Genomic DNA, 87,953 nt, shown 5'->3' on the forward strand with positions numbered 1-87,953 from the left:
TGGGCTGCGTCCCGCCGTGATGGGACAGGAGATCGGGGTCGGCCAGCACACCTATAAGGCGCACGGTACCTATGTCGGTGTCTCCCAGCACGAGATCGACGCCGTCCGCATGAGCCTTGGCGGCCATGGCGTCACCCAGTTTCCCGTCGAAGGACAGATAGTCCTCGCCGAAGACGAAGCCCTGGAGCACCAGCGTCGAACCGGCCTTGTACACGATCGTTTCGTGTTGCCCGGCTTCCAGCGTGATGGTTCCACCCGCTGGCGTCAGCGTCGTGACCTCGGGTTGGGCTTTGGTCGTCTCGTGCCCGCCCGGCTTCGAAACATCGCCATGCGAACCCGCGTCGCTGGTCGCTGGCCCCTTGGTCGGCGGAATTTTGACGACATCCGTCTTGCCGCTGTCTACGCTCGAGGTGACGGACAGGCTCGTCCCGACAGGCAGCTTGACACTACCTGTAGTGGCGGTATCGGCATGTGAGGACGATGCTTCGCCTTCAGGCTGGTCTTTCGTGCCGTCCTTCAGCACGATCGTCAGCTCGCTGGACCCAACGCTCACCGGCTTCTGGATGAGACTTGCAGCCGCATCGTGTTTCACCAGCTGCGATACGACCCATCCGAGATCGAGCGCGGCAGCATCCTTCGTAACGTCCATCTTGGTTGAATTCGCCCCAGCGGACGAGGATGCTGCGCTGGTCTGGACCGCAACAGTGGCAGGCGCGGGGACGCTCGCTGTGCTGGATTCGCTGGAAGAGCCAACCGTCCGGCTTGTGTCCGTCGTCGCCACTGTCATCGTCTGCGAAGCAGGTGCTGCAGAAGGAGCGGCAGACTTCTGCGCCGGCAGCGCAGGCGACGTGAAGGACGGAGAGAACACGGCGTGTTCCGCCACTCCGTCCAATGCGCTTTTGACACTCGGCGTCGCGCCGATTGTTGAATTGGGCGCAACTTCAACATGAGCCGCCGGCGCGGCATGGACTTCAACAAAGGTGCTCGGTGCGGCGACGGGTAGCACGGCACCGTCCTTCGCCACGTCGATCGGAGCAGATTTCGCATGGGCGGATTCGATGGACACGAAGGCCGTCAAAAGCGACGCGAACTCATGCACGAAGCTACTGCCCGTCGCCTCTCCGGACGCATGCTTTTCTTCGCTCGCAAAACTGCGCGCGAATTCAGCTGCGAGAATACCGGCAGCCAGAGTCACGCTGGCTCCCACGCCTGGCACTTCGGCCAGGAAGCCGACATGAATGGGAAGAGCGTTCGCTACGCCAACAGACCCAATCGGCGCAGCCGGACCGAGATTGACGACCGATAAACCTGTGGCAGACGTCTCTTTGGCGATCCTGCGCGACCCGACACCGTCCGGCGCTTCATTGGCCTGAACCGTTTCAGCGGCAAGAGCTGCCGCGCCGGATGAGCCGGCATCGTGGCTCGGGCTTTTCGCCTCGAACAGGAAATGCTCATGCGCGCCATCAGGCAGAGAGGCGTCATCATGCGTCGTGGCCGCTTCGGCCCGTCCATGCTCCAGAAGGTCCACCAGCATGATCGCCGCGGCGACAAAGGCGGTGAGAAAGGCGCTGGGATGGAGAACGACGTTGGAGCCTCGACGCACTTGGGTGCTGAGGGCGAGCGGGGCGTCCTCCAGCATTCGGTCGGAGACTTCACGAAAACTCGTACCGGTATAGGTGCCGCCCGTCACGCAGTTGATGACGTGGATTTCGCTGTCGATGCGCGCGATGTGCACCACGACATTGTCGGTGCCCGCCTGGACATAGACGAACCAGGGATCGCCTTCGTCCGTGACACCGGCTTCGACCTCGACATCCAGCCCGGCCGCGCAGAGACGATCCCGGACGCGATAGAGCTCGGCCAGATCCTGGTTCTGCCATGGCATCTTGGCCGGCAGAGGGGGCGTGTTGGGTTGGCGACGTCCGAAGGAAAGAATGGTTGCCGTCACGACGCGATCCGCTCCCAAGCGCTCAGAGGCTGACGCTGATCAACGCGGCGACCTGACGAGCGATCACGCCCGACCCTCTTCGCCGAAGAGGATTTCGTACGTGCTGGGTTCGTAATAGGCCATGATATTGCGCACGAAGTCACGCGCGTTCATGTCGAGAGCGCTCGCCCAGGTGCTATAGCGCTCGGCCGGAATGCGGCCGCGACCTGCCTCGATCTGGGAAACGAAGGTATAATAGCCGACCTCGACACGCTCGGCGAGTTCACGCTGCGACAGACCCGCCGCTTCACGACGGCTCCGCAGCCAGGCACCGCCTTCTTTGCGAAGACGCTGGCGCGCCATATCCTCAGCCAGAACAGTCTGCGTCGCCATCACTCTACCCTTACGCGCCTGACCACTAAGCCAGCGTCCGGAAGCGGATCAAAATTCCAGATGAAACCGCTTCGACGGTCGGAATTTCATCATAAGACAAATTCCGCACGAATTCCAGTGACGGCAACGCCGACATTCGGCCTCGCAAAAGGCCTTTTCTCTTACTGCACCGGCTGTTCGACGGGGCGGGTCTCCATATGGTCAGCCAGGCTGCGTAGAAGCATGACGGCGGCTTCGCGACCGACGGTCATTTCCACCAGATTGGCATAGGCGGTGGACGCCGCGCTCAGGACTTCGGTGAAAGGCGCTTGCTTGCCGCCTTCCTCGACAGCCTTCTGGAGATAAGGAACGAAGACATCCTGCGTCAGACGCATGACCCGCTCTTTGTTCTCGGGCGGAAGCGGAAAGCCGCTGGATTCGGTCATGGGATTCTCCGTTTTCTAGGCTTATTGTTCGTTCATGCCGCGGCGGATCTGATCCGTCAGCGGCTTGGTGAGATAGTTCATCAAGGTCCGCTCGCTGGTCTGGATCAGCACTTCCGCAGGCATGCCGGCTTGCAGCTTGCGCCCTTGAAGCTTCTTCATCTCCTCGGGCGGCGTTTCGACCTGAACACGGAAATAGGGCGGTCGATTGTTCGACTCGATCCGATCACCCGATCGGGATACGACCTTGCCCATGATGACCGGTGTCGTGCGCAGATCCAGCGCGGAGAAGCGGACTTCGGCTATTTGTCCGATGGACACGTTATCGATGTCGAGCGGCGACACTTGCGCTTCGACCAGGAACTCACCCTCCTTGGGGGCAATTTCCATCAGCACTTCGCCCGGCGAAATGACGCCTCCGACCGTGGTGACGACGAGATTCTGCACCGTGCCGCTCTGAGGCGCAACGATATCCAAGCGCTTCGAGATGTCATTGGCCACAAAGACCTGCTGCTGAAGATCGGCAGCGCGAGACTCGGCCGTGCGCAGCTGCGAGACAACATCCTCGCGGAACTGCTGCTGCGTCTGAATGATCTGCATCTGCGCTTCGGAAATCTGCTGCTGGGCACGACCGATCTGGGCGGTCACATCGCCGATTTCACCGTCGAGCTGAGCCGAACCGCGCTGCAGTTCCAGAACGCGAGACTTGTTCATCAAGCCCTTGCGCAGAAGGCTTTCCAGAGACTTCAATTCCTCGCGGATCAGTTTGACCTGTGTCTCGCGCGATTCCTTCTGGGCCTTCAAACCATCGATCGTGCGCTGGAGCTGGGTGATCTTCTGCTGCAGGAGATCGACAGTGCCAACCAGCGTCTTGCGCCGCTCGTTGAATTCCTGCTGCTGACCGGCCAGAATTTCCTGAACCTTCGGCTCGGTGTCGCGCGCTTTGAGCTCGGCCGGGAAGGAAATGTTCTCCTGTCCGCTTTGCTCGGCGATGAGGCGCGCCTGCAAGGCAAGCTGCGTATCCAGCTGAGTGCGCAGACGCACGACGGCTGCATTGGCCTGTGTCTCGTCCAGCGTGATCAGAACATCTCCGGCATGCACCTCCTGTCCCTCGCGGACATGGAGGGATTTGATGATGCCGCCTTCCAAATGCTGAATAGCGCGCCGTTTGCCTTCGAGCGTGACCGTACCTTGAGCCGTCACGGCGCTGGCGAGGGGGGCGGTCGAGGCCCAGACGCCGGCGCCGAAAAAGGTCACGCCGATGATCACGAGACCCGCGATGATGGGGCCTCGTGCGGATATCGGCGCGGAGATGTCTTGAATCTCGTGGAGGTCGCGCTCCTCGCTCTTCTTCAGAAGGCGCGACAAAGGTCCGGAAAGGCCCCGCTTGGACTTCAAAGCCGGAAGCGCGCTTTCCACAGATTGCATGGATCCATCGGTCATGCGCTTTGCCTTTCTGGCATTTTCGTCGAAATCGGAGCGGCGCCACGGGAAGAAGCGTGACGCCTGAGAAGAGGCAGGCGAGCCTGCTCAGCCGTCAAGCGTTCGCACGCGTCATATGGGTGACCTGCCCCATCGGCTGCGCCACGGGAGCAGGGCCGCCCGCGCGGGGGTTCAGACGTTCGATCACGTCTGCGGCCGGACCATACATGGTCAGCGTGCCGCCGGTGAAGACGGCCAGCTTGTCGACTTCGTTCAGCAAAGATGCGCGATGGCTGATGACGATGACCGTACGCTTCTCGGATTTGGCGATCCGCAGGGCTTGGGCCAGAGCGGCTTCGCCATAACTGTCGAGGCTCGAGTTCGGCTCGTCGAGAATGATGATTTTCGGATCGCCATAAAGAGCGCGTGCCAGGCCGATCCGCTGGCGCTGACCGCCGGAGAGCGAACGCCCGCCTTCGCCGATCTTGGTATTGTAGCCGTCTGTCAGCTGCAGGATCATCTCATGCACGCCCGCCTTTTGAGCGGCCTTCACCACTGCGTCGGCATCGACCGAGGTGAAACGGGCAATGTTCTCGGCAATCGTGCCGGAAAAGAGTTCGACGTCCTGCGGAAGATAACCGATATGCGGACCCAGCAGTTCGGCATGCCAGTTATCGATATCTGCGCCATCAAGACGGACATGCCCGCTAAGCGGCAGCCAAACACCTGTCAAGGCACGCGCAAGGGTCGACTTGCCCGCGCCGGACGGACCGATCACACCGATCACCTCGCCGGGCATGATCTGCATGTTGACGCTCTTCAACGTGGCAGCGTTCGTGCCCGGAGGAGCAACGACGAGCTGCTCGAGGGTGATCGCACCGGTCGGGGTCGGGAGCGGCATCTTCTCCGGCTCGGCCTGAGTGTTCTCGAACATCTTGGTAAGCCGGTCATAGGCCGAGCGTGTGGCCATGAACCCTTTCCACTGCGCGACAGCGCCTTCCACCGGTGCCAGCGCGCGGCCCATCATGATCGACGAGGCGATCATGGCGCCCGGCGTCACCTCGGACTCCAGAACGAGATAGGCACCGACGCCCAGAATGGCGATCTGCAGAACCGTACGGACGAACTTCGAGGTCGCCAGGATCAGACCCGCGCGGTCACTCGCCTGCGCCTGGAGGCCAAGCGCGCGGTCGTGCAACGAACTCCAGCGACCGCTAATGGACTTCATCATGCCCAGCGCATGGATGATTTCGACATTGCGCAAGGTCGTAGAAACATACTGATTGGCGCCGATCGAGGCGACGGAGGCATCCTTGAGATAGCGACGCGTCATCAACTCATTGGCGAGCGCCAGTCCAAAGATCGAGACCGCACCGATCGTGGCCACGACGCCGATCCAAAAATGGATCATGTAGCAGACGGCCAGGAAGATCGGCATCCAGGGTGCGTCGCAGAAGGTGATGATACCGCCGCCCGTCAGGAACTCGCGAAGCGTGTCGAGATCGCGCACCGGCTGGGAATAGCCGCCGCTTGGCGAACGAAGATGCCCCCGAAACGATGTGGAGAAAACTTTCTGACCGATAAACTTATCAAATCGCGCGCCGGTTCTGACCAGAATACGGGAACGAATGGATTCAAGAGCCGCGTAAACGACCAGCAAAGCGATCGCCAAAAGCGTGACCATGATTAAGGTCACTTCGCTTCGACTGGCCAAGACCCGGTCGTAAACCTGGATCATATACAGAGGGCTGATAAACATCAGCAGATTGATGAAAAAACTAAAAACGATAACGAATATGAAATTCGTTTTGCAAACGGCAAAAGCTCCGCCTAACGCGGATTTCTTATCTGAGATATAAGACACCAACACCCCCGAGCAATGAAAAGATCTGATTTCAGAGAGAAACTAAATTCTTCCCATAGTTTTTCTTCTGCACTGCTTGATAGGTTGTGGGGTTCTCAGAAATTGGAGCGGCAGGTTTCGAGCCGTCATCAGATGCACTTCTCTCATTTGCTCGAACCGAACCTCACAAAGGCTCCAGATGTGACGCCGCTTGGCGCATCCTCTCTCGCTTAACACAAATTGAATGCTTGCAGGAAGCGAGAGGCCCCTGGTTCCTCCGCTTTCGCGGTCTTGAAGGCTGAAATGAGGCGGCCTGTGGGATTCTGCATGGAAACTTGAGGCTTGATCGGTTTCGTTCCGCTAAGAAGACAAGGACCTCCTGCCTGGCAAGGCAGCGCCTCCCGCAAAAGGCTTCAAGCCTGATCTACCAACCCTTCCTCGCCCGCCATCATTTTTGCACTGTAGCTCACGGATGAAGAGTTCATACTTTAGGGGCCTGTCCACCGAATGAAGCCAGAATTTCGGGAAACTGAAACTGTCAGCCGCCTCCGGCAGGAGGGACGGTTTTCGCTCGGGAAGCATTCCTACGGAAATCCGGACGTGCTCTGGTGGGGCGAAGACATTCGACTTTCGATCGGCTCCTTCTGCTCGATCGCCGATGGTGTGACGCTCATCCTGGGCGGAAACCATCGGGACGACTGGGTCACAACATATCCATTCTCCGAGTTTGAAGACTGGCCCAAAGCTCACGCTATCCCTGGGCATCCGGCCAGCAAGGGCGACATCCAGATTGGAAACGATGTCTGGATCGGGAACGGGGCCACGATATTATCCGGCGTGACCATTGGAGACGGCGCGATCGTGGGCGCACGATCCGTGGTTGCGAAGTCCATCCCTCCTTACACGATTGCCGTTGGCAATCCGGCACGCATTATACGTCACCGCTTCAAGCCAGAGATCATCGATAACCTCATAGAGATTGCTTGGTGGAATTGGCCAGAAGACGAGATTTCCGCAGCAACCCCCTACCTTTTGTCGCCTGATATCGAAAGGTTCGTCCTTTACTGCCAATCTCAAAGCAACCCGATCAAAGATTCGGATGCAGCGAAAACCAAAGAAACGCATACAGCGAAAGAATATATTCTAAATTTAATATTCCGCAGCCGTAGATAACATGGCGTAGAAAGGCTAATGGGAGGCCGGACAATCCTAATTTATCTTTTCGACCATGGATACTTTCAAGCTTTCGCAATGCCCGCACCAATGGGCCGGCCTAGGCCTAGATGTTCAGTCCCGGCATTTGCGACGGCGGTACGATGGGCGGCTCGCACCTGACTGTGGTCCTGACCCGTGAAACTGGTCCAGACGGTGTGAGAATTTTCGGGCAGGATTTCTCGGCGAGAGGAGAGAGCCGATGCCCAAGAAGCGGTTCACGAACGAGCAGATCGCCTTTGCCCTGCGGCAGGCGGAGAACGGCACGCTGGTCGGCGAGATTTGCCGGAAGATGGGGATCGCCGAGGCGACGTTCTATCGATGGAAGAAGGTCTATGCCGGGATGGGCGTGTCGGAGATCCGGCGCCTGAAGCAGCTCGAGGAGGAGAACGCCAAGCTGAAGCGGCTGGTGGCCGACCTCAGCCTGGACAAGACGATGCTGCAGGATGCCCTGCAAAAAAAGTGGTGAAGCCCGTCCGGCGCCGCGAGGCAAGTCCGGCACTTCCAGGCGGCGTTCGCCGTGTCGGAGCGCCGAGCCTGCCAGGCCAGCGGCTTTGGACGGGCTTCCCCTCGCTACAAGTCGCGCCGCGATCCGGCACCAGCGCTGCGCATGCGGTTGAAGGATCTGGCCGCGAGCCGGGTGCGCTATGGATATCGACGCCTGCACATCCTGCTCCAGCGCGAGGGCTGGGTGATCAACCACAAGCGCGTGTACCGGCTCTACAGCGAGGAAGGGCTGTCGATCCGCACGCGAAGCCCGAAGCGCCGGCGGTCCTCGCGGTACCGGGTGGGCCGGGCCACGGCGGAGCATGCCAACGAGGTCTGGTCGATGGACTTCGTGTCGGACCGGCTGTTCGACGATCGGCCGTTCCGAATCCTGACCATCCTCGACTGCCATACGAGAGAGGCTCTCGCGACCTGTGCGAGGACGAACTTCCGGGCGTATCAAGTCGCCGAGGAGCTCGACCGGCTCGTTGCCCTTCGCGGCAAGCCGGCGAGCATTCGGGTGGACAACGGCCCAGAGTTCGCCGGTCGGATGCTCGATCAGTGGGCCTACCTGAACAAGGTCGAGTTGGACTTCTCGAGGCCGGGAAAGCTTGACGACAATGCCTTCATCGAAGCCTTCAACGCCCGCCTGCGCAGCGAATGCCTAAACGCCTCCTGGTTCCTGTCCATGGCCGACGCCCGGTCCCGGATCGAGGCCTGGCGGGAGGACTACAACCACCACCGTCCGCACACCAGCTTGGGTAACTTGACCCCGGCCGAGTTCGCGGATCAACTCAGAAGAGCCCGAGAGCTCTCATGACGCCTGGGCCAAAGTCCGGGTCAGGACCACGAGGTAGGCTGGTTACGATAGACTGTTTGCAACCGACCTTTGATCTCATTCCACGCTTTTGTCATCCCGCAGTCCGCTCACGCGACTGGACATGGGGGAGCTGCGGCATTCAATGAGTATGTAACGCCTTCGTCGCCTCTGAAAGGCGGATTCACGATGTCGACCGATCGAAACGAAGATGACATCGAAATATCAATCCACCTTTCCACACATGACCATTCGAGCCGATAGCGTCGCCGGTAGATCGAAGGATTTTGAGAGTTTTAATTGCCGATAAGTTGAAACAAGCCGCGATCCCTGTGACCAGTGGGCTGTTTCAACACAGTCATGACGTCTGAAACGGCGTCAAGATGAACGCTGGCTCGGGTGCACACGAGTTTTGCGATCCTCCCGATATTCAAGCAGTTTGAGGTCGCTACTGCCGAAAAAGCAAGCAGCGACGGGGAAATCACGACTGGACGAGATAGTGGACACCGTCCATCATCTCGGTGTGGCGCGTGGGGGTGACAGATCGGCGTCGCAGATGGCAAAGGGGGTAACGCATGTCCCAGATCGCCGTGCCAGCCGACCTGGTGCTCTCCGTTCGACATCTCACGGTTGACCTTCCGCCGGGCATGGAGCGGCGCCATGCGGTGGAGGATATTTCCTTCGATCTGCCCGCCGGCCAAATTCTCTGCATCATCGGCGAGTCCGGTTCGGGAAAATCCGTGACGGCCAACACGATCATGGGCCTGCTGCCGCCTGCGATCAAAGCCAGCGCCGGCGAAATCCACTTCCAGGGCATCGACATTCTCAAGGCCGGCGAAGCGCAGATGCGCGAGCTGCGCGGGCGCGTCGTCTCGATCATCTTCCAAGACCCGCTCTCGGCGCTCAATCCGCTCATGACGGTCGGCGACCAGATCCTCGAGGTCTTGGAAACGCATCGCCACGGCACAGCCTCAAGCCGCGAGGCCAAGGTTCTGGCGCTGCTGGAAGAGGTCGGCCTGCCCGACCCCGCGCTGATGCGCTTTCAATATCCGTTCCGCCTGTCGGGCGGGCAGCGCCAGCGCGTGATGATCGCCATGGCCCTCGCCCTCGATCCCGACCTTCTGATCGCCGACGAGCCGACCACGGCGCTCGACGTGACGACGCAGGCGCAGATTCTCGATCTGATCCGCAAGATCCAGAAGCGCAAGGGCATGAGCGTCATGTTCATCACCCATGATTTCGGCGTCGTCGCCGAGATCGCCGATCGGGTCGTGGTGATGGAAAAGGGCAAGCTGGTCGAACAGGGACCGGCCGGAGAGGTGCTCATCCATCCCGCGCATCCCTATACGCAGCGCCTGGTGGCCGCCGTTCCGCGTATGCGCGCCAGCGCAGCCGAGATCAGCGCGGACGCGCCCGTGGTGCTGGAGGTGGAGAAGCTTGAGAAGGAATATCGGCTGTCCGGCTCCTTCTTCGGCAAGACGCGCGTGGTCAAGGCGGTGGACGGCGTCAGCTTCCAGCTCCGCCAGGGCCAGACGCTCGGCGTCGTGGGCGAAAGCGGCTCGGGCAAGTCCTCGCTCGGGCGCGTGCTTCTGAAACTCGTGGAGCCGGACGCCGGATCGATCCGCTTCCAGGGTCGGGACATCGCGGGGCTGAGCGAGGAGGCGTTCCGGCCGCTGCGGCCCTATATCCAAATGATCTTCCAAGACCCCTTCGCCTCGCTCAACCCGCGCCATACGATCGGGAGGATCCTGACCGTCGGCCCGGTGGCGCATGGCCTGTCCGTGAGCGAGGCGCGCGCCAAGGCGTTTCGCCTCCTCAAGCTCGTCGGGCTGGACGAGCAGGCCTATGACCGCTTCCCGCACGAATTCTCCGGCGGCCAGCGCCAGCGCGTCGGCATCGCGCGCGCTCTGATGTTCGACCCGCTCGTTCTCGTGGCGGACGAGGCGGTGTCGGCGCTCGACGTGTCGATCCAGGCGCAGATTCTGGAGCTTCTGGACCGGATTCAGAAGGAGACGCAGGTCGCGATGATCTTCATCACCCACGATCTGCGCGTCGCCAGCCAGATCTGCGACGAGGTGATCGTGATGTACAAGGGCGTGGTGGTGGAGCGCGGGCCGCCCACCACGATCTTCCGCGACCCGCAACACGACTATACGCGCAAGCTCGTCTCGGCGATTCCGGGCGCGGACTGGGAGCCGGCGGCCGAAGCCGGCTAGTTCATCGCCGGACGGTTGTTGGCACCAAGGCCGGCGGCCGGAACGCACATCTTGGCCCTTTGAGCCATCTCCCGCCGCTGGCGCCATAGGTGCCGGCGACGCTGCTGTTTTCCATGTAAAAGGCTGATTTTAAATCGAAAATAATACGGTCTTAGTGCCAGAAAATGGTTGCTAATATCCACTATCTGGCCTTTCATAGTGTCATAAAACCGACAAGCGACACGGCCGCCGAGCCCTGACCGTCGCGCAGCAAGGATGCGGCGCGGCAGGGCGGGAGTGCGCGCGCCCGAACCGAGACCGATGAAGACAGCCAAGCCCAAGACACCGCCGCCGACCCTGCCGCAGGACATCAATATCGATGTGCTGGAAGACACGTTGAGCTTCTATATCCGCACGGTGAACCTCGCCGTCTCGCGCGATCTCGACGAGCGTCTGGAAGGGCTGGACGTTGCCAAGGGCACGGGCAAGATCACCACCCTTCTTCTGGTGGACGATTATCCGGGCATCCGCCCCTCCGTGATCGCGCATCTCATCCTCAAGGACCGTTCGGCCATGGGTCGGCTCCTCGACCAGATGGAGGGCCATGGCCTGATCCGCCGCGAGATCTCGCCGGAGGACAACCGCGCCCAGCAGCTCTTCATCACCGAGGCCGGGGCGGCGCTAGCGGTGAAGATCCGCGAGATCGTGCCGCAGCAGTCGCGCGACTTCTTCTCCTTCATCCCCGAGGACGAGCAGAAGCTCGTCACCGACATCCTCAAGCGCGCCTATCGGCGCATCGTGGGCCTCTCATGAGCGATCCCCAAAGTTCCGTCGTGCTCATATCGGGCGCCAGCCGCGGCATTGGCGATCACATCGCCGCCGAGCTTTTGCGCCAGGGCTGGCACGTTTCGCTGGGGATGCGCCGCCCGCTCCTGCCGGCCTGGGCCTCCGGCCATGAGGACCGGGTGCATCTCTTCGCCTACGACGCCGAGGACACGAGCGGCGAGGCGCGCTGGGTGGAGGCGGCGCTCGCTCGCTTCGGGCGGATCGACGCGTTGGTGGCCAATGCCGGCATCATGATCCCCAAGAGCGTGATCGAAGCCGAGGACGAGGACATCGACGCCATGATGGCGGTGAATGTGAAGGCGCCGCGCCGGCTTGCGAAAGCGGCCTGGGATTCTCTCTGCGCCACCGGCCGGGGCCGGGTGATCATTCTCGCCTCGCTGTCCGGCAAGCGCGTCAAGTCACCCGGCGCGGGCAGCTATTCGCTATCCAAATTTGCCGCCGTCGCGCTCGCCCACGCCATCCGGCAGGCGGGCTTCGACCAGGGCGTGCGCGCCACCGCCGTCTGCCCCGGCTTCGTCGCCACCGACATGGCGGCGGCGATCACCGATCGCCCGGCCGAACTCCTGACGCAGCCCGGCGATCTCGCCCGCGTCGTCGCCCTGCTTCTGGCCCTGCCCAACTCCGCCTCGGTCGCCGAATTCGCGGTCAATTGCCAGCTTGAGGAATTCTTCTGATATGCCCGGTCCTTATGTCGTTCCCGTCCATGGCGATGCCGACCTGCCCAAGGCGGTGGATGTCGTCGTCATCGGCGGCGGGATCATCGGAACCTCCACCGCGCTGGAATTGGCCGAGCGGGGCCTGCGGGTCGCGCTCTGCGAGAAGGGCGGGATCGGCCACGAACAGTCCAGCCGCAACTGGGGCTGGGTGCGCATCTCCCGCCGCGACCCGCGCGAAGTGCCGCTGATGGCGGAATCGCTGCGCATCTGGGCCGATCTCAACCGGCGGACGGGGCGCGAAACGGGCTTCAAGCGATCGGGCATCGTCTTCACCTGCACCGACGAGAAATCCTTCGCCGATCATGAGCGCTGGAACCGCAATCTGGAAGGCTACCAGATCGAAAGCCGGATGCTGAGCGCGTCCGAGTTCAACGCCAAATATCCCGGCAATACGATGAAGATCGCCGGCGCGCTCTACACGGCGGGAGACTGCCGCGCCGAGCCGCAGAAGGCCGCGCCCGCCATCGCCGAGGCGGCGCGCGACCGGGGCGCGCATATCCTCACCGAATGCGCGGTTCGGGGCCTGCAACTCTCGGGCGGCAAGGTGTCGGGTGTCGTCACCGAGCGCGGCGAGATCGCCTGCTCCTCCGTGGTGCTGGCGGGCGGGGCGTGGTCCAGCCTCTTCATGGGTAATAACGGGCTGGACCTGCCGCAGCTGAAGGTTCTGAACTCGGTCCTGCGCACCAAGCCGCTGGAAGGCGGACCGGACGAGGCGATCTGGGCGAGCGGCTTTGCCCTGCGCAAGCGCGAGGACGGCGGCTATACGATCGCGGATGGATCGCGCAACGTGGTGGATATCGTTCCCGCCTCCTTCCGCCATGCCGCGAAGTTCATGCCGGCCCTCTCGCATGAGTGGCGCGCGCTGCGCTTCCGGGTCGGCGGGCGCTTCCTGGACGAGGCGCGCCAAGCTCGCCGCTGGGCGCTCGATGAGCCCTCCCCCTTCGAATATAACCGCGTGCTCGATCCCGTGCCGTCCAAGGCCATTTCGGACGCGGCCATGAAGCGCCTGTCGGTCGCCTTTCCGGTGTTCAAGAAAGCCGAGATCGCCCAGCGCTGGGGCGGGATGATCGACGTGACGCCCGATGCCGTGCCCGTCATCGACGCGGTGGACGCGATCCCCGGCTTCCATGTCGCCACCGGCTTTTCCGGCCATGGCTTCGGCATCGGCCCGGCCGCCGGGCGGCTGATGGCCGACATCGTGTCCGGTCGCACGCCGCTGGTCGAGCGGCACGACTTCCGTTTCAGCCGCTTCTCGGACGGCTCGAAGATCGAACTGATCAGCGGTTTCTGAGCGTGCGGCGCGGCGGTTCAGGCTGCCGCGCCGCCCCGAAGAGCATGCCGGCAGGCGACTGCCGCCGGGAGGTCCACCGCCCGCAGAGGCGGATGCAACGATGTGATCCCAAGCCATTCCATCCGACCAAGGGGAACCGACACCATGCCCGACAGCCGTAAGCCATTCCTCACCACCACCCGCCGCCAGGCGCTCGGGCTTCTCGCCTTCGGTGCGTCCGGCCTCGTGACGACCGGCCTGCCCGGCCTCACGCGCGCCGCCTTCGCGCAAGGCGGTCAGGACGCCAAGGGCCAGTTGACGGTGGGCTTCTCGCAGGAGCCCACCGTCTTCAACCCGCATATGCCCCATATCGAGGTCGATGAGGGCATTCACTTCAGCATCTTCGATCCGCTCTTCTATGTCGATGAGAAGGGTGCCTTCGTGGCGGCGCTGGCGGCCGAGGTGCCGACGGTCGAGAATGGCGGCATCTCGGCGGACGGCCTGTCCTGGAAGGTCAAGCTGCGCGACGACGTGAAATGGCACGACGGCACGCCCTTCACCGCCGAGGACGTGAAGTCCACGCTGGAGCTTCTGGTCAATCCGAACTTCCGCTCCTGGCGCAAGACCGGCCATGAGTTCGTGCGCGATTTGACGGTCGTGTCGCCGACCGAGATCACCTGGAAGATGGAAAAGCCCTTCGCGCCCTATCCCTCCATCCTGGCCTCGACCTTCATCACGCCCAAGCACATCCTGGGCGCGGCGGCCGATCCGAACACGGCCCCCTTCAACAACGCGCCCGTGGGCACCGGCCCCTTCAAGTGGAAGCAGCGCGTCGCCGGCGACTATATCCTTCTGGAAGCCAACAAGGACTATTTCGGCGATGGTCCGCATATCGCGACGCTGATCTACAAATACGTGCCCGATCTCAACGTCATGTACACCCAGTTCAAGGCGGGCGACATCGACGTGGCCGGCCTCCAGTGGATTACGCCCGACCACTATGAGGAAGCCAAGACGCTGGAGGGCAAGGTCGTGTCCGTGGTGCCGGGATCGACCATCGAATCCCTGACGCTCAACATGGAGCGCCCGCAGTTCAAGGACCCGAAGGTTCGCGAGGCGCTGTATCACGCGATCGACAAGCAATCGATCATCGACGCGCTGTATTACGGACTGCCGACGCCGACCGAAAGCTACGTTCCGCAGCAATCCTATTACTACAACCCCGACTTGCCGAAGCACGAATACTCCCCAGAAAAGGCCAAGGCCCTGCTGGACGAAGCGGGCTGGGTACCCGGCGCGGACGGTGTGCGCGCCAAGGACGGCGTGAAGCTCGCCTTCACCTGTTCCACGACAGCGGGAAACCACATCCGCGAACAGGTGCAGCAATATATGCAGCAGTCCTTCAAGGATCTGGGCATCGAGATGACGATCTCCAACCTGCCCCCGGCGGTCATGTGGGGCGATTACTGGATGCTGTCCCAGTTCGACAGCGTGATCGTCGGCCTCGACTTCCTGACCGGGCCGGACCCGGACACGTCGGATTTCTTCCGCTCGACCTCCAGCCCCGCCAAGGGCGGCTCGGGCCAGAACAACTGGCAGTTCGCCAACAAGGAAGTGGACGATCTGCTGACGCAGGGCGGCAGCCTCTTCGTGCCGGAAGAGCGCCGCGCGGCCTATTTCAAGATTCAGGAGATCATGCGCCGGGAGCTGCCGCTCCTGCCCCTGTTCCAGTACGCGACGGTGCGCGGCTACAAGCAGGGCGTCGAAGGCGTCGCCTACAATATCAACACCCGCATCGACACCTGGAATGTCGGTCACTGGAGCCTCGCCTGATCAAGTGATCGTCTGATCACGTGATCGGCCGGGCCTTCATGCGAGGCCCGGCCCGCCGAAGCGGCAGCGCGCGCACGAACGCCTAGGTCCGCGCGCTCCCCTCCCGGACGCCCCGCAATCATGCGTCCCGCGCGCAGGACAGACCATCCGCCGATCCGGAGCCAGCCCCATGTTGCCCTATCTCCTGAACCGCCTCTGGCAGAGCCTGATCCTTCTGGTGCTCGTGTCGATCATCGGCTTCGCGGTCCTGAACCTCGCGCCCGGCGGCCCGTTGTCGCAATTCGCGCTCACCCCCGGCATGACGCGCGAGGCGATCGACCGCATCGCCGAGCAGATGGGCCTCAACCGGCCCCTCCCGATCCAGTATCTCGACTGGGGATGGCGTCTCCTCCAAGGCGACTGGGGCACGTCCTACCGCGACCAGCGGCCGGTGCTGGAGATCATCTCCGGGCACCTCTTCGCCACGCTTCTCTTGATGGGCTCGTCCACGCTGATCTCGATCCTCGTCGGCACCTGGATCGGCATCAAGGGCGCGACGAAGCGCTATTCGCTCTTCGACTATGCCGCGACGGTGGGCGCCATGGTGGCGCTGTCGATCCCGACCTTCTGGTTCGGCCTCGTCGCCATCTATGTCTTCGCCTTGAAGCTGAAATGGCTGCCGGTCGGCAGCATGTACACGATCGGCGACCAGTCCTTTTACGACTACGCCATCCACCTGGTGATGCCGAGCCTCGTTCTGGCGCTGGTCAACATCGCGGTGTGGAGCCGCTATATGCGCACCGCGACGCTCGACGTCATCAATCAGGATTTCGTGCGCACGGCCCGCGCCAAGGGTCTGACGCAGCGCCGGGTCCTGATGAAGCATGTGGTGGGCAACGCGCTTCTGCCGATGATCACGCTCGCCGGCCTGCAATTGCCCACCATCCTGGGCGGCGCGCTCGTCACCGAGACCGTCTTCACCTGGCCCGGCATGGGGCGGCTCTTTCTCGATAGTCTCGGCTATCACGACTACCCCGTCGTCATGGGCCTTCTCATGTTCTCCGCCATCCTCGTCCTCGCCGGCAGTCTCATCGCCGACCTTCTGGTCGCGCTCGTCGATCCGCGCATCCGCCTGGGGTGACGCCTGCCCGACGCTCCGTCGCCATCGCTTGAAGGGGTTAGACCATGTCCGCCGCAACGCTTCCCATCGCCGCCGCCGCCCCCTCCCCCCGCTGGTGGCGCAGCCGCACCGTCCGCCGGTTCGCGCGCCACAAGCTGGCGGTGGTGGGCTTGGTCATGATCGCGGTGCTGATCTTCGCCTGCGTGGTCGGCCCGCATCTCCTGCCCTATGACGAACTCTATATCGACCTGCGCGCCCGCTTCGCGCCGCCGCTGACCGGCTACCACATTCTGGGCACCGACCCGCTGGGGCGCGATATCGCCGCCCGGCTGTTCAGCGCGGGGCGCATCTCGCTTCTGGTCGGCTTCTTCGCCATGGTGCTCTCGACGCTGATCGGCACGGTGATCGGCGTCGTCGCCGGCTATTACGGCGGGCGGCTCGGCGCGGTGCTGATGCGCTTCGTGGACGCCTTCCTGTCCTTCCCCTCGATCTTCCTGCTCCTGGCGCTCGCCGCCTTCGTCAAGCCCAGCCCCTTCATGATCACGGTGATCATCGCGGTCACGAGCTGGATGGAGATCGCCCGTCTGGTGGAGGCCGAGGTGCGCTCCTTGCGCGAGCGCGACTTCGTGCTGGCCGCGCGGATGCTGGGCCTGCCCAACGGCTGGATCATGTTCCGCGAGCTTCTGCCCAACGCGGTCGGGCCGATCATCGTGGCGGCGACGCTGACGGTGGCGCGCGCGATCCTTCTGGAGGCCTATATCAGCTTCCTCGGATACGGCATTCAGCCGCCCCTGCCGAGCTGGGGCAACATGCTGAACGGCGCGCAGCAATATCTCGACAAGGCTCCGTGGCTCGCCATCGTGCCGGGTGTCGCGATCACGCTGGCCGTCACCAGCTTCAACTTCATCGGCGACGGGCTGCGCGATGCGCTGGACGCCCGCAGCGACCTCAGCTGACGGGAGGCTCCACCATGGCCCGCTTCTCGCCCTTCGAGGATACGCTCTGGTTCGCCACCGCCAAGCCCGCGCCGCGAACCAACCCGCTGGAGGGTTCCGTCCGCGCCGATGTGTGCATCGTGGGGGCCGGCTATGCCGGGCTGACGACCGCACTGGAACTCGCCAAGGCCGGCGTCGATGTGGTGGTTCTAGAGCGGGAGGAAGCGGGCTTCGGCGGCTCGGGCCGCAATGCCGGCCATTGCACGCCGACCTTCACCCATTACAGCCTGCCCGAACTCAGGCGCATGTTGGGCGAGCCCTGGGCGGAGCGGCTGATCCAGCGTCAGACGCGGGCCAACGACCGCGTGTCCGCAATGATCCGCGACTACCAGATCGACTGCGAATGGGTGCAGAACGGCTATGTGATGGGCGCTCCGCACAAGGGGGCCCTCGCGGAGATCCGGCGCAAGGTCGAGACCTATAACGGCGTCGGCGCGCGCACGCGCTTCGTGGATCGCGACGAGGTGGAAGCCATCACCGGCAGCCCGCGGTTCCACGGCGGCTGGCTGCACGAGGAGGCGGGCCATCTCAACCCGCTCGGCTACGCGAGGGGCCTCGCCCGCGCCGCGATGCAGGAAGGGGCGAAGATCTTCACCGGATCGGCGGCTCTCTCCTGCGAGCGCGAGGCGAGCGGCGGCTGGGCGGTCGGCACGGCGGGCGGGTGCGTCGTGGCCGACAAGGTGATCTTCACGACCGGGGCCTACACGGTCGGCGGTTGGCCGAAGCTCGACCAGACCTTCAAGATCCAGCGCGTCTTCGTCGCGGCCACGCAGGTTCTCTCGCCGGAAACGCGCCAGAGCGTCCTGCCTGATAACACGACGATCCATGACGGGCGCGGCGACATCTACGTCTACAAGTACAATGGCGAGGGGCGCATCGTCTGCTCGATGTTCCCGATGGGACGGCGCGGGCGGGACCTCGCCTACACCAGACAGGTGATGAGCGAGCGCCTGACCTGGCTGCACCCGCAAATTCGCGAGGTAATCCGCTGGGACTATCTCTGGTTCGGCGAGCTGGACATGCAGGTCCGCACCGTTCCCCGGTTTTATGATCTCGCGCCCGGCGTCGTGGCGCTGACCGGGCTTTCGGGCCGGGGCGTGCCGACCGGTTCGATGCTGGGATCGATCCTCTCGGAATGGGCGCTGGGTCAGCCAGAGAGCGAACTAGCGCTGAAGCTGGAGCCGCTCACCGCCGCCCCCGCCTACATGGCCTTCGGCCCCGCGCTGACGCTGCGCTACTACCGCGTGCGCGACAATCTCGCCACACGCTTGTCCGGCGCGGCGCTGCCGCCACACGCCTGACCCCCCTTCACCCAAAGCCTGACAATGCCCCGCGAGGAGACTGCCATGACCATGCCCATCTTCAACATATCCGACGATATCGACCTGACGCCCGCCATGCCGGCACAAGGGCGCGAGGACGGCTCCTATCGCCGTCAGATCTGGCAGGATTCCACCGAGAACGGCACAATCGTCGCCGTCTGGAAGGCCGAGCCCGGCATCTACAACTATCCCGGCCGCGATCTGGAGGAGACCTTCGTCGTGGTGGAAGGCGAGGCTGTCTATTCGCAGGCCGACGAAACGCCCGTGACGATCGGCCCCGGCACCATCGTCAGCATCGCCAAAGGCGTGCCGAGCCGGCTCGAAATCCTGTCGCCGTTCCGAAAGCTGGCGACCGTCATCCCGAAACCCTGAGCGCCTTGCGAGCGCGCCACGCCCTGTTCGGGCTTGAGGCACCCTCGGCCCGATGGGCCTAAAAGTATCCCGTCGGAAGCTGAGCTTTCTTCCGACGGGTCGTTCTCAACCGATCGTCAAGCGGCTTCTTCCAAGCCCTTGCCGACCTTCTCCAGATGTTCGGAAACGGATTTGTCGTCCACGCGACCGGCAACCTTCGCCGTCTTGCTCCCGAGATCGGCTAGGAGCTTCTTGACCGCATCGCCATCCACCTCGTCGGCCTGGAGCTTGGTCTTGAGCGAATGGAGATCGGCTAGAATCCCCTTCGATCCAGACACGTCGACATCCTTCAGCTGCTCTTCCCAATATTCGATCTGATCGACGGCAGCCTTGGCGGCCATGTTCTTGAGGCCAGCCTTGATGGCGTTGTCCAGCTTGGTGAAACGTGCAGGCATGGTGAATCTCCAAAGCGCACTCGCGGCGCGAGAGCGTATGGGCAGCAAACGAATTCGCGGGGCAGTCGATCCTTTCGGAATCCGAATAATAAGAGCTGCCGCCAAAACCTCGCGGGGTCGGCTGGTCGGAGGTTCCGTCCCCAGCTTCAAGACGGCTGGGAGAAGCCGGCTGCGCACCGGCCGGGCCGGGTGGTGCGCGCTCTAGCGAGCGGCCTTGGCCGCGAACCAGAGCACATGTTTTGCTCCACGTCCGCGTCCGGCCTTCACACGCATCTCGTCCACTTGGAAGCCGTTGCGGCCGAGGCGCGTGGTAAAGGCCGGGTCCGGCCCTTGTGACCAGATCCCCAGGATCCCGCCCGGCGTCAGCGCTTGAAGGGCTGCGGCAAGGCCAGCGGGGCCGTAGAGCCGATCATTGCCGCTGTGCGTCAACCCGTCCGGACCATTGTCGACGTCGAGGAGAATGGCATCGTAAGCACCGCGGGCCCGGCCGATCGTGTCCGCTACATCTTCCACCGCGATGTCGACGCGGGGGTCGGACAGACTGTCCCCGAAGACATCGGCCATCTCCGCCCGCGCCCAGTCGACGACGCCCGGTACGAGTTCGGCAACGGTGACGCGGGCATCCGGCAGGAGGCTCGCCAGCGCCGCACGAAGCGTAAAGCCCATGCCGAGGCCGCCGATCAGGACACGCGCCCCCGTGCGCGGGCCGATCCTCTCTGCCGCCAGCGTGGCCAGGGCCTCCTCCGAGCCGCTGAGGCGGCTGTTCATCAGTTCGGTCCCGCCGATCATGATGGAATATTCCGTACCGCGCCGCATGAGACGCAATTCGCCGCCGCCCGGAATGGGCGCTGTGCCGAGCGGCACCCAGGGGATCAACGTTCCGCCCTTTCGGAAAGAGCGCCTCGGCACTCAGCTTCGGCAATGCAAGGAGGAGGGGTCATGAATAGGCTCGCTGTAGCATTTGGAAGCTGACTGGTAACGTGCAGGCGGAAAGCCGGCGAGAGATTTTGCCGTCAAACGGGACGATCATCGCCGCCGAGGTCGGAGGTCTCGGTCAGAGTTCCCGAAAACGGACCAGAAAGCTCTGCCGGACTGACCGGCGCAACGCCAGCCGGCCCAAAACATCATGCTTTTGTGGCCTCCGTTTCCTTCGGCCCAGTTTCTCGCCTCTCCATGCTTTCATCGCGCGTCCGCTGGATCGTCTGCCGGCTGAGACTTTGGTCGCGGGAGAGCTTCGCGACTGCCCCTTCTCCAACGTCTCACGGGCTGTCTGCTTGCGTGCATTCGTCAGGCTTCGTCGACGCCTCAGGATCCTGCCCTGCTCCCTTTCACGCATCAGCCCCGCATGGATGCGCGCGATCAGAAGGCCCTCCAGGAAAGCCTGGCAGTTCGCGAACTGATCGAACGAAAAGCCCTCTTTCCAAAGCAGGCTTCCATCGACGTCTTCGGTTTCAAGGGCAACAGACCTGCCTGCCCAACGATTGGACATGTGGGATCATCATGCTCGATCCTTGAGCGGCACAGGCAGATTTCCCTTAAATACCTACCCCACAGGATAGGTTGGGAATGGTTTTACCTAACCCAAACCTATCCCGATTTTGTCCTAACCTATCCCTCAACCCCATTTCGGATCGCTCGCAAGTCTCGCAACATCGATGCATCGAACAGGAGGCCTGCATGATCGATCGGCCCATTCATGTCCGCATCGTCTCCCCCATCACGGCCCGCAACTTCCGCCCGCCCGCCGTGCTGGAAGCGCTCGGTGGCCTGGGCCTGAAGGTCAGCGGCTCGCAGATCGAAGAGGGGCCGGCGTCGATCGAGAGCGAATTCGAGACCGCCATCTGTGCGCCCGACACGATCCGCCGGATCGTGGAGGCGGAACGCGAGGGTGTCGACGCCGTGGTGATCGACTGCATGGCCGACCCGGCCTTGCGCGCCGCGCGCGAAATGGTGCGCATTCCGGTGATCGGACCGTCTCAGGCGGCCATGCATGTTGCCGCGATGCTCGGCCATCGCTTCTCGGTCGTCACGGTGATGCGCCGACTGCGCGCACAGTTCGAAAACGCCGCCGCGCTCAATGGCCTGGCGTCGCGCATGGCATCGGTGCGCTCCGTCGATATCCCGGTCCTCGCCTTGGAAGACGATCTCGACGCCACGCAGCGTCTCCTCGTGGAACAAGCGCGGCTCGCGGTGGAGAAGGATGGTGCGGAAGCCGTGATCTTCGGATGCACGGGGTTGCTCGGCTGCGCCGGCGCGGTGCGCGCGGGGCTCCTCGCCGGTGGGATCGACATTCCCGTCATCGACCCGATCCCCAATGCGGTCCATATCGCGGCCGCCCTCGCGCGCTCAAACCTGACCCACAGCGCGCTGACCTATCCCCCACCGCCCGAGAAGGACGTCGCGGGCTTCGAAGCGCTTCGCGCCAGCTTGGCCGCAGCGTCGCAATGAGCGGGGTCAGGGGGCACGCGACATGAACCGAACGCAGACTCTCACGCATCAATCGGAGACGGCGGGGCCTGGAGCCGTCTTACCCGGCACAAGCCGACGCCGAGCCCCGCGTCTTGCGCTTTGGCTTCTGGCGGTTCCCGCGACGCTGTTCTTTCTGGTCTTCTTCATTCTGCCGACGGCCTCGCTCTTTGCGATTTCCTTCAACAAGAGCGTGTCGGGCTCGGTCGCCTTCGTTCCGGCGCTGACGCTCGACAATTACGCCCGCATCTTCACCCGCTCGATCTATTACGAGGCCATCGGCCGCTCGGTCGGCATCGGCGTCGTCGTCTCGCTCCTATGCCTCGCGCTCGGCTATCCGCTCGCCTACGTCATCGCCAAGACGCAGCATCCCGGCCGCAACGCGGTTCTGATGATCCTCGTCCTGTCCTCGATGCAGCTCGACATGGTGATCCGGCTCTACGGCTTGATGGTGCTGCTCGGCGACAACGGGCTGATCAACGGCGCGCTCGTCGCCTCCGGCCTCATCTCCGGCCCGCTGCCGCTCATGTACAATCTGTTCGGCGTCGTGGTCGGGCTGGTGCAGGTGACGCTGCCCTTCATGGTGATCTCGCTGATCGGGGTGATCAAGTCGATCCCGCCCTCCTTCGAGGAAGCGGCGCGCTCGCTCGGCGCCTCGCGCTGGGCGGCCTTTCGGGCCGTCGTGCTGCCGCTGTCCATGCCGGGCATCCTGTCGGGCTCGCTTCTGGTCTTCGCGCTTGCCATCTCCTCCTATGTCGTGCCGGCGCTGATGGGCGGCTGGAAGGTGGTGACGCTGCCCATTCACATCTATCAGCAGATCGCCGAAGCCGGTCGCTGGCAGTTCGGCGCGGCGATCGCCGCCATCCTGTTCCTGACCAGCCTTCTGGCCGTCATTCTCTATCAGGCCGCCGCGCGGCTCACCGCCGGAGGGCGCGCCTGATGCGTGATGGCGAGACGATCCCGCTTCCTTTCAAGATCGGCGCGGCCCTGGCGCTCGCTGTTCTCCTCGTACCCGTCCTGATCGTCGTGCTGACGGGCTTGAACGCGGGCGACTACCTGACCTTCCCGCCGCAGGGCCTGTCGCTGCGCTGGATCGGGGCCTTCCTGACCTCGCCGACCTTCGTGCCGGCCTATCTCTTCTCCTTCAAGCTCGCCTTCGTCACCACGCTGATCGCAACGCTGATCGGCACGGCGGCGGCGCTCTGGCTGACGCGCACCACCAGCGCGCTCGGCCCTATCCTGCGCACGCTCTTCGTGCTGCCGCTGGTTCTGCCGGGCGTGGTGTTGGGCCTGGCGCTCTATGTCTTCTTCTCGACCAGCGGCATCGGCCTCGCCCGCTCCTTCACGGGCCTGCTCATCGGCCATGTCATCGTCACGACGCCGCTCGTGATCGCGACCGTCTCGGCCGCGCTGGTGGATTTCAACCGCTCGCTGGAAGAAGCGGCTCGCTCACTCGGCGCCTCGCCCCTCAACGCGTTTCGCTCCGTGACGCTGCCGATCATCCGGCCGGGCATTTCAGCGGGCGCGCTTTTCGCCTTCATCGTCTCCTTCGGCCAGTTCGAGGTGACGCTGTTTCTCGCCTCGCCCGACACGCAGCCGCTGCCGATCGCGATCTACACGTCGCTGCGCTACCGCTTCGAGCCGACGGCGGCCGCAGCCGGCATCTTCGCGATCCTTCTGGTGATCGCCTCCACCATCCTCACCTCGCGCCTCGTCAATTTTCGCCGCCTGTTCGGCGGGCGCTGAGCGCACGTTTCCTCTTCCCCTCCCGGAGACAGGCCATGACCGACATGCATGACATGAATTCTCCCCGCCCGAACCGCCGGCAGATCCTCAAGGCGGGGGCTGCTTTCGGCCTCGTTGCGTCGAGCGCCAATCTCTTTTCGATCAATCACGCCTTCTCGCAGGACGTGACCTATGACGGTCAAGTCTTCGATGCCGGCGGCGCGACCCTGCGGATCGCCGAATGGGGTGGCTTCTGGCAGGAAACGCAGCGCAAGCTCCTGCTCGACAAGTTCGAGAAGGACTTCAACTGCCGCATCGAATACGACAGCTCCTTCCCCTGGTTTCCGAAATTTGTGGCGGGCGGGCCGAAGAACCCGGCCTATGCCGTGACGAACTGGAACCTGCCGGAAATGTTCAAGACGGCGGGCGCGGGCGACTATTTCCTGCCGCAGGACGAACTGCTGGCGAACATGCCGAACGCCAAGGGCGTCTGGCCCTTCGCGACCGCCAACGGGCTGGGCGTCACCTGGGCCTTCTCGCGCTATTGCTGGGTCTACCGCACCGACACGGGGCTGGCCCCGCCCACCAGCTTCAAGGATTTCTGGGCCGAGCGCTATGCCGGCAAGCGCGGCACTTATGTGACCACCAACACGCTCCAGATGGACTTCTTCATCGCCAGCGCGATGAACTTCGGCAAGGATCAATACGATCTCGACGCCGGCTATGAGGCCATGCGCACCGCCATGCCGATGAAGATTTCCGACTTCACCGGCAACATGCAGGCGCTGGTGGAGCGCGGCGAGGTCGAGATCGCCGTGCAGAACGACGGCGAGGTCTATCTCCAGAAGGCCAAGGGCGTGCCGGTGGATGCCTGGATCTGGGACAATCCCAAATCCATCCTGACGCAGACCAAGACCGTCAGCCGGTATCTCGAACCCATGCAGAAGAAGCTGGCGCTCGCCCTCGTGGATCGCACGCTGGACCCGGCCTATCAGACCGCCGTCGGCGAGGTCTTCTTCTACCGCCCGACCAATCGTGACGCCAAGCTCCCCGCCGGCTTGCTGAGCCAGGGCGTCGAGAACACCGCCAACGCGCTGGACGGGCTCTTCATGCCGGATTGGAAGAGCTACCTCGAACACGAGGACGATATCGTCGAAACCGTGAACGAAATCTTCGCCTCCTGACGCCGCCGCGTGGGCGGCTGCCCCAGCCGCCCGTCTCGCTCCCCTTCGCAGGATTTTGCGCCCGTGACCGACATCCGGCTGATCAAGCTGACCAAGAGCTATGGCGCCTCGCGCGCCGTCGACAATGTCGAACTGCATATTCGCGACGGCGAGTTCTTTTCGCTGCTGGGGCCTTCGGGCTGCGGCAAGTCCACGACGCTGCGCATGATCGCGGGCTTCGTGGAGCCGAGCGAGGGGCGCATCTGGCTGGGCGAGGACGACGTGACCGCCCTGCCCCCCGAGCGGCGCGACATCGGCATCGTGTTTCAGAACTACGCGATCTTTCCCCATATGGACGTGGCGTCCAATGTCGCCTTCGGCCTGAAGATGCGCAAGGTTCCAAAGGCCGAGATCGGACGCAAGGTCGAGGCCGTGCTGGCGCAAGTCGGCCTCAGGAACTACGGCGAGCGCTATGCCCGCCAACTCTCGGGCGGCGAGCAGCAGCGCGTGGCGCTCGCCCGCGTCCTCGTCACGCAGCCGCGCATCCTGCTTCTGGACGAGCCGCTCTCGGCGCTCGACAAGAACATGCGCGAGGAAATGAAGTTCTGGATCAAGGACCTCCAGCGCTCGCTCGGCATCACGACGGTCTATGTCACGCATGACCAGGACGAGGCGCTCACCATGAGCGACCGGATCGGCGTCATGCAGCGCTCGCGCCTCGTGCAGGTCGGTACGCCCGAAGATATCTACGAGCGGCCCGAAACGCTCTTTGTCACGAGCTTCATCGGCCATTCCAATCTCATCGATGTGGAGGTCGGCGCGGTGGCCGAGCGGCGCGCCCAAGTGCGGTTCGCGGGGGCGGAGTTCGAGGCGCGGGCCGGTGCCGGCGTCGCGCCTCATCAGGTCGCCAAGCTGGTCGTGCGGCCCGAAAATATCGTCGTGGATGCCGAGACCCTGCCTGCCGGCACGGTGCGCTTTCCCGCGACGATCTTATCGGAAACCTATCAGGGGCCGATCGTGCGCTATCGCCTCGCGATCGGCGGGGTCGAACTCACCGCCGAGCGGCAGAACCAGTTGCACCAGCGCCGCTTCCCGCCCGGCACGCCGGTTCTGGCGGGCTGGGACCCGAGCCGCTGCGAGGCGCTCGCCGGCTGAGCGATCGGCCCCGACCTTTCTTTCAATCTTCGAGGAATAACCCCATGCGGATCGGAATCGACGTGGGCGGCACCAACACGGACGCCGCCCTGATGGATGGCCTGCGCGTTGTCGCGGCCTGCAAATCTCCCACCACGGCCGACGTTTCGTCCGGCGTCGTCTCCGTTCTGCGTGAGGTGCTGCGCCTCAGCGGGGTGGACGCCGGCGCCATCCAGGCCGTGATGATCGGCACCACGCATTTCACCAATGCCGTGGTGGAGCGCCGCCGCCTGTTGCAGGTTGCCGCGATCCGGCTCGGCTTGCCCGCGACCCGCGCCCTACCGCCCATGACCGACTGGCCGGATGATCTCGCCACCACGCTCGGCCGCCATCGCTACATGGTGCGCGGCGGACATGAGTTCGACGGGCGCGAGATCGCCCCGCTGGACGAGCGCGAGATCCTGCGCATCGCGGCCGAAATCCGGGAGAAGGGCCTGCGCGCGGCTTCGATCACCTCGGTCTTCTCGCCGGTCACGCCGATCATGGAGCAGCGCGCGGCCCAAATCCTGCGCGAGGAAGTGCCGGGCATCGCGCTCTCGCTCAGCCACGAGATCGGCCGCGTCGGCTTTCTGGAGCGTGAGAACGCGGCCATCATGAACGCCTGCCTCGCCGATCTGTCGCGCCATGTCGTCGCGTCCTTCCGGCAGGCGCTGCGCGACATGGCCATCACCGCACCCTTCTTCATCAGCCAGAACGACGGAACGCTGATGACGCCCGAGCATGTCGAGCGCTATCCCGTCCTGACCTTCGCGTCAGGCCCCACCAATTCCATGCGCGGCGCGGCCATGCTGGCAGGCGAGAAAGAAGCCATGGTGGTGGATATCGGCGGCACGACATCCGATGTCGGTATGCTCTTGCAGGGCTTCCCGCGCGAGTCGGCGGTGGCCGTCGATATCGGGGGTGTGCGAACCAATTTCCGAATGCCGGACGTGCTCGCGATCGGCCTTGGCGGTGGCTCGCGCGTGCGCGACGAAGGCCGGCGCATCGGGCCGGACTCGGTCGGCTACGAGATCACCTCCAAGGCGCTGGTCTTCGGCGGCGACACCTTGACCACCACCGACATCGTGGTGGCCGCGGGGCTGGAGGATATCGGGGATCGCTCGCGCGTCGCCCATATCCCGGCCGCCACCGTCAACGCCGCGTTGGATACGATGCATCGCATGGTGGACGAGGCGGTGGACCGGATGAAGACTTCGGCCGAGCCCCTGCCGGTCGTGCTGGTGGGCGGCGGGTCCATTCTTGTGTCGCGCGATCTGCCGTCCGCCTCGCGCGTCATCCGGCCGGAAAACGCGTCCGTCGCCAACGCCATCGGCGCTGCCATCGCACAGGTCGGCGGCGAGGTGGACCGCATCTATTCGCTGGAAGGCACCTCGCGCGACGCGGTTCTCGATGGCGCCAAGAAGGAAGCGGCCGACCATGCCGTGAAAGCCGGCGCCTCGGCGGGCTCGGTGAAGATCGTCGATATCGAGGAAGTGCCGCTCGCCTACCTGCCGGGATCGGCCACGCGCATTCGCGTCAAGGCCGTCGGCGATCTCGTGATCGGAGCCTGAACCATGAAGCTGAATTCCGAAGACCTGAAGGATCTGGCGCTGGGCGCGGCGTTTCTGGGCACGGGCGGCGGGGGCGATCCCTATGTCGGTCGCCTCATGGCGCAGCAATGCCTGGACGAGGGGCTGGAGATCGAGGTGATCGATCCGTCCGACCTCGACGACGAGGCTTTCGTCATCCCGACCGCCATGATGGGCGCGCCGACCGTTCTGGTCGAGAAGATTCCGAGCGGCGAAGAGGCGGTGAACTCGCTCCAAGTTCTGGAGCGCCATCTCGGCCGCAAGGCGCAGGCCACCATGCCGATCGAGATCGGCGGCATCAACTCCACCATTCCCCTCGTCGTCGGCGCGCGGCTCGGCCTGCCCATCGTGGACGCGGACGGCATGGGCCGCGCCTTTCCCCAGCTCGAAATGGAGACCTTCGGCGTCTACGGCGTGTCGGGCAGCCCGATGGTCGTCTCGGACGAGGATGGCGACCACGCGCTGATCATGGCGCGCGACAACCGGGACATGGAATGGCTCTCGCGCGGCGTCGCCATCCGCATGGGCGGCTGCGCCTATATCGCGGAATATTCGATGTCGGGCGCGGACGTGAAGCGCACGGCCATCCCCAACACGCTGACCCTCGCCATGCGGATCGGCCGCACGCTGCGCGAGGCCAAGAGCCGCCATCTCAACCCGTTCGAGGCGCTGCTGGAGCTGCTGCCCAAAACGCTCTACCATCACGGGCGCATCATCTTCACCGGCAAGATCGCGGACATGCGGCGCGAAACGCGCAACGGCTTCTCGCTCGGCCATGCCCGCATCGACGGGCTCGGGCGCTTCTCCGGCACGATGGAGATCGAGATTCAGAACGAGAACCTGATCGCGCGCGTCGGCGGCGTGGTGAAGGCCATCGTGCCCGATCTTATCTGCATCATGGATTCCGAAACGGCCGAGCCGATCACCACCGAGAACCTGCGCTATGGGCAGCGCGTCTCCGTCATGGCCGTGGCCGTGCCCGAGATCATGCGCACGCCCGAAGCGCTGGCCGTGTTCGGCCCCTCCTGCTTCGGGCTCGACCATCCGTTCGTGCCGATCGAAACCATGGCCTTGTGATGCGTGAGATCACGATTCACGATCTCGACGATCTGGCCGTCGGCGCGGCCATTCTGGGCACGGGCGGCGGGGGCGATCCCTATATCGGCAAGCTCGTCGCCCGCGCGGCGCTGGAGGAGCACGGCCCCGTCCGCCTCCTGTCGCTGGAGGAGGTGCCCGATGGCGCGCAGGTCGTCGCCTGCGGGGCCATGGGCGCGCCGACCATCCTGATCGAGAAACTGCCGGGCGGCGAGGAGATGGAAACCGCCTTCGCCGCCTGGGAGCGCCATACCGCGCGACGCATCGAGGCGGTGATCCCCTTCGAGGCGGGCGGGGTCAATTCCATGGCGCCGATCGCGGTGGCCGCCCGGCGCGGCCTGCCGGTGATCGACGCGGACGGCATGGGCCGCGCCTTTCCCCAGCTCGAAATGGAGACCTTCAACGTCTACGGCGTCCCCGCCTGCCCCACCGCCATCGCCGACGAGAAGGGCAATGTCTCCGTCATCGAGACGCCGAGCGCGGCGCAGGCCGAATGGATCGCGCGCGGGCTCACCATCCGCATGGGCGGCCAGGCCTATGTCGCCAATTACGGGATGGACGGGGCGAGCGCGCGCCGGGTTTCCGTGCCGGGCACGATGTCGCTCGCCGTCGGCATCGGGCGCACGCTGCGCGAGGCGAAAGCGGCGCGGCGCGATCCCGTCCAGGCGCTCGTCGGCTTCTTCGCGGGCACGCATTACGGCTGCGCGCGGCTCATCGGCGCGGGCAAGGTCGCCGATCTCTCGCGGCGCGAGGTCAATGGCTGGTCGGTCGGCACGGTGCGGATCGAGCCTTTCGAGCCGGGGGCCGATCCGATCCTGGTGGAAATCCAGAACGAGAATTTGGTGGCCGAGCAAGGTGGCCAGGTGCTGGCCGTCGTGCCCGACCTCATCTCCATTCTGGATCTCGACACGGCGGAAGCCATCCCGACCGAGCGCCTGCGCTATGGCCAACGCGTCAACATCCTGGCCGTCCGCGTGCCCGAGATCATGCGCACGCCCGAAGCCTTGGCGATCTTCGGCCCGGCCGCCTTCGGCCTGAAGCACGCGTATCGCCCGCTGTCGGAGACGTAGAACCTTGATGTCGGCCGCCCTCCAGTGCAGCACTTCTGCGACGGAAGGCGGTTGGGCACCTGATGGCATGAATTCGACAGACAAGCGCTGGGGGCTCGCGTCGGAAGCGTTCCGCCCGCCTCGCCGGATGCCCGACATCATCGAACGGCGTTCGCTGATCGAGCGCCTTCGATCGGCTGTCGAGGGCCAGATCGTGCGCGTTCTGGCCCCCGCAGGCTACGGCAAGACCGAGCTTCTCGCCGCGTTTTACCAGACGCTGCGGATGGACGGGGTGCCGGTCGGCTGGCTAGACATGGCACGCCTCGGCCGCAAGCCGCTTGCGCCCGCGCTGGCCGCCGCCTTCGGCTTTTCCGAATTGGCCGCAGACGCCGAAATCTCTCTGGATACTGTGATCGAGGCCATTGCCGCCATTCCGGCGCAACGCAGTGTCGTGCTTCTGGATGGCGTCGCGCCTGTTCATGGGCCTTTGCTCGGGCCCCTTCTGGAGATGCTGCCCGATCGCATCAGCCTCGTCATGGCCTCCCGCCACGATCCCGGTATTCCCATCTCGCGCTTTCGGATCCGTGGTCTTCTCAGCGATCTCGGCCCCGCCGATTTGGCTTTCACGACGGCGGAAACGCGGCGTCTCGCGGCCCATTGGAGCCTGGGGGACCTGGATCGGCTCTGCAAGGCCACGCTCGGATGGCCGGCCTTGGTCAGGCTCGCCGTCTTGTCCCTTTCAGGCAGACGTGACGAACGTGAAATGGAGCGGGTGTGCAGTGGTGCCCATCCCGATATTCGCAGCTTTGTGCGGGAAGAGGTCCTGGCTGGGACAGGGCCAGGGGACGCGACCATTCTGTCGGTCGCGGCCTGTCTCGGCGAAGCGCCGCGCCTTCTCATTTGCGAATTGGCCGGGGCCGCCGACGGGCGTTCGCCCGAGAAACTGGACGATCTCGTGCCTGCTCTCCTTCCGCTGGACGAGCGGGCGGATTGGTTCGCCTGCCATCCCATGATGCGCGCCGTCCTGCGCATCGATCTGGCGGCCGAGGAAACGCGGCAGCTTCATTCGCAGGCAGCCGCCTGGTTCGCCGGCCAAGGCCTTATCGAAAAGGCGGTTCTCCATGCCGGCCATGCCGGCGATTTCGGCTTTGCCGCCCACACGATCCAGGCGGCGGGCGGCGTCGATCTCTTTCTGCGGGCGGGCTACAAGGTGCTGCGCCGGCTTCTGGACGGACTGCCCACTGAGGTGATCGAGGCATCGCCGGGGCTGCGCCTCTGCGCCGCCCTGGTTCTGGCCAAAGAGGGCCGAATTCTCGCCGCGCGAGAGGCGATGGACGAGTTGAAAGCGCTGGCGCGGGACAATCGCCAGGCCGAATTGCCCGAGCATGTCGTCGTCCATATCGACTCGCTTCTCGACATCTACGAAGATCGTCGCTTCGAGCCTGAGCAGATCGAGTGGCTGGAGAATCGCCTGCGCTCGCAGCGCCTGCGCGATACCTGGGAGCTCGGCTGGCTGCACAACCATTTGTGCATTGCCCATACGCGGCAGGGCGCATTGAGGCGGGCCCGGCTTCACGCGCTGAAAGCGCTGGAATGCTACCGCAGCGAAGGCACCCCCTATGCGCAGGCTTTCATGCTGGTGCATCTAGCGCTGGTCAATCTGATGGGCGGTCGGTTGGCGGCCGCAGCCCATTTCAGCCGGCAGGCCGAAGACCTCGCTCGGCGCACGCAAGGCCATGACGAGACGCTGCTGGCGATCGCCCGCATCCCTTTGGCCGAAGCGCTCTACCGCCAGGGCCACGTGCGCGCCGCCGACAGTATTCTGGAGGAGTGCCTGCCGCTCGTGGCGGCAGGCGAGGGCTGGGTCGATCTCTATGCGCGCGGCTTCGTCAGTTGGGCACGGTGCCGGTTTCGGCTGAAGGGCCTGGACGAGGCGCTGCGCATCACGGATCGTGCCACGCGCGTCGCCGAGGACCGCCGCCTGCCGCGCCTCGATCTCGTGGTGACGATCCTGCGCGTCGAACTCCTGACGCTAGCCGGCGCGCTTGGGGCCGCCGAACAGGCCGCCCGCGCCCTGCCGGGCGAGGGCGGATGGCCGACGCGCCGCGAGATGCGCGACGCGCAGGTCGCGCTCGCCCGGCTCCGCCTGCAGCAAGGCGAGAGCGATGAAGCGCGCCGCCTGCTTCTCGACCTTGTGTCTCATACGCAGGACGACGACGACGCGCTGACCGGACTGAGCGCCCGGATCGTTCTGGCGGAAGCCTGCCATGCCGGCCACGATCCAGCCGCAGGAATGGAGACCCTGATCGAGGCCGCATCGTTGGCGTTGGAGCACGATCTGGTGGAGCCCTTCGTGGCGGAAGGCGAGAGCTTTCGCGATCTGGTGCGGGCCCTGATGCGGCGCTCTGGTCTGGCGACCTTTCCCTCTGACATCGCGGCCTTTCTCAACCGCATTCTGGCGCTCGGCGGCGGCGGGTTGGAGCGTCCCGGTCTGGGCCTCCTGTCGGAGCGCGAACTCGGCGTCCTCACTCTCATGGCCGCCGGCCACAGAAACAAGCAGATCGCCCGCGACCTCGGTATCACGGAGGCGACCGTGAAGTTCCATATCAAGAATCTGTTCGCCAAGCTCGGCGTCAGCCGCCGCGCCGTAGCCGTTTCCCTCGCCTCCGCCATGGGCCTCCTTGAACAGTCTCCCACGCCGGGGGGCGGCCACAAACGAGGAGAACTCTGATCCGATGGGACCTGTGCGCGGCGGGCTGGGATTTGGGTTTGCAGCAGTCAGTTTTGAGGCGCTTTTGGCTTCCGGCGGTCCCTGTCGGACAAATCGGTGCCGCCTTCATGCCACTCGCTCCAGCAGGATATGGCGCGCTCGGATTAGGTTGAAGGCAATCGCCTCGTTATAAGCCCGGGATGCGGCGAACGGTTCAAGGCCTTGCTCAGGAACTGTTTTGCGGCCTTTGTCATGCGGGTCTGGCAGACATAGAAGTTCAGCGTCTCTCCGCCATCGCGGATCTGGAAAGCGGACTTCGGCCAGATGCCAGCGGTCAGGGCTTCGATCAAGCGTTATCCAATCTCCCAACTCCTGTAGTGCCGTGCAGATGGCTATCTTTGATCGCGTCGACCAACGGCATGGTCGCGATGCGTGGGCGTTCTGGGTCGCGCTCTTGTAAATTAGATTATTCTAAATTAGATGTCTCTCACACAAGGAGAGCGTCATGGACAACGTGCAGGAGTTCGAAGCCAAGGCGAGCGAGGTCGCCGCGATCCTGAAGGCAGTCGCCAACGAGCGGCGCCTGATGCTTCTGTGCAAGCTCCTCGACATGGGCGAGGCGAACGTCGGCACGCTCGCCGAGGCCGTCGGCCTGTCTCAGTCGGCGCTCTCCCAGCATCTCACCGTTCTGCGCGAGCAAGGCATCGTCGCCTACCGGCGCGAGAGCCAGACGCTCTGGTACCGCATTGCCGATCCCCGGATCACGGCGTTGTTCGGGGCGCTCCAAGGTCTGTTCTGCCCGCCGAAAGACGGGACTACCCCTGCGCCCCCCTCGCACACGTTCACCGCCTGAGGATCTGCGACCATGGACCAGTTCACCCTCATGTCCGCCCTCGGCGGCGGCCTGCTGATCGGCCTCTCCGCCGCGATCCTGCTGCTCGCCAACGGGCGCATCGCCGGCATCAGCGGCATTCTCGACGGGGCGCTCAAGCCGGGCGGGTCGGAGACCGGGTGGCGCCTCGCCTTCCTGGTCGGGCTACTGGCCGCCGTGCCCGTGATGGCGCTCGCCGGCTACGCCCTGCCGGACGTGCAGGTGGGGAAGACGCTTCCCGTCGTCGCGCTCGCCGGCGTCCTCGTCGGCTTCGGCACACGCCTCGGCTCGGGTTGCACCAGCGGTCACGGCGTCTGCGGCATCGGACGCGGGTCCGGCCGCTCGATCGCCGCGACGCTCACCTTCATGGCGAGCGCCATCGCCACCGTCTTCGTCGTCCGCCACGTCCTCGGAGCCTGACCCATGGCCCGCATCCTTCTCGCCCTCCTGTCCGGCCTCGTCTTCGGCATCGGGCTCGTCGTCTCGCAGATGGTCGTCCCGGAGAAGGTCCTCGGCTTCCTCGACGTGTTCGGGGCCTGGGACCCGAGCCTCGCCTTCGTCATGGGCGGCGCGATCCTCGTCACGGCGCCCGCCTTCGCGCTGGCCCGGCGCATGGGACGGCCGCTGGCCGCCCCGCGCTTCGAGATCCCGACGCGCCGCGACATCGACGCCCGGCTTCTCTCGGGCGCCGCGATCTTCGGCCTCGGCTGGGGGCTCGTCGGCCTGTGTCCCGGTCCCGCGCTCGCCGCGATCGGTCTGGCCCTGAAGCCTGCGCTCGTCTTCGTCGCGGCGATGGTCGTCGGGATGCTCCTGTTCCGCCTGACGCTGGATCGGAACGACGCGACGTCCTCGGTCGTGTCGAGCCGGGAGACGGACGCATGACCGCCGCTCCCGTCATGCTCGCCGCCGCGACGGGTTCGGGTGGCCTCGTCGGCCTCGTCCTCGGCCTCTTCGGTGGCGGCGGCTCGATCCTCGCGGTCCCGCTCCTCGTCTACGTCGTCGGCATCGCCTCGCCGCACGTGGCGATCGGAACCAGCGCGGTCGCGGTCGCCGCCAGCGCGCTCGGCAACCTCGTGCCCCATGCAAGGGGCGGCCGGGTGAAGTGGCGTTGCGCCGCCGTCTTCGCCCTCGCCGGGGTCGCCGGCTCGCTCGCGGGCGCGGCGGCAGCAAAAGCAGTCGACGGCGAGCGGCTCCTCGCCCTCTTCGGCCTCGTGATGATCGGCGTCGGCCTCGCCATGATGCGCCGCCGGGGCACGGCGGGCGACCCGGCCGTCCGCCTGACCTGGGAGAGCGCCCGCCGGCTCCTTCCGATGCTGGTCGGCATCGGGTTCATGGTCGGCCTGTTCTCCGGCTTCTTCGGGATCGGCGGCGGCTTCCTGATCGTGCCGGGCCTCGTGCTGGCGACCGCCATGCCGCTCGCCTACGCCATCGGCACCTCGCTCGTCGGCGTCGCGGCCTTCGGCGCGGCGACCGCAGGAAGCTACGCCCTGTCCGGCCTCGTCGACTGGCCCGTCGCCACCCTCTTCGTCGCCGGCGGCCTCGTCGGCGGCTGGGCGGGGTCCGCGCTCGGCACACGCCTCGCCGGCCACAGCCAAGCGCTCGGCCTCGCCTTCGCCGGCCTCGTCGTCGCCGTCGGCCTCTTCATCGTCGCCAAGGGGTTCGGCGCACTCGTCGCCTGATCCCGCCCTTCGAACCACCCACCCACCGTCAGGAGAACCGCCATGTCGTCCCCGACACAAGACCGTCTCGCCGGCACGCCCGTCGTCACCGGCTTCTTCGACAAGCGCACGTTCAGCGTCCAGTACGTCGTCGCGGACCCTGAGACGCGGGCCTGCGCCATCATCGACCCCGTGCTCGACTTCGACCCGAAGTCGGGCGCGACCGCCACGACCTCGGCCGACGATATCCTCGCCTTCATCGAGCGCGAGAGCCTTCGCCTTGAATGGATTCTCGACACGCATCCGCATGCCGACCACTTCTCGGCGGCCGGTTACCTGCACGACCGGACGGGCGCACCGACGGCGATCGGAGAGAAGGTGCGCGGGGTCCAGGCGCTCTGGCAGGGCCTCTACCACATCGAGGGCTGCTGCCCGGCCGACGGCTCGCAGTGGAACCGGCTCTTCGCGGACGGCGAGCGCTTCCAGATCGGCAACCTCGAGGCCGAGGTCCTGTTCACGCCGGGCCACACGCTGGCTTCGATCGCCTACCGGATCGGCGATGCCGTCTTCGTCCACGACACGCTGTTCATGCCGGACGGCGGCACGGCGCGGGCCGACTTCCCCGGCGGCAGCGCCGGGGCGCTCTGGGACAGCATCCAGCGCATCCTCGCCCTGCCGGGCGACACGTGCGTCTTCACGGGCCACGACTACCAGCCGGGCGGGCGCGAGCCGGCCTGGGAATCGACGATCGACGAGCAGCGCCGCACGAACGTCCACCTCGTGAAGGCGCCGACGCGCGAAGCCTTCGTCAGGCTGCGCGAGGACCGCGACCGCGAACTCGCCATGCCGAACCTCATCCTTCATTCGCTCCAGGTGAACATCCGGGGCGGCCGCCTGCCGGAACCCGAGGACGACGGTCGGCGCTATCTGAAGATCCCGCTCGACGCGCTAGAAGGGGCGGCCTGGTGAACGCGAAGGAGAGACCCATGACCATACGCAGCGCGAAGGACGTCGTCGCCGAGGCCCGCGCCGGGGTGAGAAGCATCACGGCCGAGGAGGCCGTGGCCGAGATCTGCAACCCGGACACCGTGGCCGTCGACGTGCGCGAGGCCAACGAACTGGTGAAGACCGGGACCGTCGCGGGGGCCGTCCATGTCCCGCGCGGCCTCCTCGAGTTCCAGGCCGATCCATCGAGTCCCAGCCACAACCCGCGGCTCGACCCCGCCAGGCGGATCGTCCTGTTCTGCGCCTCGGGCGGTCGCTAGACGCTGGCGGCCAAGACGCTGACCGAGATGGGCTTTGCCGACGTCGCCTCGGTCGAGGGCGGCTTCCCGGCGCTGGAGAAGGCCGGGGCGAGGACGAGCGCGACCTGATCCCACTCTCCGAACCCAACCCCATCGTCAGGAGAAGGGCCATGTCGCTCCCGACACACGACGGTCTCGCCGGTACGTCCGTCGTCACGGGCTTCTTCGACAAGCGCACGTTCAGCGTCCCGTATGTCGTCGTCGCCCCGGAAACGCGCGCTTGCGCCCTCATCGCCCCCCTGCTCGACTTCGATGCTCCGCCGAGGCAATGGCCAAGGCGGAGTCCCGCTTCGTCTTGCAGGACAGGCCAGTCGAGGACACCGGGGTCGCGGATTGCACCTGGGCGAGCGCGGGAAGGGCCTTGCCGGACAGGGCGCCCAGGAGAAGGGAGGCTGTCGGGAGCGTCGCGCGCATCGAGTTGTCTTGCTGGAGGAGAGACAACCACGAGAAGGCGAGCAACGAACGGGTTGCGGTTATACGAAAGCGTATAGGATGTCTCTGCCGGGCGTTCCCGAGCGATGCGGCTCACGCTCGGCTCCGCCTCGTTCATCACCAGATCCGCATGCGGTTCAGGAGGCCGTCGCGCCGGATGAACTGGTGGTTCAGGGCGCCGGCGATGTGCAAGACGGTGAGCGTAAGGATCGCCCAGCCGATCGCTCCGTGAAGCTCGAAGAGCTGGTCGCTCCGATCCTCGTTCATGGCTACGAGATCGGGCAGCGCTAGCCCGAAGAAGCGGATCGTATCGCCCGACAGCGCCGAGGCGTACCAGCCGACAACAGGCATGGCCACGAGGAGCGCATAAAGCGCGGCCTGCACCAGCGTCGCCAGACGCATCTCCCAGCGCGGCGTGTCGCCGGGCAACGGCTCGATCGGGTGGGTCAGGCGCCAGACGATGCGCGCGGCGACAACGAGCAGGATCAGGAGGCCGAAGGATTGGTGCAGGGCGACGAGTGACGCGCCGGTGTCGCTGGGGCCCAGCGCATCGAAGGTCCAGGCTAGCCCGAACATGACGACGAGAAGACCGGCCGTCAGCCAATGCAGCATACGCGTGGGGAGAGGGAGCGGAGGCGGCCGTCCGGCGCTGGAACGCTCGCTGCGGTAGGTTACAGACACGTATAGTTCCCCGAGTTGTCAATCAATATCCACTCCTACAATACTCTCCCTACGAAGATCGGGGCAAATACACCGAGCCTTCAAAATCGGAGTGCGAAAATGAATTTTGCGAAGCTTGCTACAACTGCCGCCGTCCTCGCCTTGCTCGGTCCCGTCTCAGCCTTCGCCGCCGAGACGGTCTCAGTGCAACTCGTGGGCGAGCGTGGTGGCCAGATGGCGATCAAGCTCGACAAGACCGAGGTGCCGGCGGGCGAGGTGACGTTCCAAGTCGCCAACGTCGCGGCCAACACACCGCACGAGATGGTCGTGATCAAGCTCGACAAGCCGGGCGAAACGCTGAAGGTCGATCCCGCCAAGAACCGCGTCGACGAGAAGTCGCTGATGAGCATGGGCGAGGTGTCCGACCTCAAGGCAGGCCAGTCCGGCAAGCTCACGGTCAAGCTGAAGCCCGGTTCCTACGAGCTGATCTGCAACATCAAGGGTCACGTCGCAGCCGGCATGGTCGCCATGTTCACCGTCAAGGGCTGAGCGCGGCTCGCCGCCTCGGGGAGAACGCCAACACGTTCCTCGGGACGGCGGCCCATCTGACCTTTGCGTGATCCCCGGAGCAGGAGCGAAAGAAGGCCGGGACCTTTGGCGGGTCCCGGCCTTCTGTCACTGGACCCTTGAGGCCCCGACGCCCGCAGCGCCGGTGTTCCGGTCAGGCGTGGCGTGCAGGCCACCGCGAGCATCCAGGCTCCATTCGGGTGACGGGGCGGCGAGCGTGCGCCTGCCGCCCCCGCGGCATCAAGCGGCCATCGGTGCGTGGCGGCGGTGGCCCTTCACATCGTAGCGATCGAGCATCATGACCTTGTCCCAGACGCGCACGAAATCGTGCCGGAAACGCTCCTCTCCGTCGCGGCCCGCATAGGCATCGCAGATCGAACGGAGTTGGGCGTTGGACCCGAACACGAGGTCGTTGCGTGAGGCCGTGAAACGCTGCTCACCCGTTTCGCGGTCAACCAGCGCGAATGTCAGGGCCGCATCGTCGAGCTTGTGCCACTCGAGTTCCGTGCTCAGGAGGTTTTGCAGGAAGTCGGTCGAGAGCGTGCCGATACGGTCCGTGAAGATGCCCGTCTGCGAACCGTCGTGGTTGGCGCCGAGCGCGCGCAGGCCTGCCGTCAGGACCGTCCATTCGGGCGCTGTCAGCTTCATCAGATTGGCCTTGTCGAGGAACATCTCCTCTGGCGAGACGCCCCTCGCGATCTCGCCGAAGCCCTCATCGACATAGTTGCGGAAGCCGTCCGCCACCGGCTTCAGCCAAGTGAACATCTCGATGTCGGTGAGATCCTGCGTGGTGTCGACGCGGCCCGGCGTGAACGGCACGCGGAGCTCGCCGCCCGCCTCGCCCGCCGCCTGCTCGACGGCGACGCAGCCGCCGAGGACGATGAGGTCCGCCAGCGACACGCGCTTGCCGTCGCCGCGCCCCTCGTTGAACGCCGCCATGACGCCGCGCAGCGCCTCGACCACCGGCAGGGTGCGGCGGTTGACGGGCCAGCTCCTCTGAGGCTCAAGCGCCAGACGGCCGCCGTTCGCACCCCCGCGTTTGTCGCTGTCGCGATAGGTGGAGGCGGCGGAGAAGGCCGTGAAGGCAAGGTCCGAGACGGAAAGCCCGGTGTCGCGGATGCGCGCCTTCAGATCGGCGATCTCGGCCTCGCCGACGAGATCGTAGTCGCGCTCGGGCAGCGGGTCCTGCCACAGGAGCCCGTCCTCGATCGTCACCTCGGGGCCGAGATATCGGTGCTTGGGCCCCATGTCGCGATGGGTCAGCTTGTACCAGGCCTTGGAGAAGGCCTGCGTGAAAGCGTCGAAATCGGCGAGGAACTTCTCGCAGACCTTGCGGTACTCGGGATCCACCTTCAGCGCGATGTCGGTGGTCATCATCATCAGCGGGTTCATCTGCCCGACGACATGGGCGTCGGGGGTCTTCGGCGCGTCGGGGTCTTCCGGCGTCCACTGGATCGAGCCGGCGGGGCTCTTCGTCTGCTTCCATTCGAAGCGGAAGAGATTCTCCAGATAGCTGTTGTCCCAGCGCGTCGGATCGGGGGTCCAGGAGCCCTCGATGCCGTTGGTCATCGTGTCCTTGCCATGGCCGGTCCCGCGCGGGTTGTGCCAGCCGAGGCCCATCGCCTCCATGGGCGCCATCTCCGGCGGGGGGCCGATCTCGCGCGTGGGTGTCATACCGTGGCTCTTGCCGAAGGCGTGACCGCCGGCAATGAGGGCCACCGTCTCCTCGTCGTTCATCGCCATGCGGGTGAAGGTGATGCGGATGTCGCGTGCCGAGCCCATCGGGTCGCCGTCGCCGTTGGAACCCTCCGGATTGACGTAGATCAGCGCCTGATGCGAGGCGGCGAGCGGGTTCTCAAGATCGTAGTCGGGATCGCCGTTCTGGCCGCGCCAGCGCTTGTCGCGCGCGGTCATCTTAGAAACGTCGTCGGTCTTTTCCATGTCGAGGACTTCGGGTCCCCAGTAGGTCGCGTTGTCGGCCTCCCAGGCGTCGAGACGCCCGCCGCCGAACCCGTAGGTGGGAAGGCCCATGATCTCCAGCGCGCAATTGCCGGTCAGCACCATCAGGTCGGCCCAGGACAGGGCGTTGCCGTACTTGTGCTTGATCGGCTGCAGGAGGCGGCGCGACTTGTCGGTGTTGCCGTTGTCCCACCAGGACGAGATCGGCGCGAAGCGCTGCATCCCCGTTCCCGCGCCGCCGCGCCCGTCGGCGATGCGGTAGGTGCCCGCCGCGTGCCAGGCCATGCGAACCATCTGCGGGCCGTAATTGCCGTAATCCGAGGGCCACCACGCGACGGATGTGGTCAGAAAGGCCTTGATGTCTCGCTTCAGCTCGGCGAGGTCGATCTTGTTGAATTCGGCCGCGTAGTCGAAGTCTGGGCCGAGAGGATCGGCGGCGAGACCGTTCTGATGAAGCACCTCGACGCGCAGGCGGTGTGGGTACCAGGCCTCCAGCGTTGGCGGGCTGCCCTGGGCTCCGCCGATCCGGTCGCCGCCGAACGGGCACTTGCCCTCCATCCTGTGGGTCTCGGTGTTGGTCTTGTCGTTCGATAGGTTGTCCATGGCCGCAACCGCTCCGTCTGCCAGCGCCGCGCTCACAAGGTTGTCGAGGTCGCAGGACGGTACCCGTCGCGACCACGTGCCAATCTCTGCAAACCGACGTCTTTAGGTGGGCATACAAATGGAGCAGACACAGCGGACAGCAATCCGAATTGCCGAACGGTATAGAGGCGGACACGCCCCGGTAGAGTTCGGCTGGGGTGGTGGGTGCGCTGCTCGTTGCGGATATCCAGGCAGGTGCCGTCCCGACGATGTCTGACATGACGGGAGATTGCGGGCGTGATGTGCGACGCGCCCGACCCGATCCTCGTCTTCTGCGAGGGCACTGCCGACCGCTCCAGTTTGGCATCCGCGATCTAAGACTTGGTGTCGGCTGGACAGCATGCGGGCCACGCAGCTGAACAGCTTTCGCTTCGCGACATGCACTTTCCGGACCTCGGATCGCGCATAGCGGCGATGGACAAGACCTCCGCGATCTCCGCCTCGAACTGGGTGCGGGCCTCGGATCAGCCCTTCCGGACCGCTTCGAACTGATGGGACCAATCGTCGCGAGCGCGGCGACGGCAGGCCTGGCCAACGCCTCTCCCCATATCGCCCCCTGCCCGGCTCCAATGCGCGCCCTGCGGCAAGGCTTGCCTTCCGGGTTGCTATTGGCAACGGAGACCATGCCCGTGCTGCCGGCGCCAACCTCATCCTCTGTCGCACAAATAGACAGACCACTTGACGAATTTTTATGAATTCGTAAAGTGACACCAATCCAGCGGAGCTCTTATGACCCTTTCCCGATTCGCCACCCGCCTCAATTCCTTCGGCTCCGCGCCTCACCTCTTCTGGCCGGACCTTTCGGGCAAGCCGACCTTCATGCAGATGGCTGAACGTGCTGCAACTGCGAAGGGTTTGACGGACGTCGACCTGAACTTCCCCGACCATGTGACCGATGACGCCGCGACGGTCGGCCGCCGCATCAACGATCTTGGCCTGTCGGTCAACGGTCTGGCGATGCGCTACTACACCAACCCCGCCTTCAAGCTCGGCGCCTTCACAAATCCCGATAAATCCGTGAGGCGCGAAGCCATCGACATGACGAAGCGCGGCGTCGATGCCGCGCGCGCCATGGGTGCCGACCTGATGACGCTCTGGCTCGGCCAGGACGGGTTCGACTACAATTTCCAGCTCGACTATGCCGAGGCCTGGGATCTCGAGATCGACGGCATCCGCGAGGTCGCCGAGCACGACCCGGCCTGTCAGATCTCCATCGAGTACAAGCCGGACGAGCCTCGCGCTCACGCTTTGCTGCGCGACTGCGCGACGACGCTGCTCGCGATCCAGGATGTCGGTGCGCCCAACCTCGGCGTCACGCTCGATTTCGCCCATGCGCTTTATGCCGGCGAGCAGCCCGCCTATGCCGCGCACCTCATCCATCGCCGCTCCAAGCTCCTCGGCGTCCATCTCAACGACGGCTACGCCAAGCGCGACGACGGGCTGATGGTGGGGGCGGTCCACCTGCGCTCGACGCTGGAACTGCTGCGCCAGATCCGCCGCGACGGCTATGAGGGCGCGCTCTACTTCGACACCTTCCCCGACGCCTCGGGCCTCGACCCGGTGGCGGAGTGCGAGACCAATATCGAGACCGTGCACCGGCTTCTGTCCGTTGCCGACCGCCTCGACGCCGACAACCGGCTGGGCGAGGCGCAGAGCCGCCAGGACGGCGTCGCCAGCCAGAGCATCGTCAACGCGGCACTGATCGCCTCGGCTTGACGGACGAACCGCGCGCCGGGCCGCGAGACCTGCCCGGCCAGTTTCCAATGGGAGGAATCAACCGATGACCATTTCACTGAAGGCCCTCGTGGCCGGCTGCGCCCTGTCGCTCCTCGGCACCGCCGCCTTCGCGCAGACGCTCGCTCCCCTCAACTCCGACACCGAGACCAACCGCATCGAGTGGTCGCAGCTCGACGCCAAGTTCGGCGCGGTGCCCGCAGCCCCCTCTGGCACGCGCGTCGGCGGCGTGTCCAAGACGCTCACCAACGAATACTGGCGCTCGCTGGGCGAGGGCTATCAGGACTATGCCAAGAAGGCGGGCGTCGAAGTCGTCTATCAGGCCGCCCAGAGCGAGGGCGACCAGCTCGGCCAGCTTTCCATCGCCGAGAACCTGATCAGCCAGGGCTTCTCCGCGCTTCTCCTCTCGCCGCAAACCGACAACAACCTTCAGCCCGCGCTGGAAAGCGCCGAGGCGCAGAACATTCCGGTCGTGAACGTCAACGACGCCGTGATCCCGGGCGCCCGGCACTATGTCGGCAACGTGCAGCGCGACAACGGCGTGCGGGTGGCCCAGTGGTTCCTGAAGAACCGCCCGCAGGGTGGCAAGGTCGCGGTGATCGAGGGTCAGGCGGGCGTCTTCGCCGCCGGCCAGCGCACCAAGGGCTTCTCGGAAACCATCGCCAAGGACGGCAAGTTCACCGTGGTCGCCAGCGTTCCCGGCAACTGGGACCGCCAGGTCGCCTATGACGCGGCCTCCACGATCCTCCAGCAGAACCCCGACCTCATCGGCATCTACGCCAACAATGACGGCATGGCGCTCGGCGTGGTCGAGGCCGTGAAGGCCGCCGGCCTCAAGGACAAGGTCGTGGTCTTCGGCACCGACGGCATCTCCGACGCCTATGCCTCGATCAAGGCCGGCGATCTCACCGGCACGGTGGATTCCTTCCCCGTCCTGACCGGCGAAGTCGCGATGGAAGTCGCCCTGCGCCTCGTCGGCAAGCAGGACCTGCCGCGCGTCGTCTCCACCCCGCAGGCGCTGATCACCAAGGACAATATCGACACGTTCGCGGTGAAGGGCGATGCCCTGCGCGCTGTGCTGATGAAGCAGTCCGCCAACTGATCGCCCGATCGGGGCCGCGCCATCGCGGCCCCGACCCCTCACGACGTCTCCGGGAGGGAGCGCCATGACCACATTATCAGCCGAACGCCTGACCCTGACGGATATCAGCAAGAGTTTCGGACCATTGCGCGCGCTGGACGGCGTGTCGATGAGCGTCCGGCGCGGCTCGGTGCACGGGCTGCTCGGCGAGAACGGCGCGGGCAAGTCGACGCTCCTGCGCATCCTGTCCGGCGTGATGGATCCGACGGGCGGGACGATCTCCGTCGATGGTGTTCGCGTGACCGGTCACGGGCCGCTCGTCGCCCGGCGCGCCGGGATCGCGATGATCCACCAGGAACTCCAGCACGTTCCCGAGCTCTCTGTCGCTCAGAACATGTTTCTCGGCCGTCCCCTGCGCATGGCCGGCGGCTTCCTTGTCGACCGCCGGGCGCAGGAGAGCGCTGCGCGGCAAGCTCTCGCGCCCCTCGATGCCTCGATCGACCCGGCCGCGCCCATCCGCACCCTCAAGGTCGCCCAGCGCCAGATCGTCGAGATCGCGCGTGCGCTGATGGAGGATGCCAAGATCATCGCCATGGACGAGCCGACATCGAGCCTAACCCCGGCCGAGTTCGACCGTCTGGCCATTCTGATCCGAGACCTCTCGGCGAGCGGCGTCTCGATCATCTATGTCAGCCACAAGATGGACGAGGTGTTCCGCGTCTGCGACACGGCGACGATCCTGCGCGACGGACGCAAGGTGGCGGATGTCGCCATGGCCGAAACCACGGAAGCGGACGTCGTCTCACGCATGGTCGGGCGCGAGCTGGCCCATGCCGAGCACAAGGGCTTTGCGACCGACGACGTGGTGCTCGACGTGGAAAACCTGTCGCGCGGCGGGGCGGTGAAGGGCGCGAGCTTCCAGCTCAAGCGTGGAGAGGTGCTGGGCATTTCGGGTCTGGTCGGCGCCGGGCGCACCGAACTCCTGCGCCTCGTCGCGGGGGTTGATCGGCCGGACGCGGGATCGATCCGTGTCGAAGGTCGCTCTCTGGCGCTCGGCAATCCACGCACGGCCATCCGCGCCGGGCTCGGTCTCCTGCCCGAGGAGCGCAAGCGCGACGGCATCGTCGCGCGCCGCTCGATCCGCTCGAACATCGCGCTCTCCTCGATGAGACGCTTCTCGCGCGCCGGCTTCGTGCGCCGCCGAGCCCTCCATGCCGAGAGCCTCAAGCTGATGCAGGACATGAACCTGCGCCCGCTCGACGTCGAGAGGCCCATCGGCCAGTTCTCCGGCGGCAACCAGCAGAAAGCCATCATCGGTCGCTGGATCGCCGCGGGCGCCCGCATCCTTCTCTTCGACGAGCCGACACGCGGCATCGACGTGGGCGCCAAGGCCGAGATCTACGCCTTGATCGAGCGCCTCGCCGCCGAAGGACGGTCGGTGATCGTCGTTTCCTCCGAGCTGCCCGAAATCCTGCGCGTTTCCGACCGTGTTCTGGTCATGCGCGAAGGCGCGGTTGCCGGCATCCTGGCGCGGGACGCGATCAGCGAGGAGGCGATCGTCGCCCTCGCCGTGCCGCAGTCGGCCCGCTCCTCCTCCCATTCCTCCCGTTCGGGGCAGTGACGCTCATGACCTCCATCGACAGCCTTCCCGCCGCCCCCAAGCGCGGCCTCAAGCTCGGCTTCGGCCTGCGCGACGCGGGCACCCTCATCGGACTTCTCGTCATCGTCGGCGTCTTTGCCGCGCTCAGTCCCAATTTCCTGACCGAACGCAATATCCTGAACATCCTTCAGCAGTCCTCGATCAATGCCTGCGTGGCGCTCGGCATGACGCTCGTGATCATCTCGGGCGGCATCGACCTGTCGGTCGGCCCGACCGCCGCCATCGCGGCCGTCGCCGCCGCCGCCCTGATGGTCGGCGGCGCTCCGATCGTCATCGCCATTCCCGCCGCGATCCTGTTCGGCATGGCGGCGGGCGCGGTGAACGGGGCGCTCGTCGCCTATGGCGGGCTCCAGCCCTTCATCGTCACGCTCGGCACGCTCTCGCTCTACCGGGCCTCGGCCCTGATCTATACGGGCGGCAACCCGATCTTCGGCATTCCGCCCGCGTTCCGGGCGCTCTTCAACGGCGATATCCTGGGCGTCCCGACGCCCGTGGTTCTCGTCGCCATCTTGGCGCTGATCGTCTGGGTCGTCCTCAACAAGACCCCGCTCGGCGAGTATTTCCTGGCGGTCGGTGGCAACGAAGAGGCCTCGCACATCGCCGGCGTGCCGGTCGCGATGACCAAGATCGCGGCCTATGTCATCTCCGGTGGCCTTGCCTCCATCGCCGGCCTGATCCTCGTCGGACGCCTCGGCGCAGCCGACCCGACGCTCGGCAATCTCTGGGAACTCGACGCGATCGCGGCGGCCGCGATCGGCGGTGCCTCGTTGATGGGCGGCAAGGGCTCTGTGGTCGGCACCATCCTCGGCGCCATCATCCTGGGGAGCTTGCGCAACGGGCTGACGCTTCTCAATGTCCAGGCGTTCTATCAACTCCTCGCCACCGGCCTTATCATCCTCGTCGCCATGCTGATCGACCGCGCGACCAGGGGACGGGGATGAATATGAGTTTCAGCGATCCGAGGACCATCGGTCCCCGGATCCGCATGATGATGCCGCAACTGACGCCGCTCGAAGGCCGGGTGGTCGAGATGATCCTCGGCCGCCGGGACTTCGACGAGACCACCGCCCTCAAGAGCGTGGCCGAGGATGCGGGCGTCTCGGAGGCGATGCTGGTGAAGATCGCCAAGAAGCTCGGATTCTCCGGCTTCAAGGACTTTCGAGCCGGCATTGCCGACTATAATCGCCTGCCCACCGCCGATCTGCATCAGGAACTGTCGCCCGACGACAGCGGGGCCCAGATCGCGCAGAAGGTCTTTCGCACCTCCATCCATGCGCTGGAGGAAACGCTCTCCATCCTCGACTCCGAAGCCTTCGAGCGTGCCGCCGATCTCATCTTCGCCGCCCGGCAGCGCGACCTCTACGGGATCGGTGGCTCGGCCCAGATCGCCCGCGACGTAGCCCACAAGTTCCTGCGCATCGGCGTGCGCACCAGTGTCTTCGACGACGCGCACATGATGCTGATGTCGGCGGCGCTCCTGACGGAAGGCGATGTCGCCATCGCCTTTTCGCATTCCGGCCAGACCACGGCGGTCCTCGAACCGCTGGAACTGGCCCGCAAGCGCGGGGCGCGCACGATCGCGCTCACCAACTACGCGACATCGCCGATCGCCGAGATCGCCGACGTCGTCCTCTGCTCGACGGCGCAGGGCTCGCCGCTTCTGGGCGAGAACGCGGCCGCCCGCGTCGCCCAGCTCATCATTCTCGACGCCGTCTTCGCAGCTGTCGCCCAGCGCGACCTCAAGGCGGCGGAACGCAACCTCGCGGCCACAATGGGGGCCGTCAAAACCAAGCGACGAAACACATGAGCACTCCCGCCAAACCCGTGATCGTGGTCGTCGGCAGCTTGCACTACGACATCATGGTCGACGCGCCGGACAGGCCGCGCAAGGGCGAGACGGTGACCGGCTACGCCTGGGCGCCGAAGTTCGGCGGCAAGGGCGGCAACCAGGCTGCGAGCGCGTCCAAGGCGGGCGCCGAAGTCCGCATGGCGGGCGCCGTGGGCGACGACGAATTCGGCCGCTTCCTTCTCGCCGCGCTGGGTAACTCGGACGTCGACGCCACACGTGTCGCCACCCTGCCCGGTATCGGCTCGGGCATGAGCGTTGCCATCTCGGATTCCGAAGGCGATTACGGCGCGGTGATCGTGTCGGGCGCCAATCTGAAGATCGACACAGCGTCGCTCTCGGCGGGAGATCTCTGGAAAGACGCCAAGGCCCTGATCCTCCAGAACGAGGTGCCGGACGCCGTCAATCTTGCCGCCGCCCAAGCCGCGCGCGAAGCGGGAGCGATCGTCTGCCTCAACGCGGCCCCTTTCCGGGCACTCCCAAGCGAGCTTGCCGCGCTGGTGGACGTGCTGATCGTCAACGCGATCGAGGCCGAGGAGCTTTGCGGACGCCCCGTCACCGACCTGGCGTCTGCGACCGCCGCGGCTCGCGAGCTTGCGACACGCTTTCCCGGCGTGGTCGTCACGGCCGGAGGGGCAGGTGTCGCGGGCGTTCGGTCCGGCGATGCGCCCGTTGCGCTCGAAGCCCTACCCGTGCGTCTCGTCAGCACCCACGGAGCCGGAGACGCCTTTGTCGGCGCCCTCGTCCGCTCTCTCGCCGCCGGCGCATCCTTCGCCGAAAGTCTTTCTGCGGCCAACGAAGCGGCAGCCCGGCACGTTTCCGCCCGGTCATGATGGTCGCGGACCATCGCTGCTCACTCGGCCGTGAGCGGCAGCACCGGCTGCGGCTAAAGGTGTGTGGTCGAGGCGCTTAGGGTGATGAGGGATTAAGGGAGCCGACCGATGGCTCGCGGTGCGCTGATGAAATCCGGGCGCTGGAGGGTCGAGAGTTCGGTTGCTGGGCTCAACCCGCTCCGACGTTTCGTCCATTCCCTACAAGCGGCCCGTCGATACCCATCGGGCTTTTCGGCACGCTCGGTGCCACCCCCTCCGCAGCAGGCCGATTTGTTAGGCGCTGCCTGCTCGCCCGCCTCCCCTCGCCTCCCGGCGTCCCTTCAACGTCGCGGCGAAGACGTCCTCCGTGCGGTCGATATGCGCGCCCAGCAGCTCGCATAAGGCATCCGGCTGGTTGTCGGTCGCCATGGCCAGGAACCGCTCATGCTCGCCGAAGGAGATCCGGCGCAGATCGTGGGCCGGCGAGGTCAGGGTCGTGCGCAGAGCCGCGATCTGGCCGGAAACGAGATCATAGGCGTCTCGGATATAGGGATTGCCCGAGTGGTTGACGAAGCATTGATGAAGGCTTGAATCGAGGCGGCCATAGGCGACGACGTCGCCGTCGGCGAGCGCATCCCTCATCCGGGCCACGATGATCTGAAGGTCCTTGACCAGAGCGCTGCGCGCGTGTCCGAGCGCCAGATGGATCGCCCCCATCTCCAGCATCTTCCGAAACCGGCAAACGTCGATGACGTCCTGCGGAACGGGGTCGAAGACGAAGGTGCCGCGCTTGGGCTGAATGGATACCAGCCCCTGGAGCTGCAGCCGGATCATCGCGTCGCGAACCGGCGTGCGGCTGACACCGAGGCTCTCGGCGAGGCGCTCCTCCGAGATCTGTTCGCCTAGGGCGAAATCTCCGTCGATGATGGCTTGGCGCACACGCTCCACCACGAGCTGGGCGAGCAGTTTCGGCTGCTTGATCTTCAAGGATTTCAAAAGAGGAGCCCACCTGCCCGGAGCCACGCGATGCCGAATGTTCCCATGTATGCAGAACACGGCGACCGCTATCACCACGGTGCCGGGCGATCAACGCGTCATGCCGATGCGCCGTTGACGTAGCAGCCTTTGCCTGACACACAATGATGTATACCGTACACTAATGTGAATGGTCCGCAGCGCTCAATGCTGCCATCGAAAAGGGGAACTTTGCGGATGGAGCCGAATGACATCCGGCACGGGCCGCACCTCGAAACGTGGCGCCATCACGGCTTCGGGCCGAGGGCGTCGGTTCACGTCAAGTTTGAAACGAGCTAAGGGCGCCATGTCGCAAGCCGCACATCTTCGCAAACTCCTGGAATCCGGCCGGATCGTCGCCGCGCCCGGTGCCCCGGACAGCATCACGGCTCGCCTCGTCGAGAGAGCGGGCTTTCCGGCGGTCTACATGACCGGCTTCGGCGCCACGGCGAGCCGGCTGGGCACACCCGACATCGGGCTTCTCACCCAGACCGAGATGACCGAGCATGCCCGCAACATGGTGCGCGTGACCTCGATCCCGATGATCGCCGATGCCGACACGGGCTATGGCGGCCCGTCCAACATCCATCGCACCGTTCTCGAATACATGCAGGCCGGTGTCGCCGCGATCCATCTGGAGGATCAAGTCGCCCCCAAGCGCTGCGGGCAGCAGGCTGGTATCCGGCTCATGAGCGTCGAGGAAAGCGCGGCGCGGCTGCGTTGCGCGATCGAAGCGCGGGGCGCGGGCGATCTCGTCATCATCGGCCGCACAGACGCGATCGGCGCCTTCGGCCCCGAGGAGGCGATCCGCCGCGCCCATGCCTACCAGGACGCCGGCGTCGACCTCGTCTTCGTGGACGGCATCAAGAAGATTGCCGAGGTCGAGGCGGTCGCCAAGGCCGTGAAGGGTCCGAAGGTCGTCTCCATCGTCGACGGAAACGAGACGGTCGCGCTCAAGGCGTCCGATCTGGAGGAGATGGGCTTTTCCGTCGTGCTCTACGCCGTCACCACGCTCTTCTCGGCCACCCGCGCCGTCGCGGACGCGCTCGACCGCCTGAAGGCTGATGGCACGCCCGCCCATGTCGGGCGCCAGCACAGCTACGCCGAGTTCACCGACATCGTCGACCTGCCGTTCCACAGCGGCCTCGACGACCGATACGGAGTTGCCAAATGAAGCCCAAGATCGTCGTCACGGATTACGAGTTCTCCGATCTCGCACCGGAAATCGCGGTGGTCGAGGCGGCCGGTTTCGAACTTACGCCGCGCCAGTGTCGCAGCGAGGCCGAGCTGATCGAAGCCTGCCGGGATGCCGACGCCGTCATCAACCAGTATGCCCAGATCACCGGACGCGTCGTCGATGCCCTGGAGCGCTGCCGTGTCATCTCCCGCTACGGGATCGGGCTCAACACGATCGACGTGGAGGCCGCCACGCGGCGGGGGATCTTCATCGGCAACGTGCCCGACGGATCGCTGGAAGAAGTATCCGACCACGCCATCGCGATGATCATGGGCCTCGCTCGCGGCCTTCGCCTGCACGACGCGGCCATTCGGTCGGGGCGCTGGGACTATACGGTCGTGAAACCGCTCTATCGCCTGCGCGGCCGCACGCTCGGCCTCCTCAGCTTTGGTGCGATCCCGCAGCGCGTGGCCCGGAAGATGTCCGGCTTCGGTCTGCGCATCATCGCCTGCGACCCCTATGCCGACGCCGAAAAGGCGCGGACCGCCGGGGTCGAGATGGTGGACAAGGCGACGCTGCTTCGCGAAGCCGACATTCTCTCGGTTCATGTGCCGCTGACCCCGGAGACCCACCATGCGATCGGGCGCGCCGAGCTGGCGGCGATGAAGCCGACGGCCCTTCTCGTCAACACGGCGCGCGGCCCGGTGATCGACGAGGTCGCGCTGATCGAAGCGCTGTCTGCGGGCGGGATCGCGGGCGCGGGTCTCGACGTCTTCGAATCCGAGCCGATCGGGGCCGACCATGCCCTCGCAGCGATGCCCAACGTCATCCTGACGCCGCATGCTGCCTGGTACTCCGAGGATTCCGAGGTCGAGATCCGCTCCAAAACGGCGCAGAACGTGGTGGACGTTCTTCAGGGCCGGCACCCTACTTATCTGGCGAACCCCAAGGTGCTCGACATCGCTCGGGCCAAGGCGTCCTGACATTACCACAAGGCCCGCAAACCACCCGCCGTCACGAGACCCATAGGGGGTCACGACGGGTTGTTTGCGGGCCGAACCTTCTTTCTTTCAACCGAAGGATGGCCATGGCGGATACCGCCATGGCCGAGCGTTCAAGGAGCCTCGAAGGGCACGCCCTCGATTGCGTCCGGGAATTTCGGAGCGTCCCGGTGCAGCCACTTCTGGTAGATCGCCGCATATTCCGGAGTTGGGATGAACCCTTTGAGGAAGGTGTTCAAGGCACCGTTCCAGTCCTTCTCGCCGAGACGTGAACCGGCACCGTTGAAGAAGACCTGAAGCTTCAGTTTCTCCTCGAAGGCACCGGGACGGGCGTTGTCCAAGCGGCCGACATAGAACTGGTTGCCGCCGACCGCATCGACCTGGCCCGACAGGAGCGCCTGGATGTTGGCGGCGTCGTCGTCGAAGCGAAGGATCTGGGTTCCGGCGGGCGCCATTTTCGTGGTCGCGGTGTCCACCACCGACGAGCGCGGCACCCCGACCTTGAGGCCAGCCAGATCGTCCATCGACTTGATCGGGCGATCCTTCGGCGCGACCAGCGCATTGTCGTTGCCGGCATAGGGGACGGAATACTGGATCGCCTTCGCCCGCTCGGCATTCATCACCAGCGTCGAAAAGAGAACGTCGACCTTGCCCGTGGTCAGAGCCGGAATGCGGTTGGCGATCGCCAGCGGCACGAATTTCGCCTCGACACCCAGGGATTTGACGAAGGCCTTCGCCACGTCGGCGTCGAAGCCCTGCTGCTGCCCGGTGGAGTCGATGAAGCCCCAGGGCGGATTGTCGCCTTGAATGCCGATCACCACCTGCTTCTGCTCGAGGGCCTCCTTGAGCGACGCGGCGTGCGCCTGAACGCCGCCCATCAGCGTCGCTGCCACGACGGCGACCGACAGGACGCGTCCGAACAGGGTCTCTTTAACTCGAATTGCCATTCGCATCCTCCCGAAGCGACTTGAAAACGCGAGGTCGGCATGGGCTTGCGCCATGCGGGACATCCACGGTCGGTGAAAGCTTGATCCGACACCGCCGCACTCCGTGTCGGGCGCATGGGTGCGAACTCGGTTTTCAGGGCATCTCGATCATTTGAAAGAGCCACCACGACGATAACTAGCGTACTGTATACATGATGACTGTCAAGCTTTGCCCGCCAAGAGCCCTGCTTCGTGGGCGTCTGCGTGGCCTACTGCCCGTTCTGTGGACAACGAGACGGTGTTTCTGGAACTGGAGAGGGTGAATGCAACGACGCAAGTTCAGTCGCGGGTTCAAGCTTGAGGCGGTGGGGTTGGTGCGAGAGGGCGACATTCTCAAAAAGCCGCGGCCGACTTTGCCAGGAAGCCGATGTGATGGTCGGGTTCGTTGCGAAGCACCGAGGGATCTGGGGCTCTTTTGGATCTGCGAAGCGCTCGGTGTTTGGCGCAGCGGCGTTCGTGCCTGTCTCGTTCGTGCCATCGGTGCTGGCGACCGCTGCGATGGAGCCTTCGATGCCAGGATTCGGGAGAGCTTCCTTTCCCGCAATGGGAGCTATGCCACGCGCCGGGTCTGGCACGATCATTTAGCTGGAGCCCTTCCCTTCGGTCTGCATCGGATCGAGCGGCTGGATGGACTGACGGCACGACCGAAGCGCCGCGATCATGCCCCAGGATAACGGCGTGCGCTCAGTGATTTCGGACAATGTGCTGGATCGCCAGTTCACCGCCGACAGGTTAAACCAGATGTGGAACGCCGACGTCACTTGCATCCGGACCGCCAAAGGTCGGCTCGACACTACGGCCATCATCGACCTCTTCTCTACGCAGGTGGTCTGCCGATCATGCGCAGCGCCATGACGGCCCAACTCGTCGCCGATACCTTGATGATGGCGATCTAGCGGCGCGGCGCGACCCGCTACGGTTGATGCGCCCACACCTTCTTCTCAGCCATCTGCATCGCCGCAACCGTCATCTTCTGGCTCTGATCAATGAGGCCTGCTCCTGGACGCTCCAAGCAGCCAAGCCACTGAAATTGTTTCGGAAAACATGTTTGATTCATCAGATGACGCGGAGCGTCGTTGAAAGGCGCGGTACGTGTCACCTTGCACACCGTTGGATATATCCATACCAATAGCGCTTCTACGTCGAATTTGGCGCAGAAAGCGTTATTTAGAAGAGATCGCCATGCAATCTGTACCTCCTTCGATCGCGATGATGCGTGATTTCGACGAGGAAATCCTTCGGCAAGGGGAACTGATCTCGGACAAACTCAACCTGTTGCGGATGGAGCAGTATCCGCCCAATGCCGAAAAAGGCTTGAGGCTCTATTCCATGGCGGAGGTCGCAGATTTTCTGGGCGTGACGCAGAACCACATCAAGAAGCTGCACCTTGATGGAAAGGGGCCAAAGCCTCTGGTCTCGCCGTCTGGGCGTCGGTCGTACTCAGCCGAACAAATGCTCGAGCTTCGATCCTTTCTCGACAAGCATGGACGAGGTGATCTCAAACGCTACGTGCCCCACCGACGCGACGGAGATGCATTGCAAGTCATCTCGGTGGTCAACTTCAAGGGTGGCAGTGGAAAGACCACGACCGCCGCGCATCTGGCGCAGTATCTCGCTTTAACGGGCCATCGTGTCCTTGCTATCGATCTCGATCCGCAGGCCTCACTGACGGCACTGCATGGCATTCAGCCGGAATTGGATAAGAACCCCTCCTTATTCGATGCCATTCGGTATGATGAGGATCGGTGCTCCATCGCCGATGTCATCAAGCCCACCAACTTTCCAGGATTGGATATCATTCCTGCGAATTTGGAGTTGCAGGAATACGAGTACGAAACACCGATCGCAGCTTCCAACAAGAGCAGTAAGGAAGGTCGTCTCTTTTTCACCCGCATCAGCCAGGCGCTGAAAGAGGTCGATGCACGATACGATGTGGTGGTGATCGATTGCCCGCCACAGCTCGGGTATCTGACACTGACGGCGCTCGCCGCTTCGACGTCCGTCCTGATCACCATCCATCCTCAGATGCTGGATATCATGTCGATGAGCCAGTTCCTCCTGATGCTCGGGGGCATTCTGCACTCCATCAAAGGGGCAGGTGCCCGAATTCAGTTGAACTGGTTTCGTTATCTCGTCACCCGGTATGAACCGACAGACGGACCCCAAGCACAGATGGTGGGATTCATGCAGGCCATGTTCGGCCGCTTCCTTCTGTCGGCTCCCATGCTGAAGTCGACGGCCATATCCGACGCGGGGATTACCAAGCAAACTCTCTACGAGGTCGAAAGAGGTCAGTTCACGCGCACGACCTACGACCGCGCCATCGAGTCGCTGAATTCGGTGAATGGGGAAATCGCCGACTTGATCCACAAGGCTTGGGGACGCAAATGATCCCCAAATTGACAGCCGTGCAAATCGGCAAAAAGACGAACTAAAACAGATATTTCGTACGAATTTGGGTCGCTCGAATGGCTAGAAAGAACTTGCTCGGGAGTTTGATCGGAGATCGATCGGACGAGGGGGAAGCCCGCCCCACTTCCGAAGCGCGTGCGCAGTATGCTCGGCGTGGCGCCACACGGTCCATGATGCAGACCCTGGATGAAATGGCTGAAGACTCCATGCTCGTCATGGAAGGGAGCGTCATCGTCGATTTGGATCCTCACACGCTGGATGCCTCACCCTATGCCGATCGGATCGGTGACGACGAGGAAGACTTTCAGGCCTTGCTGGGAGCCATTCGCGAGAGCGGTCAGCATTCGCCAATTCTAGTCCGCCCCCATCCGGTCGAGCCGCAGAGGTATGTCATCGTCTATGGGCATCGACGCGCGAAAGTTGCGAGAGCCCTAGGGATTTCGGTTCGAGCGATCGTCAAACCATTGGAGGATATCGCTCACGTCATCGCCCAAGGGCAGGAGAACTCCGCACGGGCCGACCTCAGTTTCGTCGAGAAGGCTCTTTTCGCCCGTAAGCTTCTCCGAGCCGGTATCGGAAAAGACGACGTGAAAAAGGCGCTGACGATCGATGATACGCTCTTGTCGCGAATGTTGGGTATCGCGGAGAGTGTACCCGAAGCCGTGCTTGAGGCTGTTGGTGCCGCCAAGGGGGTTGGACGCGACCGATGGGAGGCGATGAAGAAGGCGTTGCAGAACCCCAGAAAGGCGGCGTCCGTGTTGGAGTTTCTAGGAACCGGGACGCTGTCTGACACGCCACCGGATCAGCGCTTCAACGTCCTTCTGGAACAAGCCACCAAGGCGAGAGTCCGGCATCCGACTTCTGCGAGGTTGAAGAGCAAAACCTGGACGCTTGCGGGAAGCGCCGTGAAGGTCGGTACGAAGGATTCAGGCCGCTCTTTCACAATGGCTATCAAAGCCAAGGAGGCATCGGCCTTCGGGGAGTACATCTCTGAAAACCTCGATCGTCTCTACGAGGATTTCCGCAAGACGTATGACACGCCCGCAAGCTGACGATCGGCGTGATCGGCTGAAGCGTCGGCAAGAACTCGCCTTGTTCCCCGCCCGGCAAAGAGCAGATCTCAGCTGGGGCGGATGGTCGATACGTGTCTTCGTTCCGAAGGCTTTCATCGACCCGGATGCCATGAAGGGTGACGGCCCGTCGACGGCACAACGCGGCGGGGGGCGTCTTGTGCTGCGCCGCTGGGTCAGGTTCATGGCCCCGCCCCTGCGCGAGGCCCGATACGAACGTGAGTTGGGAGCAAGATGGTCCCCTCGACCATGCACATGCCCCGTCATCCGCCGGACTCTGTCCCGTCTTTCGTGAGCGATGACACTTTTTCTTGAGTTTCAGCCCGCGTGGGATATCGCCGCCGTGCGACAAGGCCGCCTTGAGCGGTCGTGCTCGTCGGCTTATAGCTGCTTTCGGTCGGAACACGGGATTCTTCGATGGTAGGTGCGCCGAAGGAGCAACCGGATAACGTTGACGTTCGGGTCGGCATGCAGATCCGTCTGATCCGCAAGGAGAGGGGGATGTCGCTGGACATGCTGGCGTCCCAAATCGGAGTCACCTACCAACAGGTTCAGAAGTACGAGAGCGGGGCGAACCGCGTTTCCGCCTCCACACTTGCTCGGATCGCGAACGCGCTGAATGTTCGGATCGGAGATTTCTTCCTCGAAGAAGAAAACGTGTCGGAGACCAGCTTCCCGATGCCCGATCACCAATGCATCATGATCGCGCGGAAGATCGGGTCTCTCGATCCCCATCTTCGGCGGTCCCTGGCGGATCTTGTCGAGGCTTTGGCCAGGAAGGCGTGAGTCCGCGAACGGATTCAGGCCTTGGTTCAGCTCGTACCGATCGTCTCGATCCGCTCGCCATTCAGAATTTGAACGGCCATCGTCACCCAGAAATGCGGCCCCGTCCCCGGCATCAGGTCCTGCAAGGCGAAGGTGAGAGCAAGAACAGGGGACGGACCTGACCCGACCTGCACGACAGGGTTTGGCCTTCGTCCCTTTCTGAGAGGGTCGAGGGTGGTGACCGCGAGTTCCAGCAAGGAGCCCGCCTGTTCGGAACATCGTTGCGTGTCGAGCAACAAGTCTGCGAGATAAGCTGCCAGCAATTGCTGCTCGGTCGGCTCTGCGAGGGGTATTTCCAGATCGGCCCTTTGTGTCGTCTTCAAGCGGAGTGGGTCGAAGCGGGCCGATTTTACCTTCGGCATGGCGGGCTCGCGTCTCGTTCCAGGAGCGAAACACGAAGCTTGAGCTGAAGCAGGTCTTCGAGCGAGCCCGACCCTTTGCCGGACGAACTGGTTCCTCTCTCTTTTCCGTGCCAGACCATCGCCAATTCCAAAAGCGACAAATCGAGAAGCCGAGTGACGAAAGGCAGGGTCATACTGCTTGCCAACTCCCGGCCTCGCGTCAGATGCCGGGCCAACTCGGTCAGCCCGCGCTCTTCTTCTGCGTTCATGGCTCAGCTCGCCAAGGTGCTGGCGCGCTCAAGCGCGCAGGGCTGGTTCCACGATCCTTCAGGGCGAATGGTGCGGATCGGATCGTCACCGAGCCTCACGGCATCGTCGAAGGGCTCGATATCTTCGATCATCTCGACGAGCGGCCAGCTTGCCAATTCGAAGGGCGCACCATTGTCGCGGACCTTGAAGCCGAAATGCAGCCAGAAGCTGAGATACTCTTCGCTGGCATGGCCATAGAGCTTGCGATAGCCCTTGGCCCGGCAAAGATCGACGGCGGCGCGAACCAGTTCGAAAGCGAGGCGAGACTTGCGAAACTCTCGGCGCACCGCCAAGCGCTCCATTTTGGCGAAATCACCGAAGAAGCGGATGCGGATGCAGCCGGCAGGCTCCCCCCGGACGCTCGCAAGCAGATGCGTTGCGGCAAAGTCGTTGCCGTCGAACTGCTGGTCGTAGGCGAAGGCCTTCTCGCCCATATAGACGGCGGCGCGCACGACGGCCATCTTCACGAAATCATCCATGCTATGCACCACCACGAGGCCCGTGCCATTGGCGTCGAGACCCTTCTCGTAGCGGCGGGGCTTACGGTCGGGGGGAACTTGCATCGAGGCGGTAGGCTGGGTGGGGGAGGGCGCAGAACTCATCTTGTTCTCTCCGCTGGATTGTGGAGAGGATCGTTACGTAACGATCGGCAGCGCCGATGCAGCAAAGTTTGCGACGGGGCGTTCTCCAGATGGAACACCATCTCCACAACCTGGACTGGGACGCGGTGAAGGTCATCCTGGCCGTTGCCGATCGCCAGAGCTTCCGCCAAGCCGCGCAGGACCTCGGGCGGAGCGTCAACAAGCTGCGCAGCGCGGTGGACCGGCTCGAGGATCAGTTCGGCTTCTCACTGTTCCACCGTCATGTCGACGGAGCGAAGCTGACCGTGGAGGGCAGGCGCGTCGTCAGCGCCGCCAGGCAGGTGGAACGCTCGATGGTGGATATGATGCGTGTCGCCCATTCCGCCGCCGATACGATGAAAGGTCCGGTGCGCCTGGCCGTCACGGAGGGCATCGGGACATTCTGGCTCGTGCCACAACTCGTGGATTTCCTCGCCGGGCCTGGGCGAGACATTCAGGTGACGCTGCAATGCGCGCTTCAGGCGGTGGACGTCTTGAGGCTCGAAGCCGACATCTCGATCCAGACCGTCGAGCCATCGGATTTCGACGTGGTGAAGCGCCGGATCGGACGGGTTCACATGACCCTGTTCGCAGGACGAGCCTATGCCGAGCGCCATGGTCTGCCGACGAGCTTGGAGGACCTTGCGAGCCATCGGATCATCGAGCAGGAGATGGATCAGTTCGCCGGCTACGGGCTGGATCAAATCTATACGTCGGAAATAGCGGAACGCCTCGTGGCCCTGCGCACGAACTTTGCGAGCGCTCATTACTGGGCGATCGCAAAAGGCGCGGGGATCGGAATGCTGCCAAACTACGCCGCCGCCATCGGTGGCGATCTCGTTCCTATCGATCTCGGATTGCGGATTCCGGTCGATCTCTGGCTCGCCGTTCACCCGGAAATGGTGAAGACCGCACGTCATCGAGCGGTGGTCGAATGGCTGAACGGTTGTTTCGACGCCCAAGCCTATCCATGGTTCGGCGAGCACTTCATGTCGCCGGACGAGATCGCTTCCTTCCTCACAGTCTCGCCCAGATTGGCCAGCTACTTTTCCGGGTTCACACCGATCGCTTCCTGGGCGGATAGACCTCGCATCACGGACGAAGGGGCGACGTGAGCGAGGTCTCGGGCTAGGGGCCTCTGTTGCGAACATCTATTTGGGATGCGCGTGAGCCGCACCGGGTTTCCTGAAGGCTCCAACTCCCGAATAGGGTGAAGCTATGACGAGCCGAACGACGAACAGGTTTTCGCCTGAGGTTCGCGACCGGGCGGTGCGGCTGGTTTTGGACCACGAGGGGGGATCATTTCTGTCGGTGAACCGCCTGCCAGTCGATCGCGACGAAGGTTGGTTGCCCGGCTCCCCCACGTTGCCGAACTGAGTAAAGAGAACCGGGAAGTCCGATAGGCCAACCAGATCCTGCGCAAGGCATCGGCGTATTTTGCCCCCCAATCGCCCGATGACAAGCATTCGGCGGCCGGGCAGGGGAAGTTCGATTGCCCATTCAAGCGATGATCGCGCTCATCGGCGATCATCGCGGTGTCTCCGGGGTTGAGCCGACCTGCCGGATTCTGCCGATCGCCCCGCCAGGCGCATGCCGCCCGTCTGGCCGACCCGTCCCGGCTATCGGTACGGACAAAGCGCGATGCCGGGCTGAACGGCGGTGCTCAGGGACGCAGAACGCCCTTGCGCAGAAGGACATTGCCGTAGAGCCGGCGCTCGCCGCTGGCTATCACGGCATAGGCTGCGCGCGTGCGCTCCACGAACGCGGCCGGTTCGATCTCGGACACGGTGACCTTGCGCCCCTCCGCCCTGTCGGCGCTGGCCTGGAAGGCGTCGTACATCGGCCGCGTCTCGGGCGGTGCCGTCATCACCGCCATGGGCGAGTCGACGAAATCGTCCAGCGGGAAGACGGAGAGGATCGCATCCACGAGATCGGTCGCGGTCGTTCCCGGGAGGTCGATCAGGCGTTGCGCAACATGGGCGGCGCCGAAATTGGCGTCGGCAATGACGATCTCGTTGCCATGGCCCATGTCGTCCAGGATGGCGAGGAGTTGGCCGTTGAGAAGAGGGTGGATGGATTTCAGCATGGGTCTGTCCTTGCGAGGCCCCCCGTCAGAGCGCGGGGATGAGGCCTTTTTCTTCGAGGCTGAGCCAGAGCGCATCTGGGATCGGTTGCTCGAACCAGGCGACGTTCTGGTTCACCTGGGCGGCGCTCTTGGCGCCGATGACCACGTTGGCGGTGGCGGGATGGCGCATCGGGAACTGGATCGCGGCGGCGGGAAGCGGCACGCCGAAGGGCTCGCAGGCGGCCCGCAGGGCTTCGGCTTTCTCGACGATCTCGGCCGGGGCGTCCACATAGTTGAACTTCTTGCGCCCCGAGGCGGAGGCGAGAATGCCGGAATTGAAGACACCGCCCACCACCAGGGCCACGTCGCGTGCGGCGGCCTTGGGCAGAAGCTCCTCCGTGGCTGATCCGTCCAGCAGCGTGTATCGGCCAGCGAGCAGGCAGACGTCGAGATCGGTCTCCTCCATCGCGTCGAGAATCGCTTGCGTCTCGTTCACGCCGAGCCCGAAACCAGCGATGAGCTTGGCCGCTCGCAGCTCTTCCAAAGCGCGGAAGCCCCCGCCCTTGGTGAGCGCCCCCCAGTGATGATCGTGCAGCGCGCCGTGCGTGACGCGGCCGATATCGTGGACGAAGAGGATGTCGAGCTTCGACAGGCCGGTGCGCTGGCGTGAGTCGTCGTAGGAGCGAAGGATGGCGTCGTAGGAATAGTCGAAGACCTCGCGAAACGAGAGGCCGTTGTTCCAGCCGGAATCGAACTCGTTCTTCGGCGGCTCGGGAGGCAGCTGGCGGCCGGGCCGCTCGAAGCTCATGAGGCGCCCGACCTTCGTGGAGATCGCGAAGCTGGAAGGCTCTTCCTCGCGCAGGAGCTCGCCGGTCAGGTGTTCGGAGCGGCCGAGGCCATACATGGGCGCGGTGTCGAAATGCCGGATGCCGGCGTCCCAGGCCGCCTGCAGCGCGGCGCGCGCGTCCGACAAGGGTACGGGGGCGTAGAGCCCGCCGAGCGGCGCCGATCCCATGCCGAGTGCGGTGAGTTCGATCCCGGCGCGTTTGAGGGGCCGCTTGGTGGAAGCCTTCATGGTCATGCCTTTCACATCACGCACTAGATACGCACACGGTTCTTGCGGCGGGTCCACACCACCAGCGCGACGCCGGCGATGAGAAGCGCGGCGCGGACGATCTGACGCTGCGAGTCGGTCCAGCCCAGAAGCGCAGCGCCGCTCAGAAGGACGGCGAGCAGCAGGACGCCGGTCAAGGTGCCCACCATGTTCGGCTTGCCCATCTTCAGCGCCATGCCGCCGAGCAGAACCGCCGTCAGCCCGTCGATGAAATAGGACGAGCCGATATAGGGCTGACCCGAGGACAGGTCGGCGGCCAGAAGCACGCCCGCGACCGAGGACAGAACCGCCGAGACGACGTAGAGAAGAAACAGGAGCTTGCCAGCCGGAATACCGGCCTCCACCACCGCGCGGCGGTTCTGCTCCATGGCGTAGATGTAGTGGCCGAAGGTCGTGCGATCCTGAAGCATCCAGGCCCCCGCGTAGAGAAGCGCGACGAGAACCGCCAGAACCGGAACGAGGCCGAGATTGGCATCCACCAGCGCGCCTGCAAAACCCGTCGTGGCCATCGGGATCGAGGTTCCCTTGCCGATCGCGGCGGCGATCGAACCGGCGAGGCCGCCTGTCGCGATGGTGATGACGAGCGCCGGCAGGCCCATCAGGGCGACGAGCAGGCCGTTCAGGAGCCCCACCAGAAGCCCCGCGAGAAGCGCCACGAGCGACGCCAGCGGCCAGCCCGCGCCCGCCGAGACAAGCCCGGCGACGATCATGGTGGATAGGGCGGCGACCGACATGAAGCTGACGTCGATCTCGCCCGCCGCGATGATCCAGGTGAGACCCAGAAACATGATGGCGGAGATCGAGGCCGAACGCAGCATGTCGTTGATGTTGCCCGCGCTGGCAAAGCTCGGGCGCAGCCAGGTGAAGACGATCACCAGGGCGGCGAGCAGGAAGAAGAGACCGAAGCGCACGAGGAAGCGGTTGATATCGAAACCGGCGGGAGCGCCGGCGCGCGAGGTCGGGGTCAGAACGGCGCTCATGAACGGGCCTCGCGAAGGGCGGGTTTGCCGCTGTCGCGAAAACGGCGGAACGCTTCCTCGATCCGGGGATCGAAAAGGGCGATGGCGGAAATCAGGACGATCGAGACGATGGCGTCCGAGTAGAAATAGGGCACGGCGAGCAGCGTGAACCCGTTCAGCATGGCCGACATGAGCAGCGTGCCGGCGACCGTGGCGGGCACCGAGGCCGCCCCGAACAGGGCCGCGCCGAGATAGACGGCGGCATAGGCCGGCATCAGGAGTTGGTTGCCCGCCGTGACATTGGCCGCGCCGGAAGAGGCGACGAGAAGCGTGATGGCAAGGCATGACAGCGCGCCGCAGATGGCGAAGGCGGCGCAGACATAGAGCCGGACACGGATGCCGGAAAACACCGCCGAGGTGCGGTTCTCGCCCGTGGCGTAGAAGGCGCGGCCGAAGCGGGAGAAGTGCAGCACGATCCCGGCGAGAAGGGCGGCGGCGAGCAGGATGGCGACCGGCGCGTCGATGCCCAGATATTTGGCGTCGTTCAGGTCGAGAATGCCCGACATGAAGAAGTTCTTCGAGATCGAGGTGCCGTTGGAATAGAAGTAGGACAGGCCCACCGCGAGCCCTCCGGTGGCGATGGTCGCCACGATGTCGGGCAGGCGCATCCAGGCAACGGCGATGCCGTTGACGAGGCCGCAGGCGAGCCCGACCGCCAGCGCGCCCAGAACGCCGAGGCCGACGCCGTATCGCCCCGCGATCAGCCAGCCGAGCGTCATGGCGCCGAGCGAGGCGACGCCGGGAAAGGACAGGTCGAACTGGCGCACCACGATGACGAAGGTGAGGCCGAGCGCCGCCAGCCCCTGCACCGCCATGTGGCGCAGCAGGGCGTGGATATTCTCGGACGAAAGATAGGCTGGCGTCAGCATCTGAAAGATACCGGCCACGAGCATGAGAAGCACGAGGAAGGCGACGATTCTCGGTACCAGAGGGTGGGTTCTCTTGGTCATCAGGCACGCGCTCCCATGATTCCGGCGCTGAGAAGTTGATCGCGCGAGGGCCTGACGCCGCCGGGATGACCTCCCCCGAGATGAACGGGGCGGCCCTTGTAGAGGGCGAGCACGCGGTCGGCGAGGCCGTGGACCTCATCGCAGTCGGAGGACATGACGATGACGCCCGCCCGGCGCGAGAGATCGCGCATCAGGGCGTAGAGCTTGGCGCGCGCGCCGATGTCGACGCCGATCGTCGGCTCTGCGAAGATGTAGATATCGGCGTTGCGGTAAAACCCCTTGGCGATCACGATCTTCTGCTGATTGCCGCCCGAAAAGGCGCTGACGGGCCGGTCGAGTTCGAAGGGCTGCAGGCCGACGTCGCGCGCCAGTTTCTCTGTGTCGCGTCGGTTGCCGGACAGTTTCAACAGGCCGCCGAGCCAGGAGGCGCGTCCGAGATGGGCGACCGTGGTGTTGAAGGTGACGTCCTTGGTCATGGTCAGCCCTTCGGTGCGCCGGTCGCCCGGCACGAGGAAGATGCCGGCCTCCAGCGCGTCGTGCGGGCCGCGAAAGCGTCGGGTCCGACCCTTCACCTTGAGCTCGCCCGCGTCCGGGCGCAGGGCGCCGAACAGGACCTTGCTCAATTCGTCCACGCCCGAGCCGACAAGGCCGAAGACACCGAGGATTTCGCCGCGCCGCAGTTCGAGATCGACGCCCGAGAAGGCCGCGCCGCATCCGAGCCCTTCGGCAGACAAGATCACGTCCCCGTTCCCGATCCCGTCACAGATCGGGTAGAGATCGCCCGCCGCCTCGTCCAGCATCAGCTCGGGAATGGAGATGTTGCGCTCGCGCGCCTCGCGCGAAGTGAAGGTCGCCACATTGCGCCCGCCCCGGAAGACGGTGAAGCGGTCGGCGATCTCGAAGACCTCTTCCAGCCGGTGCGTGATATAGATGATGGCGATGCCGGCGGCTTGAAGCGTGCGCATGAGCTGGAAGAGCGAGGCTTTTTCGCGCTCGGTCAGGGTCGAGGTCGGCTCGTCCAGAATCAGGACCTTGATATGGTCGTGGCGCAGCGCATGGAGAATGGCGACGATCTCGCGGTCCACCGCTGGCATCTCGCCGACCGGCGCGTCGAGGTCGATCTCGATGGGGAAGCGCTCCAGGAGCGTCTGGGCGCTTTGGCGCATGGCGCGCCGGTTCATGCGGCGGAACAGGCCGGGCGCGTGTCCCTCGTGCCCCAGAAAGATGTTCTCCACGCCCGTGCAGTCCGGCACGAGTTCGGGGTGTTGCTGGACGGTGGCGATGCCCGCCTCGATCGCCGCGCGGGGGCTGCCGAGTTCGACCGCCTGCCCGTCGATCTCGATCGCGCCTTCGTCCTTGGTGTAGACGCCCGACAGAATCTTGATCAGCGTCGACTTGCCGGCGCCGTTGATGCCGAGGAGCGCGTGGATCTCGCCGCGCTCCAGCGAGAAATCGACCCCGCCCAGCGCCTGCACCGGCCCGAAGCGCTTGCGGATGCCCCGCATATCCAGAATCGTCGCCATGCCTTGTCCTCGCGCTGCCGGGAAGAAGGCAAGGGGCGCGCAACGCCGCCCCCTGCCGGAGCCGCCCCTTGTCGGAGCCATCGGAAGCCTGGGGTCAGAGCGCCCGGTTCCAGCCGATCTTCGCGGCTTCGCCCGGCTGATCGTAGGTGTCGGGGATTTCGATATTGGCGAGGCTTTCCTGCGTCACCGCGTAGGACGGCGTGATGACGAAGCGTGGCGCCTTGCGCCCGGCGATCACCTCGTGGGCGTAGAAGGCGTTCATATAGGCCATCTCGTAGAAGCTCTGGGCGAGCGTCAGCGCGAAAGGCGAACCGGCCTGGATGTACTCGAAGGACTGCTGGCCGCCGTCGATGCCGGTGATGAACACGTCGCGGCCGGACGCCTTGATGGCGAGCGTGCCCTCCGAGGCCGCGCCGTCCCAGGCGCACCAGATGGCGTTAAGGTCGGGATTGGCGGTGAGGATGTTGTCCACGACCTGGCGCGGCGTGGTGGTGCCGCCGAGCGCGAAGGCGATCTCGGAGACGACCTGGATGTCGGGATTGCGCAGGAAGACGGACTTGGCGCCCAGCGTGCGCTGGTCCCAGGATTCGTTGGAGGGCAGGGACACGAGCGCGACCTTGCCCTTCCCCTTCAGGCGATCGACGATGTATTGCGCGCCATAGGCGCCGAGACCGAAATTGTTGGACATGGCGGTGGAGGTCACCGTCGTGTTCGGCACGTAGCTGTCACCGCAGAAGATCGGAATGCCGGAGGCGACGGCGGCCTGCACGGCGGGCGCGATGGCGGCGGCGTCGGCGGGCGTGATGAAGATCGCGGCGGGCTTGGAGGCGACGAAGGCGGCGATCTGGTCGGCCTGCTTCTTCACGTCGTAATTGGCGTCGGCGATCGTCAGCGTGCCGCCGAGCTTCTTCACCGCATCCTCGTAGCCGGCGACGATGTGGCGGCCCGATTCCCAGACCGTCCAGCCCAGCGAAGCGCAGAATTGCGCATCCTGCGCGAAGGCGAAGTTCGGCCGGGCCAGCGCGGCGGCGACCGTCAGCGCGGCGGCGCCGCTCAGAAAGCCTCGGCGTGACAGGCGAAGGCCGGCGGCTTCGGGGCTGTTGTCGTGAAATTCGGTCATGTCGTGTCCTCCCTTTGAATGTTGAGTGGCGCCGGTCCGTCCTGGCCGGCGGTCGCGTCGATCTCCCGGTCAGCGCGACTGGTTCAAAAGCTCGCGGTATTCCTCGCGCGTCGGCACGCGCGGATTGGTGCCGTGGCAATGGTCCTTCAGCGCCTCGCCCGACACGCGCTCCATCATGGCCTCTGTCACGCCCATCTCGTCCAAGCCCGACGGCAGGCCGATGTCGCGCGAGAGATCGGCCATCACCTCGTCCGGCGCGCCGCCCAGGATGTCTGCCAGGACGTCCCATTTGCCGCCGATCGCCGGTCGGTTGAAGCGCAGCACAGCCGGTGTGAGCACGGCGTTGAGCGTGCCGTGATGCAGGTTCAGCTCGCGCACGGCGCCCAGCGGATGGGTCAGCGCGTGGACGGCGCCGAGCCCTTTCTGGAAGGCCATGGCGCCTTCCAGCGCGCACATCATCATCTCCCAGCGGGCCTGGCGGTCAGCGCCGTCGCGGACCGCGCGGCGGATCGCGCCAAAGCCCCGCTTCAGCCCATCGAGGGCGATGGCGTCCGCCGGCGGGTTCACGGAGGGGGCCATGTAGGTTTCCAGGCAGTGCGACAGGGCGTCCATGCCGGTGGCCGCCGTCAGCTTGGGCGGCAGGCCGTAGGTGAGTTCGGGATCGCACAGCGCCACGCTCGGCAGCATATGCGGGCTGACGATGCCGAGCTTGCGCCCTTCAGCCGTGATGATGACGGATGCGCGCCCGACCTCCGAGCCCGTCCCGGACGTGGTGGGCACCGCGATCAGCGGGCAGATGCGCCCGTGGATCTTCGCCGCGCCACCCTCGACGGCGGTGTATTGCGCAAGCGGCCCCGCGTGGCCGGACAGGAGCCGTACGGCCTTGGCCAGGTCGATCGAGGAGCCGCCGCCAAGGCCCACGATCCCGTCACAGCCTTCCCGACCATAGAGCGCGAAGGCCGCTTCCACCGCCTCCTCGGTCGGGTTGGCGGGCGTGTCGGGGAAGACGGTCGGCGCAGCGTCGAAGAGCGTCAGCACGCGCTCGACGAGACCCGTGGCGACGAGGCCGCGATCCGTCACGATCAAGGGGCGCCGCACGCCCAGGCCTTCCAGAAGCGCCGGCAGCCGCGCGATGGCGCCTTCGTCGAACTCGATACGGGTCAGGTAGGTGATGAGAGCCATCGGGGGCGCGCTTCCAAGACGGGGGACGTCGTGCCTGTCCGGCGAATTCGGCTTCTCCGGACAGGCTACAAGTCTCTGTTTTCACTGCATCCTCCAACGACGGAGCCTATCCGCTCTGCCGGGAGATGCTTTGGGTCGAAGGCAGGCGTCGGCACGCATGGCGAAGCCTCGCCATGCCGCGACCAGGTTTTGCCGAAATGCGTCACGGCACCGCCCGTCGGCCAAGCGGCGTCGTTCGGCGGGCCCGGATCGGGCCGCCGGATGTCTCGTCTGACGTCTAGAATCCTCCTTCGGAACGAAGATGGCCTCCGGCCTCCTGTTCCGACTTCGGCGGCCTCCCGGCGCCGGCATTTCGTCTCTATCGGATTGCGCCTTGCGTCGTCAACCGATATATGAGTTATTGAAGCCAGACTGATGAAGCGAAGTCAACTCCCTCTCCTATACCACGGAAGAGCCCATGAATTCCGGGATCGGCGCCGAGGCTTTGGCGCGCGTGGCGGTTGAAAGACCGACCCAAAAGGCCGAACAGATATATGAGTTGCTGCGGCACTCCATCGTGCGCCTGCACATGGTTCCGGGATCGGTGATCTCGGAAAAGGAGCTCTGCCTGCAATACGGCGTGTCGCGCACCCCGGTGCGGGAGGCCTTGAAACGGCTGGCGGAAGAGGACCTGGTGGACGTGTTCCCCCATTCGGGAACCTATGTCTCGAAGATTTCCTTCGACGTGGCGGAGGAAGGCTTCGTGATCCGCCGCGCGCTGGAGATCGAGAGCATCCGCCGCGCCGTGCGCTTCGTCACCGATGCAGATGTGGCGCGGCTCGACGCGCTGATCGCCGACATGCGCGACATCCTGGCACGCGAGGCGCTGCACGAATATATCGAGGTGGACGACGCCTTCCATTCGGCCATCGCCGGTATCAGTCACTATCCACGCATCTGGAAGTTCATCAACATGGTGAAGGCGCATCTCGACCGGATGCGCCAGCTCTCCGCGCCCGTACCGGGGCATCTGGCGGAGGTCACCGAGCAGCACGCCTCGATCGTGCGGGCGCTCGCCCGGCGCAACGCCGACCAGGCCGAACTTGCCATGAAGATCCACCTGGAATCATCCTTCGCGGTGATGAGCGCGATGTACGAGGAAGGCCGTTATTTCAAACGGAAGGACGTCTGATGCTGGATGTGCCCGCCGGCGCTCCGCGCCTTGTCGACGTCGAGAGCGCCAGCTTCCTCGGCTACAGCCGCGCGGACGGGCGCGTCGGCACGCGCAATTTCATCGCCATCGTCTCTTCGGTGAACTGCTCGGCCACCGTATCGCGGGGCGTGGCGGCGCATTTCGCCTCGCCGGCGGGGCGGCTCGAGCGCTTTCCCCATGTGGACGGCATCGTGGCGATGACGCATGGCGGCGGCTGTGCGGTCAACCTGCATACGGCGGGCTACGACTATCTGACCCGGGTTCTGGCGGGTTATGCCGCCCATCCCAATGTCGGGGCCGTCCTGATGATCGGCCTTGGCTGCGAGACCAACCAGATCCCGCTTCTCCTGCGCAAGCACGGGCTGAGCGAAGGCCCGCTCCTGCGCACTCTGACCATTCAGGGCAGCGGCGGCACGCGGGCGACCATCGCCGCCGGTATCGAGGCGATCGAGGCCATGCTGCCCGAGGTCGACGCCGCGCGGCGCACGCCCCAACCGGCCGGGCATCTGACGCTCGCCTTGTCGGCCGAAGCCTCCGACGACCCGGCCGCCGAGGCCGCGCTCGGCCACGCGGTCGATCTGCTCCTGCGCCAGGGTGGCACGGCCGTGCTGGCGCAGACGCCCGATCTTCTCGACGCCGCACCCTTGCTCGCCGGTCGCGCCGCCTCGCCCGCCGTGGCCGAACGGCTCGCCGCGCGGATCGAAGACTGGCGCGGCACGAGCGCGCGCGCCGATTTGCCGGACCGGGCTGCCCACGGAGGCGGGACCGCTTCGGCTGTCTCGACATCGGATCGGGCGCGGCCTTCCGCGCTCGCCAAGGCCGGCGCGTCGCGCTTGGAGGCGGTCTACGACTATGGCGAGCCGATCGCGGCCCGCGGTTTGGTCGTGATGGACACGCCCCGCTACGCGCCGGTGGCGCTGACGGGCCAGATCGCGGGCGGCTGCACCCTGGCCGTTCTGGCGACCGGACGCGGCGGCGCGTCGAGCTGCAAGCCGGTGCCGGTGCTGCGGCTCGCCACCAACACGCCCTTGTTCGAGCGTATGAACGAGGATCTCGATCTCGATGGCGGAACGGTCGCCTCCGGGCTGGAGACTGTGGAACAGGCCGGGACTCGCATCTTCCGGGCGCTGCTTGCCGCCGCCTCCGGCGAGCCGACCCGCAGCGAGCTCGGCGATTTCGGCGACAACGACTTCGCGCCCTGGCAGGTCGGCGCGGTGATGTAGGCCAGCGCGGGAGAGTCCCCGTCGGGGGAACCGCCTTTTCGAGAACAACAACCGACGGTGCGATGGCGGCGGGACAAGACGAGCCGCCGCGCCCCTTGGGAGGACAAGACGATGACCGAATTGAAGACCAGCTACGACGTCGTGATCATCGGCGCGGGCGTCGGCGGCGGCGCGCTGGCCAATGCCCTGGCCGCGCCCGGCCGCGAGATCCTGATGATCGAGCGAGGCCCGCGTCTGCCGCGCGAGAAGGACAACTGGAGCGTCGACGCCGTCTTCCACAAGAAGAAATACGCGACCAAGGAGGAGTGGCGCGACAAGGACGGCGCTCTCTTCAACCCCAGCACCTACTATTATGTCGGCGGCAATTCGAAATTCTTCGGCGCGGCCACCGTCCGCTTCCGCAAGGAGGATTTCGAGGACCTGCAGCACGAAGCCGGCATCGCCCCCGCCTGGCCCGTTTCCTACGACACGTTCGAGCCCTATTACGCCCGCGCCGAGCGGCTCATGGGCACGCATGGCGAGGCCGGGCTCGACCCGATCGAGCCGCCGCGCTCGGGCCCCATGCCCTATCCCTCGATCGGTCACGAGCCCGAGATCGCCTGGTTCGAGACCAAGCTGCGGCAAAAGGGGCTGCGGCCCTTTCCGCTGCCGATCGCCATCGACTATCACGACGGCGGCGCCTGCGCCCGCTGCCGGACCTGCGACGGTTTCGCCTGCAAGATCGGCGCCAAGGGCGACGCCGAGATGCGCCTCGTCAATCCGGCGCTCGCCAAGGGCGGCGTGACGCTCATCACCGAGGCCTTCGTCCATCGCCTCGTCACCGATCCCTCGGGCGGCAGGGTCACGGCGGTCGAGTTCGATTACCAGGGCGAGCGCCGGACGGTTTCGGCCAAGGTCTTCGTCTCGGCGGCTGGCGCCATCAACTCCTCGGCCCTGCTCCTGCGCTCGCGCAACGACAAGCACCCGAACGGGCTCGGCAACAACACGTCCGACCAGCTCGGCCGCAACTACATGGCCCACAACAACACGGCGATGATGGCGATCTCGCCGTTCAAGAAGAACCGCGTCGTCTTCCAGAAGTCGATGGCGATCAACGACTTCTACCTCGCCAATTCCGAGCGGCCCTATCCGCTCGGCAACGTGCAGGGCCTCGGCAAGCTGCAGGCCGGCATGCTGACCGCGAGCGTCAAATGGGCACCGGAAAGCATGATGGCGCTGTTTGCCGAACGCTCCGTGGACTGGTGGCTGATGTCGGAGGACCTGCCCGATCCCAACAATCGCGTCAGCCTCGACCCGGACGGCAAGATCCGCCTCTCCTACACCGCCAACAATCTGAAGGCGCATGGCGAGCTGGTGAAGGTCTGGTCGAAGATCATGAGATCGCTCGGCTATCCCCTGATCGTCACGCAGAAGATGGACATCAAAGTCTCGATGCATCAGTGCGGCACCGCGCGCTTCGGCACCGATCCCGCGACCTCCGTTCTCGACACCAACTGCAAGGTCTGGGATGTCGAGAATCTCTACGTGGTGGACGCCTCCTTCCTGCCGTCCTCGACGGGTTTCAATCCGTCGCTGACCATCGTCGCGCAGGCGCTGCGCACGTCCGAGCAAATCCTGAAGGAGCTGGGCGAGACCATCGCGCTGCCCATGCCGCCGGTGCGCGCGGTCGAGACCGTGCCTGCCTGATCCGACACATACGAGAATCCGAAGCCCATCGGGACAGTTCCAGACGCGGGGACCGACGAGCATCTTGCCGTTTCCCGCGACGCCGGCTTCGAGGGATGCGAGGGCGCATCGGCGAGGACCGGCCACGAAGGGGCGGCGAGACGACCCGCCCGGCCGGACCGGCGGACGTTTCGCATGGGCTCACCAATCATCAAGAGGGAGGGAAAACACCATGACGGCCAAGCGTGACTATGCGCGCATGTTCGATCTCACCGGCCGCAAGGCCATCGTGACGGGCGGTTCGCGCGGCATCGGCCGGGCGCTGGCACAGGCGCTGGCGGCGCACGGCGCCGACGTCGCGATCGTCGTGCGCTCGACGCTCGCCCAGGCCGAGGACCTGGCCCGGGAGCTCAACGCCGGAGGGGGCGACAGTTTCGCCATCCAGGCCGACGTCTCCAACCCGGACGACGTCGAACGGCTGGCCGCCGCCGTCGAGGCGCGCTGGGGGCGCGTGGACATTCTCGTCAACAATGCCGGCACGATCTATCCCGGCGACGCCGAGACCTATGCCCTGTCGGACTGGCGGGCGACGATGGCGGTCAATCTCGACGGCGTGTTCCTGGTCAGCCAGGCGATCGGCCGTCTGATGATCCGCCAGAAGTCCGGCTCGATCATCAATATCGGCTCGATGTCCGGGCGCATCGTGAACTGGCCGTTCAAGCACTCGGCCTACAACGTCTCCAAGGCCGCCGTTCACATGCTGACCAAATGCCTCGCCACCGAATGGGCCGAGCACAACATCCGCGTCAACGCCCTGGCGCCCGGATACATCCTGACCGAACTCACCGAGGAGGTGCTGCGCGAGAACCCGGATGTGGTGAACAACCACTGGGCCAAAAGCGCCGTCCAGAACCGCATCGGCACCGTGGACGAGCTTGCCGGCTCGGTGGTCTATCTCGCCAGCGACGCCTCGTCCTTCACCACCGGCGAAATCCATACGGTCGACGGCGGCCTGACGCTGCGCTGACCCTTTTCCAGGACCACAGGACCATGACTCAACGCGGATACGGCGGCCCCCTTCGCTACGTCCAGGGCCCGGGCGTGACGGCCGATCTGGGGCGCTACCTCGCCCCGCTCGGCGACAAGGCGCTGGTGGTGATCGACGGCTTCTTCTGGGACAGGCTGCGCCCGGATCTGGAAAGCGCCCTTGCAGCGGCAGGGGTGGCGGCGGACTTCGTGCGCTTCGGCGGCGAATCCTCCGACGCCGAGATCGAGCGCTGCGTGGCGGCGGGGCGCGCAGCCAGTGCCGCTTCCGTCGTCGGCATCGGCGGCGGCAAGGCGCTGGATACGGCCAAGATCACGGCCTTCGGCATCGGGGCGCGCATCGTCACCGTTCCCACCATCGCCTCGACGGACTCGCCGACGAGTTCGCTCGGCGTCGTCTACTCGCCCGACGGCGTCTACGACCGCGTCGTGCGCTGTGGGCGCAATCCGGACGTGGTGCTGGTGGACAGCGACCTCATCGTCAAGGCGCCGGCTCGCTTCCTGGCAGCCGGCATGGGCGACGCGCTCTCCACCTTCTACGAGGCACGCTCCAACATCGAGTCGCGCTCCAACAACTACATCGGCGACGGCTACGCCTCCACGGTCGGCGGCTACCAGATCGCCCGCGCCTGCCACGAGGTGCTGATGCGTGATGGGCGGGCGGCCTATGCGGCGGCCAAGGACGGGCGGCTTACCCCGGCGGTCGAGAACATCATCGAGGCGAACACGCTCCTGTCGGGCCTCGGCTTCGAGAATTGCGGCGTCTCGGGCGCACACGGCATCCACGACGCCCTGACCGTGCTGGAGCCGACGCATCATTTCCTGCATGGCGAGAAGGTCGCCTTCGGCGTCCTCTGCCTCCTCGTCCTGGAGAACCGTCCGCCCGCCGAATTCGCGGAAGCCCTGTCTTTCTGCCGCGATCTGGGCCTGCCCACGACGCTCGCCGATCTCGGCTTGGCGACCGTCAGCGCTGCCGATCTCACGCGTGTCGGCGAGGCGGCGATGCTGCCGACCAACGTCATCCACTCGGTTCCCGCCAAACTCTCGGTCCGGGCGATCGCCGACGCGATTGCGACGGCCAGTCTGCTGGCCAGCCGACCCGCCCCCGCGCCTTAACCGTGGCGGCGGCTTTGTTGCAAAGCAGCGGCCGTTGATGCGAGCTGAGGCTGAGAGATGAGCCAAAGCTTGGCTTGACTGATGAGCGCAGCGTTCAGCGGCCGTCACTTCGCGCCTGACATCATCATTCTTCGCCTGCGCTGGTACTGCCGCTAAGCCCTTAAGCTACCGCGACCTCGAGGAGAGGATGCCCGAGCGTCCTCTCCCGGTGGACCATACGACGGTCTACAGATGGGTTCAGCACCACGCGCCCGAGCTGGGCCGTCGTGTCCAGCGATGCAAGCCGCTGTAAACCAAGACATGGTATGTCGATGAGACCTCTATGAAGGTTCGCGGCGAATGCATGTGTCTGTGTCGGGCGATTGGCGAGGGTGGCGAGACACTGAACGTCCATCTCTCGCAAACCCGTACGACGACGGCCGCCAAACAGTTCCTGAGCACGGCCTCGAACCGCTCACCGCATCATGGCCCGTCCGTCGCGTCGACCGACAAGATCCGCGCCTGCAACGAGGCGCTTGGCTCGCTGCGCAAGGAAGATCGCCTGCCGCCGACCTGCCAGCATCGGCAGGTGACGTTCCTGAACAACAGGCTGGAATGCGATCACGGGAAGCTGCAGCAGCGCATCCGCCCGGTGCGTGGGCTCACGTCGCGCAAGACGGCCTACAATTCCCTTCGTGGGTTCGAAGGGATGCGGATAATCCGCAAGGCCCAGTTCCGTTCGATGGTCGACAACCTCACAGGCTGATCGGAGGCTCGGTAGATCGGACGGCTGTTTCGGGTCTTCATCGCCTGAAAATTGAATAGAACGGGATCGTTGCAATCAAGTTGGCTGTCCGCCACCGAGCCTCCCGCTCTGGTTGCGGTTCACTTTCTCGGACTGAAGATCCCGTGATGCCGCGTTTCGCTTCCCCGTCAGAATACAACGCTCTCCTGCGCGGAGGTCTGTTGATCGTGGCCACCCTTTTCGCCTGGAACGTTCAGGCGCAGGATCGCCGCGACGTGCGCGAGCCGTCGCTGCCGACGCAAGTCTGCGCGACCCTGGCGTCCAAAGGCGATGCGGATGACACAGGGCGGATACAAGCGGCTATCGATCGTTGCGAGCCGGGTGCGGCCGTCCGCCTCGTTGCCGCAGCAAGCGACGGACGGTTCGTCAGCCGGCCCCTGCACATGGCATCGGGCGTCACGCTCTGGATCGATAGCGGTGTCGTGCTGGCAGCGACGACGGACCCACTGGCCTATGACCGGGGACAGGGCACCTGCGGCACCATCGCCACCAAGGGGGATGGCTGCGCGCCGTTTCTGTCCTTCTCCCATACGCAGGGCGGCGGCATCGTGGGAGACGGCACGATCGATGGCCGGGGCGGCGCGGTCATGGCCGGCCATCGCGAAACCTGGTGGCAGCTCGCCCGCCGAGCGCAGAACGAAGGGGGCCATCAGAACAATCCTCGCCTGATCGAACTGGAGCAGGCCCGCAATGTAACCTTCTACAGGGTAACGTTACGCAACGCCGCCAATTTCCATGTCGCGCTCAACAAGGTCGAGGGCGCGACCTTCTGGGATGTCAGGATCGACACCCCTGCCGACGCACGCAACACCGACGGGATCGATCCCGGCGCGTCGCAGGATGTCACTATCGCCCATAGCTTCATTCGCACGGGAGACGACAATATCGCGATCAAGGCCGGCAAGGGCACGACCCGCTTCGTCTCGATCCTGAACGATCATTTCTACTGGGGACACGGCCTGTCGATCGGGAGTGAGGTCAACGAAGGCGTCAGCGACATCCTCGTCCGCGATGTGACGCTGGACGGCACGACGTCGGGGTTGAGGATCAAGAGCGACGCCAGCCGGGGCGGATTGGTCACCCGCGTGCGCTACGATGGCGTGTGCTTGCGCGGGAACCGGAAGCCGATCGACTTCGATACGCGCTACGATCCCGGTGTTGGAGGTCAACATATCCCGGTCTATCGCGACATCCTGTTGCACGATGTGAGCGGCACGGATGGGGCGTTGATCCTGCGCGGCTATGACGGCGCTCATCCGCTGCATGTGACGCTGAATGGCGTGCACTTCGCGTCCGATGCGACATGGAATATCGACAACGCGCAATTGTCGGCAGGCCCCGGTGGGGTGTCACCGATCCCCGCAGGCTATGATCTATCCCCCGCTCGCGGGCCAAGCCGAAACTGCGACGCGTCTTGGGTGCCGTTTCCAACGGATCATACCAAAGCGCATTGATCAGACCGGCTTCTCCATTCGCGGTGTCGAGGTCAAGCGCTCCTGAGCGGATGTCTCGCCTTGGCTGATGGGTGATCCCTTGGCTGTCATGCCTCTCTCTATGATCAACTCGGTCGGGCCCTTCCCTGAGGGGATCGGAATCAGCGAGGCGGCTCGATCTGTTGCGCTTGGCTGTCGTGCGAGGGGCATGATCGGCTCAAGAGTCCTATGTGTTCAGTCCCGGCCTCTGATGGATCGGTTCTGCACCTCGGCAATATCGATGTGGAAGAAGCTCCCTCTCAGCGATGCTGCGCATCGTCTGCCTTGCAAGGGATCGGATAGCGCTTGAAGCGCCGCCGGTTTGGCCTGTCCCTCCCGATGTCCGGCAGGCGCGAGATGCCACGCCGTTGCAGGCACCGATGCAGCGCGGAGCGCATCAGATGCGGGAGCGACGGTTGCAGGGCGTAAAGGCTGTCGTCGAGCAGCAGCAACGTGTGGCGTCGGAACGCCACGACCATTGCCTCCTTCCCCTCGGTCAGTGTCGTCGAATGAGGCCTTCAGATCCTGAACGGTTGCCCGCTTCCGCCACTTCGCGACCACTTCGGGCTGATCCCCAACTCACGGCTCAGCGTCGCGAGCGAAGCTTGTGATCGCTCGGATGCTGCTCGGACGGCGTGCATGGTCGTGGCGCACCCATGATGGACCTGCCCCATAGTGCCTCCTTTCATTCCAACGAAATGGATCGGACCATCAAACCGAGGGATCAAACACCCAACCGAGCTGCGGAGTGGGCCAGCAACGATGTTTCTCCTGATGAAAGGCTTGTCTTTCTCATGCCGATGGGGCGTGGGCCCGGCGCGGGGCCTCGTTCATGAAGGCAAGCGTCTCATCGAACGAGCGGATGCCGGCGTCGGAACCGAGGCCCGTCGCCACCAGCGCGGCTGAAGCTTGGGCAAAGGCGAGCGCCGTGGAGACATCCATACGGTGGTGGAGCGCGGTGATGAAGCCGGCGTCGAATGCGTCGCCGCAGCCTGTCGTGTCCACGACATCGATCGCATAGGCGGGCTGGTGAACGGTCTCGCCGGAGGCCGCGACGAAGCAGGCGCCGTCGCCGCCGAGCGTGAAGACGCAATGCTTGACGCCGCGCCCAAGAAAGAAGCCGGCGGCCGATGGCACGTCGGCAGCCCCCGAAATGTCGCGCGCTTCCTCAATGGAGGGCATAAAATAGTCGATATGGGGCAGGAGTGGCTCGATCAGCGATAGGGTCTGCGGACCGGCGCCCAGAAGATCGAAGGTCACGGTGCGGCCGCGCCGCTTGGCCTCGGCCAGAAGCCGCGCGCTCGGCGCGCCGTCGAGCTTGGCGAGGAGCCCGGTGCCGCCGAGATGGATGATCGCTGGCGCGAGCACGGCGTCGAGCGCGGCGTCGGCCACCTCGAAATGGTCCGAGGCACCGCGCGCGTGGAGGGCCGGGCGGCTGCCGTCGCGGCGGATGTTGAGGATCGTCGCGGAGGTCGGCACGCCCTGAAGCTGCTGCATCTGGCTCGTGTCGACGCCGAAGCGCCGGAGCGTGGCGAGCACGAAGTCGGCCTTCTCGTCGTCGCCGACCGCACCCACCGCAAGGCAGTTCAGGCCGAGCTTGGCGAGATCGATCACCGTGCCGCCCGCCGTTCCCGCGACGGTCAGGCGGATCTCGTCGATGAAGGCGACCTGCCCGCCGGGCGGAATGGCGTCCACCGGGCGGCCGAGGACGTCGAGGATGTAGAGACCGATCACGGAGACGTCGTGCGACATGGAAGCGCCTTTGGGAACGGGAAGGAAGGAGAGGACCGTGCGTCAGTCGCGCTGGCTGAACGCGAAGATCGTGCCGGCAAGGAGGATGAAGCCGCCGACGATGGCGAGCTGTAGCGTGCTCGGGATGCCGACGAAGATCAGGACATTGCTGACGAGCGTGATGAGGAAGACGCCGAGCAGCGTGCCGATGACGCTACCCGAGCCGCCGGTGATGCGCGCGCCGCCCAGCACCACGGCGGCGATCACGTCGATCTCCATGCCGGCGAGATCGAACGGGTTGGCGAGCCGGTTGGAGGCGACGTGGACGACGCCCGCAATCCCCGCCAGAAGCCCAGCATAGGCGAAGACGAAGACGCGCACCCGGAAGAGGCTGATGCCCAGGCGCTCGGCGATCCCCGGATTGCCTCCAACCGCGAAGACCGCGCGGCCCATCAGCGTGCGCTCCAAGACGAACCACGTGACGAGAGCGGCAACGAAGAGGACGAGGACGCTCGCCGGCAGGATGGAGATGCCGCCGCCCGGCGCGGTGTGCGTGTAGAGCGAGGCCCGGCCGAAGACGTCCATGGCCGTCGGAATGTTCATGAACAGCGCCGTCCCGACGAAGGTCAGGAGGAAGCTGCGGATAATGTACTGGGTGCCGATCGTCACGATCAGCGAGGGCGCCTTCAGCGTGTGGACCAGGACGCCGTTGACCGCGCCGAGCAGCGCGCCGCCACCTCCCGCCAGGAGGAAAAAAACCACGAGCGGCATGTCGGGCGCGTGGTTCGTCGCCAGCATCGTCAGCGCGTACATCATCAGCGCGGCGATCGCGGTGAAGGACACGTCGATGCCGCCCGCCGCGAGCACGACCAGAACGCCCATCGCAAAGAGGCCGCGCACCACGGAAGCGCGCAGGACGTCGAAGAGGTTGTTGACCTGGAGGAAGTCCGGGTTGGCGATCGTCACCGCGACCGAGGTGAGGATGACGAGCAGAAGCGTGAAAAGCTCGGGCCGGCGGACCATGCGGTCGAAGACGCGGGAATGCCAGGCGTCGCCCCGTGCCGGCGGGGCCGATGCGATCTCGGTCATGCGTCGAGTCCTTCTCCAGCGGATGCGAGCGAGCGGTAGATCGTGTCCTCGCTCCAGTCCTCGACGGGCCGCTCGGCCACGACCCGGCCCTGGCGCATGACCGCGATCCGGTCACAGTTCTGAAGGAGTTCAGGCAGGTCGTCGCTGATGATGATGACGGCCATGCCGCCGTCGGCGAGCCGCTGGATGATGCGGAAGATCGTGTCCTTGGAGCCGACATCGACGCCGACGGTCGGCCCGTGCAGGATCAGGAGGCGCGGCTCGATGGTCAGCCATCGGCCGATCAGGACGCGCTGCTGGTTGCCGCCCGATAGCGACTGGACGGGAAGGACGACGTTGGGCGTGGCGACCTGGAGGTCGGCCACCGTCGTCTCGGCGAGCTTTCGCGCGAGCCGCCCGCTGATGATGCCGAGCGCGCCGCGTAGGCGGTCCAGCACTGGCAGGGTGATGTTCTCCTCGATCGACTTCTCGAGAAAGAGCCCCTCGGTCAGCCGGTCCTCCGGCACGTAGCCGATGCCGGCCTCGATGGCCCCCGCGGGCGTGCGCAGCTCCACCGCTTCACCATCAAGACGGATACGCCCGCTGCGCGCGGGCCGGACGCCGGCCAGCGCGAGGGCGAGTTCGTTGCGCCCGGAATCGGCAAGGCCCGTAAAGCCCAGGATCTCGCCGCGCCGGAGCGAGAAGGACACGTCGCGGAAGGCGTCGCCCCCCAGGGCTTCGACCTCCAAGAGCGTGTCGCCGAGTTTGGGCTCGGTGCGATAGCGCGCCTCGCTGATCTCGCGGCCTGTCATCCAGTGCATGAACTCGGCCTTGGAATGCTCGGCGACATCGAGCTCGGCCACCTTGCGCCCGTCGCGCATGATGATGGCGCGCCCGCCGATCGCCTTGCACTCCTCGAGCTTGTGCGTGACGAAAAGAACCGCGACGCCGCCCGCGCGCAGCCGCTCGACGACGCGCAGGAGGTTGTCCACCTCCTGGCGCGTCAGCGAGGTCGTCGGCTCGTCCATGATGACGAGCCGCGCGTCGGCGGCCACCGCCCGCGCGATGGCGACGAGTTGGCGGGTGGCGAGCGGCAGTGTGTCGGTGCGCCGGGACAGGAAGTCGCGGTCCGTCGGCAGCTGCACCTTGGCAAGCGCGGCCCGCGCCGTCTCGCGCAGCGCCCCCATGTCGAGCCGGCGGGCGAGATGGCCATCGGCGGCGACGAGCTGCCCGGTAAAGGCGACGTTCTCGGCGACGGAGAGATTGGGAAGGAGGGAGAGGTCCTGGTAGACGGTCTCGATCCCGGCGCGCAGCGCGCCGATCGGGCCGATGTCGCCCGCCCGCTCGCCGGTCGGTGTGCCATCCACGAGGATCTGGCCCTCGTCGGCGGCCTGCGCGCCCGAGATGATCTTGATCAGCGTTGACTTGCCACAGCCGTTCTCGCCCATCAGATGGTAGACGCGGCCTGCCTCGATCACGAGGTCCACCGCCTTCAGCGCGTGGACGCCACCGAAGGATTTGCGCACGCCCCGGATTTCCAGAAGCGGAGGGGCGGCGTCGGCCGGTCGCGGCGCGGAGACGACGGACATGATGACATCCTGATGGAGACGGGGCTGCTCCGGGGCCGCCGAGACCCCGGAGCGGTCGAAAGATGCGTTCGCGCCGGGGCTTAGAACGGGTAGTTCTTGTAGGAGGCCTTATCGACATCGACCCAGGCCTCGCCCTGAACGATGACGCCCTTGCCGGGGCCCTTCTTCACCGACACCTTGTTATAGCCGGGAACGCCCAGATCCATGCCGTCGGTGACTTCCTTGCCGTCGAGCACCATGTTGGCGACGACGTTCATGACGTAGCCGGCATCCTTCGGATCCCAGAAGAAGATCTCGTCCACCGCGCCGGTTTCGAGATAGGGGCCGGTGTCCTTGGGCAGGCCGAGGCCGTAGACGCAGGTCTTGTCCTGCAGGCCTGCCTCTTCCACCGCGCGGCCGATGCCGATGACGTCGATCGCCGACGAGCCCTGGAAGCCCTTGATGTCGGGATAGCGGCGCAGAATCTCCTTGGCCTTCTCATAGGCCTTGTTGGCGTCGTTGAAGGACTCGTTCTTGGCGGCGACCAGTTCCATGCCCGGGTACTTCTTGGCGTTCTCGGCGCCTGCATCCACCCATTGATTGTGCGTCAGGCTGCCGAGCGAGCCGACGAAGCTCGTCCACTTGCCGGACTGGCCCATGCAGGCCGCCAGCTTCTCGTTGATGCGTCGGCCGAAAGCCGCGTTGTCGAAGGCCTCGATATCGACGGCGGTGTTCACCAGGCTATCGCCCTCGTGGGTGATGACCTTGATGCCACGCTGCCCGGCGCGGCGCAGCACGCCTTCCAGCGCCGCCGGGTCCATCGGCACCACGGCGATGGCCGAAACGTTCTTGGCAACCAGATCCTCGATGATGCGGCCTTGCTGGGCGGCGTCCGCCTTGGCCGGGCCGACCTGGCTTGTCGCGACGTTCGTATGCTCGGCGCCGTAGGCGTCGACACCCTGGTTCATGCGGGTGAACCAGTTCTCGCCCGTCACCTTCACGACGGTGACGATCGTCGGCTTGTCCTGGGCCGTGGCCGCGCCGGCGCAGAGGGTCAGGCCGAGCGCCGTGCAGGCGGCGAGCTTGGATAGAGTGGTCATATGGATCCTCCCATTGGATATGAAGTGCGGGCGCGCCTTTCCTGCCTCGTCTCCCGGCAGGGATGGCGCGCTGTTCCGACGTGTCAGCGGCTCGGCCGGAGCCAATAGCCGAAGTCGAACCTGGCGAAGGCCAGAAGAGCGAGGAGCAGAAGTCCCCAGGCGAGATCCCGAAAGAAATTCGAGATGTCCATGAAGTTGAAGAGGCTGGACAGGATCTGCAGGGCGGTCGCCGCCAGAAGCACGCAGCCGACCTTGCCGTAGCCGCCCTCCGGCTTCACCCCGCCCATCACCGCGATCAGGATCGCGATCAGAACGTAGGAGCCGCCGTAATCCCACTTCACAGAGGCGTTGCGGGCGGCGATGACGATGCCGGCAATCGAGGACAGGAGGCCGCTCGCCGTATAGGTCAGAACGATCATCCGACGCTCGGCGATGCCGCCGTAGCGCGCGGCCTTGGGGTTGCTGCCGAGCAGCATCAGGCGCACGCCGAAGGGCGTGAAGCGCAGGACGAAGCCGATGATCGCCGCGACCACGAGGAACAGCGCGAAGCAGATCGGCATGCCCAGCACCGGCGAGTTGCCGAAGTCGTCGAGCGGCGGGATATAGCCGAGGCTCAAGGCGGAGCCGTTGGTCAGGAACACCGCGATGCCGGTGAACAGGAGCTGCGTGCCGAGCGTTGCGATCAGCGGTGTCAGGCGGCCATGGGCGATCACCAGTCCGTTCGCCAGCCCCCCGACAAGGCCGATGAGAAGTGCAATCCCGGCAAAGCTCCAAGAGAAGAGTTCGGGCGCGCTATCGGGGGACACGAAGAGCTTGGCCAGCATCAAAGCGCCAATGCCCGACAGGTTGGCCAGCGCGATGCCCGAGAGATCGATGCCGCCGTTGCCCGAAGTCATGGCCAGCATCACGCCGAAGGCGAGGAGGCCGAGTTCGGGGACCTGCGCGGCCATCGATTGAAGATTGTAGCTATCGATGAAATTAGCGCCGGCCAGCATCGCGCCCGCCGTCAAGAGGACGACGTTGAGCAAGCCGAGAAAAACGCCTTGGCGATCAAAACTGCGAAGCAAATCGCACCTCCCGTACGATCTTATCTCGGAACGTGACCCATCCGCTTGGCGGATCGGTCTCCCTCACGTTCCAATTTTTGACATCTGTCACAAAAAAATGTCTAATGTCAATTCATCCTGATAGCAGGATAGGCATGGCTTCCGTCAAGCTGGAAACCAGTAAGCGTCGAGCGTTTCGACGCTCTCGAACCGAACTTATGTTCGTCTAGGTAGGGAACTCACCCAACGTATTGCCATGATTGGTGGATTCCATCCGGTATTGGGTCCTTCGGATGGAGACGATCATGCGCGATCTGTTCTGGCTGTCGGACGAGGCGTGGGCGAAGTTGGAGCCGCACCTGCCCAAGAACCAACTTGGTAAGCCGCGGGTTGATGACCGGCGGGTTATCTCAAGCATCCTCCATATCCTGAAGACCGGCGGTCGCTGGCGGGATGTGCCGCCTGAGTACGGACCGGCCAAGACAATCTACAACCGTTACACTCGATGGGCACGGCGTGGCGTCTGGCAGCGGATCTTCGCCAAGGTCGCAGCCGCAGGCGCTGTCCCTGATGAACTCTGCCTCGACAGCACCCATGTCAAAGCACACCGCTCCGCATCCGGCGGAGTTCGCAGGATCAGCAAGACATCCAGTGGATGTCTTGCCCGGAGAACGGGGAGTTCAGCCAAGCGGTCGGCATCTCGCGCGGCGGCCGAACGACAAAAATCCATTGTCTGGCTGATGCTTGTGGCCGGATCGTCGCCCTTGCCCTAACGCCCGGCAACATCGCCGACATCACCATGGCTCTTCCGCTCTTGGAAGCTATAAGACCGACGAAGCGTCTGATTGCAGACGAAGCGTCTGATTGCAGACAAAGCCTATGATGCCGATAAGCTTCGGACTTGGCTCAGCGAGCATCAGATCGAGCCGGTCATTCCGGGGCGGGCCGCCCGCCATATCGTCTACCCGCTAAACCGCAAGGCCTATCGCCGTCGCAACATCATCGAGCGCATGTTCGGCAGGCTCAAGAACTGGAAGCGCATCGCAACCCGCTACGACCGCCCCGCCATCAACTATCTCGCCGCCATCGCCCTGATCGCCACGGTCACTCAATGGCTTGGGTGAATCCCCTACCTAGCGAATAACGCGAACCGACACCGCAACGGTCCCGGCCAATTCCGACCATACGCGATCGGCCGTGACCGCTGGCAAACCGAGCTTGCCAGCCAAGGCCAGACAACTCCGATCCCCCAAACTCAATCCCTTTACCCTGGTATGTTCGGTTAACTCGGCCGAGGCCTCGGCGTCTTCCATGGAATGAGGATGGCATTCGAGATTGAGGGATTGGATCGTTAATCTGGCGTGCCGCGAGGTCATGCCTTTCGCGAGAAGTTTGACCAAAAGTTCCTGCACGTTGACCGCAGAAATGATGGCTCGACCTTCGAGCAGCGTTGCAACCTCATCACCACCTGGCTCTTGCAGAAGAAAGGCAAGAACGGCGGATGTGTCTAGAACGGATGCACTCACTTGCTTTCGGGCTCCGGCTGGCTGGCCACCTGACCATCCTCGAACTCTTTAGCGGCTTCGGCGCGGCGCTCAGCTATGAACTCGTCTACGACCCCATCCCCATTTGGAATGTACTGGCGAACGAGTTCCTGAGCACGCCTCAGGGAACGCCTCAGAGTGGTGACCTCAACCTCGCCATTCTCCTTTTCGATGAAGACGAGTTTTCCTCCTCCTTCCAACTCCAAGCGCGCACGTATGGCAGATGGAAGGTTCATGCGACCGTTTGCGGCAACAGGAACAACGTGTCTATGGTCCATTTCGGAAAACCTCATCCTAGATCCATAACGGGATTAACTTTATCCATTGCACGGTTGGGCTGCAAAGGGTAAGAAACATAAAATATGGTAGAATACGCCGTCGATTTATGTTCAAAAATGATCGTTTAAGGACAGGCTCCGCAGAGCCTGATCAGAAACCAGCTATCCGACGTATCGGACATGTTCTATAAGATCGCGACATATAAGGTCGTTTTCGAGGTTCGATGTCCCGAACTTTTGCCTATGTCCGCGTGTCCACCCACGGGCAGACCACCGAAAACCAGATCGGCGAGATCAAAGTCGCCGGCTTCGACGTCCATGCCCGCCGCGTCGTCTCGGAAACCGTGTCCGGTTCGGTCGCCACCAAGGAGCGCGAGGGCTTCACGCGTCTCCTCGATCGGATGGAGGAGGGGGACGTTCTGGTCGTCACCAAGATGGACCGTCTTGGCCGCAACGCGATGGATGTGCGAACCACGGTCGAGACGCTGGCCGAGATGGGCGTGAAGGTTCACTGCCTGGCGCTGGGCGGTGTGGACCTCACCAGCTCGACGGGCCGCATGACGATGAGCGTCATCAACGCGGTCGCCGAGTTCGAGCGCGACCTCCTGATCGAGCGCACCCATGCGGGCCTGATCCGGGCGAAGGAACAGGGCAAGGTGCTGGGCCGTCCGCGCAGTTTGACGGACGCGCAGAAGCAAGTGGTCCGTGAGAAGTTGGGGGAGGGGGCTTCGGTGTCGAAGCTCTCACGCGACTATGGCGTCAGCCGGCAAACCATCCAACGAGCGCGGGACGAGGTGAGAGGACGGGTCGAACCCGATCTCGGCGTCGAAACATCCGCTGCTCATGCATAGCGGTGTAGTGCCTCCTCGACCAGGGGTAGAGGCGCCCGCATAGCGACTGTGTTGGGTGGAAACCGGTCAGGCAGCTTTCGGCTGTCAGGGCTACTTAGCTGCCGTTCGACGCATGGCTTAATCCCTTAGGCGATAGTGGTAGTCGTAGAGATGGCGGACAAATCCTGTTCGACGGTAGAGGGCATGTGCGGCCGGGTTGTCGGCCAGGACCGACAAACAGGCGGACGTCGCCTTGTTCTGATGCGCCCAATTCTGAAGGCTCGACACAACCTGCCCCGCCAGCCCTCGTCCCCGCGCATCAGGTCTTGTCGCGACGGCGTCGATACCGAGAATGCCGCGATGGATGATGCCGTACGCCAAGGCAACGATCTCGCCCTTCTGCCGATACGATGCATAAGCGGCAGGCAAGGTTATGGCTGACAAGGACGCACTCAGAAAGCTGCCAGCCGGGGGCGAGCCACCGAACGCCATCCAAGCCTCGATCCAATCCGCAGGCACGGCTCCCGTCTCGACTGCCACTGCTTTGGATCGAGACCGACTCGCGATGTCGGGGGCCAAAAGAACCTGACTGGGAGCATCAATTGTATAGCCGCGATCAGCGAGCATCTCGTCGACATCGTCGCCGATCGACAGGATTTTGATGATCGTCGGTCGCCCGAGCCGATGATACAGGGCCTCGCCAGCGGCGAGTACAGATGTGAAATCGTCCGACCGATAGGGCGTTGGACTGATGCAGTTCGTCCGTCGCACCGTGCCGCCGGAGGCCCGGATCAACCAGCCGTCCTGATAAGTCTCCACGGGTGAGGGACGGACGTTCAGAGCGACCTCTTCGACCTGCCAAACTAGGGACATTTGAACGCTCAAAAACCAAAACGATCTGCAGTCTAGGACCGCTTCTTGGAGATCGCAAAGGATCAGGCCAAGGCAGTGTTGGGTCGAAAGCGGGTGGTCCGCTTTCGGGCGTGTCGGCTTTGCTTTTTCCAACTGAAAAATGTTTACCGGTCGGGCGACTCCGACCTGGCCATCAGACCAACTGTCGATGTTGGTTTCGATCGCGACGCCAGCATTATAGCGGCGCTGATTACGATGATTGCACACCCGAAGCTCGACTGCTTGGACGGTGACTCGCCAAAGGCGGCATAGCCAATCACTGCTGCATAGATCAGCGACACGTAGAAGAATGGGGCGAGGAAACTGGCCTCGGCCAACCGAGCCGCCTGGATTATGCAGGCCTGACCGATGAGGGCGACCGCGCCGACCCCTAATAGGAGCCAAGCCACGTTTGACGTCGGCCACACCATGGACGGAGCCCCCAGGGCGCCTGCCAGCAAAGCACCCGCCAGATTGCTGAAGAAGAGGATCGTCACCTTTCCGTCCCGTGTCCGGCTCAGCCACTTCACCGCCACGACCTCGGCGCCCATGAAGGCCGCAGCGGCGAGCGCCAGCACCGCCCCGAAGCTGACCATCGAGAAGTCCGGCGTCGCGATGACGAGGGCTCCGCAAAGGCCTGTGAGCGCCGCCAGCCACCGGCGACGTACGATCCGCTCTTCGAGCGCGACTGTCGCAAAGACCATCGCAAAAATCGGGCTCGTGAATCCGATGGCCGTTGCGGACGCCAGCGGGATGCTGCGAACCGCTTCGAACATGAGGGCGATGCCGCCAAAGCCCGCGATCGTCCGCCAGACGTAGCGAGCCGGTGCCTCCACACGCAGGCGGGTCGGCTGCACGACCATGATCGGAAGCACGAGCAACGCGGCGATAGCGTAGCGGGCGAAGGTGATCTCCAGTGCGGGAATACCCACGCCGCGGGTTATAGCGATCTGCTTGGCCAGAGCGTTCATCACGGAGAACGCGAAGGCACCCATCAGAACCCAGCAGCCGGCTGCGACATGGCGCGTAAGCACAGGTTTGCCCGTCATGCGAACCTTCTATGCGTCGCCTTTTGCTCGTCGGCACGCGCGAGGCCCGTCTCCGGCTTCGTTGGGCGACGCACTGGGGTGGCGGGAGGCATCGGAGCTAACCCATCACGATCAGCACTGCACTCACCACGACGAGGGCCGCCATGACGAGGTTCACGATGCGCGCGCTGTCGCCGCCCGTCATCAGACGCTGAAGAGCCTTTCCCGCCAGCACCCAAGCGCTGTTGCAGAGCATGGCCGCGACGGCAAAGATCACGATCATGACGAGCGCGCGCGTCACCAGGTCCGCGGACACGCCGGAATAGGCAGCGCTCGCCGCGACCGCCATCGTCCAGGCTTTCGGGTTAACCCATTGGAACATGGCAGCTTCGAAGAGCGTGAGGGGACGTGCCGCTTCCGGTTCCGGTTCCGAGGTCGACGGAACGGAGGCTGGCTTGAGTGCTGCCCCGGCGAGTTGCCATGCAAGCCACATGAGCCAGATCGCGCCCCCGACCCGCAATGTTACGAGGACGTGGGTAAACCGTTCTAGGACCGCACCGAAGCCGAGAACGACGGCTCCCATCATGAGGGAGAAGCCAAGCGCTATTCCCAACATGTGCCGCAGCGTCCCCCACCAGCCGAAAGCGGCGCCGGACGCCATGACCATGAAGTTGTTCGGCCCCGGCGTGATTGAGGTGACGAAGGCGAAGTTCGCCAGGGCCAGCAGGGTTCCTGAATGCTCCAAGGGATGTCCTCTCATAGAAAAGACATCACCTATATCGCTCGACGGCGGCGGCATGGATGCCGTATTGCGCAGGCTTTCGCTGCAAGGATGCAGGTAAGGGCGATGGGACCGATCGACTGGGATGATCTGCGCTTCCTGCTAGCGGCCAGCCGTGCCTGCTCCGTCAACGATCTGGCGCGCGAAGAGAAGGTGGACGCTACCACCGTCGGCAGACGCCTGAAGTCGCTGGAGGCCGCCTTGAACGTGTCCCTGTTCGTGCGAGCCCGGGGACGGCTCGAAGTTACGGAACAGGCGAGGCATTTGCTCGCGTACGCGGAACGGATGGAAGAGGCCGAACTCGGCTTCCGAATGGATGCGCATAGGCTGCGGGTTGCCCCGGAGGGCACGGTGCGCATCAGCGCACCGCCAACGCTGGCTCGATACGTCTTGGCACCAAGCCTTCCTAGCCTCGCGCAACGCCACCCTGGTCTGTCGATCGAACTTGATGTCGAGCCGGCCAACGTCCGCGTCGAGCGTTGGGAGGCCGACATCGCCGTGCGCCTCGGACCGCGCCTGGAGGCGAACGATACCGTGCTCGCGCGCAAGATCGGACGGATGGCCTACGGACTGTTCGGACCGGCCGACCAGCCGATGCCACAGCGGTGGATCGCTTATCCGCATCGCTTTTCGCAAGCGCCGGAAGCGCAATGGGTCGAAAGAGAATTGAGCGGTACGGCCCCAGCTCTGCGCGTCAACGATCCGGTCGCCATAGCCCAAGCCGTGGCATCGGGATTGGGGCGTGCCGTGTTGCCCGAACTCATGGCGACGGCGTTGCCGACCATCGTGCAGCAGGGGCCTGCGGTGCTGCATCGCGAGGTCTGGCTGCTTCGTCATCCGGAACTTGGAATGACGCAGCTCGTGCAGGCCGTGTGCGATTGGCTCGTCGAGCTCGCTCGGGAGAGGCTGTGAGCAACTACTGCTAAAGCCGGCACAGTTTGAGGGAACGGGCGAGTGGATGTCCGCTATGGAGCGCTTTGTACTGAGGCTCGAATGACTTTGATGGGTCGATAGCGCATGGGCTGCTTGCGGACGTCTGCGTTCTCGATCCCCTGAGACCGGAC

The 87,953-nt window shown here is 64.8% G+C and carries 81 protein-coding genes, 5 pseudogenes and 1 other annotated feature (1 of these 87 running past the window's edge); of the genes and pseudogenes, 52 read left to right on the forward strand and 34 right to left on the reverse strand.

Features of this window, described 5'->3' with window-relative positions:
- The 5 genes from AUL28_RS17050 to AUL28_RS17070 all read right to left on the reverse strand — a co-directional run.
- Positions 1-1,948: the 5' portion of a hypothetical protein gene (locus AUL28_RS17050; RefSeq protein WP_062234900.1), read on the reverse strand. The gene continues 11 nt to the left of window position 1, outside the view; the window shows 1,948 of its 1,959 coding nt (coding positions 1-1,948); the start codon lies at positions 1,946-1,948; its stop codon lies off the left edge, out of view.
- A gap of 63 nt (positions 1,949-2,011) precedes the next feature.
- Positions 2,012-2,320, reverse strand: coding sequence for a helix-turn-helix domain-containing protein (locus AUL28_RS17055; RefSeq protein ID WP_058635000.1), 309 nt, complete (start codon positions 2,318-2,320; stop codon positions 2,012-2,014).
- Positions 2,321-2,481: 161 nt separating this feature from the next.
- Positions 2,482-2,745, reverse strand: a complete 264-nt coding sequence (locus AUL28_RS17060) for a hypothetical protein (protein ID WP_058635001.1) — start codon at positions 2,743-2,745, stop codon at positions 2,482-2,484.
- Positions 2,746-2,766: 21 nt separating this feature from the next.
- A complete protein-coding gene (locus tag AUL28_RS17065) occupies positions 2,767-4,185 on the reverse strand; it encodes an HlyD family type I secretion periplasmic adaptor subunit (RefSeq protein WP_062234903.1) in 1,419 nt (472 codons plus the stop codon).
- A 94-nt stretch (positions 4,186-4,279) separates the two neighbouring features.
- The gene (locus AUL28_RS17070) at positions 4,280-6,028 is read right to left on the reverse strand and encodes a type I secretion system permease/ATPase (RefSeq protein WP_244493557.1); all 1,749 of its coding nucleotides are present in this window, start codon (positions 6,026-6,028) and stop codon (positions 4,280-4,282) included.
- 486 nt (positions 6,029-6,514) lie between these two features.
- Here AUL28_RS17070 and AUL28_RS17075 point away from each other — a divergent pair, with 486 nt between their 5' ends.
- The 11 genes and pseudogenes from AUL28_RS17075 to AUL28_RS17130 all read left to right on the forward strand — a co-directional run bounded on the left by AUL28_RS17075 (position 6,515) and on the right by AUL28_RS17130 (position 19,170).
- Positions 6,515-7,180, forward strand: coding sequence for a CatB-related O-acetyltransferase (locus AUL28_RS17075; RefSeq protein ID WP_082640531.1), 666 nt, complete (start codon positions 6,515-6,517; stop codon positions 7,178-7,180).
- A gap of 241 nt (positions 7,181-7,421) precedes the next feature.
- Positions 7,422-8,525: pseudogene (locus tag AUL28_RS17085) on the forward strand (IS3 family transposase).
- Positions 8,526-9,097: 572 nt separating this feature from the next.
- Positions 9,098-10,738 (forward strand): ABC transporter ATP-binding protein, encoded by a 1,641-nt coding sequence (locus tag AUL28_RS17090; RefSeq protein WP_062234912.1) that lies wholly within the window; start codon positions 9,098-9,100, stop codon positions 10,736-10,738.
- A gap of 300 nt (positions 10,739-11,038) precedes the next feature.
- Positions 11,039-11,530, forward strand: a complete 492-nt coding sequence (locus AUL28_RS17095) for a MarR family winged helix-turn-helix transcriptional regulator (RefSeq protein ID WP_058635006.1) — start codon at positions 11,039-11,041, stop codon at positions 11,528-11,530.
- Positions 11,527-12,237: an SDR family NAD(P)-dependent oxidoreductase gene (locus AUL28_RS17100; RefSeq protein WP_062234915.1), complete on the forward strand. Its 711-nt coding sequence runs from the start codon at positions 11,527-11,529 to the stop codon at positions 12,235-12,237. Before AUL28_RS17095 ends, AUL28_RS17100 begins: the two co-directional genes overlap by 4 nt.
- A 1-nt stretch (position 12,238) precedes the next feature.
- The gene (locus AUL28_RS17105; protein ID WP_062234918.1) at positions 12,239-13,570 is read left to right on the forward strand and encodes an NAD(P)/FAD-dependent oxidoreductase; all 1,332 of its coding nucleotides are present in this window, start codon (positions 12,239-12,241) and stop codon (positions 13,568-13,570) included.
- 144 nt (positions 13,571-13,714) lie between these two features.
- Positions 13,715-15,382: a peptide ABC transporter substrate-binding protein gene (locus tag AUL28_RS17110; protein WP_062234921.1), complete on the forward strand. Its 1,668-nt coding sequence runs from the start codon at positions 13,715-13,717 to the stop codon at positions 15,380-15,382.
- A 169-nt stretch (positions 15,383-15,551) separates the two neighbouring features.
- Positions 15,552-16,502, forward strand: coding sequence for an ABC transporter permease (locus AUL28_RS17115; protein ID WP_058635010.1), 951 nt, complete (start codon positions 15,552-15,554; stop codon positions 16,500-16,502).
- A 44-nt stretch (positions 16,503-16,546) separates the two neighbouring features.
- Positions 16,547-17,437 carry an ABC transporter permease gene (locus AUL28_RS17120; RefSeq protein ID WP_062234924.1) on the forward strand — a complete coding sequence of 297 codons (891 nt, stop codon included), beginning with the start codon at positions 16,547-16,549 and terminating at the stop codon, positions 17,435-17,437.
- A gap of 14 nt (positions 17,438-17,451) precedes the next feature.
- Positions 17,452-18,777, forward strand: coding sequence for an NAD(P)/FAD-dependent oxidoreductase (locus AUL28_RS17125; RefSeq protein WP_062234928.1), 1,326 nt, complete (start codon positions 17,452-17,454; stop codon positions 18,775-18,777).
- Between the two features lie 45 nt (positions 18,778-18,822).
- Positions 18,823-19,170: a cupin domain-containing protein gene (locus tag AUL28_RS17130; RefSeq protein WP_062234931.1), complete on the forward strand. Its 348-nt coding sequence runs from the start codon at positions 18,823-18,825 to the stop codon at positions 19,168-19,170.
- A 116-nt stretch (positions 19,171-19,286) separates the two neighbouring features.
- Here the strand turns inward: AUL28_RS17130 and AUL28_RS17135 are convergent, their stop codons facing one another.
- From AUL28_RS17135 to AUL28_RS17145, 3 genes are all read right to left on the reverse strand, one after another.
- Complete coding sequence (locus tag AUL28_RS17135) at positions 19,287-19,604, reverse strand: hypothetical protein (protein ID WP_082640532.1); 318 nt, start codon at positions 19,602-19,604, stop codon at positions 19,287-19,289.
- Between the two features lie 201 nt (positions 19,605-19,805).
- Complete coding sequence (locus tag AUL28_RS17140; RefSeq protein WP_062234935.1) at positions 19,806-20,480, reverse strand: hypothetical protein; 675 nt, start codon at positions 20,478-20,480, stop codon at positions 19,806-19,808.
- Between the two features lie 178 nt (positions 20,481-20,658).
- Positions 20,659-21,093, reverse strand: a complete 435-nt coding sequence (locus AUL28_RS17145; RefSeq protein ID WP_062234937.1) for a hypothetical protein — start codon at positions 21,091-21,093, stop codon at positions 20,659-20,661.
- Between the two features lie 188 nt (positions 21,094-21,281).
- On the opposite strand from AUL28_RS17145, the gene AUL28_RS17150 reads away from it, so the two are divergent.
- The 9 genes from AUL28_RS17150 to AUL28_RS17190 all read left to right on the forward strand — a co-directional run bounded on the left by AUL28_RS17150 (position 21,282) and on the right by AUL28_RS17190 (position 32,595).
- On the forward strand, positions 21,282-22,052 hold the full coding sequence (locus tag AUL28_RS17150) for an aspartate/glutamate racemase family protein (RefSeq protein WP_062234940.1): 771 nt from the start codon (positions 21,282-21,284) through the stop codon (positions 22,050-22,052).
- A gap of 22 nt (positions 22,053-22,074) precedes the next feature.
- A complete protein-coding gene (locus AUL28_RS17155; protein ID WP_082640533.1) occupies positions 22,075-23,010 on the forward strand; it encodes an ABC transporter permease in 936 nt (311 codons plus the stop codon).
- Complete coding sequence (locus AUL28_RS17160) at positions 23,010-23,816, forward strand: ABC transporter permease (RefSeq protein WP_058635015.1); 807 nt, start codon at positions 23,010-23,012, stop codon at positions 23,814-23,816. The genes AUL28_RS17155 and AUL28_RS17160 overlap by 1 nt, the downstream gene beginning before the upstream one ends.
- A 35-nt stretch (positions 23,817-23,851) precedes the next feature.
- Positions 23,852-24,979 carry an ABC transporter substrate-binding protein gene (locus AUL28_RS17165; RefSeq protein ID WP_062223881.1) on the forward strand — a complete coding sequence of 376 codons (1,128 nt, stop codon included), beginning with the start codon at positions 23,852-23,854 and terminating at the stop codon, positions 24,977-24,979.
- Between the two features lie 63 nt (positions 24,980-25,042).
- Positions 25,043-26,113: an ABC transporter ATP-binding protein gene (locus AUL28_RS17170; RefSeq protein ID WP_058635017.1), complete on the forward strand. Its 1,071-nt coding sequence runs from the start codon at positions 25,043-25,045 to the stop codon at positions 26,111-26,113.
- Positions 26,114-26,157: 44 nt separating this feature from the next.
- Positions 26,158-27,702 carry a hydantoinase/oxoprolinase family protein gene (locus AUL28_RS17175; RefSeq protein ID WP_062234944.1) on the forward strand — a complete coding sequence of 515 codons (1,545 nt, stop codon included), beginning with the start codon at positions 26,158-26,160 and terminating at the stop codon, positions 27,700-27,702.
- A 3-nt stretch (positions 27,703-27,705) separates the two neighbouring features.
- On the forward strand, positions 27,706-28,797 hold the full coding sequence (locus AUL28_RS17180) for a DUF917 domain-containing protein (protein WP_058598542.1): 1,092 nt from the start codon (positions 27,706-27,708) through the stop codon (positions 28,795-28,797).
- Positions 28,797-29,885: a DUF917 domain-containing protein gene (locus AUL28_RS17185; protein WP_062234946.1), complete on the forward strand. Its 1,089-nt coding sequence runs from the start codon at positions 28,797-28,799 to the stop codon at positions 29,883-29,885. The genes AUL28_RS17180 and AUL28_RS17185 overlap by 1 nt, the downstream gene beginning before the upstream one ends.
- Before the next feature lie 67 nt (positions 29,886-29,952).
- Entirely contained in the window at positions 29,953-32,595 is a 2,643-nt protein-coding gene (locus AUL28_RS17190) for a LuxR C-terminal-related transcriptional regulator (protein WP_062234951.1), read from the forward strand.
- 143 nt (positions 32,596-32,738) lie between these two features.
- Here the strand turns inward: AUL28_RS17190 and AUL28_RS17195 are convergent, their stop codons facing one another.
- Entirely contained in the window at positions 32,739-32,924 is a 186-nt protein-coding gene (locus tag AUL28_RS17195) for a hypothetical protein (RefSeq protein WP_062234954.1), read from the reverse strand.
- Between the two features lie 155 nt (positions 32,925-33,079).
- Here AUL28_RS17195 and AUL28_RS17200 point away from each other — a divergent pair, with 155 nt between their 5' ends.
- From AUL28_RS17200 to AUL28_RS17225, 6 genes and pseudogenes are all read left to right on the forward strand, one after another.
- On the forward strand, positions 33,080-33,427 hold the full coding sequence (locus AUL28_RS17200; protein WP_062234956.1) for an ArsR/SmtB family transcription factor: 348 nt from the start codon (positions 33,080-33,082) through the stop codon (positions 33,425-33,427).
- Between the two features lie 12 nt (positions 33,428-33,439).
- Positions 33,440-33,865, forward strand: a complete 426-nt coding sequence (locus AUL28_RS17205) for a YeeE/YedE family protein (protein ID WP_062234959.1) — start codon at positions 33,440-33,442, stop codon at positions 33,863-33,865.
- Between the two features lie 3 nt (positions 33,866-33,868).
- A complete protein-coding gene (locus AUL28_RS17210) occupies positions 33,869-34,327 on the forward strand; it encodes a YeeE/YedE family protein (protein WP_062234962.1) in 459 nt (152 codons plus the stop codon).
- On the forward strand, positions 34,324-35,124 hold the full coding sequence (locus AUL28_RS17215; RefSeq protein WP_062234964.1) for a sulfite exporter TauE/SafE family protein: 801 nt from the start codon (positions 34,324-34,326) through the stop codon (positions 35,122-35,124). The genes AUL28_RS17210 and AUL28_RS17215 overlap by 4 nt, the downstream gene beginning before the upstream one ends.
- A gap of 42 nt (positions 35,125-35,166) precedes the next feature.
- Positions 35,167-36,072 carry an MBL fold metallo-hydrolase gene (locus AUL28_RS17220; RefSeq protein WP_062234967.1) on the forward strand — a complete coding sequence of 302 codons (906 nt, stop codon included), beginning with the start codon at positions 35,167-35,169 and terminating at the stop codon, positions 36,070-36,072.
- 17 nt (positions 36,073-36,089) lie between these two features.
- Positions 36,090-36,476, forward strand: a pseudogene (locus AUL28_RS17225) (rhodanese-like domain-containing protein).
- Positions 36,477-36,956: 480 nt separating this feature from the next.
- Here AUL28_RS17225 and AUL28_RS17230 read toward each other — a convergent pair.
- Positions 36,957-37,520, reverse strand: a complete 564-nt coding sequence (locus AUL28_RS17230; protein ID WP_156420053.1) for a cytochrome b — start codon at positions 37,518-37,520, stop codon at positions 36,957-36,959.
- Positions 37,521-37,619: 99 nt separating this feature from the next.
- Here AUL28_RS17230 and AUL28_RS17235 point away from each other — a divergent pair, with 99 nt between their 5' ends.
- Positions 37,620-38,048: a plastocyanin/azurin family copper-binding protein gene (locus AUL28_RS17235; protein WP_058598535.1), complete on the forward strand. Its 429-nt coding sequence runs from the start codon at positions 37,620-37,622 to the stop codon at positions 38,046-38,048.
- Positions 38,049-38,306: 258 nt separating this feature from the next.
- Here AUL28_RS17235 and katG read toward each other — a convergent pair whose 3' ends face one another.
- Positions 38,307-40,628 carry a catalase/peroxidase HPI gene (katG, locus tag AUL28_RS17240; RefSeq protein ID WP_062234973.1) on the reverse strand — a complete coding sequence of 774 codons (2,322 nt, stop codon included), beginning with the start codon at positions 40,626-40,628 and terminating at the stop codon, positions 38,307-38,309.
- A 768-nt stretch (positions 40,629-41,396) separates the two neighbouring features.
- Here katG and AUL28_RS17245 point away from each other — a divergent pair.
- From AUL28_RS17245 to AUL28_RS17270, 6 genes are all read left to right on the forward strand, one after another.
- Entirely contained in the window at positions 41,397-42,383 is a 987-nt protein-coding gene (locus AUL28_RS17245; protein ID WP_058598533.1) for a sugar phosphate isomerase/epimerase family protein, read from the forward strand.
- A gap of 64 nt (positions 42,384-42,447) precedes the next feature.
- Complete coding sequence (locus tag AUL28_RS17250; RefSeq protein ID WP_058635028.1) at positions 42,448-43,503, forward strand: sugar ABC transporter substrate-binding protein; 1,056 nt, start codon at positions 42,448-42,450, stop codon at positions 43,501-43,503.
- A 64-nt stretch (positions 43,504-43,567) separates the two neighbouring features.
- Positions 43,568-45,103: a sugar ABC transporter ATP-binding protein gene (locus tag AUL28_RS17255; protein ID WP_062234975.1), complete on the forward strand. Its 1,536-nt coding sequence runs from the start codon at positions 43,568-43,570 to the stop codon at positions 45,101-45,103.
- Positions 45,104-45,108: 5 nt separating this feature from the next.
- Entirely contained in the window at positions 45,109-46,083 is a 975-nt protein-coding gene (locus tag AUL28_RS17260) for an ABC transporter permease (RefSeq protein ID WP_062234978.1), read from the forward strand.
- Complete coding sequence (locus AUL28_RS17265) at positions 46,080-46,949, forward strand: MurR/RpiR family transcriptional regulator (RefSeq protein WP_062234981.1); 870 nt, start codon at positions 46,080-46,082, stop codon at positions 46,947-46,949. The genes AUL28_RS17260 and AUL28_RS17265 overlap by 4 nt, the downstream gene beginning before the upstream one ends.
- Entirely contained in the window at positions 46,946-47,821 is an 876-nt protein-coding gene (locus tag AUL28_RS17270) for a ribokinase (protein ID WP_062234984.1), read from the forward strand. Before AUL28_RS17265 ends, AUL28_RS17270 begins: the two co-directional genes overlap by 4 nt.
- Before the next feature lie 273 nt (positions 47,822-48,094).
- On the opposite strand, the gene AUL28_RS17275 is transcribed toward AUL28_RS17270, so the two are convergent.
- Positions 48,095-48,796 carry a GntR family transcriptional regulator gene (locus tag AUL28_RS17275; protein ID WP_192843483.1) on the reverse strand — a complete coding sequence of 234 codons (702 nt, stop codon included), beginning with the start codon at positions 48,794-48,796 and terminating at the stop codon, positions 48,095-48,097.
- A 325-nt stretch (positions 48,797-49,121) separates the two neighbouring features.
- Between AUL28_RS17275 and AUL28_RS17280 the strand changes: the two genes are divergently transcribed.
- Entirely contained in the window at positions 49,122-49,988 is an 867-nt protein-coding gene (locus tag AUL28_RS17280; protein ID WP_062234990.1) for an isocitrate lyase/PEP mutase family protein, read from the forward strand.
- Positions 49,985-50,974: a C-terminal binding protein gene (locus AUL28_RS17285; protein ID WP_062234994.1), complete on the forward strand. Its 990-nt coding sequence runs from the start codon at positions 49,985-49,987 to the stop codon at positions 50,972-50,974. The genes AUL28_RS17280 and AUL28_RS17285 overlap by 4 nt, the downstream gene beginning before the upstream one ends.
- Before the next feature lie 131 nt (positions 50,975-51,105).
- On the opposite strand, the gene AUL28_RS17290 is transcribed toward AUL28_RS17285, so the two are convergent.
- A complete protein-coding gene (locus tag AUL28_RS17290; RefSeq protein ID WP_058598524.1) occupies positions 51,106-51,939 on the reverse strand; it encodes a transporter substrate-binding domain-containing protein in 834 nt (277 codons plus the stop codon).
- Between the two features lie 620 nt (positions 51,940-52,559).
- Entirely contained in the window at positions 52,560-52,910 is a 351-nt protein-coding gene (locus AUL28_RS23060) for a hypothetical protein (protein WP_192843484.1), read from the reverse strand.
- Positions 52,911-53,160: 250 nt separating this feature from the next.
- Between AUL28_RS23060 and repA the strand changes: the two genes are divergently transcribed.
- From repA to AUL28_RS17310, 3 genes are all read left to right on the forward strand, one after another.
- A complete protein-coding gene (repA, locus tag AUL28_RS17300) occupies positions 53,161-54,369 on the forward strand; it encodes a plasmid partitioning protein RepA (RefSeq protein WP_062235000.1) in 1,209 nt (402 codons plus the stop codon).
- A gap of 77 nt (positions 54,370-54,446) precedes the next feature.
- Positions 54,447-55,442 (forward strand): plasmid partitioning protein RepB, encoded by a 996-nt coding sequence (gene repB, locus AUL28_RS17305; protein WP_062235005.1) that lies wholly within the window; start codon positions 54,447-54,449, stop codon positions 55,440-55,442.
- Between the two features lie 435 nt (positions 55,443-55,877).
- Positions 55,878-56,246 carry a helix-turn-helix domain-containing protein gene (locus tag AUL28_RS17310; protein WP_062235010.1) on the forward strand — a complete coding sequence of 123 codons (369 nt, stop codon included), beginning with the start codon at positions 55,878-55,880 and terminating at the stop codon, positions 56,244-56,246.
- Positions 56,247-56,272: 26 nt separating this feature from the next.
- Here the strand turns inward: AUL28_RS17310 and AUL28_RS17315 are convergent, their stop codons facing one another.
- Positions 56,273-56,647: a hypothetical protein gene (locus tag AUL28_RS17315; RefSeq protein WP_058635039.1), complete on the reverse strand. Its 375-nt coding sequence runs from the start codon at positions 56,645-56,647 to the stop codon at positions 56,273-56,275.
- A gap of 251 nt (positions 56,648-56,898) precedes the next feature.
- Positions 56,899-57,537 (reverse strand): GNAT family N-acetyltransferase, encoded by a 639-nt coding sequence (locus AUL28_RS17320; RefSeq protein ID WP_082640536.1) that lies wholly within the window; start codon positions 57,535-57,537, stop codon positions 56,899-56,901.
- A gap of 89 nt (positions 57,538-57,626) precedes the next feature.
- Here AUL28_RS17320 and AUL28_RS17325 point away from each other — a divergent pair, with 89 nt between their 5' ends.
- A complete protein-coding gene (locus AUL28_RS17325; RefSeq protein WP_062235013.1) occupies positions 57,627-58,670 on the forward strand; it encodes a LysR family transcriptional regulator in 1,044 nt (347 codons plus the stop codon).
- Positions 58,671-58,773: 103 nt separating this feature from the next.
- Positions 58,774-59,207, forward strand: a pseudogene (locus AUL28_RS23345) (IS3 family transposase); the annotation flags it as partial.
- Positions 59,027-59,137 (forward strand) — a sequence feature (AL1L pseudoknot). It overlaps the preceding pseudogene by 111 nt.
- 11 nt (positions 59,208-59,218) lie before the next feature.
- On the opposite strand, the gene AUL28_RS17330 reads toward AUL28_RS23345, so the two are convergent.
- The 7 genes from AUL28_RS17330 to AUL28_RS17360 all read right to left on the reverse strand — a co-directional run bounded on the left by AUL28_RS17330 (position 59,219) and on the right by AUL28_RS17360 (position 66,528).
- On the reverse strand, positions 59,219-59,641 hold the full coding sequence (locus AUL28_RS17330) for an RbsD/FucU family protein (RefSeq protein WP_058633943.1): 423 nt from the start codon (positions 59,639-59,641) through the stop codon (positions 59,219-59,221).
- Positions 59,642-59,666: 25 nt separating this feature from the next.
- Positions 59,667-60,701 (reverse strand): aldo/keto reductase, encoded by a 1,035-nt coding sequence (locus AUL28_RS17335; protein ID WP_062235017.1) that lies wholly within the window; start codon positions 60,699-60,701, stop codon positions 59,667-59,669.
- 17 nt (positions 60,702-60,718) lie between these two features.
- On the reverse strand, positions 60,719-61,714 hold the full coding sequence (locus AUL28_RS17340) for an ABC transporter permease (RefSeq protein WP_062235021.1): 996 nt from the start codon (positions 61,712-61,714) through the stop codon (positions 60,719-60,721).
- Positions 61,711-62,703, reverse strand: a complete 993-nt coding sequence (locus tag AUL28_RS17345; RefSeq protein ID WP_058601968.1) for an ABC transporter permease — start codon at positions 62,701-62,703, stop codon at positions 61,711-61,713. The genes AUL28_RS17340 and AUL28_RS17345 overlap by 4 nt, the downstream gene beginning before the upstream one ends.
- Positions 62,703-64,226: a sugar ABC transporter ATP-binding protein gene (locus tag AUL28_RS17350; protein WP_062235023.1), complete on the reverse strand. Its 1,524-nt coding sequence runs from the start codon at positions 64,224-64,226 to the stop codon at positions 62,703-62,705. The genes AUL28_RS17345 and AUL28_RS17350 overlap by 1 nt, the downstream gene beginning before the upstream one ends.
- Before the next feature lie 94 nt (positions 64,227-64,320).
- Positions 64,321-65,346 carry a sugar ABC transporter substrate-binding protein gene (locus tag AUL28_RS17355; RefSeq protein ID WP_058601970.1) on the reverse strand — a complete coding sequence of 342 codons (1,026 nt, stop codon included), beginning with the start codon at positions 65,344-65,346 and terminating at the stop codon, positions 64,321-64,323.
- A 69-nt stretch (positions 65,347-65,415) separates the two neighbouring features.
- The gene (locus AUL28_RS17360) at positions 65,416-66,528 is read right to left on the reverse strand and encodes an iron-containing alcohol dehydrogenase (RefSeq protein WP_058601971.1); all 1,113 of its coding nucleotides are present in this window, start codon (positions 66,526-66,528) and stop codon (positions 65,416-65,418) included.
- A gap of 457 nt (positions 66,529-66,985) precedes the next feature.
- Here AUL28_RS17360 and AUL28_RS17365 point away from each other — a divergent pair, with 457 nt between their 5' ends.
- The 7 genes and pseudogenes from AUL28_RS17365 to AUL28_RS17395 all read left to right on the forward strand — a co-directional run bounded on the left by AUL28_RS17365 (position 66,986) and on the right by AUL28_RS17395 (position 75,006).
- Complete coding sequence (locus AUL28_RS17365) at positions 66,986-67,699, forward strand: GntR family transcriptional regulator (RefSeq protein WP_062235026.1); 714 nt, start codon at positions 66,986-66,988, stop codon at positions 67,697-67,699.
- A complete protein-coding gene (locus AUL28_RS17370) occupies positions 67,699-68,943 on the forward strand; it encodes a UxaA family hydrolase (protein WP_062235029.1) in 1,245 nt (414 codons plus the stop codon). The genes AUL28_RS17365 and AUL28_RS17370 overlap by 1 nt, the downstream gene beginning before the upstream one ends.
- A 111-nt stretch (positions 68,944-69,054) precedes the next feature.
- The gene (locus AUL28_RS17375) at positions 69,055-70,629 is read left to right on the forward strand and encodes a GMC family oxidoreductase (RefSeq protein ID WP_062235033.1); all 1,575 of its coding nucleotides are present in this window, start codon (positions 69,055-69,057) and stop codon (positions 70,627-70,629) included.
- A gap of 211 nt (positions 70,630-70,840) precedes the next feature.
- Positions 70,841-71,635, forward strand: a complete 795-nt coding sequence (locus AUL28_RS17380) for an SDR family NAD(P)-dependent oxidoreductase (protein ID WP_058633951.1) — start codon at positions 70,841-70,843, stop codon at positions 71,633-71,635.
- Positions 71,636-71,658: 23 nt separating this feature from the next.
- Entirely contained in the window at positions 71,659-72,768 is a 1,110-nt protein-coding gene (locus tag AUL28_RS17385) for a glycerol dehydrogenase (protein ID WP_058633952.1), read from the forward strand.
- Positions 72,769-73,075: 307 nt separating this feature from the next.
- Positions 73,076-73,513: pseudogene (locus tag AUL28_RS17390) on the forward strand (DDE-type integrase/transposase/recombinase); the annotation flags it as partial.
- 206 nt (positions 73,514-73,719) lie between these two features.
- Positions 73,720-75,006: a glycoside hydrolase family 28 protein gene (locus AUL28_RS17395; protein ID WP_244493558.1), complete on the forward strand. Its 1,287-nt coding sequence runs from the start codon at positions 73,720-73,722 to the stop codon at positions 75,004-75,006.
- Positions 75,007-75,317: 311 nt separating this feature from the next.
- On the opposite strand, the pseudogene AUL28_RS23710 reads toward AUL28_RS17395, so the two are convergent.
- The 6 genes and pseudogenes from AUL28_RS23710 to AUL28_RS17425 all read right to left on the reverse strand — a co-directional run.
- A pseudogene (locus AUL28_RS23710) lies at positions 75,318-75,698 on the reverse strand (IS481 family transposase); the annotation flags it as partial.
- 118 nt (positions 75,699-75,816) lie between these two features.
- On the reverse strand, positions 75,817-76,776 hold the full coding sequence (locus tag AUL28_RS17405) for a carbohydrate kinase family protein (protein WP_058633955.1): 960 nt from the start codon (positions 76,774-76,776) through the stop codon (positions 75,817-75,819).
- Positions 76,777-76,818: 42 nt separating this feature from the next.
- Positions 76,819-77,844: an ABC transporter permease gene (locus AUL28_RS17410; RefSeq protein ID WP_062235038.1), complete on the reverse strand. Its 1,026-nt coding sequence runs from the start codon at positions 77,842-77,844 to the stop codon at positions 76,819-76,821.
- Complete coding sequence (locus tag AUL28_RS17415; RefSeq protein WP_062235041.1) at positions 77,841-79,412, reverse strand: sugar ABC transporter ATP-binding protein; 1,572 nt, start codon at positions 79,410-79,412, stop codon at positions 77,841-77,843. The genes AUL28_RS17410 and AUL28_RS17415 overlap by 4 nt, the downstream gene beginning before the upstream one ends.
- Positions 79,413-79,492: 80 nt before the next feature.
- Complete coding sequence (locus AUL28_RS17420; protein ID WP_058633958.1) at positions 79,493-80,491, reverse strand: substrate-binding domain-containing protein; 999 nt, start codon at positions 80,489-80,491, stop codon at positions 79,493-79,495.
- Positions 80,492-80,574: 83 nt separating this feature from the next.
- The gene (locus AUL28_RS17425) at positions 80,575-81,486 is read right to left on the reverse strand and encodes an ABC transporter permease (RefSeq protein WP_082640541.1); all 912 of its coding nucleotides are present in this window, start codon (positions 81,484-81,486) and stop codon (positions 80,575-80,577) included.
- 356 nt (positions 81,487-81,842) lie between these two features.
- On the opposite strand from AUL28_RS17425, the gene AUL28_RS23550 reads away from it, so the two are divergent.
- Genes AUL28_RS23550 through AUL28_RS23560 form a run of 3 tightly spaced genes read left to right on the forward strand, consistent with a single transcriptional unit; the run spans position 81,843 to position 82,661 of the window.
- Entirely contained in the window at positions 81,843-82,310 is a 468-nt protein-coding gene (locus tag AUL28_RS23550; protein WP_280137287.1) for an IS5 family transposase, read from the forward strand.
- Complete coding sequence (locus AUL28_RS23555) at positions 82,271-82,420, forward strand: hypothetical protein (protein ID WP_374701434.1); 150 nt, start codon at positions 82,271-82,273, stop codon at positions 82,418-82,420. The genes AUL28_RS23550 and AUL28_RS23555 overlap by 40 nt, the downstream gene beginning before the upstream one ends.
- Entirely contained in the window at positions 82,383-82,661 is a 279-nt protein-coding gene (locus AUL28_RS23560; RefSeq protein ID WP_280137288.1) for a transposase, read from the forward strand. The genes AUL28_RS23555 and AUL28_RS23560 overlap by 38 nt, the downstream gene beginning before the upstream one ends.
- 9 nt (positions 82,662-82,670) lie before the next feature.
- Here AUL28_RS23560 and AUL28_RS17435 read toward each other — a convergent pair whose 3' ends face one another.
- Together AUL28_RS17435 and AUL28_RS17440 are read right to left on the reverse strand one after the other, a co-directional pair.
- Positions 82,671-83,063, reverse strand: coding sequence for a type II toxin-antitoxin system VapC family toxin (locus tag AUL28_RS17435; protein WP_058601984.1), 393 nt, complete (start codon positions 83,061-83,063; stop codon positions 82,671-82,673).
- On the reverse strand, positions 83,060-83,374 hold the full coding sequence (locus AUL28_RS17440; RefSeq protein ID WP_082640539.1) for an AbrB/MazE/SpoVT family DNA-binding domain-containing protein: 315 nt from the start codon (positions 83,372-83,374) through the stop codon (positions 83,060-83,062). Before AUL28_RS17440 ends, AUL28_RS17435 begins: the two co-directional genes overlap by 4 nt.
- 209 nt (positions 83,375-83,583) lie before the next feature.
- Between AUL28_RS17440 and AUL28_RS17445 the strand changes: the two genes are divergently transcribed.
- Entirely contained in the window at positions 83,584-84,210 is a 627-nt protein-coding gene (locus tag AUL28_RS17445) for a recombinase family protein (RefSeq protein WP_062235047.1), read from the forward strand.
- Between the two features lie 117 nt (positions 84,211-84,327).
- On the opposite strand, the gene AUL28_RS17450 is transcribed toward AUL28_RS17445, so the two are convergent.
- The 3 genes from AUL28_RS17450 to AUL28_RS17460 all read right to left on the reverse strand — a co-directional run bounded on the left by AUL28_RS17450 (position 84,328) and on the right by AUL28_RS17460 (position 86,853).
- On the reverse strand, positions 84,328-85,308 hold the full coding sequence (locus tag AUL28_RS17450) for a GNAT family N-acetyltransferase (protein WP_192843485.1): 981 nt from the start codon (positions 85,306-85,308) through the stop codon (positions 84,328-84,330).
- The gene (locus tag AUL28_RS17455; RefSeq protein ID WP_062235054.1) at positions 85,206-86,129 is read right to left on the reverse strand and encodes a DMT family transporter; all 924 of its coding nucleotides are present in this window, start codon (positions 86,127-86,129) and stop codon (positions 85,206-85,208) included. The genes AUL28_RS17450 and AUL28_RS17455 overlap by 103 nt, the downstream gene beginning before the upstream one ends.
- Positions 86,130-86,226: 97 nt before the next feature.
- Positions 86,227-86,853 (reverse strand): LysE family translocator, encoded by a 627-nt coding sequence (locus AUL28_RS17460; protein WP_192843486.1) that lies wholly within the window; start codon positions 86,851-86,853, stop codon positions 86,227-86,229.
- A 102-nt stretch (positions 86,854-86,955) separates the two neighbouring features.
- Between AUL28_RS17460 and AUL28_RS17465 the strand changes: the two genes are divergently transcribed.
- Positions 86,956-87,801, forward strand: coding sequence for a LysR family transcriptional regulator (locus tag AUL28_RS17465; protein WP_062224336.1), 846 nt, complete (start codon positions 86,956-86,958; stop codon positions 87,799-87,801).
- Positions 87,802-87,953: the final 152 nt, after the last annotated feature.

It is taken from the genome of Aureimonas sp. N4, assembly GCF_001463925.1.
Classification (GTDB): Bacteria; Pseudomonadota; Alphaproteobacteria; order Rhizobiales; family Rhizobiaceae; genus Aureimonas; species Aureimonas ureilytica_A.

Coding starts and splice junctions, on each gene's coding strand:
- AUL28_RS17055 (WP_058635000.1), bottom strand. CDS start 2,320: ATGGCGACGCAGACTGTTCTGGCTGAGGATATGGCGCGCCAGCGTCTT.
- AUL28_RS17060 (WP_058635001.1), bottom strand. CDS start 2,745: ATGACCGAATCCAGCGGCTTTCCGCTTCCGCCCGAGAACAAAGAGCGG.
- AUL28_RS17065 (WP_062234903.1), bottom strand. CDS start 4,185: ATGACCGATGGATCCATGCAATCTGTGGAAAGCGCGCTTCCGGCTTTG.
- AUL28_RS17075 (WP_082640531.1), top strand. CDS start 6,515: ATGAAGCCAGAATTTCGGGAAACTGAAACTGTCAGCCGCCTCCGGCAG.
- AUL28_RS17090 (WP_062234912.1), top strand. CDS start 9,098: ATGTCCCAGATCGCCGTGCCAGCCGACCTGGTGCTCTCCGTTCGACAT.
- AUL28_RS17095 (WP_058635006.1), top strand. CDS start 11,039: ATGAAGACAGCCAAGCCCAAGACACCGCCGCCGACCCTGCCGCAGGAC.
- AUL28_RS17100 (WP_062234915.1), top strand. CDS start 11,527: ATGAGCGATCCCCAAAGTTCCGTCGTGCTCATATCGGGCGCCAGCCGC.
- AUL28_RS17105 (WP_062234918.1), top strand. CDS start 12,239: ATGCCCGGTCCTTATGTCGTTCCCGTCCATGGCGATGCCGACCTGCCC.
- AUL28_RS17110 (WP_062234921.1), top strand. CDS start 13,715: ATGCCCGACAGCCGTAAGCCATTCCTCACCACCACCCGCCGCCAGGCG.
- AUL28_RS17115 (WP_058635010.1), top strand. CDS start 15,552: ATGTTGCCCTATCTCCTGAACCGCCTCTGGCAGAGCCTGATCCTTCTG.
- AUL28_RS17120 (WP_062234924.1), top strand. CDS start 16,547: ATGTCCGCCGCAACGCTTCCCATCGCCGCCGCCGCCCCCTCCCCCCGC.
- AUL28_RS17125 (WP_062234928.1), top strand. CDS start 17,452: ATGGCCCGCTTCTCGCCCTTCGAGGATACGCTCTGGTTCGCCACCGCC.
- AUL28_RS17130 (WP_062234931.1), top strand. CDS start 18,823: ATGACCATGCCCATCTTCAACATATCCGACGATATCGACCTGACGCCC.
- AUL28_RS17135 (WP_082640532.1), bottom strand. CDS start 19,604: ATGCCTGCACGTTTCACCAAGCTGGACAACGCCATCAAGGCTGGCCTC.
- AUL28_RS17145 (WP_062234937.1), bottom strand. CDS start 21,093: ATGTCCAATCGTTGGGCAGGCAGGTCTGTTGCCCTTGAAACCGAAGAC.
- AUL28_RS17150 (WP_062234940.1), top strand. CDS start 21,282: ATGATCGATCGGCCCATTCATGTCCGCATCGTCTCCCCCATCACGGCC.
- AUL28_RS17155 (WP_082640533.1), top strand. CDS start 22,075: ATGAACCGAACGCAGACTCTCACGCATCAATCGGAGACGGCGGGGCCT.
- AUL28_RS17160 (WP_058635015.1), top strand. CDS start 23,010: ATGCGTGATGGCGAGACGATCCCGCTTCCTTTCAAGATCGGCGCGGCC.
- AUL28_RS17165 (WP_062223881.1), top strand. CDS start 23,852: ATGACCGACATGCATGACATGAATTCTCCCCGCCCGAACCGCCGGCAG.
- AUL28_RS17175 (WP_062234944.1), top strand. CDS start 26,158: ATGCGGATCGGAATCGACGTGGGCGGCACCAACACGGACGCCGCCCTG.
- AUL28_RS17180 (WP_058598542.1), top strand. CDS start 27,706: ATGAAGCTGAATTCCGAAGACCTGAAGGATCTGGCGCTGGGCGCGGCG.
- AUL28_RS17185 (WP_062234946.1), top strand. CDS start 28,797: ATGCGTGAGATCACGATTCACGATCTCGACGATCTGGCCGTCGGCGCG.
- AUL28_RS17190 (WP_062234951.1), top strand. CDS start 29,953: ATGAATTCGACAGACAAGCGCTGGGGGCTCGCGTCGGAAGCGTTCCGC.
- AUL28_RS17200 (WP_062234956.1), top strand. CDS start 33,080: ATGGACAACGTGCAGGAGTTCGAAGCCAAGGCGAGCGAGGTCGCCGCG.
- AUL28_RS17205 (WP_062234959.1), top strand. CDS start 33,440: ATGGACCAGTTCACCCTCATGTCCGCCCTCGGCGGCGGCCTGCTGATC.
- AUL28_RS17210 (WP_062234962.1), top strand. CDS start 33,869: ATGGCCCGCATCCTTCTCGCCCTCCTGTCCGGCCTCGTCTTCGGCATC.
- AUL28_RS17215 (WP_062234964.1), top strand. CDS start 34,324: ATGACCGCCGCTCCCGTCATGCTCGCCGCCGCGACGGGTTCGGGTGGC.
- AUL28_RS17220 (WP_062234967.1), top strand. CDS start 35,167: ATGTCGTCCCCGACACAAGACCGTCTCGCCGGCACGCCCGTCGTCACC.
- AUL28_RS17235 (WP_058598535.1), top strand. CDS start 37,620: ATGAATTTTGCGAAGCTTGCTACAACTGCCGCCGTCCTCGCCTTGCTC.
- katG (WP_062234973.1), bottom strand. CDS start 40,628: ATGGACAACCTATCGAACGACAAGACCAACACCGAGACCCACAGGATG.
- AUL28_RS17245 (WP_058598533.1), top strand. CDS start 41,397: ATGACCCTTTCCCGATTCGCCACCCGCCTCAATTCCTTCGGCTCCGCG.
- AUL28_RS17250 (WP_058635028.1), top strand. CDS start 42,448: ATGACCATTTCACTGAAGGCCCTCGTGGCCGGCTGCGCCCTGTCGCTC.
- AUL28_RS17255 (WP_062234975.1), top strand. CDS start 43,568: ATGACCACATTATCAGCCGAACGCCTGACCCTGACGGATATCAGCAAG.
- AUL28_RS17260 (WP_062234978.1), top strand. CDS start 45,109: ATGACCTCCATCGACAGCCTTCCCGCCGCCCCCAAGCGCGGCCTCAAG.
- AUL28_RS17265 (WP_062234981.1), top strand. CDS start 46,080: ATGAATATGAGTTTCAGCGATCCGAGGACCATCGGTCCCCGGATCCGC.
- AUL28_RS17270 (WP_062234984.1), top strand. CDS start 46,946: ATGAGCACTCCCGCCAAACCCGTGATCGTGGTCGTCGGCAGCTTGCAC.
- AUL28_RS17280 (WP_062234990.1), top strand. CDS start 49,122: ATGTCGCAAGCCGCACATCTTCGCAAACTCCTGGAATCCGGCCGGATC.
- AUL28_RS17285 (WP_062234994.1), top strand. CDS start 49,985: ATGAAGCCCAAGATCGTCGTCACGGATTACGAGTTCTCCGATCTCGCA.
- AUL28_RS17290 (WP_058598524.1), bottom strand. CDS start 51,939: ATGGCAATTCGAGTTAAAGAGACCCTGTTCGGACGCGTCCTGTCGGTC.
- repA (WP_062235000.1), top strand. CDS start 53,161: ATGCAATCTGTACCTCCTTCGATCGCGATGATGCGTGATTTCGACGAG.
- repB (WP_062235005.1), top strand. CDS start 54,447: ATGGCTAGAAAGAACTTGCTCGGGAGTTTGATCGGAGATCGATCGGAC.
- AUL28_RS17310 (WP_062235010.1), top strand. CDS start 55,878: ATGGTAGGTGCGCCGAAGGAGCAACCGGATAACGTTGACGTTCGGGTC.
- AUL28_RS17315 (WP_058635039.1), bottom strand. CDS start 56,647: ATGCCGAAGGTAAAATCGGCCCGCTTCGACCCACTCCGCTTGAAGACG.
- AUL28_RS17320 (WP_082640536.1), bottom strand. CDS start 57,537: ATGAGTTCTGCGCCCTCCCCCACCCAGCCTACCGCCTCGATGCAAGTT.
- AUL28_RS17325 (WP_062235013.1), top strand. CDS start 57,627: ATGGAACACCATCTCCACAACCTGGACTGGGACGCGGTGAAGGTCATC.
- AUL28_RS17330 (WP_058633943.1), bottom strand. CDS start 59,641: ATGCTGAAATCCATCCACCCTCTTCTCAACGGCCAACTCCTCGCCATC.
- AUL28_RS17335 (WP_062235017.1), bottom strand. CDS start 60,701: ATGACCATGAAGGCTTCCACCAAGCGGCCCCTCAAACGCGCCGGGATC.
- AUL28_RS17340 (WP_062235021.1), bottom strand. CDS start 61,714: ATGAGCGCCGTTCTGACCCCGACCTCGCGCGCCGGCGCTCCCGCCGGT.
- AUL28_RS17345 (WP_058601968.1), bottom strand. CDS start 62,703: ATGACCAAGAGAACCCACCCTCTGGTACCGAGAATCGTCGCCTTCCTC.
- AUL28_RS17350 (WP_062235023.1), bottom strand. CDS start 64,226: ATGGCGACGATTCTGGATATGCGGGGCATCCGCAAGCGCTTCGGGCCG.
- AUL28_RS17355 (WP_058601970.1), bottom strand. CDS start 65,346: ATGACCGAATTTCACGACAACAGCCCCGAAGCCGCCGGCCTTCGCCTG.
- AUL28_RS17360 (WP_058601971.1), bottom strand. CDS start 66,528: ATGGCTCTCATCACCTACCTGACCCGTATCGAGTTCGACGAAGGCGCC.
- AUL28_RS17365 (WP_062235026.1), top strand. CDS start 66,986: ATGAATTCCGGGATCGGCGCCGAGGCTTTGGCGCGCGTGGCGGTTGAA.
- AUL28_RS17370 (WP_062235029.1), top strand. CDS start 67,699: ATGCTGGATGTGCCCGCCGGCGCTCCGCGCCTTGTCGACGTCGAGAGC.
- AUL28_RS17375 (WP_062235033.1), top strand. CDS start 69,055: ATGACCGAATTGAAGACCAGCTACGACGTCGTGATCATCGGCGCGGGC.
- AUL28_RS17380 (WP_058633951.1), top strand. CDS start 70,841: ATGACGGCCAAGCGTGACTATGCGCGCATGTTCGATCTCACCGGCCGC.
- AUL28_RS17385 (WP_058633952.1), top strand. CDS start 71,659: ATGACTCAACGCGGATACGGCGGCCCCCTTCGCTACGTCCAGGGCCCG.
- AUL28_RS17405 (WP_058633955.1), bottom strand. CDS start 76,776: ATGTCGCACGACGTCTCCGTGATCGGTCTCTACATCCTCGACGTCCTC.
- AUL28_RS17410 (WP_062235038.1), bottom strand. CDS start 77,844: ATGACCGAGATCGCATCGGCCCCGCCGGCACGGGGCGACGCCTGGCAT.
- AUL28_RS17415 (WP_062235041.1), bottom strand. CDS start 79,412: ATGTCCGTCGTCTCCGCGCCGCGACCGGCCGACGCCGCCCCTCCGCTT.
- AUL28_RS17420 (WP_058633958.1), bottom strand. CDS start 80,491: ATGACCACTCTATCCAAGCTCGCCGCCTGCACGGCGCTCGGCCTGACC.
- AUL28_RS17425 (WP_082640541.1), bottom strand. CDS start 81,486: ATGCTGGCCGGCGCTAATTTCATCGATAGCTACAATCTTCAATCGATG.
- AUL28_RS23550 (WP_280137287.1), top strand. CDS start 81,843: ATGCGCGATCTGTTCTGGCTGTCGGACGAGGCGTGGGCGAAGTTGGAG.
- AUL28_RS17440 (WP_082640539.1), bottom strand. CDS start 83,374: ATGAGGTTTTCCGAAATGGACCATAGACACGTTGTTCCTGTTGCCGCA.
- AUL28_RS17445 (WP_062235047.1), top strand. CDS start 83,584: ATGTCCCGAACTTTTGCCTATGTCCGCGTGTCCACCCACGGGCAGACC.
- AUL28_RS17455 (WP_062235054.1), bottom strand. CDS start 86,129: ATGACGGGCAAACCTGTGCTTACGCGCCATGTCGCAGCCGGCTGCTGG.
- AUL28_RS17465 (WP_062224336.1), top strand. CDS start 86,956: ATGGGACCGATCGACTGGGATGATCTGCGCTTCCTGCTAGCGGCCAGC.